The 112467-nt window shown below is 66.9% G+C and carries 108 protein-coding genes, 3 pseudogenes and 1 riboswitch (2 of these 112 running past the window's edge); of the genes and pseudogenes, 55 read left to right on the top strand and 56 right to left on the bottom strand.

All coding sequences use genetic code 11. The annotated features are described in order from the left end of the window. On the bottom strand, positions 1-911 hold the beginning of the coding sequence (locus ACQPW1_RS06880) for an indolepyruvate ferredoxin oxidoreductase family protein (protein WP_433661895.1). The gene continues 2656 nt to the left of window position 1, outside the view; only the first 911 of its 3567 coding nucleotides appear in the window; it begins with the start codon at positions 909-911; its stop codon lies beyond the left edge, outside the window. Between the two features lie 685 nt (positions 912-1596). Between ACQPW1_RS06880 and ACQPW1_RS06875 the strand changes: the two genes are divergently transcribed. Further along, positions 1597-2763, top strand: coding sequence for a lipase family protein (locus ACQPW1_RS06875; RefSeq protein WP_433665173.1), 1167 nt, complete (start codon positions 1597-1599; stop codon positions 2761-2763). A 52-nt stretch (positions 2764-2815) separates the two neighbouring features. On the opposite strand, the gene ACQPW1_RS06870 is transcribed toward ACQPW1_RS06875, so the two are convergent. The 3 genes from ACQPW1_RS06870 to ACQPW1_RS06860 all read right to left on the bottom strand — a co-directional run bounded on the left by ACQPW1_RS06870 (position 2816) and on the right by ACQPW1_RS06860 (position 5153). Beyond that, complete coding sequence (locus ACQPW1_RS06870; RefSeq protein WP_433661894.1) at positions 2816-3106, bottom strand: hypothetical protein; 291 nt, start codon at positions 3104-3106, stop codon at positions 2816-2818. Positions 3107-3372: 266 nt separating this feature from the next. Further along, positions 3373-4209: an SDR family oxidoreductase gene (locus tag ACQPW1_RS06865; protein WP_433661893.1), complete on the bottom strand. Its 837-nt coding sequence runs from the start codon at positions 4207-4209 to the stop codon at positions 3373-3375. Further along, entirely contained in the window at positions 4206-5153 is a 948-nt protein-coding gene (locus ACQPW1_RS06860) for a patatin-like phospholipase family protein (protein ID WP_433661892.1), read from the bottom strand. Before ACQPW1_RS06860 ends, ACQPW1_RS06865 begins: the two co-directional genes overlap by 4 nt. Before the next feature lie 68 nt (positions 5154-5221). On the opposite strand from ACQPW1_RS06860, the gene ACQPW1_RS06855 reads away from it, so the two are divergent. Beyond that, entirely contained in the window at positions 5222-5848 is a 627-nt protein-coding gene (locus ACQPW1_RS06855) for a TetR/AcrR family transcriptional regulator (RefSeq protein ID WP_433661891.1), read from the top strand. On the opposite strand, the gene ACQPW1_RS06850 is transcribed toward ACQPW1_RS06855, so the two are convergent. Next, the gene (locus ACQPW1_RS06850) at positions 5838-6383 is read right to left on the bottom strand and encodes a histidine phosphatase family protein (RefSeq protein WP_150404323.1); all 546 of its coding nucleotides are present in this window, start codon (positions 6381-6383) and stop codon (positions 5838-5840) included. The two genes, ACQPW1_RS06855 and ACQPW1_RS06850, sit on opposite strands and share 11 nt — an antisense overlap. A 186-nt stretch (positions 6384-6569) precedes the next feature. Here ACQPW1_RS06850 and ACQPW1_RS06845 point away from each other — a divergent pair. From ACQPW1_RS06845 to ACQPW1_RS06805, 9 genes and pseudogenes are all read left to right on the top strand, one after another. Further along, a pseudogene (locus tag ACQPW1_RS06845) lies at positions 6570-10130 on the top strand (ATP-dependent helicase); the annotation flags it as partial. 312 nt (positions 10131-10442) lie between these two features. Then, a pseudogene (locus ACQPW1_RS06840) lies at positions 10443-11372 on the top strand (Lhr family helicase); the annotation flags it as partial. A 111-nt stretch (positions 11373-11483) separates the two neighbouring features. After that, positions 11484-12266, top strand: a complete 783-nt coding sequence (locus ACQPW1_RS06835; RefSeq protein WP_433661890.1) for a DNA-formamidopyrimidine glycosylase family protein — start codon at positions 11484-11486, stop codon at positions 12264-12266. A gap of 369 nt (positions 12267-12635) precedes the next feature. Further along, positions 12636-12818, top strand: a complete 183-nt coding sequence (locus ACQPW1_RS06830; RefSeq protein WP_433661889.1) for a hypothetical protein — start codon at positions 12636-12638, stop codon at positions 12816-12818. Between the two features lie 54 nt (positions 12819-12872). Beyond that, positions 12873-14234 (top strand): hydroxysqualene dehydroxylase HpnE, encoded by a 1362-nt coding sequence (hpnE, locus tag ACQPW1_RS06825; RefSeq protein ID WP_433661888.1) that lies wholly within the window; start codon positions 12873-12875, stop codon positions 14232-14234. A gap of 98 nt (positions 14235-14332) precedes the next feature. Continuing rightward, positions 14333-14902 (top strand): TetR/AcrR family transcriptional regulator, encoded by a 570-nt coding sequence (locus ACQPW1_RS06820; protein WP_433665172.1) that lies wholly within the window; start codon positions 14333-14335, stop codon positions 14900-14902. Positions 14903-14995: 93 nt separating this feature from the next. Further along, complete coding sequence (locus ACQPW1_RS06815) at positions 14996-15217, top strand: hypothetical protein (protein ID WP_433661887.1); 222 nt, start codon at positions 14996-14998, stop codon at positions 15215-15217. 120 nt (positions 15218-15337) lie between these two features. Further along, complete coding sequence (locus ACQPW1_RS06810; RefSeq protein WP_433661886.1) at positions 15338-16012, top strand: response regulator transcription factor; 675 nt, start codon at positions 15338-15340, stop codon at positions 16010-16012. Between the two features lie 26 nt (positions 16013-16038). Further along, on the top strand, positions 16039-17283 hold the full coding sequence (locus ACQPW1_RS06805) for a sensor histidine kinase (protein WP_433661885.1): 1245 nt from the start codon (positions 16039-16041) through the stop codon (positions 17281-17283). Positions 17284-17291: 8 nt separating this feature from the next. Here the strand turns inward: ACQPW1_RS06805 and glpD are convergent, their stop codons facing one another. After that, positions 17292-19058, bottom strand: a complete 1767-nt coding sequence (gene glpD / locus ACQPW1_RS06800) for a glycerol-3-phosphate dehydrogenase (RefSeq protein WP_433661884.1) — start codon at positions 19056-19058, stop codon at positions 17292-17294. Between the two features lie 332 nt (positions 19059-19390). Here glpD and glpK point away from each other — a divergent pair, with 332 nt between their 5' ends. Then, complete coding sequence (gene glpK, locus ACQPW1_RS06795; protein ID WP_433661883.1) at positions 19391-20890, top strand: glycerol kinase GlpK; 1500 nt, start codon at positions 19391-19393, stop codon at positions 20888-20890. A 4-nt stretch (positions 20891-20894) separates the two neighbouring features. Here glpK and ACQPW1_RS06790 read toward each other — a convergent pair whose 3' ends face one another. The 4 genes from ACQPW1_RS06790 to ACQPW1_RS06775 all read right to left on the bottom strand — a co-directional run bounded on the left by ACQPW1_RS06790 (position 20895) and on the right by ACQPW1_RS06775 (position 26004). Beyond that, positions 20895-22070, bottom strand: coding sequence for a PLP-dependent aminotransferase family protein (locus tag ACQPW1_RS06790; protein ID WP_433661882.1), 1176 nt, complete (start codon positions 22068-22070; stop codon positions 20895-20897). Positions 22071-22152: 82 nt separating this feature from the next. Beyond that, on the bottom strand, positions 22153-23169 hold the full coding sequence (locus ACQPW1_RS06785; RefSeq protein ID WP_433661881.1) for a hypothetical protein: 1017 nt from the start codon (positions 23167-23169) through the stop codon (positions 22153-22155). 79 nt (positions 23170-23248) lie between these two features. Further along, positions 23249-24313 carry a hypothetical protein gene (locus ACQPW1_RS06780; RefSeq protein WP_433661880.1) on the bottom strand — a complete coding sequence of 355 codons (1065 nt, stop codon included), beginning with the start codon at positions 24311-24313 and terminating at the stop codon, positions 23249-23251. A gap of 287 nt (positions 24314-24600) precedes the next feature. Then, positions 24601-26004 (bottom strand): NAD(P)H-quinone dehydrogenase, encoded by a 1404-nt coding sequence (locus ACQPW1_RS06775; RefSeq protein ID WP_433661879.1) that lies wholly within the window; start codon positions 26002-26004, stop codon positions 24601-24603. 212 nt (positions 26005-26216) lie between these two features. Between ACQPW1_RS06775 and ACQPW1_RS06770 the strand changes: the two genes are divergently transcribed. Continuing rightward, entirely contained in the window at positions 26217-26690 is a 474-nt protein-coding gene (locus ACQPW1_RS06770; RefSeq protein WP_150404309.1) for a gamma-glutamylcyclotransferase, read from the top strand. 55 nt (positions 26691-26745) lie between these two features. Here ACQPW1_RS06770 and ACQPW1_RS06765 read toward each other — a convergent pair whose 3' ends face one another. The 3 genes from ACQPW1_RS06765 to ACQPW1_RS06755 all read right to left on the bottom strand — a co-directional run bounded on the left by ACQPW1_RS06765 (position 26746) and on the right by ACQPW1_RS06755 (position 30107). Beyond that, positions 26746-28008 (bottom strand): M20 family metallopeptidase, encoded by a 1263-nt coding sequence (locus tag ACQPW1_RS06765; RefSeq protein WP_433661878.1) that lies wholly within the window; start codon positions 28006-28008, stop codon positions 26746-26748. Continuing rightward, the gene (locus tag ACQPW1_RS06760; RefSeq protein ID WP_433665171.1) at positions 28005-29177 is read right to left on the bottom strand and encodes a M20 family metallopeptidase; all 1173 of its coding nucleotides are present in this window, start codon (positions 29175-29177) and stop codon (positions 28005-28007) included. The genes ACQPW1_RS06765 and ACQPW1_RS06760 overlap by 4 nt, the downstream gene beginning before the upstream one ends. Before the next feature lie 225 nt (positions 29178-29402). After that, the gene (locus ACQPW1_RS06755; RefSeq protein WP_433661877.1) at positions 29403-30107 is read right to left on the bottom strand and encodes an enoyl-CoA hydratase-related protein; all 705 of its coding nucleotides are present in this window, start codon (positions 30105-30107) and stop codon (positions 29403-29405) included. 127 nt (positions 30108-30234) lie between these two features. On the opposite strand from ACQPW1_RS06755, the gene ACQPW1_RS06750 reads away from it, so the two are divergent. Genes ACQPW1_RS06750 through ACQPW1_RS06740 form a run of 3 tightly spaced genes read left to right on the top strand, consistent with a single transcriptional unit; the run spans position 30235 to position 32757 of the window. Then, entirely contained in the window at positions 30235-31014 is a 780-nt protein-coding gene (locus ACQPW1_RS06750; protein ID WP_433661876.1) for a purine-nucleoside phosphorylase, read from the top strand. After that, positions 31015-32511 (top strand): phospho-sugar mutase, encoded by a 1497-nt coding sequence (locus ACQPW1_RS06745; protein WP_433661875.1) that lies wholly within the window; start codon positions 31015-31017, stop codon positions 32509-32511. Positions 32512-32532: 21 nt separating this feature from the next. Continuing rightward, positions 32533-32757 (top strand): hypothetical protein, encoded by a 225-nt coding sequence (locus ACQPW1_RS06740; protein WP_433661874.1) that lies wholly within the window; start codon positions 32533-32535, stop codon positions 32755-32757. A 23-nt stretch (positions 32758-32780) separates the two neighbouring features. Here ACQPW1_RS06740 and upp read toward each other — a convergent pair whose 3' ends face one another. Next, a complete protein-coding gene (upp, locus tag ACQPW1_RS06735) occupies positions 32781-33404 on the bottom strand; it encodes a uracil phosphoribosyltransferase (protein ID WP_433661873.1) in 624 nt (207 codons plus the stop codon). 146 nt (positions 33405-33550) lie between these two features. On the opposite strand from upp, the gene ACQPW1_RS06730 reads away from it, so the two are divergent. The 5 genes from ACQPW1_RS06730 to ACQPW1_RS06710 all read left to right on the top strand — a co-directional run bounded on the left by ACQPW1_RS06730 (position 33551) and on the right by ACQPW1_RS06710 (position 37140). Further along, positions 33551-33874 (top strand): hypothetical protein, encoded by a 324-nt coding sequence (locus tag ACQPW1_RS06730; protein WP_433661872.1) that lies wholly within the window; start codon positions 33551-33553, stop codon positions 33872-33874. A 4-nt stretch (positions 33875-33878) separates the two neighbouring features. Further along, complete coding sequence (locus ACQPW1_RS06725; RefSeq protein ID WP_433661871.1) at positions 33879-35012, top strand: NlpC/P60 family protein; 1134 nt, start codon at positions 33879-33881, stop codon at positions 35010-35012. A 73-nt stretch (positions 35013-35085) separates the two neighbouring features. Then, the gene (locus ACQPW1_RS06720; protein WP_150404301.1) at positions 35086-35436 is read left to right on the top strand and encodes a hypothetical protein; all 351 of its coding nucleotides are present in this window, start codon (positions 35086-35088) and stop codon (positions 35434-35436) included. Positions 35437-35512: 76 nt separating this feature from the next. Continuing rightward, a complete protein-coding gene (locus ACQPW1_RS06715) occupies positions 35513-35860 on the top strand; it encodes a YbaB/EbfC family nucleoid-associated protein (protein WP_433661870.1) in 348 nt (115 codons plus the stop codon). 26 nt (positions 35861-35886) lie between these two features. Then, the gene (locus ACQPW1_RS06710) at positions 35887-37140 is read left to right on the top strand and encodes a primosomal protein (protein WP_433661869.1); all 1254 of its coding nucleotides are present in this window, start codon (positions 35887-35889) and stop codon (positions 37138-37140) included. 229 nt (positions 37141-37369) lie between these two features. On the opposite strand, the gene ACQPW1_RS06705 is transcribed toward ACQPW1_RS06710, so the two are convergent. After that, positions 37370-37792 (bottom strand): hypothetical protein, encoded by a 423-nt coding sequence (locus ACQPW1_RS06705; RefSeq protein ID WP_433661868.1) that lies wholly within the window; start codon positions 37790-37792, stop codon positions 37370-37372. 62 nt (positions 37793-37854) lie between these two features. Between ACQPW1_RS06705 and ACQPW1_RS06700 the strand changes: the two are divergent. Both ACQPW1_RS06700 and ACQPW1_RS06695 read left to right on the top strand, forming a co-directional pair. Then, a pseudogene (locus ACQPW1_RS06700) lies at positions 37855-38106 on the top strand (transposase); the annotation flags it as partial. Then, positions 37998-39086 (top strand): IS3 family transposase, encoded by a 1089-nt coding sequence (locus ACQPW1_RS06695; protein ID WP_433653973.1) that lies wholly within the window; start codon positions 37998-38000, stop codon positions 39084-39086. The pseudogene ACQPW1_RS06700 and the gene ACQPW1_RS06695, both read left to right, overlap by 109 nt. Here ACQPW1_RS06695 and ACQPW1_RS06690 read toward each other — a convergent pair. The 3 genes from ACQPW1_RS06690 to ACQPW1_RS06680 form a co-directional block, all read right to left on the bottom strand. Then, positions 39047-39349, bottom strand: a complete 303-nt coding sequence (locus ACQPW1_RS06690; RefSeq protein WP_433661867.1) for a hypothetical protein — start codon at positions 39347-39349, stop codon at positions 39047-39049. The two genes, ACQPW1_RS06695 and ACQPW1_RS06690, sit on opposite strands and share 40 nt — an antisense overlap. Positions 39350-40002: 653 nt before the next feature. Then, the gene (locus ACQPW1_RS06685; RefSeq protein WP_433661866.1) at positions 40003-41100 is read right to left on the bottom strand and encodes an adenosine deaminase; all 1098 of its coding nucleotides are present in this window, start codon (positions 41098-41100) and stop codon (positions 40003-40005) included. A 914-nt stretch (positions 41101-42014) separates the two neighbouring features. After that, the gene (locus tag ACQPW1_RS06680; protein ID WP_433661865.1) at positions 42015-43304 is read right to left on the bottom strand and encodes a thymidine phosphorylase; all 1290 of its coding nucleotides are present in this window, start codon (positions 43302-43304) and stop codon (positions 42015-42017) included. Positions 43305-43403: 99 nt separating this feature from the next. Here ACQPW1_RS06680 and ACQPW1_RS06675 point away from each other — a divergent pair, with 99 nt between their 5' ends. Further along, positions 43404-43673: a hypothetical protein gene (locus ACQPW1_RS06675; protein WP_433661864.1), complete on the top strand. Its 270-nt coding sequence runs from the start codon at positions 43404-43406 to the stop codon at positions 43671-43673. A gap of 10 nt (positions 43674-43683) precedes the next feature. Continuing rightward, positions 43684-43953 carry a hypothetical protein gene (locus ACQPW1_RS06670; protein ID WP_433661863.1) on the top strand — a complete coding sequence of 90 codons (270 nt, stop codon included), beginning with the start codon at positions 43684-43686 and terminating at the stop codon, positions 43951-43953. 54 nt (positions 43954-44007) lie between these two features. Here ACQPW1_RS06670 and ACQPW1_RS06665 read toward each other — a convergent pair whose 3' ends face one another. Beyond that, on the bottom strand, positions 44008-44409 hold the full coding sequence (locus tag ACQPW1_RS06665) for a cytidine deaminase (protein ID WP_433661862.1): 402 nt from the start codon (positions 44407-44409) through the stop codon (positions 44008-44010). 277 nt (positions 44410-44686) lie between these two features. On the opposite strand from ACQPW1_RS06665, the gene sdhC reads away from it, so the two are divergent. From sdhC to ACQPW1_RS06645, 4 genes are all read left to right on the top strand, one after another. Beyond that, a complete protein-coding gene (gene sdhC, locus ACQPW1_RS06660) occupies positions 44687-45085 on the top strand; it encodes a succinate dehydrogenase, cytochrome b556 subunit (RefSeq protein WP_396965577.1) in 399 nt (132 codons plus the stop codon). Between the two features lie 2 nt (positions 45086-45087). Beyond that, entirely contained in the window at positions 45088-45570 is a 483-nt protein-coding gene (locus ACQPW1_RS06655) for a succinate dehydrogenase hydrophobic membrane anchor subunit (protein ID WP_433661861.1), read from the top strand. A gap of 107 nt (positions 45571-45677) precedes the next feature. Continuing rightward, positions 45678-47429, top strand: coding sequence for a succinate dehydrogenase flavoprotein subunit (gene sdhA / locus ACQPW1_RS06650; protein ID WP_433665170.1), 1752 nt, complete (start codon positions 45678-45680; stop codon positions 47427-47429). Then, positions 47429-48202: a succinate dehydrogenase iron-sulfur subunit gene (locus ACQPW1_RS06645; RefSeq protein ID WP_433661860.1), complete on the top strand. Its 774-nt coding sequence runs from the start codon at positions 47429-47431 to the stop codon at positions 48200-48202. The genes sdhA and ACQPW1_RS06645 overlap by 1 nt, the downstream gene beginning before the upstream one ends. A gap of 72 nt (positions 48203-48274) precedes the next feature. On the opposite strand, the gene ACQPW1_RS06640 is transcribed toward ACQPW1_RS06645, so the two are convergent. Then, positions 48275-49366: a DUF6545 domain-containing protein gene (locus ACQPW1_RS06640; protein ID WP_433661859.1), complete on the bottom strand. Its 1092-nt coding sequence runs from the start codon at positions 49364-49366 to the stop codon at positions 48275-48277. A 90-nt stretch (positions 49367-49456) separates the two neighbouring features. Next, complete coding sequence (locus ACQPW1_RS06635; protein WP_433661858.1) at positions 49457-51280, bottom strand: hypothetical protein; 1824 nt, start codon at positions 51278-51280, stop codon at positions 49457-49459. A 175-nt stretch (positions 51281-51455) separates the two neighbouring features. Here ACQPW1_RS06635 and ACQPW1_RS06630 point away from each other — a divergent pair, with 175 nt between their 5' ends. Next, complete coding sequence (locus ACQPW1_RS06630) at positions 51456-52370, top strand: IS982 family transposase (RefSeq protein ID WP_433654482.1); 915 nt, start codon at positions 51456-51458, stop codon at positions 52368-52370. A gap of 62 nt (positions 52371-52432) precedes the next feature. Here ACQPW1_RS06630 and ACQPW1_RS06625 read toward each other — a convergent pair whose 3' ends face one another. Next, on the bottom strand, positions 52433-52828 hold the full coding sequence (locus ACQPW1_RS06625) for a PPOX class F420-dependent oxidoreductase (protein WP_433661857.1): 396 nt from the start codon (positions 52826-52828) through the stop codon (positions 52433-52435). A gap of 175 nt (positions 52829-53003) precedes the next feature. Here ACQPW1_RS06625 and ACQPW1_RS06620 point away from each other — a divergent pair, with 175 nt between their 5' ends. Further along, positions 53004-53855, top strand: a complete 852-nt coding sequence (locus ACQPW1_RS06620) for a hypothetical protein (RefSeq protein WP_433661856.1) — start codon at positions 53004-53006, stop codon at positions 53853-53855. Positions 53856-54302: 447 nt separating this feature from the next. Here ACQPW1_RS06620 and ACQPW1_RS06615 read toward each other — a convergent pair whose 3' ends face one another. After that, the gene (locus ACQPW1_RS06615) at positions 54303-55109 is read right to left on the bottom strand and encodes an LLM class flavin-dependent oxidoreductase (protein ID WP_433661855.1); all 807 of its coding nucleotides are present in this window, start codon (positions 55107-55109) and stop codon (positions 54303-54305) included. Positions 55110-55307: 198 nt separating this feature from the next. Here ACQPW1_RS06615 and ACQPW1_RS06610 point away from each other — a divergent pair, with 198 nt between their 5' ends. Then, positions 55308-56960: an alkaline phosphatase D family protein gene (locus ACQPW1_RS06610; RefSeq protein ID WP_433661854.1), complete on the top strand. Its 1653-nt coding sequence runs from the start codon at positions 55308-55310 to the stop codon at positions 56958-56960. A 64-nt stretch (positions 56961-57024) separates the two neighbouring features. On the opposite strand, the gene ACQPW1_RS06605 is transcribed toward ACQPW1_RS06610, so the two are convergent. Further along, the gene (locus tag ACQPW1_RS06605; protein ID WP_433661853.1) at positions 57025-57756 is read right to left on the bottom strand and encodes a DUF4386 domain-containing protein; all 732 of its coding nucleotides are present in this window, start codon (positions 57754-57756) and stop codon (positions 57025-57027) included. 93 nt (positions 57757-57849) lie between these two features. Between ACQPW1_RS06605 and ACQPW1_RS06600 the strand changes: the two genes are divergently transcribed. Beyond that, entirely contained in the window at positions 57850-58575 is a 726-nt protein-coding gene (locus ACQPW1_RS06600; protein ID WP_433661852.1) for a TetR/AcrR family transcriptional regulator, read from the top strand. 51 nt (positions 58576-58626) lie between these two features. Here the strand turns inward: ACQPW1_RS06600 and ACQPW1_RS06595 are convergent, their stop codons facing one another. Further along, positions 58627-59307 carry a JAB domain-containing protein gene (locus tag ACQPW1_RS06595; protein ID WP_433661851.1) on the bottom strand — a complete coding sequence of 227 codons (681 nt, stop codon included), beginning with the start codon at positions 59305-59307 and terminating at the stop codon, positions 58627-58629. Positions 59308-59469: 162 nt separating this feature from the next. Between ACQPW1_RS06595 and ACQPW1_RS06590 the strand changes: the two genes are divergently transcribed. Beyond that, positions 59470-60984, top strand: a complete 1515-nt coding sequence (locus ACQPW1_RS06590; protein ID WP_433661850.1) for an alpha/beta hydrolase — start codon at positions 59470-59472, stop codon at positions 60982-60984. A 9-nt stretch (positions 60985-60993) separates the two neighbouring features. Here the strand turns inward: ACQPW1_RS06590 and ACQPW1_RS06585 are convergent, their stop codons facing one another. Further along, a complete protein-coding gene (locus ACQPW1_RS06585; protein ID WP_433661849.1) occupies positions 60994-61197 on the bottom strand; it encodes a type II toxin-antitoxin system VapB family antitoxin in 204 nt (67 codons plus the stop codon). Between the two features lie 227 nt (positions 61198-61424). On the opposite strand from ACQPW1_RS06585, the gene ACQPW1_RS06580 reads away from it, so the two are divergent. Further along, positions 61425-62324 carry a phenylalanine 4-monooxygenase gene (locus ACQPW1_RS06580; protein WP_433661848.1) on the top strand — a complete coding sequence of 300 codons (900 nt, stop codon included), beginning with the start codon at positions 61425-61427 and terminating at the stop codon, positions 62322-62324. A 47-nt stretch (positions 62325-62371) separates the two neighbouring features. Here the strand turns inward: ACQPW1_RS06580 and ACQPW1_RS06575 are convergent, their stop codons facing one another. Beyond that, on the bottom strand, positions 62372-62995 hold the full coding sequence (locus tag ACQPW1_RS06575; RefSeq protein ID WP_433661847.1) for a TetR family transcriptional regulator: 624 nt from the start codon (positions 62993-62995) through the stop codon (positions 62372-62374). Next, complete coding sequence (locus ACQPW1_RS06570) at positions 62985-64535, bottom strand: DHA2 family efflux MFS transporter permease subunit (RefSeq protein ID WP_433661846.1); 1551 nt, start codon at positions 64533-64535, stop codon at positions 62985-62987. The genes ACQPW1_RS06575 and ACQPW1_RS06570 overlap by 11 nt, the downstream gene beginning before the upstream one ends. A 122-nt stretch (positions 64536-64657) precedes the next feature. On the opposite strand from ACQPW1_RS06570, the gene ACQPW1_RS06565 reads away from it, so the two are divergent. From ACQPW1_RS06565 to ACQPW1_RS06545, 5 genes are all read left to right on the top strand, one after another. Then, positions 64658-65944: a D-alanyl-D-alanine carboxypeptidase family protein gene (locus ACQPW1_RS06565; protein ID WP_433661845.1), complete on the top strand. Its 1287-nt coding sequence runs from the start codon at positions 64658-64660 to the stop codon at positions 65942-65944. Positions 65945-66130: 186 nt separating this feature from the next. Next, the gene (locus tag ACQPW1_RS06560; RefSeq protein ID WP_433661844.1) at positions 66131-66457 is read left to right on the top strand and encodes a hypothetical protein; all 327 of its coding nucleotides are present in this window, start codon (positions 66131-66133) and stop codon (positions 66455-66457) included. Beyond that, positions 66454-67761 (top strand): hypothetical protein, encoded by a 1308-nt coding sequence (locus ACQPW1_RS06555; protein ID WP_433661843.1) that lies wholly within the window; start codon positions 66454-66456, stop codon positions 67759-67761. The genes ACQPW1_RS06560 and ACQPW1_RS06555 overlap by 4 nt, the downstream gene beginning before the upstream one ends. Position 67762: 1 nt before the next feature. Beyond that, a complete protein-coding gene (locus ACQPW1_RS06550) occupies positions 67763-68422 on the top strand; it encodes a hypothetical protein (RefSeq protein WP_433661842.1) in 660 nt (219 codons plus the stop codon). Positions 68423-68426: 4 nt separating this feature from the next. Beyond that, positions 68427-69599, top strand: a complete 1173-nt coding sequence (locus tag ACQPW1_RS06545) for an RDD family protein (protein ID WP_433661841.1) — start codon at positions 68427-68429, stop codon at positions 69597-69599. Here ACQPW1_RS06545 and yhjD read toward each other — a convergent pair. From yhjD to ACQPW1_RS06530, 3 genes are read right to left on the bottom strand one after another with little or no spacing between them, the layout of a single operon-like run. Then, a complete protein-coding gene (yhjD, locus tag ACQPW1_RS06540) occupies positions 69561-70589 on the bottom strand; it encodes an inner membrane protein YhjD (RefSeq protein WP_433661840.1) in 1029 nt (342 codons plus the stop codon). The two genes, ACQPW1_RS06545 and yhjD, sit on opposite strands and share 39 nt — an antisense overlap. Before the next feature lie 40 nt (positions 70590-70629). Then, positions 70630-71661 (bottom strand): tryptophan--tRNA ligase, encoded by a 1032-nt coding sequence (trpS, locus tag ACQPW1_RS06535; protein WP_433661839.1) that lies wholly within the window; start codon positions 71659-71661, stop codon positions 70630-70632. Between the two features lie 21 nt (positions 71662-71682). Next, entirely contained in the window at positions 71683-72651 is a 969-nt protein-coding gene (locus tag ACQPW1_RS06530) for an oxygenase MpaB family protein (RefSeq protein ID WP_433661838.1), read from the bottom strand. A gap of 104 nt (positions 72652-72755) precedes the next feature. Between ACQPW1_RS06530 and ACQPW1_RS06525 the strand changes: the two genes are divergently transcribed. After that, on the top strand, positions 72756-73400 hold the full coding sequence (locus tag ACQPW1_RS06525) for a TetR/AcrR family transcriptional regulator (protein ID WP_433661837.1): 645 nt from the start codon (positions 72756-72758) through the stop codon (positions 73398-73400). A 5-nt stretch (positions 73401-73405) separates the two neighbouring features. On the opposite strand, the gene ACQPW1_RS06520 is transcribed toward ACQPW1_RS06525, so the two are convergent. Genes ACQPW1_RS06520 through ACQPW1_RS06510 form a run of 3 tightly spaced genes read right to left on the bottom strand, consistent with a single transcriptional unit; the run spans position 73406 to position 75110 of the window. Next, entirely contained in the window at positions 73406-73897 is a 492-nt protein-coding gene (locus ACQPW1_RS06520) for a barstar family protein (RefSeq protein ID WP_433661836.1), read from the bottom strand. Further along, positions 73897-74394, bottom strand: coding sequence for a ribonuclease domain-containing protein (locus ACQPW1_RS06515; RefSeq protein WP_433661835.1), 498 nt, complete (start codon positions 74392-74394; stop codon positions 73897-73899). Before ACQPW1_RS06515 ends, ACQPW1_RS06520 begins: the two co-directional genes overlap by 1 nt. Then, entirely contained in the window at positions 74391-75110 is a 720-nt protein-coding gene (locus ACQPW1_RS06510) for an exodeoxyribonuclease III (RefSeq protein WP_433665169.1), read from the bottom strand. Before ACQPW1_RS06510 ends, ACQPW1_RS06515 begins: the two co-directional genes overlap by 4 nt. A gap of 128 nt (positions 75111-75238) precedes the next feature. Between ACQPW1_RS06510 and ACQPW1_RS06505 the strand changes: the two genes are divergently transcribed. The 3 genes from ACQPW1_RS06505 to ACQPW1_RS06495 all read left to right on the top strand — a co-directional run bounded on the left by ACQPW1_RS06505 (position 75239) and on the right by ACQPW1_RS06495 (position 77743). Next, positions 75239-76153: an alpha/beta fold hydrolase gene (locus ACQPW1_RS06505; protein ID WP_433661834.1), complete on the top strand. Its 915-nt coding sequence runs from the start codon at positions 75239-75241 to the stop codon at positions 76151-76153. An 88-nt stretch (positions 76154-76241) separates the two neighbouring features. After that, complete coding sequence (locus ACQPW1_RS06500) at positions 76242-76739, top strand: hypothetical protein (RefSeq protein WP_433661833.1); 498 nt, start codon at positions 76242-76244, stop codon at positions 76737-76739. A 164-nt stretch (positions 76740-76903) separates the two neighbouring features. Then, positions 76904-77743: an SDR family NAD(P)-dependent oxidoreductase gene (locus ACQPW1_RS06495; protein WP_433661832.1), complete on the top strand. Its 840-nt coding sequence runs from the start codon at positions 76904-76906 to the stop codon at positions 77741-77743. 5 nt (positions 77744-77748) lie between these two features. Here the strand turns inward: ACQPW1_RS06495 and ACQPW1_RS06490 are convergent, their stop codons facing one another. The 6 genes from ACQPW1_RS06490 to ACQPW1_RS06465 all read right to left on the bottom strand — a co-directional run bounded on the left by ACQPW1_RS06490 (position 77749) and on the right by ACQPW1_RS06465 (position 83299). Next, positions 77749-78186, bottom strand: a complete 438-nt coding sequence (locus tag ACQPW1_RS06490) for an alpha/beta fold hydrolase (protein WP_433661831.1) — start codon at positions 78184-78186, stop codon at positions 77749-77751. 221 nt (positions 78187-78407) lie between these two features. Beyond that, positions 78408-79670, bottom strand: coding sequence for an acyl-CoA dehydrogenase family protein (locus ACQPW1_RS06485; RefSeq protein ID WP_433661830.1), 1263 nt, complete (start codon positions 79668-79670; stop codon positions 78408-78410). 28 nt (positions 79671-79698) lie between these two features. After that, the gene (locus tag ACQPW1_RS06480) at positions 79699-80577 is read right to left on the bottom strand and encodes an SDR family oxidoreductase (protein WP_433661829.1); all 879 of its coding nucleotides are present in this window, start codon (positions 80575-80577) and stop codon (positions 79699-79701) included. 88 nt (positions 80578-80665) lie between these two features. Beyond that, positions 80666-81544 carry a MaoC/PaaZ C-terminal domain-containing protein gene (locus ACQPW1_RS06475; protein WP_433661828.1) on the bottom strand — a complete coding sequence of 293 codons (879 nt, stop codon included), beginning with the start codon at positions 81542-81544 and terminating at the stop codon, positions 80666-80668. Positions 81545-81614: 70 nt separating this feature from the next. After that, the gene (locus ACQPW1_RS06470; RefSeq protein ID WP_357386476.1) at positions 81615-82052 is read right to left on the bottom strand and encodes a type II toxin-antitoxin system Rv0910 family toxin; all 438 of its coding nucleotides are present in this window, start codon (positions 82050-82052) and stop codon (positions 81615-81617) included. 41 nt (positions 82053-82093) lie between these two features. Beyond that, entirely contained in the window at positions 82094-83299 is a 1206-nt protein-coding gene (locus ACQPW1_RS06465) for a lipid-transfer protein (protein WP_433661827.1), read from the bottom strand. A 374-nt stretch (positions 83300-83673) separates the two neighbouring features. On the opposite strand from ACQPW1_RS06465, the gene ACQPW1_RS06460 reads away from it, so the two are divergent. Then, positions 83674-85326 (top strand): purine-cytosine permease family protein, encoded by a 1653-nt coding sequence (locus ACQPW1_RS06460; protein WP_433661826.1) that lies wholly within the window; start codon positions 83674-83676, stop codon positions 85324-85326. 129 nt (positions 85327-85455) lie between these two features. Then, a complete protein-coding gene (locus tag ACQPW1_RS06455; protein WP_433661825.1) occupies positions 85456-86628 on the top strand; it encodes a serine hydrolase domain-containing protein in 1173 nt (390 codons plus the stop codon). Here ACQPW1_RS06455 and ACQPW1_RS06450 read toward each other — a convergent pair whose 3' ends face one another. From ACQPW1_RS06450 to ACQPW1_RS06435, 4 genes are all read right to left on the bottom strand, one after another. Beyond that, on the bottom strand, positions 86629-87276 hold the full coding sequence (locus ACQPW1_RS06450; protein WP_433661824.1) for a TetR/AcrR family transcriptional regulator: 648 nt from the start codon (positions 87274-87276) through the stop codon (positions 86629-86631). It abuts the gene before it with no gap. Between the two features lie 47 nt (positions 87277-87323). Then, positions 87324-88490: an MFS transporter gene (locus ACQPW1_RS06445; protein ID WP_433665168.1), complete on the bottom strand. Its 1167-nt coding sequence runs from the start codon at positions 88488-88490 to the stop codon at positions 87324-87326. 687 nt (positions 88491-89177) lie between these two features. Further along, positions 89178-90395: an NADP-dependent isocitrate dehydrogenase gene (locus tag ACQPW1_RS06440; protein WP_379286579.1), complete on the bottom strand. Its 1218-nt coding sequence runs from the start codon at positions 90393-90395 to the stop codon at positions 89178-89180. A 306-nt stretch (positions 90396-90701) separates the two neighbouring features. Beyond that, positions 90702-92198: an MFS transporter gene (locus ACQPW1_RS06435; RefSeq protein WP_433661823.1), complete on the bottom strand. Its 1497-nt coding sequence runs from the start codon at positions 92196-92198 to the stop codon at positions 90702-90704. 133 nt (positions 92199-92331) lie between these two features. On the opposite strand from ACQPW1_RS06435, the gene ACQPW1_RS06430 reads away from it, so the two are divergent. The 3 genes from ACQPW1_RS06430 to metX all read left to right on the top strand — a co-directional run bounded on the left by ACQPW1_RS06430 (position 92332) and on the right by metX (position 95797). Next, on the top strand, positions 92332-93051 hold the full coding sequence (locus ACQPW1_RS06430) for a TetR/AcrR family transcriptional regulator (RefSeq protein WP_433661822.1): 720 nt from the start codon (positions 92332-92334) through the stop codon (positions 93049-93051). Positions 93052-93102: 51 nt separating this feature from the next. Continuing rightward, positions 93103-93213: riboswitch (SAM riboswitch) on the top strand. 92 nt (positions 93214-93305) lie between these two features. Further along, positions 93306-94640, top strand: coding sequence for a bifunctional o-acetylhomoserine/o-acetylserine sulfhydrylase (locus tag ACQPW1_RS06425; protein ID WP_433661821.1), 1335 nt, complete (start codon positions 93306-93308; stop codon positions 94638-94640). A gap of 38 nt (positions 94641-94678) precedes the next feature. Continuing rightward, positions 94679-95797, top strand: coding sequence for a homoserine O-acetyltransferase MetX (gene metX / locus ACQPW1_RS06420; RefSeq protein WP_433665167.1), 1119 nt, complete (start codon positions 94679-94681; stop codon positions 95795-95797). Between the two features lie 264 nt (positions 95798-96061). Here metX and ACQPW1_RS06415 read toward each other — a convergent pair whose 3' ends face one another. Then, positions 96062-96715, bottom strand: a complete 654-nt coding sequence (locus tag ACQPW1_RS06415; protein ID WP_433661820.1) for a TetR/AcrR family transcriptional regulator — start codon at positions 96713-96715, stop codon at positions 96062-96064. A 159-nt stretch (positions 96716-96874) separates the two neighbouring features. Here ACQPW1_RS06415 and ACQPW1_RS06410 point away from each other — a divergent pair, with 159 nt between their 5' ends. Then, positions 96875-97825, top strand: coding sequence for an oxygenase MpaB family protein (locus ACQPW1_RS06410; RefSeq protein ID WP_433661819.1), 951 nt, complete (start codon positions 96875-96877; stop codon positions 97823-97825). 19 nt (positions 97826-97844) lie between these two features. Here ACQPW1_RS06410 and ACQPW1_RS06405 read toward each other — a convergent pair whose 3' ends face one another. Both ACQPW1_RS06405 and ACQPW1_RS06400 read right to left on the bottom strand, forming a co-directional pair. Continuing rightward, positions 97845-98759: an IS982 family transposase gene (locus ACQPW1_RS06405; protein ID WP_433661818.1), complete on the bottom strand. Its 915-nt coding sequence runs from the start codon at positions 98757-98759 to the stop codon at positions 97845-97847. A gap of 297 nt (positions 98760-99056) precedes the next feature. After that, positions 99057-99434: a winged helix-turn-helix transcriptional regulator gene (locus ACQPW1_RS06400; protein ID WP_433661817.1), complete on the bottom strand. Its 378-nt coding sequence runs from the start codon at positions 99432-99434 to the stop codon at positions 99057-99059. 69 nt (positions 99435-99503) lie between these two features. On the opposite strand from ACQPW1_RS06400, the gene ACQPW1_RS06395 reads away from it, so the two are divergent. Further along, positions 99504-100151: a nitroreductase family protein gene (locus tag ACQPW1_RS06395; RefSeq protein WP_433661816.1), complete on the top strand. Its 648-nt coding sequence runs from the start codon at positions 99504-99506 to the stop codon at positions 100149-100151. A 98-nt stretch (positions 100152-100249) separates the two neighbouring features. On the opposite strand, the gene ACQPW1_RS06390 is transcribed toward ACQPW1_RS06395, so the two are convergent. The 4 genes from ACQPW1_RS06390 to ACQPW1_RS06375 all read right to left on the bottom strand — a co-directional run bounded on the left by ACQPW1_RS06390 (position 100250) and on the right by ACQPW1_RS06375 (position 103456). Further along, positions 100250-100495, bottom strand: a complete 246-nt coding sequence (locus ACQPW1_RS06390) for a DUF3017 domain-containing protein (RefSeq protein ID WP_223885296.1) — start codon at positions 100493-100495, stop codon at positions 100250-100252. Between the two features lie 155 nt (positions 100496-100650). After that, positions 100651-101682 carry an alpha/beta hydrolase gene (locus ACQPW1_RS06385; protein ID WP_433665166.1) on the bottom strand — a complete coding sequence of 344 codons (1032 nt, stop codon included), beginning with the start codon at positions 101680-101682 and terminating at the stop codon, positions 100651-100653. Positions 101683-101882: 200 nt separating this feature from the next. Beyond that, complete coding sequence (locus ACQPW1_RS06380; protein WP_433661815.1) at positions 101883-103055, bottom strand: alpha/beta fold hydrolase; 1173 nt, start codon at positions 103053-103055, stop codon at positions 101883-101885. 236 nt (positions 103056-103291) lie between these two features. Further along, positions 103292-103456, bottom strand: a complete 165-nt coding sequence (locus ACQPW1_RS06375; RefSeq protein WP_433661814.1) for a hypothetical protein — start codon at positions 103454-103456, stop codon at positions 103292-103294. A gap of 798 nt (positions 103457-104254) precedes the next feature. Here ACQPW1_RS06375 and ACQPW1_RS06370 point away from each other — a divergent pair. The 3 genes from ACQPW1_RS06370 to ACQPW1_RS06360 are packed head-to-tail and all read left to right on the top strand — an operon-like array spanning position 104255 to position 105423. Beyond that, on the top strand, positions 104255-104503 hold the full coding sequence (locus ACQPW1_RS06370) for a hypothetical protein (RefSeq protein ID WP_433661813.1): 249 nt from the start codon (positions 104255-104257) through the stop codon (positions 104501-104503). Beyond that, complete coding sequence (locus tag ACQPW1_RS06365; protein ID WP_433661812.1) at positions 104500-104913, top strand: type II toxin-antitoxin system VapC family toxin; 414 nt, start codon at positions 104500-104502, stop codon at positions 104911-104913. The genes ACQPW1_RS06370 and ACQPW1_RS06365 overlap by 4 nt, the downstream gene beginning before the upstream one ends. 45 nt (positions 104914-104958) lie before the next feature. Continuing rightward, positions 104959-105423 carry a tRNA (cytidine(34)-2'-O)-methyltransferase gene (locus ACQPW1_RS06360; protein ID WP_433661811.1) on the top strand — a complete coding sequence of 155 codons (465 nt, stop codon included), beginning with the start codon at positions 104959-104961 and terminating at the stop codon, positions 105421-105423. Positions 105424-105433: 10 nt separating this feature from the next. On the opposite strand, the gene ACQPW1_RS06355 is transcribed toward ACQPW1_RS06360, so the two are convergent. From ACQPW1_RS06355 to ACQPW1_RS06335, 5 genes are all read right to left on the bottom strand, one after another. Continuing rightward, complete coding sequence (locus ACQPW1_RS06355) at positions 105434-105664, bottom strand: DUF167 domain-containing protein (RefSeq protein ID WP_433661810.1); 231 nt, start codon at positions 105662-105664, stop codon at positions 105434-105436. Beyond that, complete coding sequence (locus ACQPW1_RS06350) at positions 105621-106706, bottom strand: DUF4349 domain-containing protein (RefSeq protein WP_433661809.1); 1086 nt, start codon at positions 106704-106706, stop codon at positions 105621-105623. Before ACQPW1_RS06350 ends, ACQPW1_RS06355 begins: the two co-directional genes overlap by 44 nt. A 95-nt stretch (positions 106707-106801) precedes the next feature. After that, positions 106802-107728 carry a M48 family metalloprotease gene (locus ACQPW1_RS06345; protein ID WP_433661808.1) on the bottom strand — a complete coding sequence of 309 codons (927 nt, stop codon included), beginning with the start codon at positions 107726-107728 and terminating at the stop codon, positions 106802-106804. Positions 107729-107821: 93 nt separating this feature from the next. Next, on the bottom strand, positions 107822-111178 hold the full coding sequence (locus tag ACQPW1_RS06340; protein WP_433661807.1) for an error-prone DNA polymerase: 3357 nt from the start codon (positions 111176-111178) through the stop codon (positions 107822-107824). A gap of 23 nt (positions 111179-111201) precedes the next feature. Next, on the bottom strand, positions 111202-111657 hold the full coding sequence (locus ACQPW1_RS06335) for a hypothetical protein (protein ID WP_433661806.1): 456 nt from the start codon (positions 111655-111657) through the stop codon (positions 111202-111204). Between the two features lie 158 nt (positions 111658-111815). Between ACQPW1_RS06335 and ACQPW1_RS06330 the strand changes: the two genes are divergently transcribed. After that, positions 111816-112467, top strand: the 5' portion of a protein-coding gene (locus ACQPW1_RS06330) for an SDR family NAD(P)-dependent oxidoreductase (protein ID WP_433661805.1). It continues 332 nt past the right edge of the window; only the first 652 of its 984 coding nucleotides appear in the window; it begins with the start codon at positions 111816-111818; the stop codon falls past the right edge of the window.

Here is a 112467-nt window from a genome sequence, read left to right as displayed (position 1 = left end):
TGGCGGACGGCATCGAAAGTGGTTCCGGTGGCCGCGATCCCGATGGTGGCGTGCGGCGGGTCCAGCTCGATGACGTCGAGGTCGTTGAGCGTGCTGTAGGCCTTGACCACCTCCCAGCGCGGGCCGTAGAGGTCCAGCTCGGCGATCACGCTGTCTGTCGGCGCCGCCATCGGCCGCTGCAGGTAGCTGAACGGCCTTCCCTCCCAGGTGATCTCGGGGACGATGATGTCGATGTCACCCGCGTCGCCGTCGACCGACCAGGCGCCGTCGGCGACGTCGGCGACGATCTTCAGCGCGACAAGGCAACCCGAGGCGCGCGACAGCGCGACACCGTGCAGGCCCATGGTGATGATCTCGCGGGCATTGCGCGGGAACAGCACCGGGATGTTCATCGCGGCCAGCGAGCGCTCGCTCACCGCGGGCACCGTCGAGGACTTCGAGGCCGGATCGTCGCCGACCAGCAGCAGCACACCGCCGTTGGCGTTCGCGCCGTACATGTTGGCGTGCCGCAACGCGTCCGTGGCGCGGTCCAGGCCGGGGCCCTTGCCGTACCAGACGCCGACCACGCCGTCGTGCGTGGCGGCGCCCTTGGGCAGATCGGCCTGGCTCCCCCACACCGAGGTCGCGGCCAGCTCTTCGTTCAGCCCGGGGACGAACGAAATATCATGCTCGGCAAGCACGTTGGGCATCCCGCCCAGCATCTTGTCCACGCCGCCGAGCGGACTGCCCTGGTACCCCGACACGAACGTGCCGACCCGGCGCCCGGCGCGCAGGTCGCGCACGTGCTGTTCCACCAACTGACGCGCGATCGCTTGGACCCCGGTGAGGACAACGGTGCCCGCGCCGACGCGGTAGCGGTCGGCAAGGTCATACGGCGCCGGGATCAGATCGTGATCGGCGAGCTCGGTCATACATCCACCCGTCCGGCCGGCGCCGATCGGGCACCGCCTTAGTTGAGCACTTGATGCCCATTACAGTGCCCTTGAAGGGCTAAATGAACAACCTTCGCTCTGCAAATTGCGCATACTGCTCAATTACGGTCGGTGTGAATGGGCACACACTATGCACGATGTGAGGTTTACTGTGACCTCCACCACCGATCTTGAATCCGGGCCGCGCGCGATCTCAGCCAGCAAACGGGACATGGCCGAGGCAAACGTCGAGTGAAGGCTCCGTGACGTTCCGTTCGGCGCAGCGCGCGGCCCGCAGCGCGGTCGAACCGTGAGAGCCGCACGCTATTACGCGCGGTTGTCGAGGGGCGCAGCCAGTGATCTTGGTTAAACGCACAGGAAATGCGTTGTGAATTGTCCAATATGCCGGACCCGGTTGCGCGAGCCCGGCGGCGCGACGCTACCTTCGCATCGGATGGTGCCGCTTGTGCGGACACCCGCAGTCGTTGAACCGAAAGGTGGTGTGCTGGTCCGACCTTCGGTTCGACTGTGAGTTCTTGTCTATCCGCCTGCGTGGCGAACGATGGCGTTCGCCGCGGCTTCCATTGCTGTGGTGGTCCGTTCGAGTTGCCGAGGTGTTGTCGGGGTCGGTAAGTCGGTAACGGCCGAAATTCGAAGGAAAACCGTGCACAGAGTTCCGTTCAGGATCGCGATCCTGTTGTTGAGCGTCGTCTCGGTCGGCCTGCTTGGCCTGCCCGCGAACGCCCAACCGCTCTATCCCACACCGGATCCGGATGTGTTCTACGCACCGCCCGCCGACCTGGCGGCATTCAAGCCGGGCGATGTCGTGCGTGCCCGCAAGATCGACACCGGCCTCTACGTCGGAACCACGGGCTGGCAGGTCGCGTTCCGGTCCACCGACTCGCAGAGCAAGCCGGTGATGGGAGTGACCACCGTCCTGCTGCCGAACAGCGTCAAGAACCCGCCGCTCGTCTCCTACCAGGCGCTGATCAATTCCCTTGGCACCCAGTGCAACCCGTCACGCTCGCTGTTCAACGGCGAACTGCAGGACGCGGTCGGCGCGATGCTGCCGATCGGGCGCGGCTGGGCGGTCTCGCTGCCCGACTACCTCGGGCCTACCTCCGCCTACGGTGCGGCCAAGCTCAGCGGCATGATGACGCTGGACAGCGTCAAGGCAGTGCAGCAGGTGGCCGAACTCGGCCTCACCAATTCGCCTGTCGCCCTTGCCGGTTACTCCGGCGGCGGGATGGCCACCGCATGGGCGGCCGCGTTGCAGCCCACCTACGCGCCCGACCTGAAGCTCGCCGCCACGGTCTCGGGCGGCATCCCCGCCGATCTCGAGCAGATGGCGATGGCGCTCGGCTTCGCCCCGCACCCCGGCTTCGGACTCGCCTTCGCCGCAGCAATGGGACTCGAGCGGGAATACCCGGACCGGCTCCCGATCTCGGACCAGCTCAACGAAAATGGTTTGTGGTTCCGCGAATTCACCCATGACGCCTGCCGCAGGTTCCTGCTCTTCCACGGTGCCTTCCGCAACGCCGACCAGATGGCCGCCTCCAAGAGCCTGATGGACAGCCCCGTCGCCCACGAGGTCCTGCGCGAGAACAGCCTGCGCTACTTCGACGGCATCCCCACCGCCCCCGCCTTCATCTGGCAGGGCCGGTTCGACGAAATGACCTTCTTCCCCCCGGTCGCCGAGGTGGTCGACCGTTACTGCAAGGCAGGCGCCCGAGTCGAGTTCCACCCCTACGAAATAGCGGAACACTTGACCACCGCCGCAGCAGGCTTCGCCGACGCCTGGAACTACGTGGAAGCCCGTTTCCGCGGCGACCCCGCCCCCACCAACTGCTGACCCCCGAATAGCAAGCGGCCCCGGAGTCCAACTCCGGGGCCGCTTTTCATTACTATCTGCCGCTTTGACATTCACCCTGGTATTCGTCGCATTTCCACAGGGTGTCGTAGGGATCGTCGCCCGCTTCTTCGCGTTCCTGGAGGTCGATGAGCGCCTGCAGCTTCCGCGCGAAGAAGTCGGCCAAACCCTTTTCGGTCGCGCAGCAGGCCTTGAGCTTGCCCTTTCGGGCAACCGCGACCTCCTTCACGTGTTCCCCGAAACCGGGGTCGCCGCACATCTGCTGCCGACTCCACAGGGTGAAACCCTGGTGCGATTCCGGGTAGCGGGTGTGCAGGGCAACCACGAAGAGGTTCGTATCCCCACCCTTCACGGTGTACGGATTTCGGCCCTGGATGTCGGTGTACTCGCGGTCCCTTTTCTGTGTGGCAGCGTCAATTGTGCTGAGCGGTCCCACTGGTAACCGGTTTTCGAGATTCGACAGGCGTAAGCAGCAGGCTCCATGGATCTTCGTAACCACGAGCGGTGCGGATGGGAGAAGGTTCTTCCAGGCGAAATGCCAGTGACCCCGGAGAGTTCTCCGGGGTCACTGACAGCTCGGCTGTGCGCAGCTCAGCTGATGGAGCGAACCTGGTCCTCGTATTCGGCGCGAGTCTTCTCGTCGGCGGGGTGCAGGGCGCGGTCGCCGTCGAACAGGCGGCGGACCAGGCGGACGGCGCGTTCGGGAGCGGCCGCGAGGGCTACATCGATGGGGCCGAGGTAGTTGGGGACGGCTACCTCGCCCTTGCGGGTGGCGACGGTGCGCAAGATGGCGGCGGCGACGTCTTCGGGGTCGACGGTGGGCATGCCGTGGCCGAGGGTGAGTCCGGAGGACAGCCGGGTGCGCACGGCCGACGGCATGACGCAGCTGACGCTGATGCCCTGCGGCGCGAACTCCAAACGGGTTGCCGCGGAAAGGCCTACGGCGGCGAACTTGCTCGCGTTGTAGACGGCGAGACCGGCGACCGGGATCTTGCCCGCCAGCGAGGCCACGTTGATGATGTGGCCGTGGCCGCGCTCGATCATGCCGGGCGCGACGGCGCGCATGCCGTGGATGAGGCCCCAGACGTTGATGTCCATGGTGGCCTGGCCGACCACGTCCGGCTCGTCGAGGAACGGACCCGCGGGCATGACACCGGCATTGTTGACCAGGATGTCGACGTGGCCGAGGTCGGCGATCACCTTGTCCCACTGGCCGCGTGAGCGCACGTCGAGCTCGTAGGACTTGGCGCCGATTGCGGCAGCGGCGGTTTCGGCGGCGACGGTGTCGACGTCGGCGATCACGACCTCGGATCCCTTGGACGCGAACAGTTCCGCGGTGGACTTGCCGATGCCGCGGCCCGCGCCGGTGATCAGGACGCGCGCGCCCTTCAGGTCGAAGTCGGGGTATCCGTGACCGAGAATTCTCATGCGAAGGCTCCTTGTTCGAGCGCACGGCGGGTGCTGCGCAGGCTGTGCTGGAAGGTGTCGAGGCGGCGGCGGCCGTCCATGAAGTTGGGTCCCATCACCGCGAGGTCGTCGGCGGTGGCATCGAGGCGCAGCACCTTGGTTCCGGTCGCGCGCAGCTGGTCGATCTCGGCATCGAGCTTGGCGCTCATGCGGTTTCGCATCTGCCGTTCGAGGAAGTGACCGGCGCCGGTCGCGGGGATCTTCCCGGTCGAGGCCATCGGCGCGAGCACGACGAGTTCGTCCAGCTGCTGCGGGATCAGCAGATCCACCGAAGCCGTCGAACCGGCACCGCCATCGATGAAGCGGCGTCCGGCAATGGGTACCGGCGGGAACCAACCGGGTGCCGCCCACGACGCGCGCAAGGCCGCACCGAGCGGCACGGTCGGTGCGTCGGGCGACCCGAACGGAACCCGTTCTCCCGTCGCGTAATCCATGCTGACCAGCCAGGTAGCCGGATGAGCCACCCAGGAACGGCCGGGGTTCAACCGTTCGGCCAGCAGCTCCAACCAACTCGCGTCACCACTACCTATCGGTAGCAGCCCACTACCCGCGGTGAGCAACGCTTGCCCGGAGTCGGTGCGACGCAGCGGAAGTCGGAAGGAACCCAGTCGCGGCCGCGGGACCGGCGGAAAACGCCCGGGCCCCGATCGCATGTGCGCCAACAGAATCGGATTCGTGGACGTGCCGTCCTGCATGTCGACCAACTCGTCCACCGAGATGCCGCTGCCGAGCATGGTCACGTACTCCGCGCCCGCCGAGGTCCCGATCAGCACGTCGGCCGCGCGTGGATCCCAGTTCAGCGCGTCCCGGACCGCGGCCAGCGCCGCGACGATCCACGCGGCACCGAGCGTGCCACCACAACCGATGGCCAGGCCGCGTCGCTGCGACCCGTTGTTGTTACCCATGGTTCCAAACACTAGCAGAATTCAAATACCAGTGGTATCCGAAATCTGACAGTACGTAGAATCACCGCATGGCACGTCTGACCCGGTCCGAGAGCCAGGCCCGCACCCGCGCTGACCTGATCGCCACGGCACGCGATCTGTTCCTGGCCGACGGCTACGCGAGCACCAGTCTGGAGCGGGTCGCCGAGGAGGCCGGCTACTCCAAGGGCGCCGTCTACTCGAACTTCCGCACCAAGAAGGAACTCGGCCTCGAGGTGATCGAGCTCATCCACGCGACCAAGTTCGACGAGGTGACCGACCTGCTGGCGGCGGGCGACAGCTTCGAGGAACAGCTCGAGCGGTTTCAGGAGTGGGCCGAGCGGACCGTCGGCGATGTCGGCTGGACCATGCTCGAATTCGAGTTCGCGACCGTCTCCCGCGACGATCCGGCCTTGCAGGCGGCGCTGGTGTCGAGCCTCAGTGTGGTGCGCGGCGCGGTCGCCGCACAGGTGCAGACGCTGGCCGACACAATGGGGATCGAGCTGCCGGTGCCCGCCGAAGACGCCGCGACGGGGATTCTCAGCATGGGCATCGGCCTCGGCATGCAGCGTGCCATCGATCCGTCCATCCCGGCCCGGCTGATCACCGACGCCGTCCGGTTGCTCGTCACCCTCGGCGCCGGACCGCTCGCCGCGAAAAGCGCTGTCACGCCGTGAAGTGCAGGGTCCATTCGCCGCGGTAGTGCAGCCGGGTGACGCTGCCCGGCGGAATGTCGATCCGCCAGAACGATTTCGGCGGCGCGTCCAGGGTCACCAGCAGCGCGGCGCGGATGACGGCGGGGTGGGTGACGGCGATGGTGGACTTCCCCTCCGACGCGATCTCGGCCATCCAGTACCTGGTTCGCTCGATCACATCCACCACGGATTCGCCGCCGTGGCCGCGGAACATCGGGTCGGTGAGCCAGGCGTAGAGCTCGTCCTGGGGCACCGACATCAGCGCCCCGCCGCGCCACGCGCCCGCGTCCAGGTCGCGTAGTCGGGTGTCCTCGTCACCGGGCAGCCCTAGCAGTGCCGCCGTCTCGACCGTTCTGCGCTCGGGGCCGGTGAGCACCCGGGGTGCGGCGAGCGGCGTGCATCCGGAGATGGCCCGGCGGCCTGCCTCGGTCAGCGATTCGTCGACTGGAAAACGTGCCTTCCGCATCGCCTCAGTCATGCCATGGCTGACCAGGTCGAGTCTGAGCACCTTTTGCACTGTTCCGCCTCTCCGAGTATTCAGGCCAGGCTCAGGTGCCACGACAGTAGCGCTGGCGGCCGCCGGTGAGGAGCGAAAGGGTTAGCCCGTACCCCACGAGTTACCCATGTACTCACGAGATCAGTGGTCGCAACTGCGGTCGGCGGCGCCGACCTGGTTGTCAGTGGTCAGGTGCACACTGATCCCATGGCTCAGTTCTCCACCGCTACCCAGGAGTGGTTCGACGGTGCCTTCCCGGCGCCGACCGCCGCTCAGCTGGGTGCGTGGGAGGCGATCGCCGCCGGTGAGCACACGCTGGTGATCGCGCCGACCGGGTCCGGCAAGACGTTGTCGGCGTTCCTGTGGGCGATCGATCAGTTGGCCAGCCGCGAGAAGGCGACCGAGAAGACCGGAACTTCGGTGCTGTATGTCTCGCCGCTCAAGGCGCTCGCGGTGGACGTGGAGCGAAATCTGCGGGCGCCGCTGGTGGGTGTGACACAGACCGCCAAGCGGCTCGGACTGGATCCGCCCGCGATCACGGTCGGGGTCCGGTCCGGGGACACCAGCCCGGCCGATCGCCGATCGATGCAGCGCACGCCGCCGGACATTCTGATCACCACACCCGAATCCCTGTTCCTCATGCTCACCTCCGCGGCCAAGGAGACGCTGCGGGATGTGGGCACGGTGATCGTGGACGAGGTGCACGCGATCGCCGGTTCCAAGCGTGGCGCGCATCTGGCGCTGTCGCTGGCCCGGCTCGACCTGCTCACCGAGCGGCCCGCACAGCGGATCGGTTTGTCTGCGACGGTGCGCCCGCCGGACGAGGTCGGCCGGTTCCTGGTCGGCGGTGCGCCGATCACCATCGTCTCGCCGCCCGCGCCGAAGACCTTCGACCTGTCTGTCCGGGTGCCGGTGGCGGATATGACCGAACCCGGGGAGTCCGATCAACCCGGCTCGATCTGGCCGCACGTGGACGAGGCCATCGTGGATCTGGTGCTGGAGCACCGGTCTTCGATCGTGTTCGCGAATTCGCGCAGGCTGGCCGAGCGACTTACCGCGCGGCTCAACGAAACCTACGCGGCGCGGCTCGGCGAACCGGTGGAGACCGAGCACAAGCCGCCCGCCCAACTCGGTGCGTCGACCGAAGTGGTCCACGGTGCGGGCCCGCTGCTCGCCAGGGCGCATCACGGATCGGTGAGCAAGGAGCAACGCGCGCTCATCGAGGACGATCTGAAGAGCGGGCGGCTGCGCTGCGTCGTGGCGACCAGCAGCCTCGAGCTCGGCATCGACATGGGCGCGGTCGATCTCGTGGTGCAGGTGGAGGCGCCGCCGTCGGTGGCCAGCGGGCTGCAGCGAATCGGGCGGGCCGGGCATCAGGTCGGCGAGATCTCGCGCGGGGTGCTGTTCCCGAAGCACCGCACCGATGTCATCCACTGCGCGGTGGCCTCGCAACGGATGACCGCCGGACAGATCGAGGCAATCCAGATTCCGGCGCATCCGCTGGACATCCTGGCCCAGCAGACCGTGGCCGCGTGCGCGCTGGAATCGATCGATGTCGACGCCTGGTTCGACATCGTCCGCGGCACCGGAAGTTACGCGGCACTGCCGCGCTCGGCCTACGAGTCGGTGCTGGACCTGCTGGCCGGACGGTATCCGTCGGACGAGTTCGCTGAACTGCGACCACGATTGGTGTGGGATCGGGACGCGGGCACGCTCACCGGGAGACCCGGCGCGCAGCGGCTTGCGGTGACCTCGGGCGGCGCGATCCCGGACCGTGGCCTGTTCGCGGTCTACATGGTCGGCGAAAAGGCCTCGCGGGTCGGCGAACTCGACGAGGAGATGGTCTACGAGTCGCGAGTCGGCGACGTGTTCGCGCTGGGCGCGACGAGCTGGCGGATCGAAGAGATCACCTTCGACCGGGTGCTGGTCACGCCCGCGTTCGGGCAACCGGGACGCCTTCCCTTCTGGCACGGCGACGGATTGGGCCGTCCCGCCGAACTCGGCGGTGCGCTCGGCGAATTCGTGCGGAAGGTCGGTCAGCACCCGGAGAACCTGGAAAAGCTCACCGCGGCAGCAGGTTTGGATGCCTTCGCGACCGCCAACCTCGGCACGCTGCTGGACGAGCAGCGGACCGCGACCGGACACCTGCCCACCGATAAGACACTGGTGGTGGAGCGGTTCCGGGACGAGCTCGGCGACTGGCGGCTGGTGCTGCACTCGCCGTACGGACTACCGGTACACGCCCCGTGGGCGCTGGCCATCGGCGCCCGGCTGCGCGAACGATTCGGCGTGGACGCCGCGCCGAATGCCTCCGACGACGGCATCGTGGTGCGGCTGCCCGACACCACCGACGATCCGCCCGGCGCCGAACTGTTCGTCTTCGAACCCGACGAGATCGATGACATCGTCACCGAACAGGTCGGCGGCTCATCGCTTTTCGCCTCCCGCTTCCGCGAATGCGCCGCGCGGGCACTGCTGCTGCCGCGGCGCGATCCCGGCAAGCGCGCCCCGCTGTGGCAGCAGCGGCAACGCTCGGCACAGCTACTCGACGTGGCGCGCAAGTTCCCCGACTTCCCGATCCTGTTGGAGACGGTGCGCGAATGCTTGCGCGACGTCTACGATCTGCCGTCGCTGCGCGACCTGCTCGGCCGGGTGGCGCGCCGCCAACTACGCCTGGTGGAGGTGGAGACAGCGACGCCATCGCCGTTCGCCAACTCCCTGCTGTTCGACTACATCGGGCAGTTCATGTACGACGGGGACAGCCCGCTGGCCGAACGCCGCGCCGCCGCACTGTCACTCGACTCCGGCTTGCTCGCCGAACTGCTCGGCCGGGTGGAACTGCGCGAACTACTGGACGCCTCGGTGCTCGAGCAGACCGAGCGGGAACTACAACGACTCACGCCTGAACGCCATGCCCGCGACGCCGAAGGACTGGCCGACCTGCTGCGACTGCTCGGCCCGCTCACCGCCGCCGAGGCCGCCGAACGGTGCGTCGACGATCCGACCGAGTGGTGTGCCGAGCTGGTGAAATCACGCCGGGCCCTGGAGGTTACGTTCGCGGGACGCAGCTGGTGGGTGGCCGTAGAAGACGCGTCCCGGCTGCGCGACGCGCTCGGCGTGCCACTGCCGATCGGCACGCCCGCGGCCTTCATCGAACCCGTCGCCGACCCGCTCGGCGATCTGATCGGCCGGTTCGCCCGCACCCACGGTCCGTTCAGCACCGAGGCGGTGGCCGCCCGCTTCGGCCTCGGCACCGCCGTCGTCGCCACCGCACTGCACCGGCTCATCACCGAAAAGCGCATCGTGGAGGGCGAATTCACGCCGGGCGCGGCGGGCTCCGAATGGTGCGACGCGCAGGTGCTCCGCCGACTGCGCCGCCGCTCCCTGGCCGCCGCCCGGCACGAGGTCGAGCCGGTATCGACGGCCACCCTCGGCCGCTTCCTCCCGGCCTGGCAGCACATCGGCACCAGCGAACTCCGCGGCGTCGACGGCGTCGCCACCGTGGTGGAACAGCTTGCGGGCGTGCCGATCCCGGCCTCGGCCTGGGAATCACTCATCCTGCCCGCCCGGGTCCGCGACTACTCCCCCGCGATGCTCGACGAGCTGATGGCCACCGGCGAGGTCATCTGGTCCGGCCACGGATCGATCACCGGCAAGGACGGCTGGATCGCGCTCCACCTGACCGACCAGGCGCCATTCACCCTGGCACCGCCCGACGACATCGAACTGTCCGAGGTACAACTACGCCTGCTCACCGCCCTCGGCGCATCGCTGGTGCCGTGGACTCCGCCAGCGGCCGCCGCGATCCCGGAACCGATTCCGCTCGACCCGCCGGTGCCCGGTTCAGCGGCATCGGAAGGCACTGACCTCGCAGGCGCCAGCCGTACACAAGCAGACGGGCGGAAGTCGGCCGCGAAGGGCTCTTCCAAGAACCCGCGACGCTCGACGGCCAAGGCCGACGCGGCAACTGGGTCGGTGACCCGTCGCGACCAGGCGGGTACGGACGCCTCGACGGCCGCAGTCGGCCCGACGGGGTCGAACGGCGCGGCGTACCCGCGGCTCGCGCCGGTGGCACATGGCAGCGGCGCGTACTTCTTCCGGCAACTATCGGACGCGACCGGTTTGCTCGACGACACCCAGGTGGCGGCCGCGCTGTGGGAATTGGTCTGGGCCGGAATGGTTTCGGGCGATACGTTCGCACCCGTGCGCGCCATGCTGTCGGGTACCACGCGGACCACGACCGCCCATCGAACACCGCGCCGGGCACCGCGTGGGCGGGCTTATCTGCCACGACCGAGCATGCCGACCCGGTCCGGCCCACCGGCGGTGGCGGGGCGCTGGTCGCTGCTACCGGAGCGGGTGTCGGACAACACCGTTCGGGCGCACGCGACCGCGGACATGCTGTTGGAGCGGTACGGCGTGCTGACGCGTGGGTCGGTGCAGAACGAGGGTGTGCCCGGCGGTTTCGCGCTGATGTACCGAGTGCTCACCGAGTTCGAGGACCGCGGCCGTTGCCGCCGTGGGTATTTCATCGACTCGCTCGGCGGCGCCCAGTTCTCGACCACCGACGTGGTGGATCGACTGCGGTCGTTCGACACCGAGCGCAGCCGCCCCGGCGACACCAGGCCGCAGACCGGAAAGGCGCTCGCGTTGGCGGCCTGCGATCCGGCCAATCCCTATGGCGCCGCACTGACCTGGCCGAAAGGCGATGGCGACGGCGGACATCGGCCAGGGCGCAAGGCCGGTGCACTCGTTGTTCTCGTCGACGGCGACCTGGTGCTCTACCTCGAACGCGGCGGCAAGACCCTGCTCACCTTCACCGAGGACCCCAACGCCCGCCAGTCCGCCGCCCAGGCCCTGGCCGACCTGGTGCACAACCGCCTCGTCGACTCCCTCGTCATCGATCGTGTCGACGGAGAAACCGTGCACGGCAACACCTTCGCGGGCTTCCTCACCGAAGCGGGCTTCTCCGCGACACCGCGCGGCCTGCGCCTCCGGAGCCGCCCATGATCCGGCGCATCGCATCCGGGTTGCTGGTGGCCTGTGCAAACGCAACATCACACCGACAGACGTCGAGTGGACGCGCCATGACGTCCCCTCCGGTGAACCTCTGGATGCGACATGCCCGAGGGTGACACCGTCTACCTGGCCGCCGCGCGACTGCGCGCGGCGTTGGAGGGTAAGACGTTGACCGGCAGCGACTTCCGCGTGCCGCGATACGCGACCGTCGACCTGCGGGACCAGGTCGTGGAGAGCGTCGGCAGCTACGGAAAGCACCTGTTCATTCGAACACCAACGGTGAGCATCCACACGCACCTCAAGTTGGAAGGCACCTGGCGGATCTTCCACTGCGGCCAACGCTGGACGAAACCGCGCGTGACGGCCCGCCTGGTGCTCCGCACAGATGAGGTCGAAGCCGTGGGATTCTCCCTCGGCAAGGTGGAAGTACTACGTGTCGCCGACGAGCACACGGTCATCGATCACCTGGGACCGGACCTGCTCGGACCGGATTGGGATGTGTCCGAGGCAGTTCGCCGACTGGAGCGATACCCCGAGCAGCCGATCGGCATCGCACTCCTGGACCAGCGAAACCTCGCAGGTATCGGCAACATCTATCGAAGCGAAGTCTGCTTCCTGCGCCGCGTCCACCCGGCCACCCCCGTCGCGCAAGTGCCCGACCTCCTCGCACTCGTGAACGAAGCGCACCGGATCCTGACCGAGGCCGTGCAGAAACCACCCCGGCGTGAACTCGTCTACGGACGCACCCGCCGCTCCTGCCAGCGATGCGGCACACCCATCGCCTCGCAACTCCTCGGCGATCCCGCACCCGCCTCGGACCGAATCGCCTACCGCGAACGCGGCATCTACTTCTGCCCCCGCTGCCAGCCCGTCCCCGGCACCTGAGTCCGCAGTAACGCCTACTCGCGCTCGGAGCCGCCGCGCACCAAGCATTGCGGCGCGCACGAAATAGCTAGCAATTTCGAGCGCGGCCGCACAAGACGTGCGCGCGGCATCGTCTTCCGCTCCGCCGCCAGCCTCCGGCGGCGTACCTCGCCCGGTTACGAGGCGCACAAGTTCGAGCGCAGAAAGTCCGTCACCGGACCAAGCCCATTGGTTCGCCGCACCGAATCAATTGTGCAACCGAACCAATCGCTCGGCGTGCCCACCGGCTATTACCCGTCCACCACTGTAATTTGCCACTCAGTTGCTAATGATCGGCGCGCTCGGCACGACTACATCCGTGGCAGTCACGACACAGCACAGGAGCAGGCCATGACGACGGTATCGAGATCGGGCAGACGACCGCTCCTCGCGATCGCCAACCGCCTCTTCTTCGCGGCGCTGGCGACCATGGCCACCGTGCTCTTCAGTTACCTGCTGCTGCATCCGAATTCGAACGCCGAAACGCCGCGGGCGCCGCACCCGCCGGCCTCCTCGGTGTCGCCGCGCCCTTGACGAAGTGACCCCTCCCACTTAACTTACAACCTGTAAGTTGATGAGGAGTGCGGCATGAGCGATCCACGGCAGCACGTGGTCATCGGCGGCGGACTGGCCGGTCTCGCGGCCGCGGTCTGGCTGGCCGAGGCGGGCAAGAAGGTCACCCTGTTGGAGCGTCGCGGCCGACTCGGCGGTCGCACGCACGCGACGAAGGTCGACGTGGTCGACGACCTGCCGGACAACGGCCAGCACGTGATCGCCAGCGGCTACGACCACCTGTTCCGGTATCTCACCAGCGTCGGCACCCGGCAGTACGTCGCCTTCCCGCACCAGGCCACGCTGCGCTGGCCCGACGGCCGCAGCGTCACCATGAGCACGCAGGGCCTCGGCGCGTTGCGCACCCTGTCCGGCGCGCACCCCGACGCCACCCTGCTCGAACGCGCCCGCGCCACCGTCGCCACCCTCCGGCTCGGCTGGCAATGCCTGCACCAGCCTGCCGATCTACCCGACCTGACCACCGAGCAGTGGTTCGATCGCATCGGCATGCCTGCGAAAGCCCGTGAGGCACTGTGGGATTGGCTGGCCCTCGGCGTCGCCGCCGAGCCGGTGCAACAGGAGTCGGCGAAGGTGCTCGCCGACGTCATGGCCACCGGCATCCGCCTCGGCATCAAGCACCGGCGCCCCGCCACCATCGGCTATCCCACCACCGACCTGGACACGCTCTACGTCACCGGCGCGCTGAAAGTCTTTGCGCAGCACGGGGTCAAGGTTCAGCATCGCGCGGTGGCCCGGAGGATCAACATCTTCGACGGCCGAGTAACCGGCGTCGCACTGGCCGACGGCACCACCGTCCCTGCGGACGCGGTGATCTGCGCCGTGCCCAACTCCAACGTCAACGGGCTGCTCGACGACCTGCCCGAGCACGCCGAAATCTATGCCGCCGCAGACAAACTGGGCTACACCCCGATCGTCAGCACCACCCTCTATCTGGACCGCCCGCTGGGCACCCCGGCCGAATTCGAGGCGCTGATCGGCGGCACCGGGGTGATCGACGAGGTCTTCGACCGCCAGCGGATGACCGGCCGCAAGACCGATCAGGCCTGGCTGTACTGCCTGACCACCAGCGGCGCCTACGAGCAGATCCACAAGACCAACGAGGAGATCGTCGCCGAGCAGCTGGAGCTGCTGCGCCGCTACTACCCCGCCGCCAAGGACGCGAAAGTTGTTCAGGGACAAGTGGTTCGGATGCCGAAGGCGACGTTCTCGCAGGTCGTCGGCACGCACGCACTGCGGCCCGAACAGCGCACCTCGGTACCGACCCTGGTGCTAGCGGGTGATTGGACCGCCACCGATTGGTCGGCGACCATGGAAAGCGCAGTACAGAGCGCGGCCAAGGCGGTCGATCTGCTGCTTGCGCTACCGTCGGTGCGGTGAGCACGGATCGCGCCACGTCCGAGTACGTTGCCCAACCCTTGACGGACCAGCCGCTGACCACCGAGCCTGCGACCGACCAGCCGACGCCCAAGCGCCGGATGTCGGCGGCGGACCGGCGAGCCCAGCTGCTGGACGTCGCGCGCGACATCGTGGCCGCCGACGGCTTCAGCGCGGTCAGCATCGACCGGGTGGCGCGCGAGTCCCAGGTCGCCCGCGCCCTGGTGTATCAGCAGTTCACCGACCTGTCCGGCCTGATGGCCGCGCTGCTGGACCGCGAGACCGCGATCGCGCTGGCGGGCGTCGGCAGCGTCGACTGGTCCGACACGGTCGACGTAGATCAGGTCGGCCGCGGCATCCTCGCCTATCTGCATGCCGCGCCGACCAGTTGGCGGATCATCCTCAGCCCACCCGACGGCGGCCCACCCGACCTGCGCACCCGGCTCGAGTACGGCCGGGCCTACGCGCGGGCGATCGGCGCACGGCACCTGTCCCGCTACGCGGGCGTCACCGTCGACCCGGACGGCCCGACCGAGCGAATCCTGCTCGCCGCGATGGAGGAACTGGCCAGGCTGCACCTCGCCGATCCGGAGCAGTACCCGGACGAGATGGTGCTGCGCTACCTCCGCTCGCTCGTCGGCTGGGCGATGCGGCTGGAAGCACCGCACTGACCTGCGGCGTCGACCGGCATCACGAAAATCTCACGGACAGCTTGGTTTTCTCTTCTCCAGGCGCGGATCCCGCGCCGGGGAGAGAGGAAACACATGAAGATCAGCACCCTGCTCGCAGCCGTCGCGCTCTCGACAGGCCTCGTCGCCGGAGGGTCGGCGGTGGCCAACGCGGAGACGATCTACGTCGGCACCTACGGCACCGAAGCGGCCTGCCGGGCGGACGGTTCGAACGCCCCCGCGCACCCGGACTGGAAGTGGTGGGAGTGCCAGCAGACGCCCACCGGTGACTGGGATCTGTACTACTCCAGCAACTGATCTCGGACCGTCTGCGGGGCCGAGCCGGACCGCCATCCGACCGGCTCCGACCGTCATCCCGGCCTGCTAGTCCGGGATGACGGATTGGTCCGATTTGAAAATGGCATATTCTCTGACCTCGTGCGTGTGCTGGTGGTTGAGGACGACGAAGGTCTCGGCATTGAAGTCGCCGCCGGGCTGCGCTCGGCGGGCTTTGCCGTCGACCTTGCCCACCACCTCGCGGACGCCGACCTGAAGATCGCCGTCAACACCTACGACGTCCTCGTCGTCGACCGCGGCCTGCCCGACGGCGACGGCCTGCACCTGGTCGCCGCACAGCGCGCCGCGGGCCAGCGAGTGCCGGTGCTGATGCTCACCGCCCGGGACGGATTGGCCGACCGCATCGCCGGTTTCGAGCACGGCGCCGACGACTACCTCGTCAAGCCGTTCGCGCTGCCCGAGCTCGCCGCCAGGGTGCGCGCGCTGAGCCGCCGTCGCGAACATCCGGCGCCCGCCCGCCTCGTGTTCGGCGATATCGACATCGACCTGCCGCGCCGCCGCGTCCAGCGCGCGGGCATTCTGCGCTCGCTGACCCCCAAGGAATTCGCGGTGCTCGAACTGCTCGCCACCCGCGCGGGCGGTGTGGTGTCGCGCAGCGAGCTCATCGAGTGCTGCTGGGACGAGATGGCCGAGCCCGCCTCGAATGTGGTCGACGCGGTGATCGCCCAGTTACGCCGCAAGCTCGGGCCGCCGCAGGTGATCGAGACCGTTCGCGGCACCGGCTTCATGATCGGAAGTGCCCCATCCGCACGCTGATCTCCGCCACGAACGCGCAACCCGCCGTGGCCCGGCTGCGGCGCACCCGCTGGCTGCTGACCGCGCTCATCACCGTGATCACCGCGACCTGCCTGATCATCCTCGGTCTGCTCGCGGCGACCATCGACGCGCGCTCCCGCGACAATGCCGTCGACGACAGCCTGGATCGGGTGGTGACCGGGCTGTGGCGCGCCATCGACTTCAATACCGACGACCAGGCCATCGACCTCGGGCTGGTGGAGAAGGACGACCTGGCCAACGGCGAGACCGCGGTCATGATCGTCACCAACGACGACAACGGACACTGGCGCGAGATCTACGGGCACCTGCGTTCCTGGCTGCCGCCGAACAACGGCGCGGAGGCCTTGGCCGACGATGCCGTGCGCGCGGAGGGCATCGTCTTCCAGGACGGGTACGATAGCGCGGGCCGCCCGGTGCGACTGGCGGCCACGCCGATCTTCTGGGACGACACGAATACCCAGGCGGTCGTGGTCGCGGGCACGAATCCGGGGCTGATGGATCGTGATCGGGCGCTGCTGTTGTGGGCGCTCGTCGCCGGCGGGCTCACCCTGGTCGCCCTGTCTGCCCTTGCGGCACACGCACTTTCGGGTCGCAGTATGCGCCAGGCGTTGGTGCTCGTCGAAGAGCAGGAACGCTTCCTCGGCGATGCCGCGCACGAATTGCGCACGCCGCTCACCACTTTGGGGTTGGTCACCGCGCCACGGCGGCGCAGCCCGCACGAGGTGGAGCGCGCGCTGACCGACGCGGGCGCGCTGGGGACCCGGATGGAGCGGATCGTCGAAGGCCTGCTTGCGCGGGCCAGGATGCAGGCGGGGGTGACCACGATCGAGCGGGTGCAGTTGCTGCTCGATCAGCTCACCGAGTCGGTCGTCGAGGATTTCAAGGCCAATGTTGTTGTGCAGAGCAGCCCTACGGTCGTCGTCGGCGATCCGAATCTGCTGAGCCTCGCGGTGCGCAACCTGATCGAGAACGCGATCACCCACGGCGCGATCAATCCCGGCGCACCGGTCGAGGTGCATGTCGCGGAGGGACGGGTCAGCGTGCGCGATCACGGCGCGGGGTTGAACCCGCAGCTGTCGAGCAACCCGTTCCAGCGCGGCATCACCGGCGGGCGCGGCAGCGGCATCGGGCTGGCGCTGGTGGCGTGGATCGCCGAATTGCACGGCGGCACCGCGACCATGGAGCCCGCGCCGGGCGGCGGCACCATCGCGACCATCGCGCTACCGCCGCCCACGCACGGGCTTTCCTGAGTCCGGGGCTACCGGTTCGCCTGGCGCACTTCCTTGTTCAGCACGCCGTCCGCCGGGACCGGCTCCAGAATCTCGGGGCGCGGTTCCGGGGCCGCGATGCGCAGCGCGTCGGCCGAGTCGTCGTCGGGCTGGGTCTGCGAGCGGATCTCCGCCTCGACGCGTGCGCGATAAGTCGTTACCTCACGCTCGGTTTCGGCGTCGTCCCAGCCGAGGATCGGCGCGACCAGCTTGGCCACCTGCTCGGCGCAATCGGCGCCGCGGTGCGAGTACTCGATGGAGATGCGGGTGCGGCGGGCCAGGATGTCGTCCAGGTGCAGCGCGCCCTCGGCGGCGGCCGCGTACGCGACCTCCACCTGCAGGTACGACGGCGCCTCGGTAATCGGTTGCAGCAGTTCGGGTTTGCCGTCCGCCATCGCCATCACCTCGTCGATCAGCGCGCCGTATCGATCCAGCAGGTGCTTGATCCGGTACGGGTGCACGCCGTACTCCTCGGCCAGCTGCACCGTCTGATTGACCAGCGCGAAGTAGCCGTCGGCGCCGAGCAGCGGCACCTTCTCGGTGATCGACGGCGAAACGCGGGCCGGAATGTCCTGTGCCGCTTCGTCGACGGCGTCGTAGGCCATCACCCGATAGGTGGTGTACTTGCCGCCCGCGATGCTGACCAGGCCCGGTGCGACCCGGGCGACGGCGTGTTCGCGGGACAGCTTGGAGGTCTCGTCGCTCTCCCCCGCCAGCAGCGGCCGCAGGCCCGCGTAGACGCCGTCGATGTCGTCGTGGGTGAGCGGGGTGACCAGCACGTCGTTGACCCGGTCCAGCAGGTAATCGATGTCGGCCTTGGTGGCCGCCGGGTGCGCGAGGTCCAGATTCCAGTCGGTGTCGGTGGTGCCGATGATCCAGTGGGTGCCCCACGGGATGACGAACAGCACCGAGGTCGGGGTGCGCAGGATGATCGCGGCGTCGCTGACGATGCGGTCGCGCGGCACCACGATGTGCACGCCCTTCGACGCCCGGACGTGGAAGCGGCCGCGCTGGTGGGCCAGCGCCTGCACCTCGTCGGTCCACACGCCGGTCGAGTTGATCACCACGTGCGCGCGGATGTCGGCGGTGCGGCCGTCCTCGCTGTCGCGGACCTGCACGCCGACCACCCGGTCCGCCTCGCGCAGGAAGCCGACAACCTGGGTGGAGGTGCGGATCACCGCGCCGTAGTGCGCGGCGGTCCGGGCGACGGTCATGGTGTGCCGGGCGTCGTCGACGACCGTGTCGTAGTAGCTGATGCCGCCGATCAGTGCGCTGCGCTTGAGGCCGGGAGCCAGCCGCAGTGCGCCCATGCGAGACAAATGCCGTTGGCCGGGAACGGATTTGGCGCCACCCATGGTGTCGTAGAGCATCAGCCCGGCCGCGACATACGGGCGCTCCCACGCGCGGTGGGTGAGCGGGTAGAGGAAGCGCAGCGGCTTCACCAGGTGCGGCGCGAGCGCGGACATCGCGAGCTCGCGCTCCTTCAGCGCCTCGCGGACCAGGCCGAACTCCAGCTGCTCCAGATAGCGCAGACCACCGTGGAACATCTTCGACGACCGGCTCGACGTGCCGGAGGCGAGGTCACGCGCCTCGACCAGCGCGACCTTCAGCCCGCGGGTGGCCGCGTCGAGCGCGATGCCCGCGCCGACCACGCCGCCACCGATGACGACCACGTCGAAATGGTCCTTGCCGAACCGTTCCCAGGCCGTCCTGCGCTGCTCCGGACCGAGGAACTGGGATTCCGGTTTCTTGGTCATGCTCGACTCCTCCAGCCGCGTGTCGACGACGTAGTGGTCTTATTCGGGCATTCGATCGAGCTGCTCTTGCTACAGGCTATGCCAGCGGCCGCTGATCTCTTCGACCACGGCATCGCTCGTGTCGTCCGGCTCTACCCGTCGGTAACCACCACCCGACCCTAATCCAGCAACGCGCGGGCGGGCGATGTGATCCACAACCAGGACCCGCTGAAGCCGCAATCGGACACGCGGCCTGAGCGACGGGCCCGGAGGAGGCAGCTTGCGTAACCACGGAGGGACCCGCGAAGGCCGCAATCGGACACAGCGCGCTCTGTGTTTAGTAACCTGCACGAATGCGTCGCTATGTGGCCGCCATCGACCAGGGCACGACTTCGAGTCGCTGCATCATCTTCGATCGGCAGGGACACGTCGTCGGCGTGGCCCAGCGGGAACACGAACAGATCTTTCCGAAACGCGGCTGGGTCGAGCACGACGCCGAAACCATCTGGAAAAACACCGAATTCGTGCTGGGCGAGGTGCTGAAGCAGAACAAGCTCAGCAGCGACGACATCGCGGCGGTCGGCGTCACCAACCAGCGCGAGACCACGGTGGTGTGGGATCGCGCCAGCGGCAAGCCGATTCATCACGCCATCGTGTGGCAGGACACCCGCACCGACCGGTTGACCACCGAGCTCGGCGGCGACATCGGGCCGACCCGCTATCAGGAACGCACCGGCCTGCCGCTGTCCACCTACTTCGCCGGGCCGAAGCTGCGCTGGATCCTGGACAACGTCGACGGTGCGCGTAAGCGCGCCGAGGCGGGCGAGCTGTGCTTCGGCACCATGGACAGCTGGCTGCTGTGGAACCTGACCGGCAAGCACATCACCGACGTGACCAACGCCTCGCGCACCATGCTGATGGATCTGAATACCCGGCAATGGGATTCGGAGATCTGCGCGGAATTCGGCGTGCCCGAGTCGCTGCTGCCGGAGATCCGCAGCTCCTCCGAGGTGTACGCGGAGATCACCTCGGGACCGCTGAAGGGAATCCCGGTCGCGGGCATCCTCGGCGACCAGCAGGCGGCCACCTTCGGCCAGGCCTGCCTGTCCCCCGGCGAAGCCAAGAACACCTACGGCACCGGCAATTTCATGCTGCTCAACACCGGCACCACGCCGGTGGTCAGCAAGCACGGGCTGCTCACCACCGTCTGCTATCAGCTCGGCGACGAGCCCGCCGTGTACGCGCTGGAGGGTTCGATCGCGGTTACCGGCTCACTGGTGCAGTGGTTCCGGGACAACCTGGGCATCATCTCGTCGGCGGACGAGATCGAGCCGCTGGCCCGCGACGTCGAGGACAACGGCGGCGCCTACATCGTGCCCGCGTTCTCCGGGCTGTTCGCGCCGCGCTGGCGGCCGGACGCGCGCGGCGTCATCGCCGGGCTCACCCGGTACGTCAACAAGGCCCATCTGGCGCGAGCGGTGCTGGAGTCCACCGCTTTTCAGACCCGCGAGGTGGTCGACGCGATGCGCGCCGACGCCGAATCCGAGCACCTCGACCTGGAACTGACCACCCTGAAGGTGGACGGCGGCATGGTCAGCAACGAGCTGCTCATGCAATTCCAGTCCGACATCCTCGACGTGCCGGTGGTGCGTCCGGTCGTCAACGAGACCACCGCGCTCGGCGCCGCCTACGCCGCCGGGCTCGCGGTCGACTACTGGTCCGGCACCGACGACATCCGGGAGAACTGGGCCGCCGACAAGACCTGGGAGCCGACGATGTCCGCCGAGGACCGGGACGAGCACCTGAAGTCCTGGAACAAGGCGGTCGAACGCACCTACGGCTGGGCGGACTGACGACCTACGCGGCCGCTAGAGCCAAACGATCTACCGCCTCGGTCAGCGTCGCGGTGTCGGAAGTCGTGAAGCACATGCGCATCGAGTTGCGGTAGCCACCGTCGACGGCGAAGGCGGAGCCCGGGACGTAGGCGACGCCTGCCTCGAGCGCCCGCGGTAGCAGCGCCTGCGTGTCGGTGCCGTCGGTGAAGTCGGCCCAGACGAACACGCCACCGGTCGCGTCGGTGCACCGCACCCGGTCGCCGAAACGGGCGCGCACCGCGTGCACCAGCGACTTGGCGCGGGTGCCGTAGACCGTGCGCACGTTGTCGACGTGCGCGGTCAGCCAGGTCTCGTCGGCGAGCAGGTCGGCGGCGATCTGGTGGGTCAACGCCGAACCACACAGGTCCGCACCCTGTTTCAGCAATTCCACCGCGCGGCACACCGGGTCCGGCGCGACCATCCAGCCGACACGCAGCGAGGGCGCGAGGATCTTCGACGCGCTCGACAGCCGAATCACGTTGCGGGAGTAGGTCGCCACCGGCGCGGGCGCGGGGTTGTCGAACCACAGCTCGCCGTACGGGTCGTCCTCGATCACCCAGAAGCCGTGGGCGTCAGCGAGTTCGGCGAGTTCGGCGCGCCGCTGCGGGCTCATCGTCACGCCGCCGGGGTTGTGGAAGTTGCTCACCGTGTGCACCACGGCCGGGCGTTCGCCGCGGGCGAGCAGGTCCGCGAGCGCGTCGGTGCGCATGCCCTCGGCGTCCAGTGGCACCGCGACGATCCGCGCGCCCGCGGCCCGAAAGACTTGCAGCGCACCGACATACGCCGGATCTTCGACGACGACCAGCGCGCCGGGGTCGAGCAGCACCTCGGCCAGCAGCGAAAGCGCCTGCTGCGAGCCGTGTGTCACGAAGACCTCGTCGAGGGCCACCTTCCGGCCGAGCCGAGCCGACTCCCGCTCGGTGAGCACCGCGCGCAGCGGCCGCCAGCCGGGTGACTCGGTGTACTGCAGGCAAGCCGCGCTGCGCAGCGCCGCGTCCGCCGCGACGGCGATCCGCTCACGCGGCATCAGCTCCGCGTCGGGCAGCCCGCCGGCCAGGCCGATGATGTCGGCGCGCGTGGTGAGCTTCAGCAGGTCACGGATCGCCGAGCTCTGCAGGCCGCCGAGCTTGGCCGCGAGCGGTGGGATGGTCGGCGACATAGAAACCTCCGAACGGACGCCAAAGTACGCGAGAGTCCACTTTCGCATATCGCCGACCAGAATATGAAACAGTTATCTCATACTATGAGACGCGACGCTCCTTGATCGCGTACACCAGCATCTTGCCGTCCCGGCTCACCATGGTGACGGTCTGCGGGTACACGAACGTCGTGCCGTCGGGACGATGCTCGGTCAGGTCGACATCGAAGGTGTCGGTGGCGAGCTCGGTGATCCGCACGCAGTGCGTGGTGCCGACCGGCACCTGCTCGTTGATCCCCTTCTGGATGATCTCGGCGGTCGACACGTTCTCCGCGTCGGGTGCGACGAACCGCCTGGCCCGCTCACCGCTGCGTTCGACGTAGAAGGCGTATTGGAAGCCGAGGATCGCGCCGGGCCCGGTGGTGGTGTCGCCCGCGCCGTTGCCGACGGTGACCTTGCCGTCCTTGGTGGCCGGGCAACTCAGCGCCGCGCTGGGCGATACCCCGGGCGGGGCCGGGTTGTCGCCGCCGTTGTTCTTGGACACCAGGATGACGGTCACCGTCAGCCCGATCAGGATGACGACCGCCAGAATGCCCGCGATCACATTGCGGCCGGTGTGCGAGCCGGAACGGCGCGGCGGAGGCGGCGGGGCGACCGGTGTGGTCGGCGCCAGCATCTTCGCGATCGGATCATCGGCCCAGGACAGTCCCGGCGAGGTCAGCGGCGGTGGCTTCGGCACGCTGCCCGTGTCGGTCGGGCGGTTCCACCACGAGTCCTTGTCGGCGTCCTGCTCACGATCGACGGGCGGCACCCGCGGCGGAACCGGCGGCGGTGTCGGCCGCGGCTCGGGGAACGACGTCGAATCCGGCGCGCGGTACTGCGGGGGCGTCGGCGGTGTCGTCCCCGCATCGGCGGCGGGCCGCCACACCAGCTCGGGATGGTCGCCCGTCTGCTCCGAGACCTGCCAGTGCGGACCGGTATCGCCCATCGGCGGACCGAATTCCGAGACGGGAGGCCCGAATTCTGAGACAGGCGGACCGAATTCACCCACCGGGGGGCCGAAATCCGACGCGGACTGGTCGTCGGATTCCTTGTCCCTCGGATCACCCTCGGACGTCACACCCAATCCTTTCCCCAAGACACACGTATGGGGCGGTCGCGAACGACCGCCCCACCCGTCGAATCAGCCCCAGTCAGTCTCAGTACTGGAGTGAACCACCCCACTGGGTGGTGACACCACCCACATCGACCGTTTGCGGAGCGAGATCGCCCGGCTGCAGCGGAAGCTTAACTTGCGCGGCCGCTTCGAGTGCCGCGGCACCGCCCGGCTGTTCCTTGATCCAGTCCTCGACGGCCGCCTTGGCCAGGTTGGCCTGGGTGGTGTCGAAGACGGAGATCGTCTTGTTGTCGGCCAGGCCGACGCCACCGGTGTAGGTGGTGACCTTGACGGTGTTGGCGTCGACGTACTCGACCGACACACCGGCCTCACCGGCACCGGCCGGGGTGCGGTACCCGATGGTGCCGACGTAACCCGACTCGTTGTTGAAGTGGTGCGTGTTGGCCACGTAGCCCGGCAGCAGCGTGCCACCGTCGACGTTCGCACCGATCTCCTGGTGCGGACCGGTCATCTCGACGACCGGGGCCGGCGGCGCCGCCTGCAGCTGCGGAGACTGCCAGCGCGGCTGCTGCGGCTGGACCAGCGTCTCCGGCTGCTGCGCCTGAGCGTTCTCGTCACCCGGGGTGCTCGGCTTGGTCTGGGTGCCAGGCGAACCCGGCGTGCCCGGCTGCTGCGGCGTGACGGCGCCCGGCTCGGCCGGCTTCTGCTCGCCCGGCGTACCCGGGGTGACTGCGGGCTGCGGCTGATCCGACTGACCCGGCACCGGCAGCGGCGCGACGCGCGGGGTGGTGACACCCGGCTGCGTCGGCTGGGCCAGCTTCGGATCCTTGTTCGGATTCGGCATGACCGGATCCGGCGTATTGACGCCCGGCTGACCCGGCGTGGTGACGCCCGGCTGGGTCGGCCCCTGCGGGGTGGTCGGCTTGTTCGGGTCCGGCTTGGTGGTGTCCGGACTCGGCGGTGCCTCGTTCACGCCCGGCTGTGCCGGAGCGGGACTCGGCGGCGCGGTGGTGGGAGGAATGCTCGGATCGTTGGGAGCGGCCCCCGCCGGCGCTGCCAAGAGAGAGGCCACGGCCGCCGCGGCGGCCAGTGGCAACGAGGTGCTCGCCATCGCTCGCTGCGCCCGACTCGGCTTACGATGTTTCACTTTTCGTTTCCCTTTCCCGGGTGTGACCTGGAGATCGGTCGCACTCAGTTGTCTCTGACGAGACGCCCGGTCGTCGAACGACGCGAAGGTCATTCGACGTTTCGACTGGGAAAAAGATCCATCCCCCCGAACACCGAACCACGCGACCGCCCGCCGATCGCATCTCTGCGGGAAGTGAACCATATGTAGGCCTGATGAGCAATGTGAATCAAAACTTCAGGCTGCACGAACGGCGCTGAACCGCAAGACCATTCAACCCAGGTCGGCGCACCGCCGCAGCTGACGTGTCAATCCAGGTCGTCGTGCCGCATCAACTGACGTGCCGCTTCGGTTACCGACCCGGTCAGCGAGGGGTACACCGAGAAGGTCTGCGCCAGGTCATTGACGGTCAGGTTGTTCTGCACCGCAAGGGCGATCGGCAATATGAGCTCCGACGCGATCGGCGCGACCACCACACCGCCGATGACAACGCCGGTGGCGGGACGGCAGAAGATCTTCACGAAACCCCTACGCAGGCCCAACATCTTGGCCCTGGGGTTGGTGTTCAGCGGCAGCATCACGGTGCGGGCCGGTGTCTCGCCGTTGTCGATCGAGGTCTGACTCACGCCGACGGTGGCGATCTCCGGCCGGGTGAACACCGCGGACGCGACGGTCTTCAAGCGAATCGGGCTGACGCCCTCGCCGAGCGCGTGGTACATCGCGATGCGGCCCTGCATCGCGGCCACCGAGGCCAGCGGCAGCAGGCCGGTGCAGTCGCCCGCCGCGTAGATGCCGGGCACCGAGGTCCGCGAAACCCGGTCCACCCGCAGATAACCGCCGCGGTCGAGTTCGATGCCGACGCGCTCGAGTCCGAGGCCGTCGGTGTTCGGCGTGGAGCCGACCGTCATCAGCGCGTGCGATCCGGCGACGGTCCGGCCGTCGGACAGCTTGACCACCACACCCTCGGCGGTGCGCTCCACCGCGTCGGCGCGCGCGTGCTTCACCAGCTCGACACCGCGCTCGGCGAGTGCGTCCTCCAGCACGAGGGCCGCGTCGGCGTCCTCGCCGGGCAGCACCCGGTCGCGACTGGAGACCAGCCGCACCCGCACACCCATCTCGGTGTAGGCGGAGACGAATTCCGCACCCGTGACACCGGACCCGACGACAACCAGGGTCTCCGGCAGTTCCGCCAAGTCGTAGAGCTGACGCCAATTCAGGATGCGCTCACCGTCGGGCTCGGCACCCGGCAACACGCGCGGGCTGGCACCAGTGGCGATCAACACAACCTCGGCCTCGATGACCTCTTCGGTGCCGTCGGCCAGCTTGGCCAGAATCTGGTGCGCGGCGAGCCCCATGGACGGGTCGATCAGCTCCGCGCGACCGGCCAGCACGGTGACGCCGACGGTCTGCAGTTTGGACCGGATGTCGGAGGACTGCGCCAGCGCCAACGCCTTGACGCGACCGTTCACCTCGGACAGTTGCACGGTGGCCTGATTGGGGTCGAGGGTGATGCCGAGATCGCGGGCGCGGCGCAGGTCGGTGCGCACGCCGGTGGAAGCGATGAACGTCTTCGAAGGGACGCAGTCCCAGAGCACACAAGCCCCGCCGATGCCGTCGCTATCGATCAGCGTCACCGACGCACCGTGCTGGGCTGCCACCAGCGCCGCCTCGTAGCCGGCCGGTCCGCCACCGATGATCGCTATGCGGGTCATTGATACCTCCGCTTCTGGTTGCGCACCGGGATCTCCGGTACCTGTCAACGTTATCGGGCGAGGCACGCCCACCCGCCGCCCGGCCACCTCCCCCCACGGAATCGCTACGCGATGCGGGTTCACCCGGTCGCCGCGCCCGGAACGCGCCACAGGAATACCGCATCTGGCCGGGATAGAGTCGATCCCTCGATGTTATTGGCTACCCTTCTCTGGTGCCGATCTACGCCGCCTATGGGTCCAACATGGACTCAACCCAGATGCTCGAGCGCTGTCCGCACTCGCCCATGTCCGGAACGGGCTGGTTGGAGGGCTGGCGGCTCACCTTCGCTGGTGACGACATCGGGTGGGAGGGACCGCTGGCGACAGTGGTCGAGGAGCCCGGCTCCCGAGTTTTCGTCGTGCTCTACGACGTGTCGCCCGAAGACGAACAGCGGCTGGATCGCTGGGAGGGTTCGGACTTCGGTATCCACAAGAAGATCCGGCTGCGCGTCACCCGCAGTGAGAGCGGCGCCGATCCCACACTGTCCTGGTTGTACGTGCTGGACGCGTACGAGGGTGGCCTGCCCTCGGCCCGATACATCGGGGTCATCGCGGACGCGGCCGAAAAGGCCGGTGCGCCTGAGGATTACGTCCATTCCCTGCGAACTCGCAACAGCCGCAACGTAGGCCCCGGCAACTTCGGCTGACAAACGAACGACGTGGCCGACCCGATGATCGACCACGTCGTGGTTCAGTTCGAAATCAGCGTGCGTTCAACACGATATTGCTCAGCACCCGCACGCCCACCGCGAGCGCCCGCTCGTCGATGTCGAACGTCGGCTGGTGCAGATCCAGCTGCTCGCCGTGCCCGGACCAGACGCCGAGGCGCGCCATCGCGCCGGGCACCTCTTCCAGGTACCACGAGAAGTCTTCGCCGCCACCGGATTGCATGGTGTCGGCCAGCGCGTCCGGGCCGATCTTGCGGATCGCGTCCTCGAACATCCGGGTGGACTGTTCGTCGTTGACCACCGGCGGCACGCCGCGACGGTAGTTCAGCTGGTATCGCACGCCGGTCGGGGCGAGCAGGCCGTCGACGATCTCGCGCACCATCGGCTCCAGCAGCGACCAGGTCGCGTGATCGCCGGTGCGGACGGTGCCGGTGAGCATCCCGGTCTGCGGAATCGCGTTGGGCGCCTTGCCGGCGCTGACCGCGCCCCACACCATCACCGTGCTGGTGCGCGGATCGATGCGACGGCTGAGCAGACCGGGCAGGCCGGTGATCACGGTGCCGATGGCGTAGACCAGATCGCTGGTGAGATGCGGGCGCGAGGTGTGCCCGCCCGGCGAATCCAGCACCAGTTCGACCGTGTCGGCGGCCGAGGTGATCGCGCCGACGCGGATGCCGACCCGGCCCACCTCCAGTCGCGGATCGCAGTGCAGCGCGAATATCCGCTCCACACCCTCCATCGCACCGGTGGCGACCACGTCGATCGCGCCGCCCGGCATGACTTCCTCGGCGGGCTGGAAGACCAGTCGCACGCCGACCGGCAGCTCGGGCACCTCGGCCAGCGCGAGCGCGGTGCCGAGCAGGATCGTGGTGTGCGCGTCGTGCCCGCAGGCGTGCGAGACACCCGGCACGGTGGAGGCGAAGCTGAGACCGGTGAACTCCTGCAGCGGGAGCGCGTCCATGTCGGCGCGCAGGCCGATCCGCGGGCCCTCCGGGCCGATGTCGCAGATCAGGCCGGTGCCACCGGGCAGCGGCTGCGGCGTCAGGCCCGCCTTGATCAGCCAGGACGAGATGAATTCGGTGGTAGCGAACTCGGTGCGGGAAAGTTCCGGGTTGGCGTGGATGTGCCGGCGAAACTGCACGAGGTCCGACGCGTGCTCGGCCAGCCAACCTTCTACTGATCCCAAACCTGTTCCTACGGTGCTCGGCAATACGATGTCCGCCAGGTCCTCCGCGAGTGCGCAAGCACCCGCATCCATGCCTGTCGCCCGTTCCGCCGAACGGCCGGTAGTGCTCACCGAATGTCCTCCTGTCGTTGAACGAGCCGTTGCAACAACCTGTCTCTTTGTTCTTCATCGCTGGCAGCGGCGATCGCGGTACGCGCGAGTGCGAGCGCACCATCGACAACCGCACGATCCGCCGATGCGTTGACGCTCGCCGCGGCGAAGCCGGGCTGGTGCGTCACCGCGCCACCGGCATCAATGCCGATGACCGGGTGGATGCCCGGAATGACGTTGGTGACGTTGCCCATGTCCGTGCTTCCGAGCGGCCGCTGTGCCTCGAGCTCGGGTGCGATCGGCACTCGTCCCAAACCGGTTATCTGCTCGCGGTAGGCAAACAGTAACGCCGGATCGGGTGTCAGCTCGGTATATGTCGGCGCGACAGTCCGGATTTCATGGGTGCAGCCGGTCGCAAGGGCGCCCGCCTCGAAACACGCCGACGCTCGTCGCATCAGATTGTCGAGAGATGCGGAGTCGACTGCGCGTAGGTAATACAGCAGTTCCGCACGTCCGGGCACGATGTTGGGGGCCACGCCACCATCGCCGACTATACCGTGAAGTTGCTGGCCAGGCTGGAGATGCTGTCTCAGCAAGCCCAGAGCTACCTGAGTGACGGTGATCGCGTCGCCCGCGTTGCGGCCCAGTTCCGGCGCGGCGCTGGCGTGGGCCTCGCGGCCGTGGAACACGATGGCGAGATCGGCCATCGCCAGGGAGCGCGCGCCGACGATGTCGAACGGGCCGGGGTGCACCATCATCGCCATCGCCACGTCGTCGAAGACGCCGTGCTCCAGCATCAGCACCTTGCCGCCGCCGCTCTCCTCGGCGGGCGTGCCGAGGACGAGCACGGTCAGTCCGAGTGCGTCGGCGACCTCGGCGAGACCGAGCGCCGCGCCGACCGCCGAGGCGGCAATGATGTTGTGCCCGCAGGCATGTCCCATCCCGGGCAGCGCGTCGTACTCCGCGCAGATGCCGACGGTGAGCGGGCCGCCGCCGAAGCTCGCGCGAAACGCGGTGGGCAGCTCGGCGACGCCGGTGGCGACCTCGAAGCCGCGCTCGGCGAGCGGCGCGATGGTCTTGGCGACGCTTCTGGTTTCCTCGAACGCGAGCTCGGGCTCGGCGTGGATCGAGTGCGAAAGTTCGATCAGCTCATCGACCGCGGCCTTGATCGCCGCGTCCGACTGCTGCATGGCATCGGTGCGCGCGACGTCGTAGTCGCTGCGCGATTCCTGGTGCCCGCTGCGCGGTGGTGGCATGGAACACAGTGTTGCACTCGGTCGCAAACCGAGCGCATCCCATATCCGTCCGGCGGATCATCGAACGCCGCTTTCTTGCGGCACTGTGGAAGGCATTCGCACTGCTCAGGGCAGGTATGTCACAGTGCCGCACGCGGTGTCGGCCGGATTACCGAGGAATTACCCCGTGGCGAAAGCGAGGTTCTCCGGGGTGGTCTGCACGGCGAGACCGGCGAGCGCGTTGGCGTGCAGCGCGCGCTTGATCACCGGCAGGTTCGGCTTGCGGTTGCTCGCCAATGCCGCGGCCTTGGCCACCGCGGTCGCCAGCAACGACTCCGCGTCGGCCTTGCCGTCGACGATGCCCGCGGCGATCGCCTCGTCGGCCGGGTAGCGGTGGCCGGTGGTCATCGCCTGCACGCAGACCTGGTTGGACAGCCGCTCGGTGAGCAGCGCGTTCATGCCCACGGTGAACGGCATGCCGAGGTGCACCTCGGGCAGGCAGTAGAAGCCACGGTCGGCGCGCATCACCCGGAAGTCGTGCGAGGTGGCCAGCATGGCGCCCGCCCCGAAGGCGTGGCCGTTGATCGCGGCGATGGTCGGCATCGAGAACTGCAGCAGCCGGGTGTAGAGCGAGTGCACGCGGTCCAGGTAGCCGTGCGACTTGTCCAGGTTGCCGAACAGCCAGTCGGTATCGAGGCCGTTGCTGTAGAACTTGCCGGTCGCCACGGTGACCAGCGCGGCGGGTCCCTCGGAGCCCTCGACCTTGTCGAGCACACCGTGGAACTCGTCGATCCAATCCGGGTGGAAGCGGTTCTCGCTATCCGTCTGTCCCTCGTTCCCGAGGTAGACGACGAACACATCCCCATCACGTTCCAGATACGGCATGTGTGCAGAATATCCGGCGTGTTGCGGTACCCCTACTCGTGGGTAGCAATTCCGCGCCGGGGTGTCGCAACTTCCGCGCAACCGACACGCGGCACCCCAGGCGCGGCAATCCAATACAGTGATCTACATGCTTGCCGAACAGGCCGCCGAGGCGATCGCCGAACGTACTGGAGTGCCGCGTCACCGGGTTGCGGTGGTGCTCGGCTCGGGCTGGCAGGAGGCGGCCGCGGAGATCGGTACGCCGGTCGCGTCGGTGCCGATGCCGGAGCTGCCCGGGTTCGGGACGCCGAGCGCGCAGGGCCACGGCGGCATGGTCCACTCGATCACCGTCGAGGACACGCCCGCGCTGCTGCTGATGGGCCGCCAGCATCTGTACGAGGGCTACCAGCCCACCGATGTGGTGCACCCGGTCGCCGCGGCCATCGCGGCGGGCGCCGAGATCGTGCTGCTCACCAATGCCGCGGGCGGTATCCGCGAAGGACTTCGCGTCGGCGAGCCGGTGCTGATCAACGACCACCTGAACCTCACCGGCCGCACCCCGCTGACCGGTGCCACCTTCGTCGACCTGGTCGATGCCTGGGATCCCGAATTGCGGGCCCTGGCAAAGGAAATCGACCCGAGCCTGACCGAGGGCGTGTACGCGGGCCTGACCGGTCCGCAGTACGAGACCCCGGCCGAGATCCGGATGCTGCGCACCATGGGCGCCGACCTGGTCGGCATGTCGACGGTGCTGGAGGCGATCGCCTGCCGCGCGCTCGGCGCACGGGTGCTCGGCATCTCGCTGGTCACCAATCTGGCCGCGGGCGTCACCGGCGGCCATCTCTCGCATGCCGAGGTGATCGCCGAAGGTAAGGCCGCCGCACCACGATTGGGCAAGCTGCTGCGCGGCGTGCTGGAACGGGTGTAGATGCTGCGCTTCGGCACCGCCGGTCTGCGTGGACCGCTGCAGGACGGTCCGGACGGCATGAACGTGACGACGGTGACCAGGGCCACCGCCGGCATCGTCGAATGGCTGCGCGGGCGGTGCCTCGGTGGTGGCGCGGTGATCGTCGGCCGCGACGCCCGGCACGGGTCCGCCGAATTCGCCACCGTGACGGCGGAAATCTTTGCCGCGGCGGGCTTTCCGGTGACGTTGCTGCCAAGGCCGCTGCCGACGCCGGTGGTCGCGTACGCGGTCCGTGCGCTCGGCGCGGTGGCGGGCGTACAGATCACCGCCTCGCACAATCCGGCTGCCGACAACGGTTACAAGGTCTACCTCGACGGCGGCTCGCAGCTGCTGGCTCCCGCCGACACCGAGATCGAGCGTTGCATCGACGCGGTCACCGAACCCGTCGATCGCGCTCCGGTCGAACCGGTGGACGACGACTTGGTGCAGCGTTATCTGAATCGGGTGTCGTCGCTGCCCTCGGTGATCGGCGGCGCAGGCGCGCGGGCCGCGATCCGGATCGCGCTGACACCACTGCACGGCGTCGGCGGCGACCTGGTGGTGAAGGCTCTTGCCGCTGCGGGATTCACCGACGTGCACGTGGTCGAGGAGCAGTTCGAACCCGACCCCGACTTCCCCACCGTCGCGTTCCCGAACCCGGAGGAGCCGGGCGCGACCGATCTGCTGCTGGCCCTGGCCACCCGGATCGGCGCCGACGTGGCGATCGCACTCGACCCCGACGCCGACCGCTGCGCGGTGGGAATTCCGTTGCCGGACAACACCTGGCGAATGCTGCGCGGCGACGAGACCGGCGTGCTGCTCGGCGACTGCGTGCTGCGCACCGCACCGCAGGACGCGCTGGTGGCCACCACGATCGTGTCGTCGCGGCTGCTGTCCAAGCTCGCCCCCGCCCGCGGCGCCCGCTACGCGGAAACCCTCACCGGCTTCAAATGGCTGGCCCGCGCCGGTGACGGCCTGGTCTACGCCTATGAGGAGGCGATCGGGCACTGCGTCGACCCGGCCATGGTCCGCGACAAGGACGGCATCTCGGCCGCCGTGCTGGCCGCCGACCTGGTCGCCCGGCTGAAGTCGGCGGGCTGCACCCTGACCGACCAACTCGACGACTACGCGGTCGAATTCGGCCTGCACGCCACCGATCAGGTGTCGCTGCGGCTGGATTCGGCGGCCGCCGCCGCGGACGTGGTCGCCCGGCTGCGTGCGAATCCACCGGACGAGATCGCGGGCGAGCCGGTCAAGTACACCGACCAGCTCCAGGTGCGCGGCCGCATGCGCACCGACGCACTGATTTTCGAGGGCGCCACCTCGCGCATCGTCGTCCGGCCGTCCGGTACCGAGCCGAAACTCAAGTGCTATCTAGAGGTGCTCACACCGGTCTCGGCCCCCGCCGAGCTACCCGCCGCCAGGACAACTGCGGGACAACACCTTTCCGCATTACGCGATTACTGCCAGGGGCTCTGAACACCCAGGCATCATCAGATAATGACGGCGATGCACTGTACCCACTGCGGCAGCGAGGGCCTGCTGCCCGGCTATATCGAAGACTCCGGCGACAGTTCACGCGGCCATGCCCGCTGGGTCGAGGGTCCGTTGGAACTCGGCTTCTGGGGCGCGAAACGGACCGGGCGCACGCACTGGCTGGTCGACGCCTATCGATGCGAGGAATGCTCGCACCTGGAGCTGTTCACCCGGTCGAAAGACGGCTGAACAGCGGCGAGCCGGGTGGCCGCCTAGCGCGGACCGAACTGACGATCGCCCGCGTCGCCGAGACCGGGGACGATGTAGGCCTTCTCGTTCAGGCCCGCGTCGACGGCGGCGGTGACCAGGCGCACCGGGTGGCCTGAATCAGACAGTGCCGCAACGCCTTCCGGTGCGGCCACGACGCACACCGCGGTGATATCGGTGGCGCCGCGGGCGACCAGGAGCTCGAGGGTGTGCCGCATCGAGCCGCCGGTGGCCAGCATCGGGTCCAGCACGTAGACCGGAAGACCGGCCAGGTCGTCGGGCAGCGATTCCATGTACGGAACCGGCTGGTGGGTTTCCTCGTCGCGGGCGATGCCGACAAAGCCGATCCTGGCATCGGGGATCAGCTCGGCGGCCACGTCGACCATGCCGAGGCCCGCGCGCAGAACCGGCACGAGCAGCGGCGGTTGCGCCAGTCGCGCGCCCTCGGTCACGGCCACCGGGGTGGTGATCTCGAAGCGCTGCATCGGCGCCTCGCGCAGTGCTTCGAAGATGAGAATCCGGGTGAGATCGCGCAGCGCCGCGCGGAAGGCGGAGTTGTCCGTTCGCTCGTCTCGCATCGTGGTCAACAGGGCGGCGGCGAGCGGATGGTCCACGGTGTGAGTACGCATGAGGGAACGATAAAGTGAGCGTGGGCCCGCCGTTGACGCTCCACCCGAAAGTTTTTTCGCATCGACGGGAACCGAACGGGAAGAGGGCGCGTCGAAGCAAGTGAATGACGTACTCTGCCTGGGAACAACAGATGGGGGAAGCTCTGATGCGGAAGATGTCGGCGGACACCGAGGGCATCGCAGCCTATGGCGCGACCGCCCATGTGATGGCCGGGGAAATGGCTACGGCCGGGGCGAGCGCGGTCGCGGCCGAGCCCGCACTGCTCGGCCCGATCATGGGGTTGATCGGGGGCGATTTCATGGCCGCGTACGCCGCCGCGCACGCGGGCCACGTCGCCTCGATCGGGGAGCTGTCGGCGGTGCTGACCAGCATGGGTGGCGCGGCCACCGGGGCGGCGACGGTGCTCACCGAGACCGACGCGATCCACGCGGGAACGCTGCAGAGCGCGGCCACCGAATTGAACGGGTGAGCCTGTGATCGATATCAACGCACTGGCCAAGCCCATTTTCGACCTGCTCACCAGCTTCGGCTCGGGCGTGCTGCCGACCGGCGGCCCCTCCGACGCGCTGCGCAGTACGTCCAACGTCGTCGACCAGATCCACCAGATGGGTCGCGACAGCATCAACGGCATGAACACCGCGTGGGACGGCCGGGCCGCCGACGCCGCCACCTCCAAGGCGCTGCGGGTGCAGACCTCCGCGGCCACCATTTCCGACCGTGGCAACGATATGGCAACCGTGGTGAACCAGGCCGCTGCCGAGGTCGAATCGGGCCAGAAAGACCTCGCGGGCATCGCCCAGTCGTTCGTGAACACCGCGGCGAGCGCGGGCCCCGCACTGGCCACGCCCGCGGGCATGACGATGATCGTCGGCTCCGCGATCGACCACCTCGGCCAGGCGCTCAATGTGGTCGGCCGGGTGCGCAACGAACTCGACACGCACACCGCCTCGATGAACGATCTCACCCCGGCGCCGCCGACGACCTCGCTGGCCGGTACGCCCGCGACCACCACCGCCGGTGTGCAGCAGTTGGCGTCGACCGCGACCAGCGCGCTCAGCGGTGCCGGTTCGATGGCGAGCAGCCTGATGAGCACCGCGATGTCCACCGTCCCGGCGGCGACCGCGTCGGTGCCGCACACCACCTCCGGCACCCCGAGCTCGCCGAACGCGACCAAGCCGAACACCGGCTCGTCGGGCATGCCGAGCGACGGCAAGGGCGTGAAGATCACGCTGCCCGACGGCAGCACGGTGGAGGCGCCGAACGAGAAGGCGGCCACCGCGGTTCGTTCGGCGATCGGCGCGGTCGGCACCCCGTACGTCTGGGGCGGCAACACGCCGGGCGCCGGGCTGGACTGCAGCGGCCTGACCAAATTCGCCTACGGTGAGGCGGGCGTCGACCTGCCGCGGCTGGCCGCCGATCAGGCGACCGGTACCTCGGTCTCCCCCGGCGATCTCATGCCCGGCGATCTGGCCATCTGGGACGGCCATGTCGCCATGGTGATCGGCAACGGACAATTCGTCGAGGCCGGCGACCCGGTCCAGATCAGCTCGATTCGAACGGAGAACTCAGGGATGGGCTTCCACGGCTTCTATAGGCCGACGTCATGAGCGAGCGCAGCGAGCGAAACAACGGCACAGCGACGCCCGTCATGACGGAGCCGAGCGTTAGCGAGGCGCAGTCATGACTAACCCGCAGCAACCGACGGTTCCCAACGTCACGGTCGCGGGCAGCACGAACCGATCGGGCACCATCTCGGTGCGGGCCACCGATCAGGGCATGCCGGTGGAAATCAAGTTCGAGCGCAGCGAATACCGTTACGGCGCACAGAGTCTCGCGAACGAAATCCTGCGGCTCACCAAGCGCTCCACCGTCGCCGCGAAGGCGCGTCGGCGTGAGCTGCTGGCCGAGGCGGGCATGCCCGCCGACATCCTGGACCGGCTCGGCCTACCCACCCGCCAGGCGGCGGTAGACGAGCTCGACCGGATCGATGACGCGGACACGGGACCGACGACCTGGATGAGGCCGGTATGAGCGAGCGGAGCGAGCGAACAATGAACGCAGCCGCCCCAGCGGTCATGCCGGAGCCGAGCGTCAGCGAGGCGCAGGCATGAGCGCTGAGATGGACGCTCTCGTCGCCAACGCGACGCAGAAGCTGGAGGCACTCGAGGCCGCGCTGTACGGCCTCAAGCAGGTGCGCGGGCGCCACACCACCGAGGACGGCACGGTCACCGTCGAGGTCGACAGCGACGGCGCGCTCGTCGCGCTGAGCCTCGCGGAGACGGTCACCTCGCTGCCGCCCGCCGAGGTCGGACCGCTGATCGTCTGGGCCTGCAGGCAGGCCGCCGAGGACGCGGGCAACCAGCGCTCGAAGGTCGTTGCGACACTGAACGAGTCATTCGTTCCCGGGGTGAACGACGCCCAGGGAACCGTTGGGGGCGGGCCGGATAGTGCCTGACGCGGAAGGTCGATAGGCTTCCGCTCATGGCTTCTGGAGACATCGTCCCGATCGAGCTCGGCCTGACCGACGGCGATCTCGTCACCCTGTGGGCACCGCGCTGGCGAGACGGTGACGACGAGTGGGAGGCGTTCCTCGGACACGAGGACTCCCTCTACGGCTTCGAGACCGTTGCTGAGCTGGCCGCGTTCATCCGGACCAACTCCGACAACGACCTCGTCGAGCATCCGGCATGGAAGGTCGTCGCCGGGCTGTCGGCGGTCGAACTGGAGCCGGAGGAGAACTTCTCCTTCGATCTGGTCGCGGTGCCCGAGCTGGCCGCCGGTGAACCCGACGTGGACACCATCGCCGAGCTCGAGGACACCCTCGGCATGGTCCGCAACATCGGCGAGGTGTGCGAACTGGAGACGGTGACCAAGTTCTTCGGGTCGCATCCGGTGCTCGGCGCGCTGCCCAGCGGGATCAGCGCGTTCGTCGGGCGCGACGGCGAGGATCTCTGGGACCAGATCGGCGCCGCCATCGCCAAGGGCTGGGACAGCGTCCTCGACGCCATCGACTCCGTCGTGCAGACCCCCGAGGTCGACGCGGAAGCCGTCGCCGTCGCCGAGGCCGAGCTGCTGGCCGCCGAGGAGAACGTGGTCGACGCCGACGACGCCGCGGACAACGAGGAAGACGAGTTCGAACCCGTCGACCTCGACGCGGACGACGAGGATGAAGAAGACGAAGAGGACGAGTCGTTCTGGCACGAGGTCGGCATCGACCCGGTCAAGATCATCGCCTCCGACGGCACCTACTTCACGCTGCGCTGCTACCTCGACGACGAGCCGATCTTCCTCGGCTCCGACAACACCATCACGGTGTTCACCTCCGAGCGCGCACTCGCCAGGTACCTGGCCGACGACCACGAGCACGACCTCTCCCGGGTCAGCACCTTCGCCGATGTGCAGACCGCCGCGGTAGACGGTTCGCTCGAGGTCGAGGTCACGGACGAGAACGTCTACGTGCTCCCCGGCCTCGCCGACGACCTGTCCGAAGGACCGGAAGCGGTCGACATCGAACAGCTCGACCTCGCGGTCGAACTGTTCACCGACGCGTCCGACTACGCGGGCGACGACACCGTGGAACAGGCACTGGCCCAGTCGAATCCGCTCGGCTGGTACATCTCGTACCTGCTCAACCCGGACCCGAGCCGGATGGCACCCAACCCGCCGTTCACGGCGGAGGCGCAGTCGTGGCGGGACCTGGAGCGCAACTTCGAAGCCCGCCTCAACCAGCAGTAGGCTCCCCCGCCTCTCCGCGTATTCAGGCCAGACTGAGTGCCGCGATAGTGGCGTTGGCGACTGGCGGTTGCGGAATTGGTTGGGTTGGCTCGTGCCCGGCGAGTTACCCATGTGCTCACGAGATCAGGTGGCACGCTGGGTATCCGCTGTTCACTGAGTGACAGGTCGCCGGGTCGCTTCAGATAGCTGCGGTCGTATCGAGCGGCGGAGTCACCTCGAGCCGCCGTAGCTACTTCAGGCGGATCCAGATCTGTTCGGCGCGGCCGAGCAGGCGGTTGTCGGAGCCGTAGACGGCGGTGGACGAGAACGACTTTCGGCCTTGTTCGCCGTGGTTCTCGCCGACGACCACGCACTGTTCGCCGACCTCGGGGAGGTCGTGCACGGCGGCGGTCATCGAGCCGAGGAGGGCGGGGCGGTCGAACATGTTGGGGAGCGACCAGCCACCGGGGCAGTCCATCGCGGCCCACAGCACGGCGGGGCCGAGTGGGAGCGAGTCGTCGGGGATCCACGGCGCGGCCACGCGACCGTCGCCCACCGCACCCGCCTCGATGCGCAGCCCGTCCGTGCGGCCGCTGCCGCAGACGAAGCAGGATGCGAACATCTCGTTGCTCTGATAGGAACTCGCCGCAGTCGTCGCGGTTGCGAACGGCACGGATTGAGGCTCCCCCCAAGCAGTGGACACCGATTTAGCGGGATCGCGGTCCTGCTGGAAGGATGTCCAGTATGTCATCGTCTCGGAAGCGCCGGTCGTTCACGGCCGAGTACCGGGTCGAGGCCGCGCATCGGGTGATCGATTCCGGTCGCACGATCGCCGCGGTGGCTGGCGAGTTGGGTTTGCATGAAAGCCTTCTCGCTAAATGGGTCCAAGACGAACGCCGCCGGATAGCGGCGGCCGAGGTACACGGCGAGCAGCCGTTGAGCCCGGCCGAGCGGGCAGAGTTGCTCCGGTTACGCAAGCAGGTCAGCGAGCTGGAGAAAGACGTCAGTTTCCTAAAAAAAGCGAGCGCGTACTTCGCGGCGATGCAGCAGAACCGGCCCGGTTCGAGCTGATGGCAGCGCAGTGCGCCGCCACCGAAATCAACGGCAGCACAGCCGATATCACGCGCATGGCGCGGTTGTTGAGTGTATCGACCTCAGGGTTCTACGCGTACCTGAAGCGGAAGACGGCCCCTGTGTTGACCGATCGGCAGCAGCGGCGCGCCGACTTGACGGTGAAGATCCTTGCCGTCCATAAAGACTCCGATGGGACCTACGGGGCTCCGCGGATCACCGCCGAGCTGCGCGATCGCGGTGATCGGGTGTCGGAGAAGACGGTCGCGGCGATCATGGCCGAGATCGGGCTGGCCGGGATCAGCCCGCGCACCTTCAAGGTGCGGACCACGATCGTGGACCCGACCGCGTCGTTCCCGGACGACCTGGTGCAACGTCTTTTCGACCAGGGCCGTGTAGACGCAGTCTGGGTTTCCGACATCACCTATCTGACTTGCGGTGAAGGCGATATGTACCTGTGCGCGATCAAGGACGAGCATTCCAAGAAGGTGCTCGGCTGGACCGTGGCCGATCACATGCGGACCGAGATGGTCACCGACGCCGTGGACCGGGCGGTAGCGGCGCGTGGCGGGTCGTGTGCGGGCACGGTTCTGCATTCGGACCGAGGTAGCCAGTACACCGCCAACGACATGGCTGCCGCCTGCGATCGGCACGGTCTGCGCCGATCCATGGGATCGACCGGAATATGCTGGGACAATGCCGGCGCGGAAAGCCTGTGGTCGACATTCAAACACGAATACTACTATCGACACACCTTCGCCACCAAAGCGGAACTCGTTGCAGCAGTTGACAAATGGATGAATTTCTACAACAGTAGAAGACGCCACTCCACGATCGGGATGCTCAGCCCCGACAATTATGAGCGGTCACTCCTCGCGGCCACTTCGGCCGCATAACCCCCCGTCCACCATTTGGGGGGAACCTCAGATTGTGGTGCGTCCCGGTCGAATTCGCCTACGCGGGATTCGGCGACCAGAGTGTCGCCGTCATACAGGCTGCCTGCCCGCATCTCGAGCGGTGTGTCCAGCGGTGTCGGGCTGCGCAGGATCACAGTGACGGCGGCGTCCCCGTGATGCTCCGCGAGCAAGCCGCCGACATAGCCGCCGTTACCCGAGCCGGGCGGACCGTTGAACCGACTGGGGATTTGCAATGTCGCCATGCTTAGCCACGCTAGCGACCGACATCCGAGCGCTCTCAGCCCGCCCCACGCCTCAAGGCCACGACTCAAGGCCACGCCCCACGCCCCACGCCTCGCGGCCCACGCCTCGCAGCCCACGCCGCACGCTCCGCGCCTCGCGGCCCTCACGCCTCACGACTCGCGACTCGCGGCTCACGCCTCGCGGCTCACGCCTCGCAGCTCACGCCGCACGCGTCACGTCTCGCGGCCCCACGTCTCACGGCCCCCACATCTCACGACTCACGCCCACGCCTCACGACTCGCGGCTCAGGCCCCACGTCTCGCGTCTCACGGCTCACGCCCCGCGTCTCGCGTCTCATGTCTCGCGCCCCACGCCCCACGCCTCACGCCCCGCGGCCCACGTCTCGCGCCTCGTGGCCCACGACTCGCGCCTCGTGGCCCACGACTCGTGGCTCGTGGCTCGTGGCTCGTGATCGCGCGATTCGCCTGGCTTGCCTCCCAGTGAAGGCCATCGTCCGCCGCGCCCGCCACACCACGTACCGGTCGGCGCCGGACTGACGACCAACCGGGAACTGGTCGCGGCGTGCCCGAATGCGCGCCACCACCAGTCCCCCTTGGCCAACTCACCGGTCCCGCTGGCTGCGGGACGGCTTCGGACCTGTTGCTGCTCTTCGTTATCCGAGCAGCACCGCGTAGCCGGGCTTGATGATGTTGTCGATGATGCGCAGCCGCTCCGGGAACGGGATGAACGCCGACTTCATCGCGTTGATGGTGAAGCGCTCCAGGTCGCTCCAGCCGTAGCCGAACGTGTCGGCGAGCTTGAGCATTTCCTGGCTCATGCTGGTGTCGCTCATCAGCCGGTTGTCGGTGTTGACCGTGACGCGGAAGCGGAGCCGGGCCAGCAGGTCGAACGGGTGCTTGTCCAGCGAGGGCACCGCACCGGTCTGCACATTCGAGGACGGACAGAGCTCGAGCGGAATGCGCATGTCGCGCACGTAATTCGCGACGAGCCCGAGGCGCGCGTCCTCGATCGCGCCGGGCACGCTGATGTCGTCGGTGATCCGCACGCCGTGGCCGAGTCGGTCGCAGCCGCAGAAGGCCAGCGCCTCGTGGATCGACGGCAGGCCGAACGCCTCGCCCGCGTGAATCGTGAAGTGCGCGCTGTTGGCTCGCATGTATTCGAACGCGTCCAGGTGCCTGCTGGGCGGGTACCCGGCTTCGGCGCCCGCGATGTCGAAGCCGCCGACGCCGCGATCGCGGAAGCGCACGGTGAGCTCCGCGATCTCGCGGGAGCGGGCCGCGTGCCGCATGGCGGTGAGCAGGCAGGTGACCACGATCGGGCGTCCTGCCGCCGCGGCCGCGGCCTCACCTTCACGGAAACCGGCCAGGGTGTGCTCGACGACCTCGTCGAGGGTCAGTCCGCGTTCCAGGTGCTGCTCGGGGGCGAAGCGCACCTCGGCGTACACCACGCCGTCGGCGGACAGGTCCTCCGCGCATTCGCGGGCGACCCGGCGCAGGCCCTCCGGCGTCTGCATGACGGCCACGGTGTGCGCGAAGGTTTCCAGATACAGTTCCAGCGATCCACTGTCGGCCGCGTCCCGGAACCAGGCGGCCAGTGCCGCCTCGTCGTTGGCGGGTAGGTCCTCGTAGCCGCACTCGGCGGCCAGCTCCAGCACCGTCGCGGGCCGTAGACCACCGTCGAGGTGGTCGTGCAGCAGCGCTTTTGGCGCCTGTCGGATCGAGGCAAGGGTCAATGCGGTCGGTCCAGTCATGTAACGACGGTAGCCGCACCGCGCCCGAACGGCACCCGACTGCCGAAGTGGCAACCATCTCGTTGCCCAGCCACCCCGCCCCAGCCCACACCCGGACACCAAGCACCTCCACCGAATACGGACCCCACCAGCCCCAACCCCGAATCTGTGCGATCTCGAACACACCAGCCGCCACACACCCGACCAGCAGAGAATTCTGCGCACCCATCCCAATCCACACGCACCTCCACCCTGGTGCCGCGCATCGCAACTCGAACTCGACGCCCGTTGCGCATCGTGGTCTCCCGCACAGCGATGAGCTGCCGATTCCGTGCGCCCCACACCAATTCGCATGCGCCGCCGCGGTTGCCGCCTCGCATCGGAAGTCGAACGCGACGCACAACTCGCCACGCGACGCGCTCACCATGGAGCCCCGCGCACTGATCAGTCGGCAATCCTCTGCGCTCCACACCAATTCGCGCGCCGCACCGCATCGGCCTCGCATCAAGGCGTCGGACCCGACCCCGTGCTCGTCACACGATGCGCGCATCGTTGCCTCTTGCGCACCGATCAGTCGACAATTCCGTGCGCCCCATACTGATTCGTGCGCGCCTCTGCCCTGACGACCTCACGTCGGAACTCGGACTCGACCGACGGCTCGTCACACGATGCGCAGGTCACGGCCTTCCTCGCACCGATCAGGCGACGATTCCGTGCGCCCAAATCAATTCACATGTGGCAGCACCTAGCAGCCACGGACGTGCACGCAGGACTTGTGCTCAGCCGCACCTATTCACGCTGGAGCTTCATGATTAACGGCGCATGGCCGCGGTAACTCGCGAGGTAGGGCCACCATCATGTGCCGTTGATCGCGATGGCGGCGCATTACAGCAGATTGTTGCGCGGCAAGCTAATTCGATTGCCAGGCCGATGGGTCAGGCTTCAATGCGGCCGAGCACGATTGGGGTGGTGGGCTTTTCGTTGGACTCGCCTATCGCGAAGGCATCGAGCAATGCGGCTCGAGCACCTGCGAATGCGTCCGGGGTGTCGGTGTGCAAAGTAAGCAGGGGTTGGCCTGCGGTCACGGAATCGCCTGGCTTGGCGTGCAATTCGATTCCGGCACCGGCCTGAACCGGGTCGCCTTGACGGGCCCGGCCCGCGCCGAGACGCCAGGCGGCGATGCCTACTCCCATCGCGTCGAGGCGGGTCAGTACGCCGTCGCGTTCGGCCCGCACGATCTCGGTGTGCTTCGCCGTCGGCAGCGATGCGTCCGGGTCGCCACCTTGCGCGCGGACCATCGCGCGCCACTGGTCCATCGCCCTGCCGTCGGCGAGCACGTCGGCGGGATCGATGTCGAGGCCGGCCAGGGCGACCATCTCGCGGGCGAGGGTGACGGTGAGCTCCACGATGTCGGCGGGTCCGCCACCGGCGAGCACCTCGACCGACTCGGTGACTTCGAGGGCGTTGCCCGCGGTGCGGCCGAGCGGGGTGTCCATCGCGGTCAGCAGCGCCACCGTCCGCACCCCGGCGTCGGTGCCCAGTTCCACCATGGCCGTTGCCAATTCGCGGGCACCGTCGAGGGTCTTCAGGAATGCGCCCGCGCCGACTTTCACATCCAGCACCAGCGCCGCGGTGCCCTCGGCGATCTTCTTGCTCATGATCGAGCTGGCGATCAGCGGGATGGATTCGACCGTGCCGGTGACGTCGCGCAGCGCGTAGAGCCGTTTATCGGCCGGTGCGAGATCGGCGCCCGCCGCGCACACCACCGCGCCGATCGCGGGATCGGCCAGGATCTCGCGCATCCGCGGCACCGAAACGTCAGCCTGCCAACCCGGAATGGCCTCCAGCTTGTCGAGCGTGCCGCCGGTGTGCCCGAGCCCGCGCCCGGACAGCTGCGGGACCGCGGCACCACACGCGGCGACCAACGGCGCCAAGGGCAGCGTGATCTTGTCCCCCACCCCACCGGTCGAATGCTTGTCCACGGTCGGACGCGGCAGATCGGTGAAGTCCATCCGGCTACCCGACGCGATCATCGCGTTGGTCCACCGCGCCGTCTCCCGCCGCGTCATCCCGCGCCACACGATCGCCATCGCCAGCGCCGACATCTGCTCGTCGGCCACCGCCCCTCGGGTGAATCCATCGACCACCCAGTCGATCTGCGCGTCCGACAGCTCGCCGCCGTCCCGCTTGGTCGTGATGATCGAAACCGCGTCCAGTGCCGTCACATTCGCCAGTCTGGCACGAGATCGAAGTCAAGTCTGGTTCTTGTCGGTGGGGCCCGATAGCCTCTCCACATCAATCGTTCGAGGGGCTAGGGGGCAGCAATGACATCGATACACATCGACCGCCGCGTGACGAAGCTCGAAACCCGCGTTACCGATGTCGAGGAGCATTACAGCGAGTCTCAGCTCGAGTTGACGCGGCGAGTCACCGGACTCGAGATAATCGGTGGTCAACTGATCGACGGCGTGAACCAGTTGGGACGAGGCATGGCGTTGATCCTGGAACGGCTAGAGATTCCCTCGATCGAGTTCCCCACGCTCACCCGCGCCACCGAAGCCGAGATCGGCGCGGCTCTCGACGCGGACTGCTGAGGGGCCGACGATGAGATCCGCACCCATCGACCGCCGCATCAGCATGCTCGAAACACGGGTCATCGACGTCGAAGACACCCACAGCGAGACGCTCTACAAACTCACCCGAGGCGACGCCAGATGCCGGATCGAGACCGGCCAACTGATCGACGGCGTGAACCAGTTAGGACGAGGCATCGCCTTGCTCATGGAACGGCTAGAGGTTCCCCCGATCGAGTTCCCGATGCTCGCCCGCGCCACCGAGGCCGAGATCGACGCGGCACTCGACGCCGACTGCTGAAGGCTGCGCCGGATGTCGGCGACCACGAAGCGCCACCGACCCTCCCCGCGACGCTCACACCTGTCCGGCACCCAAGTCGTCCGGGCCGAAGGCATCCGGCAGCAAGGCACTTAGCGGAACGGGCCCGTCTTTGTGGTCGACCAGGAGGTCGGGCCCACCGTGTTCGTAGAGCAGTTGTCGGCATCGCCCACAGGGCATGAGGATTTCGCCGCGGGAATCGGTGACCGAGATGGCCAGCAGGCGCCCGCCCCCATCGGAATGCAAGTTACCGATGAGTACACATTCGGCGCACAGGCCCAAACCATATGAGACATTTTCCACATTGCACCCCCGCACAATTCGGCCGTCGGTGCTGAGTGCCGCCGCGCCGACCGGAAACCGCGAGTACGGCGCATAGGCATTGCGCATGACTTGAATCGCGTTGTCGTGCAGGGATTTCCAGTCGATTTGCGACATCGGGAACCTCTTCTGGAACGAGCTGAACTTGGCCGCGCGAGGCCCTCGAAGGAACCCTTCACGTATCAAGAAAGGCAAACCTAACCCGCCAGACTGTAGCGCAACGCACGGCACGCCGAATTAGTTCCGGCAAACCTAGAGGATTAGAGTCCAGAACAGATCGGTTCAGGTTCCCGGCAGCGGGCCGCAGCGCAGCCACCTGGGCATTTGCGCCCAACGCAGCCGGCCTCGGATCAATGAACCGGGTCCATCAACGACGTTGGAGGCACCGCACTCTATGACCACGATAGAAGCTCCGGCCCAGCCGAAGCGGAAGACGCTGTACCGAGGCGACCCCGGGATGTGGTCCTGGGCGCTGCACCGGATCACCGGTGTCACCATCTTCTTCTTCCTCTTCGTGCACGTCTTGGATACCGCGCTGGTCCGGGTCAGCCCGGACACCTACAACCGGGCGATCGAGACCTACAAGAGCCCCATCGTCGCGCTGATGGAGATGGGCCTCGTTGTCTGCGTGCTCTTCCACGCGCTCAACGGCGTCCGCGTGATCCTGGTCGACTTCTGGGCCAAGGGCCCGAAGTACCAGCGCCTGATGCTGTGGATCATTCTCACGATCTGGTTCCTGCTGGCCGTACCCGCGATCGGGCGCCAGTTCTTCTACCTGTTCACGGAGCACTGAAAATGACAGCATTGCAGAGCAATTCCGTGGGGGGCGGCGGTCGGGCGGCGGGTGGGCCTGCACCCGTCCTCGGTAAGTCCTACGACCGGCCCGCGAGCCTGGACAACCCGCGCTCGCCGCGCATGCGCGCGAACAGCAACTTCGAGAAGTACGCATGGCTGTTCATGCGCGCCTCCGGTCTGCTGCTGATCGTGCTGGTCCTCGGCCACATGTCGATCATGCTGCTGCTCGACGGCGGCGTGAAGCGCCTCAACTTCGGCTTCGTCGCGGGCCGCTGGGCCAGCCCGTTCTGGCAGCTGTGGGACCTGTCCATGCTCTGGTTGGCCCAGCTGCACGGCGGCAACGGCCTGCGCACGGTGATCGCGGACTACTCCCGCAAGGACTCGACTCGATTCTGGCTGAACACGCTGCTGGCCATCTCGATGATCCTGATCCTCGCCGTCGGCACCTACGTCATTTTCACCTTCGACCCCAACATCAGTTAGGAACAGGTCAACTCGATGAGTGAGCGCAGCGAACGAATCAACGACACAGCGTGCGTCGCGCATGCCGGAGCCGAGCGCAGCGAGGCGCAGGCATGAGTGACTCGCGGATTCAGGAGCATCGCTACGACGTCGTGATCGTCGGTGCCGGTGGCGCCGGCATGCGCGCGGCGATCGAGGCCGGGCCCCGGGCGCGTACCGCCGTGCTGACCAAGCTGTACCCGACCCGCAGCCACACCGGCGCGGCGCAGGGTGGCATGTGCGCCGCACTGGCGAACGTCGAAGAAGACAACTGGGAATGGCACACCTTCGACACCGTCAAGGGTGGCGACTACCTGGTCGACCAGGATGCCGCGGAGATCATGGCCAAGGAGGCCATCGACGCGGTGATGGACCTGGAGAAGATGGGTCTGCCGTTCAACCGGACGCCCGAGGGCAAGATCGACCAGCGCCGCTTCGGCGGGCACACCCGCGACCACGGCAAGGCGCCGGTGCGCCGCGCCTGTTACGCCGCCGACCGCACCGGTCACATGATCCTGCAGACGCTGTACCAGAACTGCGTCAAGCACGACGTGGAGTTCTACAACGAGTTCTACGTGCTCGACCTGGTGATGAGCGAGACCGACCGCGGCCAGGTCGCGACCGGTGTCGTCGCCTACGAGCTGGCCACCGGCGACATCCACGTCTTCCACGCGAAGTCGATCGTGTTCGCCACCGGCGGCTCGGGCCGGATGTACAAGACGACCTCGAACGCGCACACGCTGACCGGTGACGGCATGGCGATCGTGTTCCGCAAGGGTCTGCCGCTGGAGGACATGGAGTTCCACCAGTTCCATCCGACAGGTCTCGCGGGTCTCGGCATCCTCATCTCGGAGGCCGTCCGCGGCGAGGGTGGCATCCTGCGCAACGCCAGCGGCGAGCGGTTCATGGAGCGCTACGCGCCGACCATCAAGGACCTCGCACCGCGTGACATCGTCGCCCGCTCGATGGTGCTCGAGGTGCTCGAGGGTCGCGGCGCCGGACCGAACAAGGACTACGTCTACATCGACGTGACCCACCTCGGCGCGGACGTGCTCGAGGAGAAGCTGCCCGACATCACCGAATTCGCCCGCACCTACCTGGGTGTGGACCCGGTGACCGAGCTGGTCCCGGTCATGCCGACCTGTCACTACGTGATGGGCGGTATCCCGACCAAGATCCGCGGCGAGGTGCTGCGCAACAACACCGACGTGGTGCCCGGTCTCTACGCCGCGGGCGAATGCGCCTGCGTCTCGGTGCACGGCTCCAACCGTCTCGGCACCAACTCGCTGCTCGACATCAACGTGTTCGGCCGCCGCGCGGGCATCGCCGCCGCGGAGTACGCGCACCGCACCGAGTTCGTGGAGATGCCGGAGACCCCGGCGCGGATGGTGCAGGACTGGCTCGAGCTGATCCTGTCCGACCACGGCAACGAGCGGGTCGCCGACATCCGCACCGAACTGCAGTACACGATGGATATGAACGCCGCCGTGTTCCGCACCGAGGACACCCTCAAGCAAGCCCTCACCGATATCCACGTGCTCAAGGAGCGCTACAGCCGGATCACGGTGCAGGACAAGGGCAAGCGCTACAACAGCGACCTGCTCGAGGCCGTCGAGCTCGGCTTCTTGCTCGAGCTGGCCGAAGTCACCGTCGTCGGTGCGCTGAACCGGAAGGAATCGCGCGGCGGCCACGCCCGCGAGGACTACCCGGACCGCGACGACGTGAACTTCATGCGGCACACGATGGCCTACAAGGAGAGCCCGGATCTCATCTCGGATATCCGCCTCGACTTCAAGCCGGTGGTGCAGACCCGTTACGAGCCGATGGAGCGTAAGTACTGATGACTGCCGTACTCGAGAAGACACCCCCCGCCAAGCCGGCGCCCGTCCCCGAGGGCTCGGTCATGGTCACCGTCAAGGTCGCCCGCTTCAATCCGGAGGACGACAAGGGCGCGCACTGGGAGTCGTTCCAGGTGCCGGTCCTGACGACGGACCGTTTCCTCAACGTGCTCATCTACATCAAGTCCTACTTGGACGGCACGCTCACCTTCCGGCGCTCCTGTGCGCACGGTGTGTGTGGCTCCGACGCCATGCGGATCAACGGGGTGAACCGGCTGGCCTGCAAGGTGCTGATGAAGGACATGCTGCCCAAGGGCGACAAGTCCATCACGATCACCGTCGAGCCGATCCGCGGCCTGCCCGTGGAGAAGGACCTCGTGGTGAACATGGAGCCGTTCTTCGACGCGTTCCGTGCGGTGAAGCCCTACCTGATGACCTCGGGTAACGAGCCCACCCGCGAACGCATCCAGAGCCAGGCCGACCGTGCGCGCTTCGACGACACCACCAAGTGCATCCTGTGCGCCTGCTGCACCACCTCCTGCCCCGTGTACTGGAGCGACGGCAGCTACTTCGGCCCGGCCGCGATCGTGAACGCGCACCGCTTCATCTTCGACAGCCGTGACGAAGGCGCCCGCGAACGCCTCGACATCCTCAACGACGTCGAAGGTGTCTGGCGCTGCCGCACCACCTTCAACTGCACCGACGCCTGCCCCCGCGGCATCGAGGTCACCAAGGCCATCCAGGAAGTCAAGCGCGCCCTCCTCTTCGCCCGCTGACCTCCCCCCCCCCCCCCCCCCGGTTGCACACAAAGGCCGCCTCCATCGAAAGATGAAGGCGGCCTTTGTCTTTCATTTCAGTGCAGTGAACGTTTCGGACGCGACGGTGGCGCGAGCGCGAGGCCATTCGCGGGACAGGGCCAGGAGGTTGTGTAGTTCGCCGGCGCGGTTGTCGGCGGGGAGATGGATGGTGGCGGACGGCGGGTGGGTCGGGACACCGTGCCGCCGGAGGTGGGCGGCGGCGGCGATCCGGAGAGCGTAGCGGCTGATGTTGTCGGGACGGATCGCACTGTCGTCGGGCATGAACTGCTTCAAATGGACTAGTGCGTCGCGGATTTCGACGGTCATCCGATACAGCCGGGAGCTCGAATCACGCGGGTGGTCGGCGGGCAGCACAACCTCGGGCACGACTGCGGTGAGGTCGTGCCACAGCGGATGCAGACGGCGGCACTGGCTGCCTTCCAGATCCAGCCGCGCGCGTACCAGCAATGCCTCGAGCAAAGGGACCGCTATCAGCACGACGAACAGCGAACCGGCCACATCGGACGCGACAGCCATGACGGTCGCTGAATTCCCAGGCGTGCTGCCGATCGAGTTCGTGATGAAGTTGTAGGTCGAGGAGACAATGATGTAGCAGCCGAGGACGAGCAGGGCCGAGTAAGTCAACCTTTCCCTGGCTGCCCGGACCCCGCCGCGCAGTTCACCCAGACTTGCTCGCGCCAAGAGAAATCCGGTCCAGATCACGAACGGCAAGACGGCTCCCCAGAGAATCGTCTCCCAGTCGATCGCCCGGCTCAGCGGCAGTCCGCACTCGTCGGCGATCGTGAAAAGCCCGACGACCACACCGAATGACGCGGCGCGACCGTCGCTTCTCCGCTGGCGTTGTGCCGCAGGCAGTGGGTTCGCGCCGTCCAGTAAGCGCGCGAAGCCCAGGTATTTCGACACCGCCAGCACACTGGCACCGAGGAACAGTCGCCGCCCGAGATCGGGATGGCCGAGACCCGCGCAGCAGACGAACGCGAGGCGGGCACCGTTGTCCCAGGCCAGGGCATGGTTTATCAGGCGGTCGGTGACGCTCTCGTTGACGAGCAGCCAGTGGCCGACGGAGATGAGACCGACGAGCACGACGAACGCCACGATGAGCAGCGGTGGCTCGGAGACCATGACACTGACCATAGGGTTCGGGTCAGGCCCCGACAAGCAGCATTCCGGCCGCTACCGGCACCTGCTGCGGCGTTGTCGATAGTGCGCGGGCTAGTTGTCGTAGGAGGCGACGCCTACCGGGCCGGAGCCTAGACAGACAGTGAGATGTTCTGTGCGGGAGGCGATTCGGAGATTCGTGCCGCTGCCCACCAGACGGACGAAGACGGTGTTGAGGCCTTGACGAATGGGGACGGATACGGGTTGGCCGTGCTCGAAAGCTACTGAGAGTTGGCCGTTTTGGCTGGCGAGGTAGTTGAGTTGGGCGGTCCATTCGTGGTCGAGCATGGGGCCGTCGAGTGGAATGGGGACTCTGGTGCCGCCCTGGATTCGGTAGCCGCAGTTGGGGTCTGGGCCGGGGAGGATGCGGCGGTTCCACCAGACCTGGGCTTCGACAAGAGTGCCGGTGTCGGTGATCATGCGCAGGTGCGGGGTCGAGTCGGCGAAGGCGCCCGGGGTAGTGATGGGGGCGAGGACCTGACTGGTCAGGTTTTGCGGGTATGCGAGCGGGTTCAGGACGTCCCAGGGGACTTCCTGTTCCAGCAGTGGCACACCGTCCCAATCGGCGAAGGCCGACTTCACGTTCGCGATATAGGTTTTGGTGGGGCTCGGGCTCCAGGAGCGGACGAAGGTACAGGTGGAGAACAGGCTGCTCACGACGAATAGCGCCAGCACCGGTATCGCGGCGCGTGGGCCGAGACTCGGCCTGCTGCCGCGCGGGCTCGCCCGCAGTATCAATGCGCCTACGACGGCCAGCGTGACGCCGAGGTCGGCGAAGTAACGCAGCGACTGCATCAGTTCCGCCGCGGTGTTCGGGCCGCCGCGCACCAGGGCCACGGGCAACTGCATCAGTAACACATAGGCTGCGGCGAGCAACCACACCGGCCAGACTCTGCGCCGCATCCAAATCGACAGTGCCACAATCGAAATCAGCACAATCCAGGCTGCGACTACCGCCGCACCAGGCGGATCGGCCCACGGTGCGGCAGGCAACCACCGCTCCCACCGCCACGGTCCACCGACCAACGCGGGCACCACGCCGAGCGATGTCGCGTTGGGCAGCCAGTCGCGCATGCCCTGGAGGTTGTTGTGCACCCCGGAAACACCGACGACCGCCAGATACGCCGCCAGCCAGCAGAGCAGCACCAGACCCGACCCCAGCCACAACCGCACGCCACGCCGGGCCACCACGCGAACCGCGGATTCCCGCTCGTCGACATAGTGGGCGAGCACCGCAACGGCGAACGCGACGAACGGGATGATCACCGACTTCTCGAAGAACAGCAGCGCCACGACGAGCACGACGATCCCGGACCAGGCGTACCTGCGCCGTCCGGTACGAACCAAAAGCAGCGCATCCCCGATGACCCAGGCGAGCGCGAATTGCAATGGCAGCGCGTTCAACGCGGCCGACCACCACGCGAACGCAGGCAGCGTCACCGGCGAGAACAGAAAGAACGTCAGCGGAATGAGCAACGCCCACCGCGCACCCAACAGCACGCGCAACAGGCGAAACACCGACAACGACACCGCGAGTTGGCCCACCAGCAGCGAGATCACCGGGCCTGCCCACACCAGCGGCGCCGCCTTTGTCACCACCCAAGCAGTGACAAAGGCGAGCGGCATGAAATGCCCGTCGTGGTCGTGCAACAGCAGGTCCGCAGAAAACAGCGGATATCTACCTGACCGGCCGACCAGAATGAGGTCGTCCCAATAGAAGTAACCGCTGCCTGCCACCCAGCCCCGAAGCGCAAGTTGCAGCACGATCAAACACACCGCCGCGACAACAACGGGCGACGCTCGCCGGATCAGCGTCGTCGCTACCTCCGGACGCGGAGTGGGCACGGCCGTCGACGGTGCGATCGAAGCGGTGTCCATGCCGAGCCACCCTAGATGATTGATTCCAAGGGGTGTGGTGCATGACGAGTCCACACACCTCCTGATGGATGATCACCCAGCCGCAGTGCTTGTTCCTCCGTGCTGAAGTGAAAGATTCTGCCCGACAGCAGCATTCGATGTGACGAAGTAGGCGAGGGCGCCGAAGATCAAGGTTGTGAGCAATGAAATCGACACCCTCGCCACTGCACTTTATGTCACGATCGACGACTTGGTGAAGACCCGCCCCGATCTGGCGCCTGCCCGCCCTCGGATCGGGTTCACCCCGCAGTTGACCGACGCCGAACTGGTGGCCCTGGCCGTGATGCAGGCCCTGCTGGGCTACCCCAACGAGCGCCGCTGGATGCGCTACGCCCGCAAACATCTACGGCATCTCTTCCGGTATCTGCCCCAGCAACCCGGCTACAACAAACGACTCCGCAAAGCCGCCGCCCTGATCACCGCCGCCATCCGGCACCTGGCCACCGACACAAGCCTGTGGACCGACGATGTATGGGTCGCCGATTCCACCCCGGTGGAATGCGGGCGCTCCCGCGAAACGGTGAAGCGCTCCGAACTGGCCGGATACGCCGAATACGGTTACTGCGCTTCGCATTCGCGCTTCTTCTGGGGCATGCGGCTGCACTTGATCGCCACCCTGGGTGGGCTGCCGATCGGTTTCGCTCTGACCGGCGCGAAAGCCGACGAACGCGAAACCCTGATGGGTATCCTGGCCGGTGACCCCGCCCTGGCCGCCCAACGACCGGGACAGACCCTGATCTGCGACAAGAACTATTTCGGTGCCGGGTTCGAGGCCGAGTTGGCCGCCACCGGGATCCAGCTGTTGCGGCCGGCTCGCAAGGGCGAAGCCGAACGACCTGGCGCCGCCCTGTTCAAACCATTACGGCAGGTCGTCGAGTCGATCAACCAGACGTTCAAAGCCCAACTCGATCTCGAACGCCACGGTGGACGCACCCTCAGCGGAGTCATAGTGCGTGTCCTGCAACGAATCCTGGCGATTACCGCCGCGATCTGGCACAACGACACCACCGGCGCACCGGTACACCGATCACTGACCGCCTACGACCACTGATCCCCTTGGAATCAATCATCTAGTGGCGGCCCGGCTATCCCCAGGTGCGACGCCGCACCGGCCTAAGCCGCGTATCCGGTCGCCTTCTCCACTTCGACGCGCACCGCGACCCGAACCTGGCCCGGCGCGGGCAGGTCATGATCCTTACCGTCGTACTTCCACGACAGTCGATGGCCGACACTGAGATCGTTGTCGTCGACGATGGTCGCCTTGCCGCGCAACTCGACGTAGCTCTCGCCGTCGGCGGAGTCGATCACGGTGACGCTGACGCGCGGGTCACGCACCATGTTGCGGTGCTTGAGCCTGCCTTCCAGCGTGGAGAACAGCAGGTCGTCGCCGTCCCGGAGCACCCACATCGCCGAGGTCTGTGGGCTGCCGTCGGCATTGAGGGTGGCGAGCACCGCGTAGTTCTTGGCGTCGAGCAGGGCGATGGTGGCTTCGCTGAGCGTGATTCCCATGTCCTGGACATTAACCGCGCGCCGGAAACCCGGCTCACCGTCGCCTCGATAGCAATTTGCCATAAATATCGGAACGTTGCCGGTAAGTTGATCTTGGACGTGCTCTCAGGTTGCCGGACACATCGTCGGCCACGACGCGCTCCGTCGTGCGTGGCCCGGAGGAAGGCGCTCACCCATGTACGTGTTCCGAACGGTCATCGCCGCGACCGTACTGACCTGCCCCGCACTGGTCGCCGCGGCCGCGACAGCGTCGGCCCCGACCAGTACCGTGCCACACCGCGATTGCGTCGCGGCACACGCGACCGCGGCGGTCGTCGCTACGAATCCCCTCGCCCCACCCCGTCGCACCGTGCTCAACACACTCCTGTACCCGGGCCTCGTCGACACCGCGGGCCCACTCGGCATGGGCGGCGCGGCATTCGGCCTCGGCATGGCCGGCCTGATCGGCACCGGCAGCGCACTGCTGGGCACCGGCAGCGTCGCCGCCGCACCGTGGGCCGCGTTCCTCGGCACCGGCAGCGCCGCCGCCGGAACGGGCAGCGCCGCACTCGCACCCCTCGGCGTTGTCCTCGGTGCGGGCGCCGCGTTCCTCGGCACCGGCAGCGCCGCCGCGGGAGCCTCGGGCAGTGTCGCCACCGGCGGTCTCGGCACACCATTGGCCATGCTCGGCGCGGGCAGCGCGGCCGCAGGCACCGGCAGCGCGAGCCTCGCGGGCGCAGGTGCGGCCGCCGCACCCTTCGCCGCAATGGCGGGCACCGGCAGCGCCATGCTCGGCTCGGGCAGCGTCGCCGCGGTCCCCTTCGGCGTCGCCCTCGGTGCCGGTGTCGCCGCCGGAATAGCCACCGGCAGTGCGGGAATGGCATCGCTCAGCGCGGCATCACCCGTCGCGGGCGACGAAGCCACCCGTACCGGTAAAAGCACTGACACCGCCAAGGGCACGGATAAGAACACCGCCAAGAACGGCAGCACCGGAAGTGAATCTACCGAGCCGGAATACCGTCCGCTGAGCCTGGGCCCCGCCACCTGACCAACAGATCAGGGTGCCGATCCGCATCCGCCGACAATCCGACTGCCACGGCAGAGACCGGCAGCGGGGCACGGTCGCGCTGCGCCGCGAACTCTTGGAGTTCTGCAATGTCCTCGGTGAGTTGCGCCAGATCCGAATGGATGGTGATCCATCCACTGCGCCAAGCAGCAGCCCTGCACCCACCCGACTCAGGGAGCGGCGTATTCCGGCCGAGCCCGCCGATTTCGCGGCGCCGAACCGCATAAGGGGACGGCCGCAGCGTCGAAGATCAACGCGGCATCGGCATTCGGCCAGCCACGCTCGCTCAGAGCTGTCCTGTGTCGACCCTGCCGCCCCCTAGACAGCTCGATCCAGTCCGCGATCTAACCCCGCCGCCTCGGCCGAACACACGAAGTCCGCCTCATCGAAAGGTGAAGGCGGACTTCGCGATTATGGGCAGCCGCCGATCTACACCGCCGCGCGAACCTTTGCCGCGAACTCGTAGTCATGCTGCCAATCCACACCGTTCGGAACGAGGATCACGCGCGAAACCCCCTGTGCCGCAAACGCGGACACTTGATCGGCAGCCTTGTCTGCGTCCGCCGACAAACCGAGTGCCACGACGGAGACCGGCAGCGGGGCACGGTCGCGCTGTGCCGCGAACTCCTGGAGTTCCGCGATGTCCTTGGTGAGTTGCGCCGGATCCGATTGGATGGTGATCCATCCGTCGCCATAGGTGGCGGCCCGGCGCCGCCCTCGAGTGCTGTTGCCCGCCACCAGAACTGGCGGCATCGCCGAGCCGGGCGCGAGGGTCACCTCGAGCCCGTCGGCCAGCGCGGTCGGCTGTCCGGTGACGAGGCCGGGCAACACGCGCAGCGCCTCGTCGGTGTGCCGACCACGGTCCTCGAACGAGGCGCCTGCGGCACGCCACCCGATGTCACCGTGGGCCGGGTTCCCGGTGCCGACACCGACAATGAGCCGATTGCCGGACACATACTGCAGCGTGCTGATCTGCTTTGCCGCCCAGGCGACCGGACGCAGCGCCAGCAAAATCACGTTGTAGCCGATGCTGATTCGATCGGTCACCGCCGCGGCGGTTGCCAGCGTGACGGTGCTGTCCAACATCGGCGCGCTCGCCACCAGGTGATCGGTGGACCAGACCGAATCGAGCCCGACCTCCTCGGCGAATCGGGCGCTGGCCCGCACATCGCCCAGGATCGGGCGCGCCGGATCGGGGGTCGAGGTGGGCAGGATGACGCCTATCTCAATGGTCATTTTCGTCCAATCGCTCGCTATCGGGCTGCTATGTCGCAACGCTACGTGCCAGCAGCGAGCGTTCCAATCGCCTATTTGCTCACGATGATGTCGCAAACGCTCACCGCGTGTTCGCATCGAAAGACGAACGCAGCCTTCGATGTGCTCGCCTCCGACGGGATCCGGATCGGCGAACCATCCGCCGATATACCCTGACGTATGGGTCTGTCTCGTCGGCAATTGCTGAGATTCGGGGGTGCCGGTTCGGCTGCGGTGCTGGTGGGGGCGGCCGCGGTGAGCAGTGCGCGGTTCCGGGTGCCGCGCTGGTCCGATGATCCGTTCAGCCTCGGTGTCGCGTCGGGTGATCCGACGGCGGACGGGGTTGTCCTGTGGACGCGGCTGGCGCCGGACCCGTTCGCTCCCGATGGGCTCGGCGGTATGCCGATGCACCCGGTGACCGTGGAATACGAAGTCGCGCATGACGAGAACTTCCAGCAGGTGGTGACGCGCGGTACCGCGGTCGCGACGCGCGAACTGGCGCACAGCGTGCATCCGGAGGTCACCGGACTGGCTCCAGATCGCTGGTATTTCTATCGATTCCGCGCGGGGTCGGTGCTGTCACCGGTGGGCCGCACGCGCACCGCGCCGCCGCCGGGCCGGCCGACCACGCGGATGCGGTTCGCGTTCGCCTCCTGCCAATCGTGGAGTTCCGGCTACTACACCGCGTACGAACACATGAGTGCCGAAGACCTCGATCTCGTTGTGCACCTTGGTGATTACATCTATGAGCGTGGCTGGAACCGCGGCCGCGAGGGCATGTCGGTGGAACCGCAATTCCAGGCGGAAGCCGTTGATCTGGCCGGATATCGACTCCGGTATGCCCAGGTCAAAGCGGAGGAACCGCTGCGCGCCGCGCACGCCGCCTTCCCCTGGCTGGTCACCATGGACGATCACGAGATCGACAACAACTGGGCAGGCGACTCCCCCGGGCTCGGATTCGATATCTACCGCATCCCCGCGCTCTTTCGCCGCCGCAAAGCCGCCGCCTTCCAGGCGATGTACGAACACCAGCCGCTGCGCATCGCGCAGCTGCCGTCCGGTCCGACCATGCACCTGCACCGCCGCTACGGATTCGGCGACCTGGCCCAGATCACCATGCTCGACACTCGGCAGTATCGCGACAAGCAGGCCTGCGGCGACGGCAACACCGTCATCGACTGCGCCGACCGACTCGCCACCGATCGCACGATACTGGGTGCGCAGCAACGTGATTGGCTGATCGACGGGTTCACCAACTCTCCTGCCCGCTGGCAGATCCTCGGTAACCAGGTTTCGATGGGCCAATCCGATCAGGACGCCGGTCCGATCACCGCCGTCGGCACCGACTCGTGGGACGGTTACGTCGCCGACCGCAACGCCGTGCTCGGCGCGGCAGCCGACCGCGGCGTGCCCAACCTCGTCGTGATCACCGGCGACCGCCATCAGAACCACGCCGCCGACCTGCGCCGCGACTTCGCCGACCCCGAATCGCCAGTCGTAGCATCGGAATTCATCGGCACCTCGATCTCGAGCAACGGCGACGGCGCGGACATGACCGACTCGGGCCGCAACCTCCTCGCCGCCAACCCCGACCTCAAGTTCTTCAACGCCCAACGCGGCTACGTCCGCGTCGAACTCGACCACACCCTGTGGCGCAACGACTTCCGCGTCGTCCCTTACATCCGCCGCCCCGGCGCCCCCATCCACACCCGCGCCAGCTTCGTGGTGCAGGACCGAGTCCCCGGCGTCACCGCGGCCTGGCAACCGGATGCCCCGGTCCATCAACCCGAACCGGGAGTCGCGGCCGCCCCGACCGACAACAGTCCGCGGTAGCCGGGCCGCGTATTGATCACCACCTCGATGTGATGCGCAGCCCGAACCCGTCCTGAGTCTCGGGTCAGCGGTTCGAGTATTGCGCTCGAACGAGTGACGTCTCCGGTTGCCGTTCCACCGACACGATGTCATCTGCGGACTGCTCGAACCCTTTGACGATCAGGTACACCGCAAGGCTGACCTCCCATGCGAATATCGGCAGGGCAGCAATCGAGCCCCATGGGGAGAGTTGGTCATAGCGGCCGAAGAGAACCGCGGTCGCCGATGCGCAGATGAGTGGACCGCCGATCAGGCCGAGGACTGCGATGGGGCGGGGTACCAGCCGAGATCGGTACATCAGGGCGGCGAGCAGGAGGCTGTTCGCGCCGAGGATGAAGTTCGGTCCGAGTAGGAAAGTCCAGTCGTGTATGGCGACAAGGGATTTGCCTACGGTGATCAGCGTTGGATTCTCGATACCAGCGAGGTTCTGTCGCAATGTCACGACCGACAGCACACTCACGATGCCGACCGCGATGACGGCGCCCTCGAGTAGTCGACCGCAAAGGTAGCCGAGAGCCAAGCTTTTGCCGTGTCGTTCCAACACGGGATACAGCGTGGTCGCGGTCCCGATGACGGCCACGACGAGGATGAGTTCGCATAGCCCACCCGCCAGCACCCGACCGTCGGTGCCCGCGCCGACGATGTAGTTCACGTCGTTCAGGACTGGCCGGTACAGCGCCAGGCCCGCTATCGCGGCGACCTCCGTGACAACGAAGAGCACGCCCGCGACCACCGCCGTCGCCCGCATCGAGTTCATGGTGACTCCTCCTCATCGCGAGGTGTACGTCGTACACCTCATGCCGGGAACACTAGGGTGGACGCTGTACACCCGTCAAGAGGAAGCGGATCAATGGCCGACCGGGACAAAGCCATCCCTCGTACCCGCCTGAACAGAGATCGAGTGCTGCGCGCCGCCATCGCGCTCGCCGACGAGGTCGGCATCGACTCGCTCAGCATGCGCAACCTGGCACAGCGGCTCGACGTCGTTCCGATGGCGCTCTACAAACACGTCGCGAACAAGGACGAACTGCTGGACGGCATGGTCGACGTGCTGGTCGCGGAGATCGGTCCGCCCGACTCCGGCCTGGACTGGAAGCCCGCGGTCCGGGGTCGCATCCTTGCGGCGCGGCGAGCTCTCCAGCGACATGTGTGGGCGGCGCGGGTGATCGAAGCACGCCCAGCACCGACACCGGCCGTGCGTGCCTATCTGGATTCGATGATCGGGATGTTCCGGGCGGGCGGGTTGTCGATCGACCTCACCCATCATGTGATGCACGCGCTCGGCAGCCGCGTGCTCGGCTTCACCCAGGAGCTGTTCGACAGCTCGCCGAGTCTGGATCCGCAGACGCAATCGGCTGCGCTGCAAGACATGTCGTCCACATACCCGCACATCGTGGCGATCGCGTCCCGGGCGGACCACGACGAACAGTCCGTTGTCGGGCCGGGTTGCGACGATCAATTCGAGTTCGAATTCGCGCTCGACCTCCTCCTCGATGGCTTCGAACGACTGTGGCGCCAGGGATGGAGTTCCACCGATCCAGCCCATAACGCAAAGGCTGCCGCCATCGAAAGATGAAGGCGCCCAGGCCACGGCGGATCGAGCGGAGACCTGGCGACAGGCACCGCGTCAGCGGTGGCCGGGGATGGCCGGTGCGCTGGACCAGGTTTCGCCCGCGATCACCACGTGGTCGAGGAAGCGGAGGCCGACGGTGCGGGCGGCCTCGGCGAGCAGGGTGGTGGCGCGGCGGTCGTCGAGGCTGGGCGTCGGGTCGCCGGAGGGGTGGTTGTGCACGACGGCGAAGGCGCGGCCGTCGTGGCGCAGCACGGTATTCAGGATTTCGCGGACCGGGACCGCGACCTGATCGACCGCGCCCTCGGCGACGAATACCTTGCGCCGCAACTGGTTCTGCGCGTCGCATACCAGGACGAGCAGGCGCTCGACGCGGGCGCCGGTGAACAGCGGGCGGGCCGCGGCGGCGACATCGGCCGCGTCGCCGAGGCGCACGGGGGTGCCGGTGTCGCCGCGGGCCCGGGAGCCGAGGTGGAACGCGGCGATCAGGGCCGCCGCCTTCGCCACCCCGACACCGGCGCGGCGCGACAGCTCTTCGGGCCGGGCCGCCGCCAGGCCGGCCAGCCCGCCGTGTTCGACGAGTAGTTCCACCGCGAGGTCGAGCGCGCTGGCGCCGCGCCTGCCGTGCCGTAACAGCAAGGCCAGCAATTCGACATCGCTGAGCGCGTGCGGACCGAGTGCGAGCAGGCGCTCGCGCGGCCGTTGCTCGACGGGTATATCGATAAGAGAGACCGGCATCGTTCCACCCCTTGGTCACGGCGACAGTGTTACGGAGTCTGCCAGGCCCTACCGACATGTTGCCCGCGAACGCGGGGCCGCCCGAGTTGTCCGATCCTGCCGATTGCGAATCGGCTGCCGTCGGGCACACTGAGTGCGTCGATCGAGTACAGGGGCAGATGAATGTTCAAACCGCGCAAGGGAACCGCGGCATCGACGCGCGGCACGCTACTGCCCGCGGTCATCGCCGCGGTCGCGCTGCTGGTGACGGCGTGCGGCACCGACAGGGACCCGGTCGCGCCGCCGGTCCCGACCCTCGACCGGTACTACCAGCAAACGCTGGCGTGGGGTTCGTGCGACGACTACCAGGGCGGCGCTGAGCTCGGCGCGGCCGGGATCGAGTGCGCGCGGGTGACGGTGCCGATCGACTACGGCAAACCCGACGGCGACACCGCGCGGATCGCGATCTCCCGGCTGCGCGCCACCGGCACCAGGGTCGCGTCGCTGCTGACCAACCCCGGCGGGCCCGGCGCGGCGGGGCTGGCCTTGCCGCTGGCCCTGGCGAAGTCGCCGGTGGCCGAACGTCTCGATGTGATCGGGATGGACGTGCGCGGGCTCGGCGCCTCGACACCGCGGGTCAGTTGCCGCACGGTCGCCGAATTCGAGGCGGGTCAGCGCGTTCTCGGCCGGACCGACCCGCTCGCCGAGGTCGACCAGATCGAGGAGGAGAACGAGGAATACGCCAACTCGTGCGCGCGGCGCACCGGGCTGACGCTGCTCGGGCACGTCGGCACCGTCGACGTGGCCCGCGACATGGACGTGGTCCGAGCCGCGCTCGGTGAGCAGAAGCTGACGTACTTCGGCGGCTCCTACGGCACACGCCTCGGCTCCACCTATGCCGAGCTGTTTCCGGATCGGGTGCGCGCCATGGTCCTCGACGCTCCCGTCGACCCCACCACGAACATCGGCGACGAGGTGATCACCGCCGCCGGTTTCCAGCAGGCGTTCGACGCCTACGCCGCCGACTGCGCCAAGTCGCCGGACTGCCCGCTCGGCACCGATCCGACGAAGGCCAACGAGAAGTACCGCGCGCTGGTCAATCCGCTGATCCAACACCCGGTCCGTGGGCTCGACTACGGCGCCGTCACCACCGCGACGATCGCCTCGCTCTACCATCCCTTGTCCTGGCCGAGCCTGACCAAGGGATTGACCGAGCTGACAACGGGCCGTAGCGAGGAGCTGCTCGGCGAAGCGGGCGAGTACGAGGACGCCTCCTCCGACGACGTGCACCGCGCGGTGCTCTGCCTGGAGGAGGTCCGGGTGACCGATCGCGCCGTCGCGGCCGACATCGAACGCCGATCCCGCACCGCCGCTCCGGCTTTCGACGACGGCCTGGCCAACGGCACGGCGCCGCTGGATGCCTGCGCGTTCTGGCCGGTGCCGCCGACCGCGCAACCGCACGTGCCCAAGGTGATCGGCCTGCCGAAGACCGTGGTGGTCGCGGCGACCGGCGATCCGGCGACGCCGTACCCGGGCGGCGTCACCCTCGCCAAAACCCTTGGCGCGGCATTGATCACCTACGAGGGCACCCAGCACGGCGCCGCGTTCGAGGGCATCGCCTGCGTCGACAAACCCGTACTGAGGTATCTGATCGACCTGACACCACCGACCGACGGCCTGCGGTGCTCGAAACCGTGAGCCGCTGACCTACCCGTCGACGACCACGACTTCGGGACCCGGCAGCGCGAACAATGCGGTGGCGGCCAGCTTTTCGAGATGACGCAGTTGACGCTCGTGCACGACGATCCGGCGCAGTGCCTCGTTGATCGTGGCATTGCTCGTCGAGGTGCCCATCACGGCGGCCGCGGCGGCGAGCAACTTCTGGTCGAGATCGATCCGCACGGATTTCATGCGTCCTCCTTCGTACATTCGCCATTTTGCGCCATGTCGCCCGCTCATGTCTGGCAAATCGGGACACCGTCGCCGGATGTGTAGTACCGGCGGCCACTGGTCAGCTCGTCGCCGAAATCCGCCGTCCGCTGCCGGTAATCACGCAGCCGAGCGCGACCAGCTAGACAGTTTGCCAAGCTGCGCGGGCTTTTGTTGTCGGCAGGCCCGAGCGGTGATTGCATCGACGTATGTTCACCGAAGCGCAGCTGTACTCACCGGTGACCCGGTCCGGCGACGGCGATGTGACCGTCCACCTCAGCGACGAGCACCCCGGCGTGCACGACGCGGACTACCGGGCCCGTCGCAATGCCATCGCCGCGCTCGCGCTCGATTACGCACCCGGCAAACCAGTTCCGCAGATCGACTACACCGACGAGGAACAACAGGTCTGGCGGATCGCCTCGGCCGAACTCGCCCGCAAACACCAGACCTACGCCTGCGGCGAGGTGCTCGAGGCCGCGGCGCGACTCGCGCTGCCCGAGGACCACATCCCGCAGTTGAACGAGGTCTCGGCGGCGCTGGTGCCGCTCAGCGGATTCCGCTACGCCCCGGCCGCCGGGTTGGTGCCGCTGCGTCAGTTCTTCGGCTCGTTCGCGGATCGAACCTTCCACTCCACCCAGTACATTCGGCACCATTCGGCGCCGCTGTACACCCCCGAGCCCGACGCCATCCACGAGATCATCGGCCATGCCAACCAGATCGCGAGCCCGCGCTTCGCCGCCATCTACGAGGCGGTCGGCGCGGCGGTCGGCCGACTGGAGACCGAGCCCGCGCTGAAGTTCCTCGCGAATGTCTTCTGGTTCTCGATGGAGTTCGGCGTGGTCCGGGAGGACGACGAAGTCCGCTGTTACGGTGCGGGATTGCTGTCCTCCTACGGTGAGATCGAGGAGTTCCGGACGGCCGACCTGCGACCGCTCGACGTCGCCGTGATGGGCACCGCGGTCTACGACATCACCCACTACCAGCCGATCCTGTACTGCGCCGAGTCGGTCGCCGAGATCGAGGACGTGATCGGCGGCTTCTTCGCGACGATGGACGACGAGACGCCGGACCGGCTGCGGCAGTCGAGTGCGGCCGGGGCACAGTAGCTTCCTGACGAGCCCGCCGCGGGTGCCGGACCGCGGCGGGCGGGGGTTCAGTCCGGTGCGCCGGGTTCGGCGTGGCCGAGCGGCAGCCCGGCTTCCAGCAAATCCAGCATCCGGCCGATGTTTTCGAGATTCATCGGCGTGATGCGCGCGATGGCCAGACCTGCGCCTGTCAACGCGCCCGCGAATACCCGTATCTCGAAATCATCGGTGGTACCACCGACCCGTTCGGCCATCACGGTGGCGACCATCTCGATGTTGCGTTCCATTTCCATGCCGATGGCCGAGCGCAGCTCGGGCACGTGATAGACCAGCGCCTGTCGTTCCTGCTCGAACGCCATCGCCGCTGCGGGCAGCTGGTTGAAGACCGCCTCGACCGCGTTGCGGAAAGCGGTCAGCGGCGCAACGTCGGGCGGCTGCGCCCGGATGGCCTCGATCAATAGCGGATCGAGGTCATCGGCGAGCACCAACTGCTCCTTGCTCGGGAAGTAGCGGAAAAAGGTGCTCGGCGATACCTCGGCGGCCGCGGCGATCTGCTCGATGGTCGTCTCGTTGTAGCCCTGCGTGCGGAACAGCCGGAACGCTTCTTCGCGAATCGTCCGGCGGGTCCGCTCCTTCTTCCGCTCACGCAGGCCGCGCACAGCTGGCTCTTCCCCGGACAATTCAACTGACATAAGTCGATTCTGGCTTATCGGCGGCACCCACGGCGCCACCCACGACATCCAGCCGCTCCACGGCCACCTCGGCAGGTTGCTTCGATCGGATGAAGACGGCAGCCAGCACAGCCGACGCCGCACACAGGATCGCGCAAACCCAGAGCATCGCGGCCATGCCACCGACGAACGCGCTCTGCACCTGGTGCAGCACCGCCGCATCGCCGAGCTGGCGTGCCGCCGCGACGCCCGCGTTCACCCCGTCGGAGATCGGATCATGGTTCAACGAACCGAGATCCGAGCGGTACTGGGTAGACAACACCGTGCCGAGCACCGCGACGCCGATGGTGCCGCCCGCTTGACGCAGCGCCTGGATCAACGCGGATCCGGAACCGGAACGTTCCGCGGTGAGCTCACCCATCGCCAGCCCCATGGCCGTCGGCATCGCCAGACCCATGCCCGCGCCGAGGATGGTCGTCCACAGTGCGGTGAAGCCGTAGCCGCTGTCCACGGTGGTCATCGCGCCCAGCCCGAGCGCACCGGCCAGCAAGACGAAGCCGAGGGCGAGCAGCCCCCGCGTCCCCAGCTTCGGCAGGATCATGTCACCCAGCCTGCTGCCGACGATCAGCCCGCCGATCAGCGGCAACAACCGCAGACCGCTACCGAGCGCGTCCACTCCGAGCACCGCCTGGAAATACTGCGGCACGGTGAAGAACATGCCGAACATCGCGAAGTTGACGACGATGGAAAGCCCGGTGCCCCAGCGGAATCCGGCAGTTTCGAAGAGCCCGAGATCGATGAGCGGATGCGCCGCCCTGCGCTGCCAGAGCACGAAGGCGCCGAGCAGCAGTACACCGGCGACGACGGTGGCCCAGGCAGACACATTGCCCCAGCCGAGGTCGCCGATCCGGATGAAACCGTAGGTGAGACCCAGCATGCCAGCGGCCGAGAGCAGCACGCCGGGGACGTCGATGCGGGTTTGGTGCGCGCTGCGCGATTCCGGAACGAGCGCGAAGACGGCGAGCGCGCCGATGATCACCATCGGCACATTGATCAGGAATACCGAGCCCCACCAGAAGTTCCGCAGCAGCCAGCCGCCGAGGATCGGCCCCAGCGGCAGGCCGAGCGCCGTCGAGGTCACCCAGATGGTGAGCGCGCGCTGGCGTTGCGCGGGCTCGGGGAACAGGGATGGCAGCACCGACATGGACAGCGGCATCATCGCCGCCGCCCCGACGCCGAGCACCACCCGTGCGGCGATGAGCTGACCGGCCGAGGCCGCGAACGCGCAGGCCAGCGACGCGGCGCCGAAGATGAGCAGCGCACCGAGCAGGAATTTCTTGCGGCCGTAGCGGTCGCCGAGCGCACCGGCGGGCAGCATCAGCGCGGCCAGCGCGAGCGTGTACGCGCCGGTGAACCATTGCAGCGCAGCGGTATTCGCGTGCAAGTCGACGGCGAGTGTCGGCAACGCCACGGTCAGCACCGTGGTGTCGAGCCCGATGGTCAGCATCGCCAACGCCAGCGCACCGAGCGCAAGCCAGCGGCGAGTCGCGTCTGTTTTCATGACCCCTCCGAAAATGATAGAAGCTACTTTTTGATAGTAGCTCTCATTTAGTAGCCTCTGTCAATACCTTGCTTCGGCGTGCATTCGTCCTACCTGCCGCCAAATCGCTAGGCTCGCGAACGATGAAGATCCGGGACTCGCGCCGCCGCGCCACACTCCGCCTCGGTTCCGCGTTGGCCGCCCTGGCGGTGATCGCTGGTTCGGCCGCCGTTCCGGCGTTCGCCGCGCCGCCGCCGAGCACGCCGACGACACCGTTCACCACCCCGAATACCGACGGCTGCCCGCAGAAGACGCAGCCGCCGGCGCCGATCGACGAGTCCGAGGTCCCGGCGCCCGGGGAGCCGACGCCGACGGCGCTGCCCATCCCGACGCCGCCGGTCGGCGGCGGTCGGCTCGGCGAGTGCGGCGCGGTGCTGCCCAAGGGGGGACCCGCTGTACCGCAGGACATTTCGGCGACCGCCTGGCAGCTGTCCGACCTGGACACCGGCGAGGTACTCGCCGCCAAGGACCCGCACGGCCGCTATCGGCCGGCCAGCACCATCAAGGTGCTGCTCGCCACGATCGCGCTGCGTACCCTCGATCTGAACAAGGTGGTCGTCGGCACCGAGGACGACGCGAACGCCGACGGCACCCGGGTCGGCATCGGCCCCGGCGGCCGCTACACCAACCGCCAGCTGATGCAGGGCCTGATCATGGCCTCCGGCAACGACGCGGCGCATGCCATCGCCACCCAACTCGGCGGCGAGACGGCCACCGTCGCGAAGATGAACGAGCTCGCGAAGTCGTTGGGCGCCTTGGACACCCGCACGGCCAGCCCGTCCGGCCTGGACGGGCCAGGCATGAGCACCTCCGCCTACGACCTGTCCGTACTGTTCCGCGAGGCCATGACCATCCCGCTGTTCGCCGAGCTCATCCACACCCAGCAGGTGGACTTCCCCGGTTATCCCGCCAACCCGAAGATCGAGGGTGACAAGGACCACCCCGGCTTCCCCATCGGCAACGACAACCACCTGCTCTACGACTACGACGGCGCCATCGGCGGCAAGACCGGCTTCACCGACGACGCCAGGCAGACCTTCGTCGCCGCCGCCGAACGCGACGGCCGCCGACTCGCCGTCACCCTGCTCAAGGCCGACGTCCGGCCGTTGCGGCCCGCCGACCAGGCCGCTCGGCTGCTCGACTACGGCTTCGCGCTGCCCCGCGGGATGTTCGTCGGCAAGCTCCCCGACCCCGACCGGAAACAATCGAAAACCGGTGCCGCCCTTGCCTCCCCACCTCCGAAGGAGCAGGACTCCCGGCCGCTGGCCGAGGAAGGGCACGGCGACAACCGGACCGTCTGGGTGGTCGGCGGCGTAATCCTGGTCCTCGCCCTGCTCCTCGGTGCGCGCCGGATGAACCGGCGCCGGTAGGTCGACTCCCCGCTACCTCGCCACCTCGTTCGGACCTGCCCGCGAGGTGCGAGGTTCGGAAATCGCTCCCTCACTGTGCAACGTTCGCAGCGATGGAACCGTTTGGCGCGGCGCTGCGTCTATGGCTTGTGTAAGTGACTTCCGTCGACCGAGTGCGGTCGCCGTGTGTGAGAGGGGTGTGTCGACGTGGCCGGGATCCTGGGTGTGGACATCGAGGTGTTAGGTAAGACGGTTCAATCGCTGCGCAGTGCCGAGCAGGTGCTCAACGACGCGATGAAGGCGATGACCAAGGAAGGCCACGGCGACATCGGCACGGCGGTACTCAACGACGCGGCCGAGAGTTTCCAACAACGATGGCATTTCGGGATCGAGCGAATCGGCGAGTCCGCCAAGGTCACCGCGGAGGGTGTCGCCAAGTGCCACGACGCCTACCAGGACGTCGACAACGCCATTGCCAAGGCGCTCGAGCAGATCGCGCAGGCCATCGACGGGAAGACGCAGGCCAAGGCATGAGCGCCAACCCTTACCCCAACCTGGGTTTCAATCCGGTCCCCGGCGCCCCCACCGACGTGGCCGGGCTGCGCACCCAGATCAACACATCGGCGGACGCGGTCAGGGAGACCAACGACCTGCTGACCCGCCTGCGTAACAGCAACGACAACGTCTGGAAGGGCGACGCCGGCGACGCCTTCCGCGCGAACTTCGACGCCACCCTCGCCCAAGATCTCGGCTACGCGCAGAAGTCCCTGGAACGCGCTGTCGGCGTGCTGGACCAATGGCACAACGACCTCGTCGGCTACCAGGACACCGCCAAGGGACTCGAAGCCGAGGCCGCCGACGCCAACGGCCAGCACACCCAAGCCGTCGCAGCCCTGCAATCCGCCAAGTCCAATCCGGACCTCGCCCTCGCGAACATGAGGTTCACCGACCAGGGCGAACTACAAGCCGCGCAATCCCGCCTCGACGCGGCCACCACCCAGGTCCGATCCGCGAGCACGGCGGTCGACAACTGGCAGGGAAAGATCGACTCCATCCACCAGCGGGCCCGCGACCTGGAAACCCAGCACGACAGCACGGCCCGCCGCGCCGCCACCGAATTAGACGCCGCTGCAAAAGATTTTGCCCCGAGCCCGCCGGACAAGAGTATCTGGGACCGTATCGTCGACGCGGTGAAGAGTGTCGGCAAATGGATCGATGAGCACCGCGAGGGAGTTCATCAGGCCCTCTCGATCATCGCTGCAGTCGGCAGCCTTGTCGCTCTCGTGACACCCCCACCGTTCGACATCATCGGCTTTGCATTCGCTGCGACCGCCACCGCCGGGCTCCTGGCGCTCGACTTGTCCGATCCGAAAATCCGCGAGGGTCTGAAGAACGGGGAGCTGGATGCGTGGAAGACGGTCGGCTTGGATTCATTGGGGCTTGCTCCTGTCGGCGGCGCAGGAATTGCGGTCGGGAAGGTTGGCTGGGGGCTTCTGCGCGGTACCGAAGCTGTAGCGGATGGCGCCCACGCCGCCCAATCGCTGGGGGTGCTCGAGCGGATCGGCGGCACTGTGTACAACGCTGTCACCCACGAGCCCCTGCTGTCGTCCAAGATAACCGGAGGCGCAATAAACACCGCAGCAAAGATCCCCGGCGTACCGAACATTGTCGAGGCCCTGAGCCTGAACACTGCAACCCGGAACGTATTCCAAGCGACAGGACTGGCCGGGGAAAGCGCCAAAGTCGCCACTACTGAGGCCGTTGACCTGTTCGCCCGTTCAGGTAAAGTCGTCAACTCACTCCTGAACCCCGCCTTGTCATGGGTACAGGATCACTGATATGCCATCAGCCGAAAAACCGCCATCATTGTCACTCGCAATCGATATACCAAACGGATACATCGGGCTTCCGCTCAACGATATCGATCGTTCGGTGACACAAACGGAAGCCGTGTTCACCCAGATCGGCTGCGGCACAGTGAGTTCAGCGGCGCCTGCCGTACTGCAGGCACTGAAAGTACTACTTGCTCGAGCAACCCAGCTGAACGCCGTCTACTGCGGTCTCGGCCGACATTCATCTGCCGACGGCCGGTCTATATCGTCCAATCTGATCGTCTCGTTGAATGAGTACGGCGAACGGAGGAATCCGCGCTTGGCCCTGGCCGACATACTGACGGCAAGAAGCACCGGCGGCGAGACCTTCAAGAATGTTGAGCTCATAGAAGTGTCGGGCCGGACAATTCTGATGCTCGACAGAGTGCGTACGCTCCCCGCTCCCGACCTTCCCGGTCGAACATCCTCCGATCTCGATGCGAAGGTGTACCAGCTAGAAGCGATTGTTCCTTCATCAGACGGTGCTGCCATTGCCGCTATCGACTTGTCTACTTCATTCATAGAGGATGGCGAGGAATTTGTTCCAGTGATCGCTGCCATGGCAGCATCGGTGAACTTCGCAACTTCGGCAGCCCGATCCAGTACGCCCTCCTCGCTGGATCTGTGAGCCAATGACCATGCCCGACAATGCAATCGAGTCATCGCCCGCTAAATCCTGCCCGGAGACCATGGTCGCGATGCGGAAAGGCAGGGTCAGGCGCTGGCTACTCTTCCTGATCGGCCTCGGATGCTTGCCGCTCACGGTGGCCTTGATCGACATCCAACCCCGGGTCACCTCGAAGAACCTGGGGACGCTGGTTTCGCTGGGTATAAATCTGTCGGCAGCCAGTATGACGGTCGGCCTGATCCTCGGCGGAGTACTGCTGTGGATCAACCGGAGAAGACGGAAAGCACTGAAGCGCTACCCCTGGTCGGCGTGGCCAGTGCATTACATCGCCACCAGCCGCTACGAATGGGTGCAACTGCTCGATCAGAATCGCAAGCCCGTGTCTACGCTCATATTGAGCACCTGGCCCAAAGATATCGGAAAGCTGGTGAACCACGACACTTCCGAGATCTGGTTCGCCGGCGACCCGATGAAGTACGGCATCATCTCCAGGCCTGGCGGTGGCGATCTGCGTTACGCCTACCGCTCCGGTTCCAGAACACCGCCTCAACTCACCTTCAGAACGAACGACTCGCGTGAGCAGCCGGATCGGAGCACATTATCGCGTCCCGAGTATCAGCTGACCCGGCAGCGTGGACACACCTCGATGGAGCTTGTGGGCGAATCGCAGGGACAGCCGAAACGGCATGGCGAGAACGGCGATGCCAGGTACCCGTCACCACGCATACTGCGGCGCACACTCGCCTTCATCATTGATTGGATCATCCACGTGGGATGCGGCGTTGGAGCCGCGATCGCCGTGAGTCCTGAGTTCTCCCCGGACGCTGTCACGCGGCACGACTGGCAGCACCTCGGTGTCAATCCCGTTGTGGCGGTGGGCTTCTTCCTCGCCGCCTCCGCATTCGACCGGATTGTCATCCAGTCGATATTCCACACGACGATTGGCAAGGCGCTGTTCGGCTTGGTCGTCATCCGCCCGCAGGACGGTAAGTACCCATCGTTCGGCCGCCTGTTGGCGGTGTGGTTGTTCGACGTATACCTTCCGCTCGGCATCTTTGGTAATGGAGCTGGTCCGGACCAGATCGGAGACTATTTTCTACCCGCGGTGCGACGGCGAGATGTGCTGCCCGACCGCGGTTCACCGGCCGCGGGGGCGGCGCAGACTCGAAAGGACTAGGGCGGCAAGGGCTCCTGCGCCGAAGAAGGTGGCTCCCGCGCCGAGCGAGAGTTCGCGGGCGGAGGTGCGGGGGGCGATGATGGCGGCGGGGGGTGCAGGGATATCCGCTTCGGGCTCGTTGTCGGAGGCAGTGGCGGCCCAGGCGGTGGCGAACAGGATGATGCGGTAGGTGACGTAGCTGAAGACCATCAGGCCGATGATCGAACCGAAGGCGGCGCCCGCGGGGCTGCTCAGCACCTTTTGCAGGTAGATCGAGGCGACGAACTTGAAGACCTCGAAGACCACGGCGGCGAGTGCGGCGGCCTTGGCGGCGCTGGCCAGGGTGACCGGTTCGCGCGGCAGCCGGGCGATGATCCAGGCGAACACCGCCCAGGAGGCGAGGAAGCCGAGCAGGATCGACACCAGCGCCAGCAGCAGGCGGGCACCGGGCAGGTGCGAGAGGCCGACGCTGATCAGCAGCCGGGCGCCGAGGGTGCTGGACGCGAGCGCGGAAAGGCCAAGGGAGACAACGAAGGCCAGACCGAGGCCGAGCAGCGCGCCGAGATCGGACAGCTTGGCCAGGAACCAGTTCTGGTCCTCGCTCTTCTGCTCCCACTGCTCGGTCAGCGCCGCGCGCAGGTTGGCCATCCAGCCGAGACCGGTGTAGAGCCCGGCCAGCAGACCGAGGATGCCGACGGTGCCGCGGGACTCGACGGCCTGATCGATGAGGTCGTTCAGCTGGGTGCCGAGCGAACCGGGGACATTGTCGACGATCTTGGTCTGTAGTTCGCTGAGCAATTCCGGATGGCTCGACAGCACGAAACCCGCGATCGCGAAGGCGACCATCAGCAACGGAAACAGCGACAGCACCGTGAAATACGTGATGCCCGCCGCGTAGTAGTCGCCGCGTTGCCGCTGATACCGCCCGCCCGCGCGCACCAGATGGTCCAGCCATGGCAGCGCCTGGATCCGTCGTTCGATCCCGGCCTTGACGTTGTCGATCACCTGCACCAGTTCGCCCCTTCAGGAGAGATCTCGCAGGTGCCGACCGCTAGCGGGACAGTAGGCCCACGCGGTCGTATACCTGTGCGAGAGTGTTGCTAGCGATCTCTCGCGCGCGCTCGGCACCGGCGGCGAGGATACGGTCGAGTTCGCCCTGATCCGACAAATACTCTTGCACCTTCGCCTGCAATGGCGTGACAAATTCGACCAGCGCGTCGGCGACGTCGGATTTCAGGTCGCCGTAGCCCTTGCCCGCGTAGTCCTTTTCGAGCGTGACGATCGGGTTGCCGGTCAGCGAGCTCAGGATCACCAACAGGTTGCTGACGCCCGGCTTCTGCTCCGGGTCGTAGCGGATCTCGCGCTCGGTGTCGGTGACCGCAGAACGGACTCGTTTGGCGGTGATCTTCGGATCGTCGAGCAGGTTGATCAGGCCCGCGTCGGAGGCGGCCGACTTGCTCATCTTCGAGGTCGGATCCTGCAGGTCGTAGATCTTGGCGGTGCCCTTTTCGATGTGCGCCTCGGGCACGACGAACGTCTTCTTGAACCGGGTGTTGAAGCGCTGCGCCAGGTTTCGGGTCAGCTCGAGGTGCTGGCGCTGATCCTCACCGACCGGTACCTGATGCGGGCGGTAGAGCAGGATGTCCGACGCCATCAGCACCGGATAGGTGAACAGCCCGACCGAGGCGTTGTCCGAACCCTGCTTGACCGACTTGTCCTTGAACTGGGTCATCCGGCTCGCCTCGCCGAAGCCGGTGATGCAGCTGAGCACCCAGGCCAGCTCGGCATGCTCGGGCACCTGGCTCTGCACGAACAGCGTCGACTTCTTCGGGTCGATGCCGAGCGCGAGCAGCTGCGCGGCGGCGGCCTTGGTCTGCGCCCGCAGCGCCTTCGGATCCTGCGGCACGGTGATCGCGTGCAGGTTCGGGATGAAGTACAGCGCGTCGTAGTCGTCCTGCATGGTCACCCAGTACTGCAGCGCCCCAAGGTAGTTGCCGAGGTGGAACGAGGTACCGGTGGGCTGGATCCCGGAAAGGACCCGCTGCTTGCGCTCAGCGGCCGGGGTTTCTGCAGGAACGGACATGCCCCGATCTTTCCATGCCTCTCAAGCGGAATTTCGCTCCACCCAGTTACGCGGGTCCACCCCCGGCATACTCGGCCGCCCCTTGGTGACCAGCTGATGCTCACGCCGCGAAACGAGCTTGTAGACCGGCGCGCTCGGGCCGAGCAGAGTCCCGCGCAACACCGGCGGCAGCAGTGGCGGCGCCAGATGCGCGGTGCGCACGGCCTGGGCGAGCGCCCGGTAGGCGACCTGGTCGGCCCTCCCCCAGCGCATGCCGTACATCTGCCGGATTCGCGGCGGCAGACTGCCCTGCACCAGCAGGAAGAACGCGGAGGTGACCTGTTGCAGCGGCATCCGCTGCGGATACGGCACGCGCTGCCCGGCCAGGTAGGAGCCGACCAGCCGCGCCTCGTCGGTGAGGAACAGCTCGTCGGAGGCGAGGTAGGCGTCGAAGGAGGCGCGGAACTCCGGGTAGCTGCCCGGCGCCGCATCGGCGGGCATGCCGAACAGCTCGGCCCAGCGGACGTAGTCCTGGTACAGGTCCTCACGCTCGCCGTCGGTCAGGGTGCGGACCAGTAGGTCGTACATGACCTCGGCGGAGTCGAAGGTGAACGCCATCGTCATATACATCAGGTGCGGATCGAGTGCGGAATAGCCGGTGCCCGCCGGGTGGTGCGCCCCGGCGTCTTCCGGCAAGGCGCCGCGGACCTTCGCGTGCTTCTTCGTGGTGAACTCGAGAGCGCGATCGGCCTCGTCCTTGCTGCCGAGGAAGACCGCCTCGAACAGGTGGCCGGTGAGCGCTAGCCGGGTGTACGGCGTCATCCGATGCTCGGTGTTCTCCGCGGTGCCGACGTAGAGCAGCGGGTGCACCGCGCCGATGACCAGGGCACGCTGGCCGTAGGTCAGGCCGACCGCGCGCTTGCTCATTACCCGCCGGGCCATGGAGTGGTCGCTGAAGTAGCCGGGCTCGGACATTGCTGCCTCCTCGTCGAGAGCATCTGGCAACAGCATCCGCCAGATTCTCCGATCTGGCAATACTCTCTGCCAGATACGTGGCGTGCCAGAATCGGGACATGACTGCATCGCGAAGCGATTCCGTGAGGGGCGGCGGTCGGGTGACGGGTGGGCCAGCGCAGCGGACTTATGGCGGGATCTCCGCGGACGAGCGGCGGGCGCAGCGACGCGCGGCGTTGCTGGAGGCCGCGTTGGAAATCATCGGTGAGCAGGGACTGGCCAAGCTGACCGTGTCGGGACTGTGCGCGCAAGCCGGGCTCAATGAGCGGTATTACTACGAGAGCTTCGACAGCCGTGATGCGGTGCTGACCGCGCTCGTCGACACGATCGCCGAGGAACTGGCGATCGCGATCGTGGCGGCGGTCGGTGGCGCGCCGAAGGACTCGCGGAGTACGGCGCGGGCCGCGATCGCGGCGGGCATCCACCTGCTCACCGACGATCCGCGCAAGGCGAAGGTCACGCTGGTCGCCGGGATGGCGACGCCGGAGTTGCGGGCCCGCACCACGGAAACGGTGCGGGTGTTCGCGCGGATGGTCGCGGCCGAGGGGATCGATTTCTACGGGATCGATGACCCCGACTCTGATCCGGCGATCGACTTCCGGGCCAACTATCTGGTCGGCGGCCTGGTGCAGACGCTCACCGCGTGGTTACAAGGCGAATTGCCGCTCACCCGCGACGAACTGATAGAGCACACCACCGATGTGTTCGTCCTGCTCGGTGAGGATCTGGCACGCCGGTTGGCGTGACCGTTTCAGAGTTCCAGCGAAACGTCGTGCAAGCCGGTCGATTCGCCTTGCAGCACAACGCGGAACGGGATGCCCTTGCGCGACCAGTGGTCGGCGCAGTCGCGCATCGCCTCGGCGAACCAGGCCCGCTCGGCGGGCTGCTCGGCCAGCAGATCCGCCGAATCACGGATCACCACAACGTATCCCGTGCCGTCGCCGACGAAATCGTCCAGATCACGCAGGCATTCGTCGAAGGCGTCTTTGTTCTGCCCGAAGTAGTACGGAAACTGCAGGGCCGCGGCCACTTCGTCGAATACCCGCGCGACCGTCCGCATCTTCGTGCCACGCAATTCGCGCACCAGATAGCCGGACGGCGCACGGTAGCGCAGGCTGCTCAGCTCGGCGGCGTCGACGGTGGCCGCGCCGAGTGCGGGCGCATCCTTGGCGATCTGCTGCGCGCGCGGATCGGCATCGATCGGGCGAGCCAGGAACTGCGACAACGGGATTACCTTGGTCATCAGCGCATCCTCGTGAAGGTTTCGTAGTGGTCCCCGGTGTACCAGGCCGATCCGTCGCTGCCGGTGACGATGCGCTCGGCGTCCCTGGATCGGCCGCGCTGCTTGGGGTTCACGTCCCACTCCTGGTAGCTGATCGGTTTGCCCGAGCCATCTTTGGCGGCCAGCGTGCCCGCGCGGTTCATCCAGCGGTCGCCGCCCTTGGTGCCGGGGGCGTTCGCCGAATCGGGCCAGCGGCCCGCGTCGATCTCGCGCAGAGTGTCGTAGGCGTTGGCGGGTACGCCCGGTGCGCGACTGGCCGACGGGGCCGCCGGTGGCCGTGGCGCGCCGGTCGCAGGTTGGCTGGTTGCGGGCGCACCGCTGGTGGCGCGGGCCGTCGTGGTGGCCGCGCCGGTGTCGTTGCCGCCGCCGCGCAGGCCGAGGACCGCGGCGACGACCAGCACGATCGCGACCGCACCCAGTACGGCGAGGGTGCGAATTCGCTTCGGCGACAGGTTCATCGGTACTGCACCGTGACCGGCGCATGGTCGGACCAGCGCTGGTCGTAGGCGGCGGCGCGTTCCACCACGGCCTGCTTGGCGCGCGCCGCGAGATCGCCGCGGGCGAGTTGGTAGTCGATGCGCCAGCCGGTGTCGTTGTCGAAGGCGCGGCCGCGGTAGGACCACCAGCTGTACGGGCCCTCGACCGCGGGATGCAGCTGGCGCACCACATCGACGTAGCCCGCGGCGAGCAGCTCGTCGATCCAGGCGCGCTCCTCGGGGAGGAATCCGGCCGACTTCCGGTTGCCCTTCCAGTTCTTCAGGTCGAGTTCGGTGTGCGCGATGTTCCAGTCGCCACTGACCACGAAGTCGCCGGTGCGGGCGGTCAGGTAGGCGCCGAGTTCGGCCATGTACCGGTACTTTTCGTCCTGGCGCGTGGTGCCCGCCTCCCCGGAGTGCACGTACACGCTGGCGACCGTGATGTCGTCGAAGTCGGCCTCGAGATAGCGGCCGGACGCGCCGAACTCGCTGCTGCCGAAGCCGATTCGGACCGCGTCCGGTTCGCGCCTGGACAGGATCGCGACACCGGCTCGGCCCTTGGACTCCGGCTCGGCCTGCGCCAGCCACCAGCCCTCGGCTAGCGCGGGCGCCAGCGCCGCTCTGGTCTGCTCGTCGGTGGCCCTCGTCTCTTGGACACAGACGATGTCGGCCTCCGTCGCGGCGAGCCAGGCGAGCATGCCTTTGCCCGCGGCCGCGCGGACGCCATTTACGTTCACAGTCGAAATGATGTAGGCCACTGCACGACCGTACAATGCTGGTCAGATGAACTTCCTCGGACACCGCCGTCCAGAAAAGGGTGATGACGATGCCGTCTGACACCTCCAAGTCCCCCGCCGCCGCACAACGCGCCACCAGCGCCGCTCGTCCGCCGGTCAAGACCAAGGTCAAGCCGGAGCTACCCAAGGCCGTCAAGGCATTGCATATGGGCTCCGGTGATCCGCTGCTCCTGTTGCACGGCTTCATGATGTCGCCGCACTGCTGGGAGCAGACGGCGACGCGGCTGTCGAGCCAGTGCGAGGTATACGCGCCCGCCTTCGCGGGTCACTGGGGTGGCGAGCTCGCGGACGGCTGGTCGGTCGACGTGCACTCGCTGGCCGACCGCATCGAGGATCAGCTCGACGAACTCGGCTGGCGCACCTGCCACATCGCGGGCAACTCGCTCGGTGGCTGGGTCGGTGTCGAACTCGCCCGGCGCGGCCGGGCCCGCACGCTCACCCTCGTCGCCCCGGCCGGTGGCTGGCACGCGCCCTCGCTCACTCAGCTGCGGATCAGCCTGAAGTTCCTGTCGCTGGTGCCGATCGTCGAAATCGGCAAGCGGCTGGGCGGTTTCGCGGTCAACAATCCGATCGCCCAGCGCTTCGCCCTGCTGGCGCTCAGCAAGAACGCGGCCGCGGTGTCCCGCCGCGACACCGCCGCCGCCATCATGGCCGCGCTGCACTGCCCGTCCATGCTTCCGTTCATCGTCGGCAGCATGCGCGGGCCCGAGCAGGAAGACCTGTCCACGTTGACGACACCGGTGCGGCTGCTGCTGTCCGAATACGACCGCGTCATCCCCAACCGCGTCTACGCCCGCCGCTATCTGAAGGAACTTCCCGAGTCCGCCGACCGCATCGTGGTGCACGGGGTCGGGCACGTCCCGATGCTCGAGGCGCCGGACCGGATCGCCACCCTCATCGCCGAGCACGTGTACGCGAGTCGCAACCGTCTCCGCGCGGTGTGAGGCACGGGATATCCACAGGTCAAAGAGTTATCCACAGATCGCGGAAAGGCCTCGATCTCGCTCGCACGGCCGCCTACTGTTTCCAGGCATGGGGAGCACACCAACCGACCGCGTGATGCATCAGCTCCGCGGCGACGTAGACGGACTGTACGAACTCAGCACCAAGACCAACCAGAAGGTTACCGAGACCAGCTGCACGGTCCGCGGCATCGACACCCGGCTCCAACGGCTGGAGGCGACGTCCGGTCGGCAGTTCGGTGTGCTGCTCGCCACCCAACGACAACACGGGCACCGGTTGAACCGGGTGGAAAAGCTTCTCGGAGAAGTAGTTACGCAGCTAGCGGACTTGGCACCACTACCAGCACGAGTGGACGAGCTGACAGGTCGAGTGGACGGCCTGTCCGGACGAATGGACCACCTGACAGAACGAGTGGACAAGCTCGCAGATCTGCCTGCGCGGGTGGGTCGGCTCGAAGGGCAAGTGGCTGAGCTGACGGTTGTGGTGCGGCAGAACTCGGAAACCCTCGACGTTGTGGTCGATCTGCTGCGGAAGCGATTGCCTGCATCGCAGGACGGGGAGGGCTAGCCAGCGTTCAGTACGCGGCACGCTGGGACGCGGCAGTTCTTGTCCCCGCTTCATTTTAGCCTGGACAACGGTCGCAATACATCGGCCTGCAGGACGATGTATTGCACGCGTTGCTCTCTTACTCTGTGGACCGATCTAGGTCCGGACACAGGGTGGAGGGGAAAATGGACGATCTGCAGGGCAAAGTCGCTGTGATCACGGGGGCGGCCAGTGGGATCGGGCGGGGCATGGCCGAAGCATTTGCCGATGCGGGGATGCGGGTTGTGTTGAGTGATTTGGAGGTGGATGCGCTGCATGCCACGACTGCCGAATTGCGGAATGCCGGTGCGGATGTGCATGCGGTGGTGGCGGATGTTTCGGCGCCGGACGATGTTACGGGGCTGGCCGAGGCGACGCTGGAAAAGTATGGGGCCGTGCATGTTCTGTGCAATAACGCGGGGATCTATTCCGGCGGTCGACCGTCCTGGGACAGCACGCTCGATGACTGGGAGTGGATTCTCGGCGTCAATCTGATGGGTGTTGTGCACGGGCACAGCATCTTTCTGCCGATCATGATCGAACAGGGAGAGGAGGCGCACATCGTCAATACGGCGTCGATTGCCGCCTTGCTCGGCGGCAGCTCGCTGTACGGCGCTACCAAGGCGGCGGTTGTCGCGCTATCGGAAACTATCCATCACGAACTGGTCGGCGGTGGTTTCAAGCCACGGATATCCGTGCTTTGCCCCGGCGTGGTCGCCACGAACATCTTCGATGCCGAACGCAATCGGCCTACCCGTTTTCCCGAGGCCGGCCCGCGCCCGGACGGCTGGGATATCGACGCCGCGCGGAAGGAATTCGCGCTCGGCACCAGCCCGCGAGCCATCGGCGAGCAGGTGGTGCAGGCCATTCACGAAGAACGTTTCTACGTACTGACGCACCCGGAATGGAAGGGACATATCGAGCATCGAATGAAACAGATCCTCAACGGCGACAACCCAACTCAGTTACCGCCGCCAACGATGTGAATGCCTCACGACGCGACGTCGGCCTGCTTGCTGTCTGTTCGAGGAAATCCCAGTAGCAGTCGGCAGACCTCGTCGGGGACATCCAGTTGCGGGCAGTGGCCGACGGCGGGGAGTGCGACGAACTCGCTGCCGGGCAGCATGGCGTGCAGGGCGCGGGCCGCGGACATCGGGATGATGCGGTCCTTGGTGCCGTGCACCACGAGTACCGGACAGGTGACGACGAGATCGATGTGGCCAGCGGGATGTTCGCGGGCGTAGCGGGCCGCATCCTGACCGCGCGCGGCGACGGCGGCCATATCGGGAACCGAACGTATTGCGGTGGTGAGGAATTCGGGATCGGCGACAACGCCGGGACCGTAGACGAACAGTGCTACCGCGCGGCGGACACCCCAGCGCACCAGCGCGGTCGGAATGGGCAGGAGGCCGACAAGGCGGAAGAACAATCGGTACCGTGCAGCAGCAGGATCGGGGTGCCGGACCCGGACACGGAGAGGACCCGGGTGTTGACGTCGTTGTAGCGCGCGGTGGTTTCGGTGATCATCGGCCGGTTGCCCCTCTACGAGCTCGCACCAGCACGGTGCGTAGGACCAACGGCGATTCGATTGCAGAACAAGGAATCCCGAGTGCGCACGCCGTTGTAGCGCACCCGGGATCCGTAGAACTGTCAGGCCAGCAGACCCTTGGCGATGTGCGTCACCTGGATCTCGTTGCTGCCCGCGTAGATCATCAGCGACTTGGCGTCGCGCGCAAGCTGTTCCACGCGGTACTCGGTCATGTACCCGTTGCCGCCGAACAGCTGTACTGCCTCCATCGCGACCTCGGTGGCCGCCTCGGACGCGTAAAGCTTCATGGCCGAGGCCTCGGCGAGCGTCGGCGGCTTGCCCGCGCGACCCCGCTCCAACGTGTTGAACACCATGTTCTGCACGTTGATCCGGGCGATCTCCATCTTGGCCAGCTTGAGCTGGACGAGCTGGAAGCGGCCGATCTCCTGGCCCCAGAGCTTGCGGTTCTTCGCGTAATCCAGGCAGAGCCGGTGACATTCGTTGATGATGCCCAGCGCCATGAAGCCGACGCCGACGCGTTCGGCGGTGAAGCTGGACCGGGCGCTCTCCCGGCCGTCGCCGCCCTTGTGCTCCTCGGTCTCGCCGAGCAGGCGGTCCTTGCCGAGGCGGACGTTGTCGAAGAACAGCTCGCCGGTGGGCGAGGCGTGCAGGCCCATCTTCTTGAACGGCTTGCCCTGGGTGAGCCCCTCCATGCCCTTGTCCAGGACGAAGGTGAGCACCTTGCGCTCCCGCTTGTCGCCGCCGTCGCCCTCGTCGAGCTTGGCGTAGACGATCATCACGTCGGCGAACGGGCCGTTGGTGATGAAGGTCTTCTGGCCGTTGAGCAGGTAGTCGTCGCCGTCGCGCCGCACGTAGGTCTTCATGCCGCCGAACGCGTCGGAGCCGGAGTCGGGCTCGGTGATCGCCCACGCCGCAACCTTTTTCATGGTCACGATGTCGGTGAGCCACCGCTCCTTCTGCGCCAGCGTGCCGCGCGACATGATGGTGGTCGCGCCGAGGCCGATGCTGACGCCCATCGCGGTGACCAAACCCATGCAGACACCGGACAGTTCGCCGATCACCACCGCCATCAGCGATTCCTGCCCGGCGAACGGGCTACCGCCGGAAGACTTTTCCTTCTTCTTCTCGGGCAGCGGCTCGCCCGCGGCGATGGCTTCCTCTTTGGCGCGCTGCTTGGCGAGCAGCTTCTCCACCGCTTCGCCGCCCATGGCGTCGATCCCGAACTCGCTGAACAGCTTCCGGATGATCGGATACGGCGAGAGTTCGCCGCTGTCCAGCGCATCCAGGTTGGGCCGGATCTCCTTGTCGATGAACGTCCGCACGGCATCGCGGATCAGTACATCGGTCTCGGACCATTCGAACATCGTTGTTCTCCTTATCGTTCCGGCGAGCTCAGGGCAGCCGAGCGGAGATGTCGTCGATCAGCCACGGTCCCTCGGTCTCGATCGTCTTCACATCGTGCCAACCGGCCAGCTCGGAGATGGCACCGCCCTGCACCGCGAACACCTTGCCGGTGATCGGGCACTTGTCCGAGGCCAGGTAGGCCACCAGCGGCGAGATGTTGGCCGGGCTGAAGGCGTCGAACTCGCCCTCTTCGACCTCGTCGGCCTCGGCCGCCATCATCGCGCCCATGCCGGGCGTGGCCAGGGTGAGCCTGGTGCGCGCGATCGGTGCGATGGCGTTGACGCGCACGCCGTAACGGGCCAGTTCGTCGGCCGCGACCAGGGTCAGCGCGGCAATCCCCGCCTTGGCCGCGCCGTAATTGGCTTGGCCCGCGTTGGGCACCGTGGTGCCGGAGGCGGACGCGGTGTTGATCACCGCGGCGTTCGGCTGATTACCCGCCTTGCTCTGCTCTTTCCAGTAGGCGGCGGCGTGGTGCAGCACGGCGGCGTGGCCCTTCAGGTGCACGGCGATCACCGAGTCCCACTGCGCCTCGTCCAGGCCCGCGATGAACGCGTCGCGCAGGATGCCCGCGTTGTTGACCACGATGTCGAGGCCGCCGAGCTCGGAAACCGCCTGGTCGACCACGTTCTTCGCGCCGTCCCAGGTGGCGATGTTGGCGGTGTTGGCGATCGCCTTGCCGCCCGCGGCGATGATCTCGTCGGCGACCTCTTGCGCGGGCGTGTTGTCGGTGCCCTCACCCTCGTTGCTGCCGCCGAGGTCGTTGACGACCACGGCCGCGCCCTCGCGCGCGAACAGCAAGGCGTGCTCGCGGCCGATGCCGCGACCGGCGCCGGTGATGACGGCTACTCGACCTTCGAGTGCACCCATCGATGTCTCCTCTTCCTGAAGTCTGTGCTGAATGTTGCGACCGGATAACGGCTTTCGCCGGGACGACTGGGGCGTCCCGGCGATCGGCTCAGTCGGCTATTTCGGCGAGACCATCGCTGAGGACCACGTCCTCGCCGCGCACGGTCTCGAAGGCATAGGTGGTGACGCCGTCGGCGGAACCGACCTTCCAGATGCGGGTCTCCAGGTCGTCACCGGGGAAGACCATCTTGGCGAAGCGCACCGCGAATCGCTTGAGCCGGTTGACATCCGAACCGCCGACCTCGGTGAGCACCGCCCAGGACGCGAACGCCATGGTGCACAGCCCGTGCGCGATGATGCCGGGCAGACCGGCGTCCTTGGCCACCTGCTCGTCCAGGTGCAGTGGCACCGGATCGCCGGAAGCCGGTGAGTAGCGGAAGGTTTGGTCGTCGTCGACGTGCTGCGGAACGACAGCCACCGGCGGCTGTGCCCGCAGGTTCTCGTCGAACTTGTGCGGCGGCGCCGCGACGCCGACCGTCTTGCCCGCGTCGATGTTGCGGAAGAAGGCGGTCAGGTACTGCTCGTTGACCAATTCTCCTGCCTCGGTGCGGCATTCGATGAGGATGGTGATTGCCGTGCCGTTGGACCTGCTGGTGTAGCCGGTCGCCTTGGCGCGCGAGACCAGCTTTTCGCCGGGCTGGATCGCTCGGTGGAAGTGGAAGTCCTGCTCGCCGTGCACGACCCGGCCGAAGATGTCCAGCGGCGCGACATCGATCACCGGCATCATCATCGCCTCGAAGACGGGGACGATCGCGAAGACCGGTGAGGCGACCTTGCCCGCGAGATGCGCCTCGATCGGATCGTTGGTGGCTGCGGCATATTCGCCGATCCGCTCGCCGGTGACCTCGAAACGCTCGTCGTCACACCAGGTTTCGAGAGCGGAGTCGTCGAATTCGACCAGCCGTGCCGTAGTGGTCTCCGAGGTCATGCTGTGTCCTCTCCGGCATGAGCATCGGGCCCTCCGTGGTTACGCAGGCTGCCGCCTCCGGACCCGCTGCTCATGCGGAAGCCAGGGCGTCGAGCTGCTCGAGGGACTTGTCCAGCTGCTTGAGGCCGTCCTTCTCGACCGCCTTGCCGAGCGCGCCCTTGATCAGCGCGCCCTCGAAGTCACCGGAGACCAGGATGGTGCTGCCGCCGTCGCCCTTGGGCTGGATGTCGAAGGTGAATTCGGTCTTCACGCCGGCCATTCCGGTGCCGCCGAGGGTGAGCTTGCTCGGCTGCTGGACCGAAACCACGGTCCACTCCAGCTTGTTCGCCATGCCGAGCATGACGATCTTGGCGACCAGCTTCGAGCCCTCGGTCAGCACGGCGGGCGGCTCCTCCATGAAGCGCTCGTGGATGGTGAACCACTTGTCCCAGGTGTTCGGGTCGGAGACGACCGTCCAGAGCGCCTCGGGGGTGGCGTTGACGTCCTTGGTGGCTTCGATGTGTCCCATGAGTTAGCTCCTCGTCGAGTTTCGGTGTGCGAGTTCAGCGATCAGCGGTCGGCGCGCTGATAGGCGGTCACGACCGCGGCGCCGCCGAGGCCGATGTTGTGCTGCAGGCAGGCGGTGACGTTGTCGACCTGACGCTTGTCCGCGGTGCCGCGCAGCTGCCAGGTGAGTTCGGAGCACTGCGCCAAACCCGTTGCGCCGAGCGGATGCCCCTTGGAGATCAGGCCGCCGGAGGGGTTCACCACCCACTTGCCGCCGTAGGTGGTCAGGTTGTCGTCGATCAGCTTTCCGGCTTCGCCCTCGCCACACAGGCCGAGCGCCTCGTAGGTCAGCAGCTCGTTCGCCGAGAAGCAGTCGTGCAGCTCGATGACCTGGAAGTCATCGGCACCGAGCCCGGCCTGCTCGTAGACCTTGCGCGCCGCCTGCACGGTCATGTCGTAGCCGACCAGGTTCTTGGCGGTCTCGTCGAAGGTGGAGGTGAAGTCGGTGGTCATCGCCTGCCCGACGATCTCCACCGCCTGCCCGGCCAGGTTGTGCTTGTCCACGAACGCCTCGCTGGCCAGGATCACCGCGCCGGAACCGTCGGAGGTCGGCGAGCACTGCAGCTTGGTGAGCGGGTCGTAGATCATCCGCGAGCCGAGGATGTCGTCCATCGAATACGCGTCCTGGAACTGCGAATACGGGTTGTTCACCGAGTGCTTGTGGTTCTTGTAGCCGATCTTGGCGAAGTGCTCGGCGGTGGTGCCGTACTGCTTCATGTGCTCGCGGCCCGCCGCGCCGAACATCCACGGCGCCACCGGGAACAGCACCTCGGAGATCTCGGCGAGCGCCATGATGTGCTTGGCCATCGGCTGCTCGCGGTCGTCCCAGGTGGAGCCGAGCGAGCCCGGCTGCATCTTCTCGAAGCCGAGCGCCAGCGCGCAGTCGGCCAGTCCGCCCCGAATCGACTGTGCCGCAAGGTAGAGCGCGGTCGAGCCGGTGGAACAGTTGTTATTGACGTTGACCACCGGGATGCCGGTCATACCCAGCTCGTAGACCGCGCGCTGACCGGAGGTGGATTCGCCGTAGACGTAACCGACGTAGGCCTGCTCGACCAGGTCGTAGGCGATGCCCGCGTCGGCGAGCGCCTTGGTCCCGGACTCCCGAGCCATATCCGGGTAGTCCCAATCGGTGCCGTCTTCGTTCTTGCGGCGGCCCGGCTTCTCGAACTTCGTCATGCCGACGCCGACGACGTAGACCTTGTTCGCCATCGAACTCCTCAGGTTGTGCCTGTGCTGCCCGCGTGCGGGCAGCGATGGGCCGATCCGTCCGGATCCAGCTAAAACAAACATACAGAGATGTATGTAAGTACGCAAGGTTGTCACCGTTACCGCAGGTTGCGGATATCGAATAGCCAGGTGGTAGCACTCGGTCAGAGACATACAGCCGGAGGTGTATGTATAGCCAGTTCGTGCTGGTACGCAGTGGGTTGCCGGGCCGCGAGGGATGACTGAGCTCATTGCTGTGACGCGACTCACCGCCCTCGATGACGTAACAGCCGCGTAATCGTTCCGAAATTCCCCGTCCACAACCGTGTACGACCGTCGAATGGTTGCAGTTATTGATGCGGGGATGAGGAGTAAACGTGGTCGAGCTCGATACCCGGTCGTCGAATTCCGACGGTATCGCCGCAGCGAAGGAAACACTCGAGGACTACACCCTGCGGTTCGCGCCACGGAGCTACCGGAAATGGAGCCCGGCCGTCGTCGGGATCTCCGCCCTCGGCGGCATTGCCTACCTGGCCGACTTCGCCATCGGCGCGAATATCGGCATCGCGCACGGCACCGGGAACGCGCTGCTCGGCATCGGTTTCTTCGCGATCGTCATCATGGTGACCGGATTTCCGCTCGCCTATTACGCGGCGCGCTACAACCTCGATCTCGACTTGATCACGCGCGGTAGCGGATTCGGCTATTTCGGCTCGGTGCTCACCAATGTCGTGTTCGCCTCGTTCACCTTTATCTTCTTCGCGCTGGAGGGGTCGATCATGGCCCAGGGGCTGGAACTCGGCCTGGGCGTACCGCTTTGGCTCGGCTATCTGGCCTCGACGCTGCTCATTTTCCCGCTGGTTATCTACGGCATGAACACGCTGGCCAAACTGCAGGTCTGGACGACGCCGCTGTGGTTGCTGCTGATGGTGCTGCCGTTCGGGTTCCTGCTGGTGCGGCATCCGGATTCGGTGTCGTCGTTCTTCGCCTATGGCGGCGAGAACGGTTCCGGGGTAAGCATTTCCGGCACGCTACTGGCCGCGGGCGTGTGTCTTTCGCTGATCGCGCAGATCGCCGAGCAGATCGACTACCTGCGCTTCATGCCGCCGCGCACGCCGGAGAACGCGCGCAAGTGGTGGGGCTGGATGCTGCTCGCCGGTCCGGGCTGGGTGGTCTTCGGCGCGGCCAAGCAGGTGGTCGGACTGTTCCTCGCGGTGTATCTGATCGCGAATCTGCCTGCCGCGCAGGGCATCGCGAACCAGCCGGTGCACCAGTTCCTGGAGATCTACCGCGACATGGTGCCGGGCTGGCTGGCCATGACGCTGGCCGTCGTGCTCGTCGTGATCAGCCAGATCAAAATCAATGTCACCAACGCGTATTCGGGGTCGCTGGCCTGGACCAACTCCTACACCCGGGTCAGCAAGAGCTACCCCGGTCGGCTGATCTTTCTCGCGGTGAACCTGGCGATCGCGTTGATCCTGATGGAAGCCAACATGTTCGACTTCCTCAACAACATCCTCGGCTTCTACGCCAACTGCGGCATCGCCTGGATCGTCACCGTCGCAACGGATATCGCGGTCAACAAGTATCTGCTGAAGATCTCGCCGAAGCAGCCGGAGTTCCGCCGCGGCATGCTCTACGACTTCAACCCCGTGGGGCTGGTCGGGTTCGGGCTCTCGGCGGTGCTGTCCATCATGACGTTCTTCGGTGTCTTCGGTGAGCTGCTGAAGCCGTACTCCCCCATCGTCGCGCTGGTCGTCGCGTTCGTCGCCACCCCGCTCACCGCGATCGCCACCAAGGGCAAGTACTACCTGCGCCGCACCGACGACGGCATCGACCTACCCATGTACGACGAGCACGGCAACCCGTCCGGCGAGACCCTCACCTGCCACGTCACCGGCCTGGAATTCGAACGCCCCGACATGATCGCCTCGGCGATTCCCGGCCCCGAAGGCGAAATCCAGTACATCAGCTCCCTGGCCCTCTCCACCGACAAACCAGGCCAGCACCTCCTCCCACCCCAGCACTGAGCGGACATGGTGGCGGCGAACGTCGAGTGACGCCGCCACCATGCCCCGTTCGATGGTGCACGGAACCCGTTCTGCGGGACGGGGTATCGGATAGGGTGGCCGGACACGTAGTTCATCCGGGGGTTGATGATGTTGCGACAGTTCGGAATTGCGGTTATCGCGGCGCTCGTGCTGGTCGGCTCGGCGAGTACCGGTGCCATCGCCGCTCCGGCGGGAACGGATCGCGCCGAGCTGCAGCAGGCGATGAACGATCTGGTCGCCGTGGGTATGGCCGGAGTTCAAGTGCGAGTACATGACCCGCACGGTGAGTGGACCGGCAGCGCCGGGGTGGCGGAAGTCGGCCGCCCCGAGCCGGTGCCGACGGACGGCCGGTTCCGGATCGGCAGCATCACCAAGATGTTCGTGTCCACGGTGCTGCTGCAACTGGTCGGCGAGGGCCGACTGACGCTGGACGACCCGGTGGCCCGGCACCTGCCCCAGTTCGCCCTCGACCCACGCATCACCGTCCGAATGCTGTTGCAGCACACCAGCGGTCTGTTCAACTACACCGGCGAACCACAGCCGGACAACACCATCGTGCCGGGGATTCTAGCACTCTCGGGCCGGGAATCGGTGGCATCGGTGCAGCGGGACTATCGGCCCGACGAACTGATCAGGTTCGCACTGACCAAACCCGCACTGTTCGAGCCCGGTACCGAGTGGTCGTACTCGAACACCAACTACCAGCTGGTCGGCATGCTGATAGAGAAGCTCACCGGACTGCCGTACAACGTGCAGATCTACAGCCGGATCGTGGCACCGCTCGGCCTCTGGGACACCCTGGTCCCCGGCAACTGGCCGGAGATCGTCGGACCGCACGCGCACGGCTACAGCGCCTACCTCGAGGGCGGCACGCTGATACCCGCCGACCTGACCCGGCAGAATCCCTCCTGGGCGGGCGCCGCCGGTGAAATCATCTCGTCCACCCGTGATCTCGACAGCTTCGTGACCGCACTGCTGGGCGGCCGGCTCCTGGCGCCGCCGCTACTCGCCGAGATACGGACCGTCCGCGAGCTCGGGCCAAGCGTGGGCTACGGCCTCGGGCTGATGCAACGCGAGTTCGCCCCGGATTGCGTCGGTATCGGTCACAACGGCGGCGTCCCCGGCTACTACTCGGATATCTACAGCACGGCCGATGGCACCAGGCGCATCGAACTGTCGGTGACCATGGGACCGACCGTGAACCTGGCCGATCTCGACAGCGTCGGGCCACTGATCGCGAAAGCACAAGCGCTGCTCACCACGGGGCTGTGCGGAGAATAGCTACGACGAGGTCCCGCGCACATCGGCGAGCGCGGCCTCGGCGATGTTGTGCAGGTGGGCGGTGGCGCGGCGCCAACGACGTTGGGCGCGTTCGTTGTCCGGGTCGACGAAGTTGGAGACCAGGATGCCGCGCAGGGCGTCCATCGCGGTGTAGATGAAGTCGCGGGCCTCTTTGCGGCGGATCTCGTCGGGGACGAACCGGGCGACCGCCATCAGCACGGCGTTGTTGACGAACGGCTCGACCTTCTCCATCGCGGCGGCCAGCACCGGATCGGTGCGGCCGGCCACCCACAGTTCGACGGTCGCGATGAACAGCGGACCCTGATGCAGCTCCCACAGAAAGTCCAGTGCCGCGGCGACGGGATCGTTGCCGCGCTCAACCTTGGCCATCTCCCGCATCGCGGTCTCGGCGCGCAGTTGCGCCAGATGACTGATCGCGGCGACCACCAGGTCGGTCTTGGAACCGAAGTGATGCACCTGCGCGCCGCGGGTGACCCCGGCGCGTTCGGCCACCCGCGGCGTCGTGGTGCCCGCGTAGCCGTACTCGACCAGACAGTCGATGGTCGCGTCGAGCAGTCGCATGCGCATCTCGGTGCTGCGCTGTTCCTGGGTGCGGCGCTGCGGCTTCGCGACTTCGATCCTGGCCATCCGGCGATTCTACACTTACATACAGCTCTGCATGTTCAGCCGAAGCGTCAGGCGACCAGTGCCGCTGCCGCGACGAGTCGGGCGTCGCGGCGGGCGGCGAAGACGGTGACCGCGAACAGCGCCACACCGACCACGGCGAGACCGGCCCCGACCATGGCGGGCGCGGTGTAGCCGAGCCCGGCGGCGATCACCGCGCCGCCGAGCCATGCGCCCGCGGCATTGGCGATGTTCAGCGCGGCGTGGTTCAGCGCGGCGGCCAACGTCTGCGCCTCGTGCGCCACGTCCATCAGTCGGGTCTGTAGTCCGGGTGCCAGCGAGGCGCCGGTCGCGCCGACCAGGAACGCGCCGATCGCGGCGGTGTAGGGATTGTGCGCCGCCGCAACGAATACCGCGAGGATGACGGCCATGCCGATCATCGAGGCGTAGATCGCCCGATCCACGCCTCGGTCGGCGAGCACGCCGCCGACGATGTTGCCGACCACCATGCCGACGCCGAACAGCATCAGCACGATCGGCACCAATCCGGCGGACATGCCGGAGACGCTGGTGAGGGTGGTGGTGATGTAGGTGTAAACAGCGAACATGCCGCCGAAGCCGATCGCGCCGACCAGCAGGGTCAGCAACACCTGGGGGCGGCGCAGCGCGCCGAGTTCGATCATCGGGTTGGTCATGGTGATGCCGGTGAGTTCCGGTACGTACCTGATCAGGGCGGCTACCGTCGCCAGCCCGATCACCGCGACGACCACGTAGGCATCGCGCCAGCCGAGATGCTGGCCGAGCCAGGTCGCGGCGGGAACGCCGACAACATTGGCGGCGCTCAACCCGAGCATAACCGCGGCAACCGCTTTGGCGCGCTGTCCCACCGGGGCCAGCGTGGCGGCGGCCAGCGAGGCGACACCGAAGTAGGCGCCGTGCGGCAGGCCGGAGACGAACCGGGCGAGCACCAGGGTGTGGAAGGTCGGCGCGAGCACGGTCGCGATGTTGCCCAGCGTGAACGCCGCCATCAAGGCGATGAGCAACTGCTTCCGGGAAACCCGCGCGCACAGCGCGGCGATCAGCGGGGCGCCGATCACCACGCCGAGCGCGTACGCCGACACCGCGTGCCCCGCGGTCGGCTCGGAGACATCCATGGCGCGCGCGATATCCGGCAGCAAACCCATGGTGACGAATTCTGTTGTGCCGATACCGAACCCGCCGAGCGCCAGCGCGAGCATGGCAGGCATATGCCAAGTCGTCCGCGCAGGCTCGGGGCGTGCGGGGGCCTGGGCGGCGAGGGGTGTGGTCACGTATCCATGAAACGCCTCAGCAGGCGGTTTCGCTTCCCGAGTAAACGTGAGTTAAGACACGCTTACGTCAAGAAAACATGCAGGTCAGAATGTAAAAACACACAATCGGGGCACAGCTGACCCCGCCACCTGGCAAATTCCATTCGGAAACAACTGCGTACCCGACGCAGTCCGGTCTGCCGGACTGCCGGATGTGGGCAGCGTCATCCCCGGCCTCGGATTCGCTTCCGGCGTCGAGCCATTCGGCTCAGGTGGCGGACGATTCGCGCGCTGCTCCGCTTGTTCGACGCGGGCGTCGAACACGGCATCGGCGCGGACAGCCTCACCCGCGTCGTCCCGCTGCTGCTGGACAGTTCCGTCCGCACCTAGAAAACAGTCCGGGCACCCGTACCACTAAGTGGTGCGGGTGCCCGTTGTTCATATCACCTGCCCGAGCGACAACTGATTTCGCTCGAACATGGGTAACTCGTCGGGAACGCCCAGAACCCCGCCCCGCCGACACCGTCAGCCCGCCGCGAAAATCTCGCGGCTCCGACGACCGGCAAAAGTCGCGGAGAGGCGGAGGAGCTCATCCCCCGGCGCCGGATTCGCTTCCAGCGCCGGGCGTTACCCAGCTCAGCGCAGTGCGCGGGCCAGGTTCGCGTCGAGCGCGCCGAGGAATTCCTCGGTGCTCAGGTAGCCCTGATCGCCGCCGACGAGGGACGCGAGGTCCTTGGTCATCTGACCGCCTTCGACGGTCTTGATGACGACATCCTCGAGGGTCTGCGCGAAGCCGATGACCTCGGGGGTGTTGTCCAGCTTGCCGCGGTGCTCGAGCCCGCGCGTCCAGGCGAAGATCGACGCGATCGGGTTGGTCGAGGTCGGCTTGCCCTGCTGATGCTGACGGTAGTGCCGGGTGACGGTGCCGTGTGCGGCCTCCGCCTCACAGGTCTTGCCGTCCGGGGTCAGCAGCACCGACGTCATCAGGCCGAGCGAGCCGAAGCCCTGTGCGACGGTGTCGGACTGCACGTCACCGTCGTAGTTCTTACAGGCCCAGACGTAGCCGCCCTCCCACTTCATGGAGGAGGCGACCATGTCGTCGATCAGGCGGTGCTCGTAGGTGAGGCCCGCCGCGTCGAACTGGGTCTTGAACTCGGCATCGAACACGTCCTGGAACGTGTCCTTGAACATGCCGTCGTACGCCTTGAGGATGGTGTTCTTCGTCGAGAGATACACCGGGTAGTTCTGCTGCAGGCCGTAATTGAACGAGGCCCGCGCGAAATCGATGATCGAAGCCTTGAAGTTGTACATGCCCATGACGACGCCGCCGTCCTCGGGCATCTTCACGACCTCGTGCTGAATCGGCTCGCTGCCGTCCTCCGGCGTGAAGGTGATCGTGACCGAACCGGCCTGATATACCTTGAAGTCGGTGGCGCGGTACTGGTCACCGAACGCGTGACGGCCGATGATGATCGGCTTGGTCCAGCCGGGCACCAGGCGCGGAACGTTGGAGATGATGATCGGCGCACGGAAAATGGTGCCGCCCAGGATGTTGCGGATGGTGCCGTTCGGCGACCGCCACATCTTCTTCAGGCCGAATTCCTCGACGCGCGCCTCGTCCGGGGTGATGGTCGCGCACTTCACGCCGACGCCGTGGCGCTTGATCGCCTCCGCCGCGTCGACGGTGACCTGGTCGTCCGTCTTATCCCGGTACTCGATGCCCAGGTCGTAGTACTCGAGATTCACATCGAGATACGGGTGGATCAGCTTATCCTTGATGAACTGCCAGATGATCCGGGTCATCTCGTCGCCGTCGAGTTCGACGACGGTACCTTCAACCTTGATTTTGGACATGGATCTTCGTGTCCTCCTAGGATGGTGCCCTCATTGCACGGCCAGGTGAACACGCTTGTGAGCGGACCCCAGCTGTTCCAACAGACAACGTATATGCCCCGCGTTGTCCGCGAGACGTGTGGTGCAAACAAGACAAGCGTACTGCTGCCGATGATCGTGGTGTGCGGGCAGCCCCCCGAGTGAGAAACCCCACGAACTTACTGACTGGTAGGTCATTCCGCAATTCGCCGGTCGCCCCGCCCAACGACCTCGGTCCGCGCAGCGCCGAGCTGGCGATACGCGGACCGAGGGGTGTTACTTCGGTTTTCAGACTCCGACGTGGACCGGGCGCGCCCCGTCCTCGGAACCCTCGATCAGGTTCTCCGGCCGGTCCCGGATCATTAGCGCGATGACCGGAACGGCGGCCAGGAAGAACCCGGCGCCGACGTAGAACGCCACGTCGTAGCTGTGGATCGAGGCGCGGGCGATCAGGTTGTCGATGGTGGCGTGACTCTCCGCGTAGGACTTGGCCGTCTGCACCGAGATGGTGGTCAGCAGGGCCGTGCCGACCGCGCCACCGACCTGCTGGGCCGCGTTCAGCAGCGCACTGGCCACGCCGGAATCGGCTTCCTCGACCTGATGCAACGCGACGGTCTGCATGCCGACGAACAGCGGACCCATGCCGAGCGCGATCAGCACCTGCGCGGGCAGCACGCTCGACGCGTAGCTGTCGCCGAAGCCGAGCTGGGCCAGCCAGAGCAGGCCGAGCACGCCGAGCACGGCGCCGACCACCATCAGCGGACGCGGGCCGACCTTCGGCAGCAGCGCACTGGTGATGCCCGCGGAGATGGCGATACCGGCCGGGAAGGGCAGGAACGCGAAGCCTGCCTTCAGCGACGAGTAACCCAGCGTGATCTGGAAGTAGTAGCTGAGGAACAGGAACATCGCGAACATGGCGATCGGCACCAGCAGCGCCGCGAGGAACGCGCCACCACGGTTGATCTCACCCGGAATGTGCAGCGGCAGCAGCGGATTGGCCGAGCGCCGTTCGATGACGACGAAGGCGATCAGCAGCGCCGCACCGGCGATGAGCAGACCAAGGGTGCTGCCGGACAGCCAGCCGTCTTCGGCGGCGCGGCTGAAGCCGTACACGATCGAGATCAGGCCGAGCGTCACGGTGACCGCGCCGGGCACGTCGTAGCCGCCGGTCCGCGGCGTCGGCACGTCCTTGACCACCCACGCCAGCGCGCCGACCAGGGCGAGCAACGCGATCGGGGTGTTCACCAGCAGGCACCAGCGCCATGAGGCGTACTCGGTGAGTGCGCCACCGGCGATCAGGCCGAGCGCGGCGCCACCGGCCGAGATGCCGGCGAACACGCCGAATGCGGTGGCCCGTTCGCGCGCCTCGGTGAAGGTCACCGACAACAGCGACAACGCCGCGGGGGCGAGCAACGCCGCGAACGCACCCTGCAGCGCGCGCCCGGCGAACATCTCCGCGCCGTTCTGCGCGAGACCGGCAAGTGCCGACGCGGCGGCGAAGCCGACCAGGCCGATGATGAACATCCGGCGTCGGCCGAGGTAGTCGGCCAGCCGCCCACCCAGCAGCAAAAGCCCGCCGAAGATCAGTGTGTAAGCGGTCAGCATCCACTGCTTGTTGCCGTCGCTGATGCCGAGATCAGCCTGGGCGAAGGGCAGCGAGATGGTCACGATGGTGGCGTCCAGAACCACCATGAGCTGGGCCAATGCGATCACGCCGAGGGCGAACCAGCGAGCCGAACTGCCTTTTCTTACCGGAACTTCTACCGCTGTCGCAGTCTCGGTCACCGTCGTCTCCTCCTCGTAGAAAGTGCTTGGCTATCCTGTCATCAGACGACATTTGGCGTCAAGAGAAAAATGTCGCAGTACGACATTTGGCGGTTAAGGACACGAAAACACTAGGTTGCGATAGGGTGTGAAGATGCTCGAGTCACCGACGCCGACGAGCGCGAGTGCCACAGCGGAAACCTCTGCGAGCGCCGCGACGAACGCACCTCCCGGCCTGCGCGAACGCAAGAAGCAGCAGACCAGGTTGCGGATCATCGAGGTCGGGCTGAACCTGTGCGACACACAGGGTTTCGACGCGACGACGGTCGAACAGATCGCCAACGCCGCGGACGTCTCACCGCGCACGATCAACCGGTACTTCGACAGCAAAGAGGACATCGTCCTCGGGCCGGTGCAGGACTTCGGCCAGGCCGTGGCGGAGACGCTGCGCCGACTCCCGGTCACCGACAACGAACTGGAATCGCTGCGCACGGCGTTCCTGCAGGTGATCGACCGCGCGGTCAGCGAACCCGCGGGCGGGCCGGTCTCGTTCCGGCAGTTCCAGCAGATGCAGCGGATCGTGCGCAGCAGTCCCGCGGTCAGCGCGCGCAGCATCGAACACGCCGACAGCAAGAACATCGCCATCGCCGCGGTGGTCGCCGAACGACTCGCCACCACGCCCTGCGCACTCCCGGTGCGGCTGATCCTCGGCACCTGGCAGCTCATCGCCCACCTCGCCATGGAATGCGGCGAGAGCATGTTCGACTACGACGATCTGCACGACGCCGCTACCGCAGGCCGGAACTCGTTCACCGCGGCCTTCGACGAGTTCGTCCGGGTCTGCGGCGGCGCGCGGACCAGCGCGTCCGGCTGAGTTCGCGGATAGGTTTCGGCCGTCGCGGGGCGTCCGGTTATGATGCCCTCAGGTCATGAGTGCCAGCGCGAAGCCCCGGCTTGCTGGACGGCAACCCTCCAGCAGCGGTGGGGTGCTCCGGGTGATGACCGGGCTCTCGAAGGTCGAGAGCAAGCGCGCTTTCAGGAGGTTCCCGAAATGTGTTGTTGTCCTTCGCCCAAATCCCGATAACCCCCGTAGTTCTGGCGAACAACCTTTTCTTTGGAGCAAAGCTCATGAGTGATTCCACCGTGCCCGCAGCCGACTTCGATCCGGCGCAGTGGTCCTTCGAGACCAAGCAGGTACACGCGGGACAGGCCCCCGACGGCACCACCGGTGCCCGGGCCCTGCCCATCTACCAGACCACCTCGTACGCCTTCCGCGACACCGATCACGCCGCGGCGCTGTTCGGGCTCGCCGAGCCGGGCAACATCTACACCCGGATCATGAACCCCACCCAGGACGTGGTGGAGCAGCGCGTCGCCGCGCTCGAAGGCGGTGTCGCCGCACTGCTGCTCGCCTCCGGGCAGGCCGCGGAGACGTTCGCGATCCTGAACCTGGCGTCCTCGGGCGACCACATCGTGTCCAGCCCGCACCTTTACGGCGGCACCTACAACCTCTTCCACTACTCGCTGCCCAAGCTCGGCATCGAGGTGTCCTTCGTCGACGACCCCGACGACCTGGACCAGTGGCGGGCCGCGATCCGGCCGAACACCAAGGCGTTCTACGGCGAGACCATCGCCAACCCGAGCAGCGCCATCTTCGACATTCCCGGTATCTCCGCCATCGCGCACGAGGCCGGACTGCCGCTGATCGTGGACAACACGGTGGCCACCCCATACCTGATCCAGCCGTTGGTGCACGGCGCCGACATCGTCGTGCACTCGGCGACCAAGTACCTCGGCGGGCACGGCTCGGCGGTGGCCGGCGTGATCGTCGACGGCGGCAACTTCGACTGGACGGTGACCGACGCGCAGGGCCAGCCGCGCTTCCCCGGCTTCACCACCCCGGACCCGAGCTACCACGGTGCGGTGTTCGCCGACCTCGGCGCGCCCGCCTTCGCGCTCAAGGCCCGCGTGCAACTGCTGCGCGACCTCGGCTCGGCGATCTCGCCGTTCAACGCGTTCCTGATCAGCCAGGGCATCGAGACGCTGAGCCTGCGGGTCGAGCGGCATGTCGCCAACGCCAAGGCGGTGGCCGAGTTCCTGGCCGAACAGCCGGACGTCACGAAGGTCATCTACGCGGGCCTGCCGACCTCGCCGTGGTACGAGCGGGCAAAGCAGCTGGCACCGAAGGGCCCGGGCGCGATCGTCGCCTTCGAGCTGCGCGGCGGTGTCGATGCGGGCAAGAAGTTCGTGGACGGATTAGCCCTGCACAGCCATGTGGCTAACATCGGAGATGTGCGCTCCCTCGTGATTCATCCCGCGTCGACCACACACTCGCAGCTGACGCCCGAAGAGCAACTGCTCGCCGGTGTCACCCCGGGCCTGGTCCGGTTGGCGGTGGGGATCGAGGGAATCGACGACATCCTGACCGATCTGCGTGCCGGTTTCGCGGCGGCGGCGACGTGACATTGAGTACCGAACCGAGTTTCGCCCGTTCGTCCGGGGTGGCCCTGCCACCCCCGGACGGGCGGCTCGGCATCATCGCCATCGGAGACGTGAAGCTGGAGAGCGGCGCGGTCATTCCGCAGGTGCACCTCGCGGTGCAGCGGTGGGGTGAGATCTCCCCCACGCTGGACAACGTGGTGCTGGTCGAGCACGCGCTGACCGGCGACTCGCACGTGGTCGGCCACCCGGACGACATCCATCAGCTGCCCGGCTGGTGGGACGGGATGGTCGGACCGGGCTGTCCGCTCGACACCGACGAGTGGTGTGTGATCGCGACGAACGTGCTCGGCGGCTGCCAGGGCAGCACCGGGCCCTCGACGCTCGCACCCGACGGAAAGCCTTGGGGCGCACGGTTTCCGGAGATCTCCATCCGCGACCAGGTGGCCGCGGAGACGGCGCTGATCGACCTGCTCGGCATCGAGCGGCTGGCCGCGGTGGTCGGCGGGTCGATGGGCGGCATGCGGGTGCTGGAGTGGATGGTCGGCGCGCCGGACCGGGTCGGTTCCGCGCTGGTGCTGGCCGTCGGCGCCCGCGCCACCGCCGACCAGATCGGCACGCAGACCACCCAGATCGCGGCGATCAAGGCCGATCCGGACTGGCAGGGCGGCGATTATCACGACACGGACCGCGCGCCGATGACGGGCATGGGCATCGCCCGGCGCATCGCGCACCTGACCTACCGCACCGAGGACGAGCTGGACCACCGGTACGAGAACAGCGCGCAGGGCGCCGAGGATCCGTGGCGCGGCGGCCGGTACGCGGTGCAGAGCTACCTGGACCATCAGGCCGACAAGCTGTGCGGGCGTTTCGATCCCGGCACCTACGTGCTGCTGACCGAGGCGATGAACCGGCACGACATCGGACGCGGACGCGGCGGCGTGCGGGCGGCATTGGCCGCTACGCCGGTGCCGTGCGTGGTCGGCGGCGTCGACTCCGATCGGCTGTATCCGCTGCGCACGCAACAGGAACTCGCCGAGGGGTTGCCGGGCTGCGACGGGCTGGAGGTCGTGCACTCGCGCGACGGACACGACGGTTTCCTCACCGAGGCGGCGGCCGTGTCCAAACTGCTGACCGAAACGATGCGATTGGCCCAGCAGAGCCGTCAACCCACCCGCTGACCCACCACGAACGCAGCGCCTTTCGCCGCGCTGAGATTCGCGCGCCGCGCACCGATTCGCGCGCCGCGCCTGAAACAGTCAGCAATTTCATGCGCACCATGCGAATTGGTGCGCGCGGCAGTCGGCGGGTACGCCGCGCACTGTTTTGGCTGCCGCGCACTGTTTTGGCTGCCGCGCACTGATTTGCGCGGTGCGCTTGAAACAGCTGGCGAATTCGCGCGCATCAGGCGATTTCGTGCGCATGAGGCGAATTGGTGCGCGCGGCTAGTCGGTGGTGGGCGCGCCGACTAGTAGTTGGACGATGGCGTGGACGAATCCTTGGAGGCGTTCGCGGGGGTATTCGTCGGGTTCGCTGACGGCTAGGCGGCCGAGCATCTCGGCTACCTGTAGCAGCGAGTTGGTGAGCAGCGCGGAATCCATTCCCGCCCACCGGGGTTCGAGTGCGGTGCCGATCCGGACCAGCGCTTCGGCCTGGTCGAAGATGCCCGCGCGGGAATCGCGCAGTGCCTCACGGTATTCGTCGGGGGCGTTGCCCGGACCCGCCAGGATCAGTCGCCAGCGGGTCGGATTCTCCAGTGCCACACCGACGAACGCCTCGACGGTGGCCGAGGCCGCGACGACCGGGTCGGCACCCATCAGGTCGGCCGGCAGGGTCTCGGCGACCTGTTCGAGGCCGCGCTCGCGCTCCCGTTCCAGCAGCGCCGCAACGAGTTCCGCGCGGGTCTTGAAGACGGTGTAGAGCACCGGCTTGCCGACGCCCGCCTCCTGGGCGACCGCCTCCATACTCAACTCGTGCAGCTCCACCCGGCTCAGCACCGCGAAGGCCGCATCGAGCAACTGGGCCCGGCGCTGCTCCGGCGGCAGGCGTGGCGCATAGCGCCTGCGCGGCCGGTCCGCCGCGGTCCGCGATGTGGTCACTGCCGCTTCACCTCCATGCGGTCCATCCTGACAGCATCCCGGCCTCGATCCCGCATCTATCACGAATAGTACGCAACCGTTGTATTCATTGCCAGCAATTGCTACGGTTGCGTTGTATTCACCCCCGGTTGCGGGGCGATCACCGCAAAGGAGCACGTGATGCACTTCGATCCGACCAGCCTGCGCCGGGACGACTACGGGTTCTTCGGTCCCGATTCGCCCAGCTGGAAGGTCTGGACCGCGCCGACCGCGGTCATCGGATTCCAGCGGGCCGTCGTGCTCGAGCACTTCGATCCGTTCCTCACCGCGGCCGTGGCCGACTCGCGCGGCATCTACAGCGACCCGCGCAAGCGCCTCGATCACACCTTCTCCTACTTCCTGATCGCCGCGATCGCCGACGGACGCACCGCCATCCAGGCCGCCGAGCACCTGATGCAGATCCACGCGCCGATGACCGGCATCGAACCGATCAGCGGCAACCGCTACAGCGCGAACAGCCCGGACACCCAGCTGTGGATCCACATCACCGGCTGGCATTCGGTACTCAAGGCGTACGAGATGTTCGGTCCCGGACTGACGCCGGAAGAGGAGACGCGCTTCTGGCAGGAGTGCGCGATCGCGGCCGAGCTGCAGACCTGCAAGCCGGCGGACGTGCCGCGCTCGCGCGAGGAAGTGCGCGCGTACTACGAGCGGGTCCGCCCGCGGCTGTGCACCTCCGAGCGGGCCGAGGAGGGCATGCACCATCTGCTGTGGACCTCACGGCGTAATGGCGCGGGCATCTCGTATGCCATTGGCAGCAGGCTGCTTTCGCTCGCCTCGGTGTCGACGCTGCCGAAGTGGATGCGCAAGCTCGGGCGGTTCGATCGGTGGGGCATCGTCGATCTCGCGGTTCGGCTGCCCGCCAAGGTGCTCGTGTGGTCGTTCGCCCGGTTCGACTCGTTCGGACTGCTGGTCGCGGCGCCGTTCGTCGCGCCGATGGCGGGGCAGATCCTGAAGGAGCACATCAACGCGGAGCCGCCCACCAGGCTCGAGACGGTCACACCGACCGAGGCACGGGCCTTGTACGGCAGTCGATCCGGACGCGCCGAGCTGGTCGCCGAGCCGGCCTAGATGATTGATTCCAAGGGGGTCAGTGGTCGTAGCAGGTGAGGGATCGGTGGATTCGCTCGCCGAGGGTGTCGTTGTGCCAGATGGCTGCGGTCATGGCGAGGATGCGTTGCAATACTCGCACGACTACGCCGTCGGGGGTGCGTGCGCCGTGTCGTTCCAGGTCGAGTTGTCCTTTGAAGGTCTGGTTGATTGATTCGATGATCTGGCGCAGCGGTTTGAACAGTGTGGCACCGGCCCGTTCGGGTTCGCCTTTGCGTGCTGGGCGCAGCAGGCGCATGCCACTGTCGGCCAGTGCGGTCTCGAACTCTTTGCCGAAATAGTTCTTGTCGCCGATCAGGGTCTGGCCAGGGCGGTGGTCAGCAAGTTCGGGATCGACGGTGAGGATGTCGAGCAGTGTCTGACGTTCGTCGGCCTTAGCTCCGGTCAACGCGAACCCGACCGGCAGCCCGCCGAGGGTACACACCAGATGCAGCCGTAGGCCCCAGAAGAAGCGGGAATGCGAAGCGCAGTAACCATATTCGGCCCAGCCGGCCAGATCTGAGCGACGTACCGTCTCCTTCGATCGACCACATTCCACCGGCGTGGAATCGACTACCCACACGTCGTCGGTCCACAGCGTTGTGTCGGCCGACAACACCCGAATCATCGACTTGATCAGCCCCGATGCCTTCCGGAGCCGCTTGTTGTAACCGGATTGTTTGGGCAGGTACCGGAACAAGTGCCCCAGGTGCGCGCGGGCGAACCGCAGCCAGCGGTGCTCGGAGGTAAACCCCAACAGTCCCTGCATCACCGACAACGTCACCAGCTCGGCGTCGGTCAGCTCCGGCTCGAAACCGACACGCGGCCGCCGGGGTGCCAACTCCGGTGAGGTCTTCAGGAGATCGTCGGTCCTGACGTAGAGTGCAGTCGCGAGGGTGTCCAGGTCTTTCGTCACACATTGATCTTCGGCACCCTCGCTTCACACCCATACAGCGACCTACCCGAGTAGGGCTGTGCAGCAGCGGGTTTCGTGGCACTCCACGTCTTCGCCCCATCGGGCCCGCGGCCACGGTGAGCACGCGCCGTGAACTGATCCCGGCACGGCCCGACATTCACCGACCCCTTGGAATCAATCATCTAGGTTTCGGGATTCGCCCGCCGCATCGAGGGGCGCGGCGGGCGGTTCACCGAATTGGTTTACGCCGCAGCGGAATCTGCGATCCGGCGGCGGATTACGAAGAGCCTTGACGCGTCAGCGGGCCGCCGAGCGACGGGCTTCGGCGATCAGGTTGATGTTGGTTTCTATCCAATCGCGCAGTGCCGCAATGGGTGTGCGCAGGCTGTGGCCGAGCTCGGTGAGGGTGTACTCGACGCGCGGCGGCACCGTGGGATGCACGGTGCGCGTGACGAATCCGTCGGTCTCCAGCTCGCGCAGGGTCTGCGTCAGCATCTTCTGCGAGATGCCTTCGATCCGCTTGTGCAGATCGGTGTAGCGCATGGTGCCGTCGGCCAGGGCGTCGACGATCAACACCGTCCACTTGCCCGCGAGGCGGTCGAGCACCTGACGGGTGGGGCATTTGGCCGAGTAGATGTCGGCGGGCAGGTCGGAACCCTCGATGAGCGTGCGCACCTTCCAGAGTGTAACGCACTATCAAGTGCCTTCTTCCTATTAGAGCGCCACTCTCCGATAGTAAGAATCATGGAAATACAGACACTTTCGGTTCCCGCCGCGATCCGCGCCCGCCGGACCACGCGCCACTTCCAGCCCACTTCCGTCGCACCGGAGCTGATCGATGAACTCCTCGATCTGGCGGTGCAGGCGCCGAGCGCGTGGAACATGCAGGACCGCTCGATCGTCGTGGTCACCAGCGAAGCCGGGCGGCAGGCGCTCTCGACGGCCGCGTTCGGCCAGCCGCAGCCACTGGAGGCACCCGTCGTGCTGGTCTTCGTCGCCGATCCGACGGCCTGGCAGCACGGCAATGCCGACATCGCCGAGCTGGCCGGTCGCAACGGTGCATGGAACGCCGAGTTCACCTCGATGTTCCACTCGCGCAGCGAGTTCCACGCACTGCGCGAACGCGGGCTGCTCCGGGAGAACGCCGTGAAGAACGCGATGATCGCGGCCACCTACGTCATGCTCGCCGCCACCAGCCTCGGCCTGGCCTCGGCCCCGATGAACGGCTGGGACCCCGACCTGGTCAAGCAGGCCATCGGCATCGGCGACCGCGCCGATCTGGCCATCGCGGTCCTGGTCGCCGTCGGTTACAGCGATACCACCCCGCCGCACCCGGGTCGCCGCCCTCGCAACCAGGCGGTCTTCACCGAGCAGTACCCCGTGCCCCGCTGACCCCTGCGCACCAACGCTGCCCGCCGCACACCTCTTGATTTCTCGCATACGAAATTGCATGCGATTCGGTGTGCGGGAAGTCGGAAGGTGTGCGTCTATTAGCCGACGCCGAGCGTGTTGATGGTGGCGGCGATGAAGACGATGGCGGAGCCGAGCAGGGTCAGCGCGCCCACGTCGAACGGCTTGCTGCGCACGGCGAGCAAACCCACCCGCGCGGTCGGCAGGCACAGCCGGAACGCCGCGGCCAGCAGGGTCGCGCCGCCGAAGAACAGCGCGCCGCGGCGCCACCGATCCTGGGCCACGAACACGATCGCCACCGCGATGACCAGCGTCACGACAACCATCGGCAGTTGGCAGCGCAGGAACTGAGCGCCCAAGCTGCTGCCTGCCCGCTGGTCCGCGGTGGACGTGTCGGCATCGGTCACCCCCCGATTCTTACAGACGCCACCCACCCCGCGCCGCCGACGGGCTCAGTCGCCCGTCGGCACCGAGCTACGGACTACTCCGCCAACCCCATTCCGCGCGCCAGCACCGGCCACGACTCCTTGAACTCGTTCTGCCAGTAGCCCCAGGAGTGCGTGCCCGGTGCGTAGTGGAAGGTCGCGGGGATGTCGAGCGACGCGAGCTTCTTCTCCAAGTTGCGCGTGCAGTAGTAGGTGGCGCTCTCGATGGTGCCGCCGACCATGATCTGATTCACCAGTCCCATCGGCCCGAGTTGATCGTTCATCCCGTCGATTTGGGTCTTGATGCCATCGAGCTGCGACTTGCGGCCGTCGATCGTGTCGTATTCGCCCTGTCGGCCATCGCCCGAGGAGAAGTACAGTTCGAGTCCGCGCAGTTCTTCGGCGTGCACGTAGGGATCGTTTGCTACCCACTCGGGCGAATTCAACGGCCCCCACATGTTTTTGGCGTCCCCGCCGCCCATCCCGACCGCGGTTTGCACGAAGTAGGCGCCCAGCGGGTCGCTGGTCTGCGCGCAACCGCTGTACGCGGCCGCGGCCCGGTACAGACCCGGCTTGGCAATGGGCAATGCCAGCACGGAAGTGCCGGAGGTGGAGATCCCCGCGATGGCCCTGATTCCATCAGTGCCGAGGGCCGCGTCGATCAGTGGCGGCAGCTCTTCAGTCAGATACGTCTTCCACTTGTTGCGGCCGAGCTTCGGGTCGTCCTTGACCCAGTCGGTGTAGTAGCTGGCCTTCCCGCCGATCGGCAGGATCAGGTTGACATTCTTGTCGGAAACGAACTGACGAACATCGGTTTGTGCCTGCCAGGAGGCGACGCTTTCCCCCGCGTCCAGACCGTTCAGCAGATACAAACTCGGCCGCGGCCGCGAAGTATCTGCCGGGCGCTGAATCTCCACCGGGAAGGTCTTGTCCATTGCCGCGGAGTAGATCTGCAGCCGAATTCCGCCACCGTCGATGTGCTCGACCTCGGCGATCCGAGAACCATCCGCTGCCTCGATACCGGCGGTGATCAGGTCCGGCTGGCCGGTCGGATCGGCGGCTGCGGGCGATATACCGAATGAAGTCAAAGCGCCGACGGTCAGTCCGATAAGCAGACTATTGCTGAAACGAGTTCGCCGGGATTTCAATGCTCCGGTGCGGGCAGTCACGGTCATGGCCAAAGCATCCAACATCGAGCTTCGATCGACGTGCAACGACACGCCAGAGTGCTGTTCAGGTCAGGCATTGGAGTTCATGACCAATTTCGGCAAACCGGCAATGGCCGAGGCTAGTTCACGCTCGTCTTCGAGGACTTGATGCGAGTGAGAAAGGCATCGATGGCCGCTCCCATGGCCTGATTGATCTGAAGATGCAAGCCCGTACCGACGACAACTTTATGGTCGACGTGGTTAGCGGCGAACCGGGCGACCAGGGCCGCGTGCAACGGCGCGGGCACCGCGATATCGGTGGCGTTGAGCAACAACAGAATCGGCGCGTTGTAGCCGCTGGTCGGCACGCCCATGTAATCGGCGATAACGGCGCGAAAGTGCTCGTCGGTCAACGGTTTCGAGAGAATGTCGCTGATTCCGACGCCCTGAACCCGTTCGAGTATCTTGTCCTGGCACAACACGCTGATGCTGTCGAGCACTTCCCGACCCCGGGGAGTCAGATAGCTGTCGACATTCACCTCCGGTCGCGCAGCCCGCATTCCGACGAGCACACTCGCGACGACCATGGTGAGGCCATCACCGATCACACTGGGCAGGTCCGGACCCCAGGGGCCCGCCATCGGCAGCAGGTTTTCCGCTTCGGATGCGGGATCGATCGCGATCGTTCCGCGAAAGTCGAGGTCTGGTGCGTATGTTCGCTGCAGATAGGCCGTGCCGAGCGCGGCCTGCCCGCCCTGCGAACCGCCGAGCAGGGCCCAGGTCCGCGACAGCTGGGGATGACTCGCCCGTGCCGCCTTGACCAGGTCGATGGTCGCGGTCGCCTCGGTTTTCAGCTCCAGATATGGATGCGGCCCGGTATCGAAACGGCCGAGCCCGAGATAGTCCGGTGCCACGACCGCAAATCCCTTGGACAGAAAGGTCCGCAAGAATCGATCCTCGTGGACTCGGCGCTCAGGCCATGGGCCGCTCGCGAAATCGGCCTGGCCGCCACACCCTCGACCGAGACCGAAACTGCCGTGATCGTAGGCGATTATCGGCCAGCCACCGGGGGGTGGTGCGCCCTCCGGAAGGAGTACCGCACCGCTCGCCGGTTGCGGCGTACCGTCCGAGCCTGCCATCCAGTACTCGACGACCGAGCCGCCGGGCATGCCGCGCCAACCTTCGGGCTGTGGAATCACCGAGATAACGGCTCCGGCGGTCGCCGCGTTCGACGGCGGCGCGGTGATGCCGAACGCGGAGACCGATACTGCCGCCGCGAGGACCGCACAACGCCACGAACCGAGCAATCGCATCGAACACCACTTTCCGTTTCAGCAAAGACGAGCGCAATGCCCTCGAGAGCAGATCGAGAAGTTGATCCGAGCAGCACAAATATACCCACGACCGGAATTCATTGCCGTTCCGGTCGCCGAGTGTCGCGTGCGGGATATTCGTGGCCGCGTTTTCGGTCGGCCGATGCTCGGCGGGCAGGCGTCGTGCGTGACACGGCAGTCGCTGTCGTGCCACGCACGACGCGATCAAGCACCGATCACAGCATGGAACCCGTGAACACTGCTGCGATGGTGTTGAAGGCCACCGAGCCCATGTAGGTCACCGGAGCCATAACCGAACCAATACCGGGCAGAACAGTTGACATGATCGCAGTGGGGATCAGGTTCATCAGATCGCAAACTAGCGAACCGATAATCGGCATAGCACGTCCTCTCGGGTTCAGGAAGGTTGTTTACCGCTGGTGAATCTACAGGAGTGGATTGTGATTCAGTCAACAGTTGGTCGATATCGAGGTAACCGTTCAATATCAACGAAGTAACAGAGTGGAGTTATGAGCATTTCACTGAATGAAAACCTTCTTATTCAGATAGGTAAAATAGTTCGTTTGACCTGACACTTTACTCAGTAATATGCCCACAACCTGGGGAAATACAACCTCCTCACGCAAAAGCATGCAGGTCCACGCATTCGTCGGAGTTGCCGAAATGCCGAAGGAGCATATTCAACAGGATCTGTAATTCTTTGGTGCACACGGAAATTCGTTCGCAAATTCATGCGGCCGAACGGATTCGCGCATTGTGCGTCGCGACGGGATCACCGCAGGCGCGGATGCCGCGACCTGTCCGCAGGACGCGCCAGCTGCCAGGTAGCGGTGGGTCGCCGCGCTCGACGGCAGCGGCTCGATCGCACACCGGTCCGGATTCCTCAGGTCCGCGCGGCGGCGGTGCGGCGGCCTGATTGACTGGCTGTCGTGTTCCGACTGATGTTTCATCGACAAGATCAGAGCCGGGGTTCGGCGCGAGGACCGGCTAGTACGTGCCTGCACACAAGACAGACGACTGACTACATTCACCACCGCACCCTTTTCCACATCCCCGCCCCGACCTGCTGTAGCCCCCTCCCCGCAAGGCTGTAGCGGCGCCAGTGGTATGGACTCGCGCTGGCTGGATACCGGACCGATCTCAGGCACAGAGGGTGGCTAGCCACTAAACTCGATGCCATGACCGCAGCGTACGACTACGAAGACCTGCATCGCCTGGTCGACCGGCTCACGCCGGATCAGGCGCACGCGCTGCGAGCCGTCGCATTGCAACTGGTCGTCACCACTCCTGAACCAGACACAGCGACCGAGCCCGCAGGTGAGCGGTGTCGGCATCTATCGTTCGCGGGCACGATGCAGGCCGAGCCGGATCTTGCGGCGAGGTCGGAGGAAATGCTCCGCGAAGAGCGTGGTAAACAACCCGGGTGATCGTCTGTGACACAGGCCCGCTCGTTGCTGTACTGAACAGGAACGACGCGGATCACCAACGCTGCCTAGACCTGCTCGAAACACATCCTGGTCCGGTACTGGTTCCGGGCCCGGTACTCGGAGAAGTCTGCTACTTCTTGGAGACTCGCGTTGGGCCTTCGGCCGAAGCCCTGTTCCTGGAATCGATCGCGAACGAAGAAATCGAACTCGTCGATCTCACCCGCACTGATCTGCTGCGGATGGCCGAACTGGTTCGGAAGTACGCCGACTTTCCGCTGGGTGCCGTCGACGCCGCCGTCCTCGCCGTCGCTGAGCGACTCGACGTGAACGAAGTAGCCACCTTGGATCGTCGACACTTCAGCGCCGTCCGAACCCGGCACCGAGCGCCCCTGCGCTTGCTGCCCGATTGACCACTCGTTCGTTGGAAGCTACAACGGCCTGATTGACTGACTGTCGTGTTCCGACTGATGTTTCATGAGCCCGCCATCCCCGGGAATACCGGCAATGCGATTCGACTGGTCGCCGGGACCGGGTGTGAGCTGCATTTGGTCGAGCCGTTGGGGTTCGATCTTTCGGAGGCGAAGCTGCGGCGGGCCGGGCTGGACTACCACGATCTGGCGTCGGTGACGGTGCACAAGGATCTTGCGGCGGCGTGGGAGTCGGTGCGGCCGGAGCGGGTTTTCGCGTTCACGACGCAGGCGACGACGCACTACACCTCGGTGGAGTACCGCGCAGGGGATGTGCTGCTGTTCGGCACCGAGCCGACGGGGTTGCCCGCGGCGGTGCTCGAGGATCCCCATGTCACCAGCCAGTTGCGCATCCCCATGCTGCCGGGGCGGCGTTCGATGAACCTGTCCAACGCGGCGGCGGTCACGGTGTACGAGGCGTGGCGTCAGCTGGGGTTCGACGGCGGCGTGTGAGCGCGGACGATCAGAGGTCGATCTCGAAGCGCTTGAAACGGGAAGTAGCGCCGACCGACAGGCGGACGGCGCTCTTCGATACTCCGTAATGCTCGGCGAGCAGTTCGATGGCGGCCTTGTTGGCCTTGCCTTCGACGGCCGGGGCGCGCACGTACAGCTGGAGGGTGCCGTCGTCGAGGGTTTCGACGAGCGGGCCCTTACGGCTGTTCGGTTTTATGGTCGCCCGGACCGTTGTCGGCACTCGTCTCTCCTGTCGCCGGGCTGCCCTCGGGTCCCGTAACCTTCGCGGGCCCAGCGCCTTCCGCGGTGCCTGCGCCCTCGGCGGAACCGGGCCGCGCGCCCACCCCAACCGGTGCCGGACCGGGCCGTGCGCCCACCGGAGTCGATTCTGCCCGAGTGCCCTTGCCTCGCCGCAGCACCGCCCGCACGATGGCCCAGACCACGGCGGCGAGCACCACCAGGAAGCCGAGCCACGGCAGCGCCTTACCGGTGAACACGACCGCGTCCTTCAGCCAATCGACCAGCGAGTTCCAGCCGGTGACAAGCCCTTCCCAGAAGTTGTCGGCGCGGTCCTCCTGGGCTTTGGTGGTCGCGGTGGTGATGTCGATGTTGAGCGTGGACAGCGCGACCTCGTCGTCGAGGTGCCGCTTCTGCGCGGTCAGGCTGTCGAGTTCGCCCTGGCGGCTGGACAGCGCCTGCTCGGCGTTGAGCAGGTCGGCGGTGTTGGTCGCGCCGGCGATGAGCCCGCGCAGCCGGTCGACGGAGGCCTGCAGCGCCTTCATCCTGGCGTCCAGGTCTTCCCACTGCATCGTCACGTCGTCGCGGTTGGTGTGCACCCGGGTGACGCGGCCGAGGCCGCCGAGGCCGTCGATGAACGCGTCGGTCTTGTCCGCGGGTATCCGGACGGTGAGCGTGGCGCTGGGATCGGCGTCGTCAGTGCCCGGCTGCTCGGTCCGGCTGTCGATCCGGCCGCCGACCTCGCGCACCCGGTCGGCGATCTTGCCCGCCGTGTCGACCGGTTTGCCCGCGGTCATCTCGACGCTGCCGGTGACCACTTCCTTACGCGCCGTGACGGTTTCACCGCCGGTGTTGTTCTCTTTGCGCGCGGGCCCCTGGTCGCGCAGCCCCGGTGGCGTAGCCGCGGGGGCTGGCTCCACGGTGGCGTAGGTCTCGGGCCGCCCCGGTGGCGGCGGGACCCTCTTCGCGTTGTCGTTGTCCGCGCCACAGCCGACGAGCAACGTCAGACCGAGCAGACCGATGCACAGCACAGCAAGCTTCCGCATGATTCGCACAGTAGCCGCTCTGGCTGCGCAAACGGCCTGACATAACGGTTCTCTAGAGGCCTTCTAACACTTCTCTAAAAGTGTGGGCGGCCAGGTCATTCGCGGAGCCGGACGGTGATCTTGCGGATCCGTGCGGCCAGCGGCGGATGCGTCCCGTAGAACCGAAGACGCAATGCGATCAACCGGGGTAGCGGTTCGGTGTCCCAGCGCCGCAGGGCGGCGGCGAGCGCGCGGCCGTAACCGAGATCGACCGAGACTCGATCGGCGGCGAATTCGTCGCGCCGCTGCTGTGCGCTCCTGGTCAGCGGTTCCACGACCAGCAGGGCGACGAACAAGAGTGCGGCGGTGAGCCCGACGACCGGCTGCAGCACGATGACCACAACGGGCAGCAGACCTACCGCCACGACCAGTCGGACGTACGGTGCGAACGAGCCGAAGAGACCCGCGATCCGGCCGAACACTCTGCACAACGCCCACATGGCACGGCTGGGCAGCGCAAGCCAGGTGTCGAGTAACCGCACCCGAGGATCGACGTTGATGTGGTGCCCGAGTTCGTGCGCGAGAACGGCTTCGAGGTGCCGGCGTTTGAGACCCGCCAGCGCCGAACTCGTCACCGCGACAATGCGACTCGGCGCGGCGTAGGCATTCGGATCATCGGATTGCTCCACCCACAGCGAGTACGGCCACCCGTCCACCCCGGGCGCGCTGGTCACCTTCGCCCATGCGGCGGCGAGACGCTCGTCTTCCGGTGGGATCGGGCGCCGGAACTTCAAGGTCTTGGCGAATCTCGCGCGGTTGGGGGTGAACCAGGCCATGTCGAAGAGCATGACCCCGACGAACACCCACACCACCGCGGCGGTTATCGCCAGCCAGATTCCCGCCCAGGCCCCGAGGGTCAGAATGATTGCGACACTGAGCAATACCGTCGGCAACGCCAGCACCAGCGTCGATCCCACCGCCAGGTAGTCGGTTGAGCGGGCGGTGGCGCGTGGTGGCGGGTCGGCGGCGGAAGGCGCAGGCATGGTAACTCCCGGATTGTCGAACGGACCCGCGCTGGGCAGAACCCACCATCGTACGACGACAACCGCCCGGTGGAAATCGAGTTGTTCAGCGACTCAGCGGAAGTCGCGTGACTTCGAATCGACGCGTAGGTCCATCCGCTGCAGGTGTTCGGCGACGACGGTGACCGCTCCCTCGGCGTTCTGCACCCGACCGCGGATGAGCAGGGCGGGCGCGCTCTGCGCCAGGCGGCGGAAGCGGGCCCACAGGCCGACCGAGCAGACGACGTTCACCATGCCGGTCTCGTCTTCCAGATTGAGGAAGGTGACGCCCGCGGCCGTGGCGGGGCGTTGCCGGTGCGTCACCGCGCCGCCCACCAGCACTCGCGAGCCGTCCCGAACGGCGAGCAGGCCGGCGGCGGGGATCACGCCGAGGGCGTCGAGCTGCGGGCGCAGGAATTCGGTGGGATAGCTGCCCGGGGAGACGCCGGTGGCCCAGACGTCGGCGGCGGCCAGCTCGAGGTCGCTCATGCCGGGCAGCACGGGGGCGTTGGTGGCGGCGCCGGTGCCGGGCAGTCGATCCGGGCGTTCCCCCGCCGCCGCACCGGCGGCCCACAGCGCTTCGCGGCGGGTACTGCCGAGACCGCCGAGGGCACCCGCGGTGGCCAGCGATTCCGCTTGGACGACGGTGAGTTCCACGCGTCCGGTCAGGTCGAGGAAGGAGGTGTACGGCCCCTGATCCCTTGCGGCGACGATCTTTTCGGCGAGATCGTCGCCGATGTGCCGGATCGAGGCCAGCCCGAGGCGCACCTGGGTGCCCTCGTGTTCGAGGGTGGGTTCGGCGCGGCTGGCGTTGATGTCGGGGCCGTGCACCAGGACCCCGTGCCTGCGCGCGTCGGCGACCAGGGATTGCGGGGAGTAGAAGCCCATCGGTTGCGCGCGCAGCAGACCGGCGCAGAAGGCGGCGGGGTGGTGCAGCTTGAACCACGACGAGTAGAACACGATCGAGGCGAAGCTCTGCGAATGGCTTTCCGGGAAGCCGAAATTCGCGAAGGCGTAGAGCTTCTCGTAGATGCGGTCGGCGATTTCGCCGGTGATGCCGTGCAGGTCGCGCATGCCTTGGTAGAGGCGTTCTTTGAGCCCCTCCATACGCTCCGGGGAGCGCTTGGAGCCCATCGCGCGGCGCAGCTGGTCGGCCTCGGCGGCGGTGAAGCCCGCGACATCGACGGCCATCTGCATGAGCTGCTCCTGGAACAGCGGGACGCCGAGCGTGCGGGACAGCGAATTCTCCAGTGCCGGATGGTCGTAGGTCACCTTCTCGTTGCCGTTGCGGCGCCGGATATAGGGGTGCACCGAACCGCCCTGGATGGGACCGGGCCGGATCAGCGCCACCTCCACCACCAGGTCGTAGAACTCTCGCGGCTTCAGCCGGGGCAGCGTGGCCATCTGCGCTCGCGACTCCACCTGGAAGACGCCCACCGAGTCGGCGCGCGAGAGCATCTCGTAGACGGCGGCTTCCTTCAGGTCGAGCTTGTGCAGTTCGACGATCTCGCCGGTGTGCTCGCGCACCAGGTCGATCATGTAGTGCAGCGCGGAGAGCATGCCTAGGCCGAGCAGGTCGAACTTCACCAAATCGATGGCGGCGCAATCGTCCTTGTCCCACTGCAACACGCTGCGGCCGGGCATGCGCGCCCATTCCACCGGGCAGACATCGGCGATGGGGCGGTCGCAGATCACCATGCCCCCGGAGTGGATGCCGAGATGCCTTGGCAGGCCCTCTATTTCGGATGCCAGCTGGAGCACCTCGGTGGGGATGTCGGTGCCGGACTCGGTGCCGATGCCGGTCCACTGGCTCACCTGTTTGCTCCAGGCGTCCTGCTGGCCCGGCGAAAAGCCCAGTGCGCGTGCGGCATCGCGGACCGCGGACTTGCCGCGGTAGGTGATCACATTGGCCACCTGGGCGGCGTACGCGCGACCGTACTTGGTGTAGACGTGCTGGATAGCCTCCTCGCGGCGGTCGGATTCGATGTCGATATCGATATCGGGCGGTCCGTCGCGCTCCTGCGAGAGGAAGCGTTCGAACAGCAGGTTGTTGGTGACCGGGTCGACGTTGGTGATGCCGATCGCGTAGCAGACGGCCGAGTTGGCCGCCGAACCCCGGCCCTGGCACAGGATGTCGTTGTCCCGGCAGAAGGTGACGATGTCGTGCACCACCAGGAAGTAGCCGGGGAATTCCAGCTTGTCGATCACCGCGAGCTCGTGCTCGATCTGCCGGTACGCCTGCGGGTTTCGCTCCGGCGGGCCGTAGCGGGCCGCGGCGCCGTCGAGGGTGAGCGCGCGCAGCCAGGACTTCTCGTCGTGCTCGGCGGGCACGACGAACGGCGGCAGTTTCGGCGCGATCAGCTTCAGGTCGAAGGCGCATGCGCGGGCCAGCGCGACCGCGTTCGCCACCGCCTGCGGGCAGTCGGCGAACAACCGCGCCATCTCCGCGCCGGAACGCAGGTGCGCGCCGCCGGCCGGGGCCAGCCACCCGGCGATCTCGTCCAGGCTCTGTCTGGCCCTGATCGCCGCGAGCGCCATGGCGCGGCGACGCTGGCCCGGTGCGGCGAAATGCGCTCCGGTGGTGGCGAGTACGGGGAGGCCGAGGCGGTCGGCCAGGGCGATGAGGTGGGCGTTGCGCTCGTCGTCCTCCGGGATGCCGTGGTGGGTCAGTTCCACGCTCACCCGGTCGGTGCCGAACCGTTCCGTCAGGTCGCGCAGCGCGGCCTCGGATCGCACGAGACGGGTACTGCCCGAACGTAAATCGTCCGCGAGCGCTTGACGCAGGTGGCCTTTGCGGCAGCCGGTCAGGATCTGCCACTGGCCCTCGGCGGCCGCGGTGAGCGCGTCGAGGTCGTAGCGGAGGATGCCCTTCTCCCCCGCCGCCATGTGGGCGGCCGCGATCTCCCGGGATAGTCGGCGGTAGCCCTCTTGGCCGCGGGCCAGCACCAGCAGGTGCGGTCCGGCGGGGTCCGGTGATCCCGTGCGCGGCATGGAATCCGGTGCGTCGATGGACCGTGCACCCGGAACGCCCTCGGCCGGCTGGGTGCCCAGCGACAGCTCGGCCCCGAAGACCGTCGGCATCCCCCATTCCCTGGCCGCCTCCGCGAAGCGCACGGTCCCGTAGAAGCCGTCGTGGTCGGTGAGCGCGATCGCCTCGAGGCCCAGCCGCACGGCCTCCTCCACCAGTTCCTCCGGCTGGCTCGCGCCGTCCAGGAAGCTGTAGGCCGAGTGCGCGTGCAGTTCCGCGTACGGCACCGTCGGCCTGTCGGCGGGGACTACCGGCTCGGCCAGGTAATCCCCGCGCTTGCGCGACCAGGCCGGGCTGTCGCCGCCGTCGCCCGGGTACATCGCGTTCGGGTTCGTCCGGCCGGGCCGCCCCGACAGCAGCCGCTCCAGTTCCGCCCAGGTAGGCGGCCCGTTGCTCCAGCCCACCGGGCCTCACTTCCTCGGACGGATCAGTTGGTCGGCAGCGGCGCCGTCGAGCCCTCGGTGAGTGCGGCTTCGACCTGATCCAGGCCGGCCCGGATGAGCGCGCCGTAGGCGTCGTTGGCGAGGACGTCGAGGTGGCCGCGGGCGATGGCCAGTTGCATGCGGGCGGCTTCGAAGTCGCCGACGCGCCGGTGGCTGTCGGCCAGATTCAGGTACAGCGACGGGAGGAAGCTGCGGAGTCCTTCGTCCAGCGGGATGCCGGGGCCGAACACCGCGGCCAGCGCCCGCCGATCCCAGAGCAGCGCGGCCGCGGCCGTGTCCTGTAGGTCGGCGAGGTGATGCGCAATCACGCAGCGGTGCAAGGGATCACCGCCCTCACCGATCTCGTCCCACAACTTCTCCAGCGCCTGTCGCGCCGCCGCTTGGTCCCCGCCACCGAGCCGCACCGCGGCAAAGATTTCCGCCATCCGATCGTCCACCATGCGGTGAGTATCGCACATATGTTCGATCGATTTCGAGAGGTTGTTCGACCCGTGTTCACCACCTCGACCCCAGCCCCGAAAAGTGACCAGTTCCACTTGGCGAGTAAACTTACTTCGGAGTAAGTTCATGCCAACCCCAAACCTGCAAAGGAGCAGCGATGACCGACGCATCCGCTGACGCCAGCCTGCCCGCGACCCGGCGCAGCCGTCGCAACCGCGACATCTCCGGGCGGCATGTCCTTATCACCGGCGCGTCCTCCGGCATCGGCAAGGCGGCGGCGATCGCCGTCGCGGGCAAGGGTGCCACTGTATTCCTGCTCGCGCGCCGCGCCGACGAGCTCGCGTCCGTGGTCGACGAGATCAGGGCCGAGGGCGGCATCGCCTACGGATACCAGTGTGACGTCACCGATTCCGACTCGGTGGACCACGCCGTGAAGACCATTCTCGACGAGCACGGCCACGTCGACATGCTGGTGAACAACGCGGGCCGGTCCATCCGCCGCGCCATCCACCGCTCCACCGACCGGCTGCACGACTTCGAACGCACCATGGCGGTCAACTACTTCGGCGCGCTGCGCATGACGCTGGCGCTGCTGCCGCAGATGCGCGAGCGCAAGTTCGGCCACATCGTCAACATCAGCAGCGCGGGCGTGCAGGTGGCAACGCCGCGTTTCGCCGCCTACCTGGCCAGCAAGGCCGCGCTGGACAAGTTCGCCGAGGTGGCCTCGGTGGAGACCATGGCCGACGGCGTCACCTTCACCACCATCCACATGCCGCTGGTGCGCACCCCGATGATCACCCCGAGCGGCG

The organism is Nocardia sp. CA-128927 (assembly GCF_050955855.1).
Classification (GTDB): Bacteria; Actinomycetota; Actinomycetes; order Mycobacteriales; family Mycobacteriaceae; genus Nocardia.
Note: the sequence above shows the minus strand (reverse complement) of the source record. Positions and strands in the feature narration are given on the sequence as shown.

What these genes read in the sequence shown, in the direction of transcription:
- ACQPW1_RS06755 (WP_433661877.1), bottom strand. Translation starts at nt 30,107, where the DNA reads ATGCCGTATCTGGAACGTGATGGGGATGTGTTCGTCGTCTACCTCGGG.
- ACQPW1_RS06430 (WP_433661822.1), top strand. Translation starts at nt 92,332, where the DNA reads ATGCTCGAGTCACCGACGCCGACGAGCGCGAGTGCCACAGCGGAAACC.
- ACQPW1_RS06530 (WP_433661838.1), bottom strand. Translation starts at nt 72,651, where the DNA reads ATGCTGTTGCCAGATGCTCTCGACGAGGAGGCAGCAATGTCCGAGCCC.
- ACQPW1_RS06375 (WP_433661814.1), bottom strand. Translation starts at nt 103,456, where the DNA reads ATGCCGATTATCGGTTCGCTAGTTTGCGATCTGATGAACCTGATCCCC.
- ACQPW1_RS06860 (WP_433661892.1), bottom strand. Translation starts at nt 5,153, where the DNA reads ATGGGTAACAACAACGGGTCGCAGCGACGCGGCCTGGCCATCGGTTGT.
- ACQPW1_RS06855 (WP_433661891.1), top strand. Translation starts at nt 5,222, where the DNA reads ATGGCACGTCTGACCCGGTCCGAGAGCCAGGCCCGCACCCGCGCTGAC.
- ACQPW1_RS06675 (WP_433661864.1), top strand. Translation starts at nt 43,404, where the DNA reads ATGACATCGATACACATCGACCGCCGCGTGACGAAGCTCGAAACCCGC.
- ACQPW1_RS06625 (WP_433661857.1), bottom strand. Translation starts at nt 52,828, where the DNA reads ATGGGAATCACGCTCAGCGAAGCCACCATCGCCCTGCTCGACGCCAAG.
- ACQPW1_RS06665 (WP_433661862.1), bottom strand. Translation starts at nt 44,409, where the DNA reads ATGTCGCAAATCGACTGGAAATCCCTGCACGACAACGCGATTCAAGTC.
- ACQPW1_RS06475 (WP_433661828.1), bottom strand. Translation starts at nt 81,544, where the DNA reads ATGACCTCGGAGACCACTACGGCACGGCTGGTCGAATTCGACGACTCC.
- ACQPW1_RS06615 (WP_433661855.1), bottom strand. Translation starts at nt 55,109, where the DNA reads ATGACCATTGAGATAGGCGTCATCCTGCCCACCTCGACCCCCGATCCG.
- ACQPW1_RS06465 (WP_433661827.1), bottom strand. Translation starts at nt 83,299, where the DNA reads ATGGCGAACAAGGTCTACGTCGTCGGCGTCGGCATGACGAAGTTCGAG.
- ACQPW1_RS06510 (WP_433665169.1), bottom strand. Translation starts at nt 75,110, where the DNA reads ATGCTCGCCTGGCTCGCCGCGACGGAGGCCGACATCGTCTGTGTCCAA.
- ACQPW1_RS06440 (WP_379286579.1), bottom strand. Translation starts at nt 90,395, where the DNA reads ATGTCCAAAATCAAGGTTGAAGGTACCGTCGTCGAACTCGACGGCGAC.
- ACQPW1_RS06370 (WP_433661813.1), top strand. Translation starts at nt 104,255, where the DNA reads ATGACCGCAGCGTACGACTACGAAGACCTGCATCGCCTGGTCGACCGG.
- ACQPW1_RS06585 (WP_433661849.1), bottom strand. Translation starts at nt 61,197, where the DNA reads ATGAAATCCGTGCGGATCGATCTCGACCAGAAGTTGCTCGCCGCCGCG.
- ACQPW1_RS06500 (WP_433661833.1), top strand. Translation starts at nt 76,242, where the DNA reads ATGGGGAGCACACCAACCGACCGCGTGATGCATCAGCTCCGCGGCGAC.
- ACQPW1_RS06760 (WP_433665171.1), bottom strand. Translation starts at nt 29,177, where the DNA reads ATGCAGCAGTCGGACGCGGCGATCAAGGCCGCGGTCGATGAGCTGATC.
- ACQPW1_RS06685 (WP_433661866.1), bottom strand. Translation starts at nt 41,100, where the DNA reads ATGACTGGACCGACCGCATTGACCCTTGCCTCGATCCGACAGGCGCCA.
- ACQPW1_RS06335 (WP_433661806.1), bottom strand. Translation starts at nt 111,657, where the DNA reads ATGGTGGACGATCGGATGGCGGAAATCTTTGCCGCGGTGCGGCTCGGT.
- ACQPW1_RS06590 (WP_433661850.1), top strand. Translation starts at nt 59,470, where the DNA reads ATGTTCAAACCGCGCAAGGGAACCGCGGCATCGACGCGCGGCACGCTA.
- ACQPW1_RS06635 (WP_433661858.1), bottom strand. Translation starts at nt 51,280, where the DNA reads ATGGACACCGCTTCGATCGCACCGTCGACGGCCGTGCCCACTCCGCGT.
- ACQPW1_RS06835 (WP_433661890.1), top strand. Translation starts at nt 11,484, where the DNA reads ATGCCCGAGGGTGACACCGTCTACCTGGCCGCCGCGCGACTGCGCGCG.
- ACQPW1_RS06485 (WP_433661830.1), bottom strand. Translation starts at nt 79,670, where the DNA reads ATGTTCGAATGGTCCGAGACCGATGTACTGATCCGCGATGCCGTGCGG.
- ACQPW1_RS06750 (WP_433661876.1), top strand. Translation starts at nt 30,235, where the DNA reads ATGCTTGCCGAACAGGCCGCCGAGGCGATCGCCGAACGTACTGGAGTG.
- ACQPW1_RS06410 (WP_433661819.1), top strand. Translation starts at nt 96,875, where the DNA reads ATGCACTTCGATCCGACCAGCCTGCGCCGGGACGACTACGGGTTCTTC.
- ACQPW1_RS06445 (WP_433665168.1), bottom strand. Translation starts at nt 88,490, where the DNA reads ATGCTCGCGCTGGCGCTCGGCGGGTTCGGTATCGGCACAACAGAATTC.
- ACQPW1_RS06345 (WP_433661808.1), bottom strand. Translation starts at nt 107,728, where the DNA reads ATGCCTGCGCCTTCCGCCGCCGACCCGCCACCACGCGCCACCGCCCGC.
- ACQPW1_RS06515 (WP_433661835.1), bottom strand. Translation starts at nt 74,394, where the DNA reads ATGAACCTGTCGCCGAAGCGAATTCGCACCCTCGCCGTACTGGGTGCG.
- ACQPW1_RS06380 (WP_433661815.1), bottom strand. Translation starts at nt 103,055, where the DNA reads ATGCGATTGCTCGGTTCGTGGCGTTGTGCGGTCCTCGCGGCGGCAGTA.
- upp (WP_433661873.1), bottom strand. Translation starts at nt 33,404, where the DNA reads ATGCGTACTCACACCGTGGACCATCCGCTCGCCGCCGCCCTGTTGACC.
- ACQPW1_RS06570 (WP_433661846.1), bottom strand. Translation starts at nt 64,535, where the DNA reads ATGAAAACAGACGCGACTCGCCGCTGGCTTGCGCTCGGTGCGCTGGCG.
- ACQPW1_RS06775 (WP_433661879.1), bottom strand. Translation starts at nt 26,004, where the DNA reads ATGACCCGCATAGCGATCATCGGTGGCGGACCGGCCGGCTACGAGGCG.
- ACQPW1_RS06620 (WP_433661856.1), top strand. Translation starts at nt 53,004, where the DNA reads ATGTACGTGTTCCGAACGGTCATCGCCGCGACCGTACTGACCTGCCCC.
- ACQPW1_RS06830 (WP_433661889.1), top strand. Translation starts at nt 12,636, where the DNA reads ATGACGACGGTATCGAGATCGGGCAGACGACCGCTCCTCGCGATCGCC.
- ACQPW1_RS06730 (WP_433661872.1), top strand. Translation starts at nt 33,551, where the DNA reads ATGCGGAAGATGTCGGCGGACACCGAGGGCATCGCAGCCTATGGCGCG.
- hpnE (WP_433661888.1), top strand. Translation starts at nt 12,873, where the DNA reads ATGAGCGATCCACGGCAGCACGTGGTCATCGGCGGCGGACTGGCCGGT.
- ACQPW1_RS06715 (WP_433661870.1), top strand. Translation starts at nt 35,513, where the DNA reads ATGAGCGCTGAGATGGACGCTCTCGTCGCCAACGCGACGCAGAAGCTG.
- ACQPW1_RS06710 (WP_433661869.1), top strand. Translation starts at nt 35,887, where the DNA reads ATGGCTTCTGGAGACATCGTCCCGATCGAGCTCGGCCTGACCGACGGC.
- ACQPW1_RS06565 (WP_433661845.1), top strand. Translation starts at nt 64,658, where the DNA reads ATGAAGATCCGGGACTCGCGCCGCCGCGCCACACTCCGCCTCGGTTCC.
- ACQPW1_RS06865 (WP_433661893.1), bottom strand. Translation starts at nt 4,209, where the DNA reads ATGAGAATTCTCGGTCACGGATACCCCGACTTCGACCTGAAGGGCGCG.
- ACQPW1_RS06425 (WP_433661821.1), top strand. Translation starts at nt 93,306, where the DNA reads ATGAGTGATTCCACCGTGCCCGCAGCCGACTTCGATCCGGCGCAGTGG.
- ACQPW1_RS06655 (WP_433661861.1), top strand. Translation starts at nt 45,088, where the DNA reads ATGACAGCATTGCAGAGCAATTCCGTGGGGGGCGGCGGTCGGGCGGCG.
- ACQPW1_RS06550 (WP_433661842.1), top strand. Translation starts at nt 67,763, where the DNA reads ATGCCATCAGCCGAAAAACCGCCATCATTGTCACTCGCAATCGATATA.
- ACQPW1_RS06555 (WP_433661843.1), top strand. Translation starts at nt 66,454, where the DNA reads ATGAGCGCCAACCCTTACCCCAACCTGGGTTTCAATCCGGTCCCCGGC.
- ACQPW1_RS06545 (WP_433661841.1), top strand. Translation starts at nt 68,427, where the DNA reads ATGACCATGCCCGACAATGCAATCGAGTCATCGCCCGCTAAATCCTGC.
- ACQPW1_RS06595 (WP_433661851.1), bottom strand. Translation starts at nt 59,307, where the DNA reads ATGCCGGTCTCTCTTATCGATATACCCGTCGAGCAACGGCCGCGCGAG.
- ACQPW1_RS06470 (WP_357386476.1), bottom strand. Translation starts at nt 82,052, where the DNA reads ATGGGACACATCGAAGCCACCAAGGACGTCAACGCCACCCCCGAGGCG.
- ACQPW1_RS06520 (WP_433661836.1), bottom strand. Translation starts at nt 73,897, where the DNA reads ATGACCAAGGTAATCCCGTTGTCGCAGTTCCTGGCTCGCCCGATCGAT.
- ACQPW1_RS06480 (WP_433661829.1), bottom strand. Translation starts at nt 80,577, where the DNA reads ATGGGTGCACTCGAAGGTCGAGTAGCCGTCATCACCGGCGCCGGTCGC.
- ACQPW1_RS06740 (WP_433661874.1), top strand. Translation starts at nt 32,533, where the DNA reads ATGACGGCGATGCACTGTACCCACTGCGGCAGCGAGGGCCTGCTGCCC.
- ACQPW1_RS06720 (WP_150404301.1), top strand. Translation starts at nt 35,086, where the DNA reads ATGACTAACCCGCAGCAACCGACGGTTCCCAACGTCACGGTCGCGGGC.
- ACQPW1_RS06390 (WP_223885296.1), bottom strand. Translation starts at nt 100,495, where the DNA reads ATGGTTGTCGTGACGCTGGTCATCGCGGTGGCGATCGTGTTCGTGGCC.
- ACQPW1_RS06820 (WP_433665172.1), top strand. Translation starts at nt 14,333, where the DNA reads ATGTCGGCGGCGGACCGGCGAGCCCAGCTGCTGGACGTCGCGCGCGAC.
- ACQPW1_RS06670 (WP_433661863.1), top strand. Translation starts at nt 43,684, where the DNA reads ATGAGATCCGCACCCATCGACCGCCGCATCAGCATGCTCGAAACACGG.
- ACQPW1_RS06450 (WP_433661824.1), bottom strand. Translation starts at nt 87,276, where the DNA reads ATGGCCAGGATCGAAGTCGCGAAGCCGCAGCGCCGCACCCAGGAACAG.
- glpD (WP_433661884.1), bottom strand. Translation starts at nt 19,058, where the DNA reads ATGACCAAGAAACCGGAATCCCAGTTCCTCGGTCCGGAGCAGCGCAGG.
- ACQPW1_RS06575 (WP_433661847.1), bottom strand. Translation starts at nt 62,995, where the DNA reads ATGTCAGTTGAATTGTCCGGGGAAGAGCCAGCTGTGCGCGGCCTGCGT.
- ACQPW1_RS06690 (WP_433661867.1), bottom strand. Translation starts at nt 39,349, where the DNA reads ATGGCGACATTGCAAATCCCCAGTCGGTTCAACGGTCCGCCCGGCTCG.
- sdhC (WP_396965577.1), top strand. Translation starts at nt 44,687, where the DNA reads ATGACCACGATAGAAGCTCCGGCCCAGCCGAAGCGGAAGACGCTGTAC.
- ACQPW1_RS06395 (WP_433661816.1), top strand. Translation starts at nt 99,504, where the DNA reads ATGGAAATACAGACACTTTCGGTTCCCGCCGCGATCCGCGCCCGCCGG.
- ACQPW1_RS06745 (WP_433661875.1), top strand. Translation starts at nt 31,015, where the DNA reads ATGCTGCGCTTCGGCACCGCCGGTCTGCGTGGACCGCTGCAGGACGGT.
- ACQPW1_RS06350 (WP_433661809.1), bottom strand. Translation starts at nt 106,706, where the DNA reads ATGCGGAAGCTTGCTGTGCTGTGCATCGGTCTGCTCGGTCTGACGTTG.
- ACQPW1_RS06640 (WP_433661859.1), bottom strand. Translation starts at nt 49,366, where the DNA reads ATGGTCTCCGAGCCACCGCTGCTCATCGTGGCGTTCGTCGTGCTCGTC.
- ACQPW1_RS06815 (WP_433661887.1), top strand. Translation starts at nt 14,996, where the DNA reads ATGAAGATCAGCACCCTGCTCGCAGCCGTCGCGCTCTCGACAGGCCTC.
- ACQPW1_RS06580 (WP_433661848.1), top strand. Translation starts at nt 61,425, where the DNA reads ATGTTCACCGAAGCGCAGCTGTACTCACCGGTGACCCGGTCCGGCGAC.
- ACQPW1_RS06600 (WP_433661852.1), top strand. Translation starts at nt 57,850, where the DNA reads ATGGCCGACCGGGACAAAGCCATCCCTCGTACCCGCCTGAACAGAGAT.
- ACQPW1_RS06610 (WP_433661854.1), top strand. Translation starts at nt 55,308, where the DNA reads ATGGGTCTGTCTCGTCGGCAATTGCTGAGATTCGGGGGTGCCGGTTCG.
- ACQPW1_RS06645 (WP_433661860.1), top strand. Translation starts at nt 47,429, where the DNA reads ATGACTGCCGTACTCGAGAAGACACCCCCCGCCAAGCCGGCGCCCGTC.
- ACQPW1_RS06605 (WP_433661853.1), bottom strand. Translation starts at nt 57,756, where the DNA reads ATGAACTCGATGCGGGCGACGGCGGTGGTCGCGGGCGTGCTCTTCGTT.
- ACQPW1_RS06790 (WP_433661882.1), bottom strand. Translation starts at nt 22,070, where the DNA reads ATGTCGCCGACCATCCCACCGCTCGCGGCCAAGCTCGGCGGCCTGCAG.
- ACQPW1_RS06505 (WP_433661834.1), top strand. Translation starts at nt 75,239, where the DNA reads ATGCCGTCTGACACCTCCAAGTCCCCCGCCGCCGCACAACGCGCCACC.
- ACQPW1_RS06455 (WP_433661825.1), top strand. Translation starts at nt 85,456, where the DNA reads ATGTTGCGACAGTTCGGAATTGCGGTTATCGCGGCGCTCGTGCTGGTC.
- ACQPW1_RS06495 (WP_433661832.1), top strand. Translation starts at nt 76,904, where the DNA reads ATGGACGATCTGCAGGGCAAAGTCGCTGTGATCACGGGGGCGGCCAGT.
- glpK (WP_433661883.1), top strand. Translation starts at nt 19,391, where the DNA reads ATGCGTCGCTATGTGGCCGCCATCGACCAGGGCACGACTTCGAGTCGC.
- trpS (WP_433661839.1), bottom strand. Translation starts at nt 71,661, where the DNA reads ATGTCCGTTCCTGCAGAAACCCCGGCCGCTGAGCGCAAGCAGCGGGTC.
- ACQPW1_RS06695 (WP_433653973.1), top strand. Translation starts at nt 37,998, where the DNA reads ATGGGTCCAAGACGAACGCCGCCGGATAGCGGCGGCCGAGGTACACGG.